This is a genomic window from Cohnella caldifontis, from assembly GCF_029360585.1.
Classification (GTDB): domain Bacteria; phylum Bacillota; class Bacilli; order Paenibacillales; family Paenibacillaceae; genus Cohnella; species Cohnella caldifontis.
This window is the reverse complement of sequence record NZ_JAQZSJ010000007.1, coordinates 114,605-229,172: the sequence shown is the minus strand read 5'-3', so window position 1 is coordinate 229,172 and position 114,568 is coordinate 114,605. Positions and strand designations below refer to the sequence as shown.

Annotated in this window: 111 protein-coding genes and 1 pseudogene (1 of these 112 only partly in view); 85 read left to right on the top strand and 27 right to left on the bottom strand. The window is 59.7% G+C overall.

Features of this window, described 5'->3' with window-relative positions:
• The 14 genes from PTZ19_RS12870 to PTZ19_RS12805 all read left to right on the top strand — a co-directional run.
• A protein-coding gene (locus tag PTZ19_RS12870; RefSeq protein ID WP_276354958.1) for an alpha-N-arabinofuranosidase crosses the window boundary here: on the top strand, positions 1–242 show its 3' portion. Its footprint begins 1,240 nt before the window's first position; only the last 242 of its 1,482 coding nucleotides appear in the window; its start codon lies beyond the left edge, outside the window; its stop codon occupies positions 240–242.
• Positions 243–277: 35 nt separating this feature from the next.
• The gene (locus PTZ19_RS12865) at positions 278–511 is read left to right on the top strand and encodes a DUF6171 family protein (protein WP_276354957.1); all 234 of its coding nucleotides are present in this window, start codon (positions 278–280) and stop codon (positions 509–511) included.
• A 193-nt stretch (positions 512–704) separates the two neighbouring features.
• Positions 705–1,763, top strand: a complete 1,059-nt coding sequence (locus PTZ19_RS12860; protein ID WP_276354984.1) for a family 8 glycosyl hydrolase — start codon at positions 705–707, stop codon at positions 1,761–1,763.
• A gap of 198 nt (positions 1,764–1,961) precedes the next feature.
• On the top strand, positions 1,962–2,837 hold the full coding sequence (locus PTZ19_RS12855; RefSeq protein WP_276354956.1) for an ROK family protein: 876 nt from the start codon (positions 1,962–1,964) through the stop codon (positions 2,835–2,837).
• A gap of 330 nt (positions 2,838–3,167) precedes the next feature.
• On the top strand, positions 3,168–4,001 hold the full coding sequence (gene kduI / locus PTZ19_RS12850; protein ID WP_276354955.1) for a 5-dehydro-4-deoxy-D-glucuronate isomerase: 834 nt from the start codon (positions 3,168–3,170) through the stop codon (positions 3,999–4,001).
• Between the two features lie 50 nt (positions 4,002–4,051).
• Positions 4,052–4,819 (top strand): DeoR/GlpR family DNA-binding transcription regulator, encoded by a 768-nt coding sequence (locus PTZ19_RS12845; RefSeq protein ID WP_276354954.1) that lies wholly within the window; start codon positions 4,052–4,054, stop codon positions 4,817–4,819.
• Positions 4,816–5,574, top strand: coding sequence for a 2-dehydro-3-deoxy-D-gluconate 5-dehydrogenase KduD (gene kduD / locus PTZ19_RS12840; protein ID WP_276354953.1), 759 nt, complete (start codon positions 4,816–4,818; stop codon positions 5,572–5,574). The genes PTZ19_RS12845 and kduD overlap by 4 nt, the downstream gene beginning before the upstream one ends.
• Positions 5,571–6,230 carry a bifunctional 4-hydroxy-2-oxoglutarate aldolase/2-dehydro-3-deoxy-phosphogluconate aldolase gene (locus tag PTZ19_RS12835; protein WP_276354952.1) on the top strand — a complete coding sequence of 220 codons (660 nt, stop codon included), beginning with the start codon at positions 5,571–5,573 and terminating at the stop codon, positions 6,228–6,230. The genes kduD and PTZ19_RS12835 overlap by 4 nt, the downstream gene beginning before the upstream one ends.
• Positions 6,227–7,216 (top strand): sugar kinase, encoded by a 990-nt coding sequence (locus tag PTZ19_RS12830; protein ID WP_276354951.1) that lies wholly within the window; start codon positions 6,227–6,229, stop codon positions 7,214–7,216. The genes PTZ19_RS12835 and PTZ19_RS12830 overlap by 4 nt, the downstream gene beginning before the upstream one ends.
• Positions 7,217–7,391: 175 nt before the next feature.
• The gene (locus PTZ19_RS12825) at positions 7,392–8,306 is read left to right on the top strand and encodes a carbohydrate ABC transporter permease (RefSeq protein ID WP_276354950.1); all 915 of its coding nucleotides are present in this window, start codon (positions 7,392–7,394) and stop codon (positions 8,304–8,306) included.
• A 67-nt stretch (positions 8,307–8,373) separates the two neighbouring features.
• Entirely contained in the window at positions 8,374–9,162 is a 789-nt protein-coding gene (locus PTZ19_RS12820; protein ID WP_276354982.1) for a carbohydrate ABC transporter permease, read from the top strand.
• Between the two features lie 107 nt (positions 9,163–9,269).
• Positions 9,270–10,643, top strand: coding sequence for an extracellular solute-binding protein (locus tag PTZ19_RS12815; RefSeq protein ID WP_276354949.1), 1,374 nt, complete (start codon positions 9,270–9,272; stop codon positions 10,641–10,643).
• Positions 10,644–10,780: 137 nt separating this feature from the next.
• Positions 10,781–12,553 (top strand): cache domain-containing sensor histidine kinase, encoded by a 1,773-nt coding sequence (locus tag PTZ19_RS12810; protein ID WP_276354948.1) that lies wholly within the window; start codon positions 10,781–10,783, stop codon positions 12,551–12,553.
• The gene (locus PTZ19_RS12805) at positions 12,528–14,114 is read left to right on the top strand and encodes a response regulator transcription factor (RefSeq protein WP_276354947.1); all 1,587 of its coding nucleotides are present in this window, start codon (positions 12,528–12,530) and stop codon (positions 14,112–14,114) included. Before PTZ19_RS12810 ends, PTZ19_RS12805 begins: the two co-directional genes overlap by 26 nt.
• Before the next feature lie 108 nt (positions 14,115–14,222).
• Here the strand turns inward: PTZ19_RS12805 and PTZ19_RS12800 are convergent, their stop codons facing one another.
• Complete coding sequence (locus PTZ19_RS12800; RefSeq protein ID WP_276354945.1) at positions 14,223–14,726, bottom strand: spore coat protein; 504 nt, start codon at positions 14,724–14,726, stop codon at positions 14,223–14,225.
• Between the two features lie 4 nt (positions 14,727–14,730).
• Positions 14,731–14,928, bottom strand: a complete 198-nt coding sequence (locus PTZ19_RS12795) for a hypothetical protein (protein WP_276354944.1) — start codon at positions 14,926–14,928, stop codon at positions 14,731–14,733.
• Between PTZ19_RS12795 and PTZ19_RS12790 the strand changes: the two genes are divergently transcribed.
• The 14 genes from PTZ19_RS12790 to PTZ19_RS12725 all read left to right on the top strand — a co-directional run bounded on the left by PTZ19_RS12790 (position 14,906) and on the right by PTZ19_RS12725 (position 31,093).
• On the top strand, positions 14,906–15,337 hold the full coding sequence (locus PTZ19_RS12790; RefSeq protein ID WP_276354942.1) for an NfeD family protein: 432 nt from the start codon (positions 14,906–14,908) through the stop codon (positions 15,335–15,337). The genes PTZ19_RS12795 and PTZ19_RS12790 overlap by 23 nt on opposite strands.
• Positions 15,334–16,275, top strand: a complete 942-nt coding sequence (locus PTZ19_RS12785) for an SPFH domain-containing protein (RefSeq protein WP_276354940.1) — start codon at positions 15,334–15,336, stop codon at positions 16,273–16,275. Before PTZ19_RS12790 ends, PTZ19_RS12785 begins: the two co-directional genes overlap by 4 nt.
• A 234-nt stretch (positions 16,276–16,509) precedes the next feature.
• Complete coding sequence (locus PTZ19_RS12780; RefSeq protein WP_276354937.1) at positions 16,510–19,053, top strand: beta-mannosidase; 2,544 nt, start codon at positions 16,510–16,512, stop codon at positions 19,051–19,053.
• A 159-nt stretch (positions 19,054–19,212) separates the two neighbouring features.
• Entirely contained in the window at positions 19,213–20,328 is a 1,116-nt protein-coding gene (locus PTZ19_RS12775; RefSeq protein WP_276354936.1) for a CpaE/TadZ family protein, read from the top strand.
• A complete protein-coding gene (locus PTZ19_RS12770) occupies positions 20,297–21,535 on the top strand; it encodes a TadA family conjugal transfer-associated ATPase (protein ID WP_276354935.1) in 1,239 nt (412 codons plus the stop codon). Before PTZ19_RS12775 ends, PTZ19_RS12770 begins: the two co-directional genes overlap by 32 nt.
• Positions 21,536–22,276 (top strand): type II secretion system F family protein, encoded by a 741-nt coding sequence (locus PTZ19_RS12765; RefSeq protein ID WP_276354934.1) that lies wholly within the window; start codon positions 21,536–21,538, stop codon positions 22,274–22,276. It abuts the gene before it with no gap.
• 5 nt (positions 22,277–22,281) lie between these two features.
• On the top strand, positions 22,282–23,136 hold the full coding sequence (locus tag PTZ19_RS12760; RefSeq protein ID WP_276354933.1) for a type II secretion system F family protein: 855 nt from the start codon (positions 22,282–22,284) through the stop codon (positions 23,134–23,136).
• A gap of 20 nt (positions 23,137–23,156) precedes the next feature.
• A complete protein-coding gene (locus PTZ19_RS12755) occupies positions 23,157–23,438 on the top strand; it encodes a Flp1 family type IVb pilin (protein WP_276354932.1) in 282 nt (93 codons plus the stop codon).
• A 21-nt stretch (positions 23,439–23,459) separates the two neighbouring features.
• A complete protein-coding gene (locus PTZ19_RS12750; RefSeq protein WP_276354931.1) occupies positions 23,460–24,191 on the top strand; it encodes a hypothetical protein in 732 nt (243 codons plus the stop codon).
• On the top strand, positions 24,188–26,464 hold the full coding sequence (locus tag PTZ19_RS12745) for a hypothetical protein (protein WP_276354929.1): 2,277 nt from the start codon (positions 24,188–24,190) through the stop codon (positions 26,462–26,464). The genes PTZ19_RS12750 and PTZ19_RS12745 overlap by 4 nt, the downstream gene beginning before the upstream one ends.
• Positions 26,465–26,534: 70 nt before the next feature.
• Positions 26,535–27,398 carry a hypothetical protein gene (locus PTZ19_RS12740; protein ID WP_276354927.1) on the top strand — a complete coding sequence of 288 codons (864 nt, stop codon included), beginning with the start codon at positions 26,535–26,537 and terminating at the stop codon, positions 27,396–27,398.
• 13 nt (positions 27,399–27,411) lie between these two features.
• Positions 27,412–27,909, top strand: a complete 498-nt coding sequence (locus PTZ19_RS12735; protein WP_276354925.1) for a prepilin peptidase — start codon at positions 27,412–27,414, stop codon at positions 27,907–27,909.
• 25 nt (positions 27,910–27,934) lie between these two features.
• Positions 27,935–29,551 (top strand): DUF6382 domain-containing protein, encoded by a 1,617-nt coding sequence (locus tag PTZ19_RS12730; RefSeq protein WP_276354924.1) that lies wholly within the window; start codon positions 27,935–27,937, stop codon positions 29,549–29,551.
• Positions 29,552–29,686: 135 nt separating this feature from the next.
• Entirely contained in the window at positions 29,687–31,093 is a 1,407-nt protein-coding gene (locus PTZ19_RS12725) for an NAD-dependent malic enzyme (RefSeq protein ID WP_276354923.1), read from the top strand.
• A 221-nt stretch (positions 31,094–31,314) separates the two neighbouring features.
• Here PTZ19_RS12725 and PTZ19_RS12720 read toward each other — a convergent pair whose 3' ends face one another.
• The 3 genes from PTZ19_RS12720 to PTZ19_RS12710 all read right to left on the bottom strand — a co-directional run bounded on the left by PTZ19_RS12720 (position 31,315) and on the right by PTZ19_RS12710 (position 34,229).
• Positions 31,315–32,319, bottom strand: coding sequence for a TIGR01777 family oxidoreductase (locus PTZ19_RS12720; protein WP_276354921.1), 1,005 nt, complete (start codon positions 32,317–32,319; stop codon positions 31,315–31,317).
• Between the two features lie 17 nt (positions 32,320–32,336).
• Positions 32,337–32,762, bottom strand: a complete 426-nt coding sequence (locus PTZ19_RS12715; protein WP_276354920.1) for a hypothetical protein — start codon at positions 32,760–32,762, stop codon at positions 32,337–32,339.
• A gap of 1,032 nt (positions 32,763–33,794) precedes the next feature.
• Positions 33,795–34,229 (bottom strand): DUF2621 domain-containing protein, encoded by a 435-nt coding sequence (locus PTZ19_RS12710; protein ID WP_276354918.1) that lies wholly within the window; start codon positions 34,227–34,229, stop codon positions 33,795–33,797.
• Positions 34,230–34,356: 127 nt separating this feature from the next.
• On the opposite strand from PTZ19_RS12710, the gene PTZ19_RS12705 reads away from it, so the two are divergent.
• The 4 genes from PTZ19_RS12705 to ppnP all read left to right on the top strand — a co-directional run bounded on the left by PTZ19_RS12705 (position 34,357) and on the right by ppnP (position 38,909).
• The gene (locus PTZ19_RS12705; protein ID WP_276354917.1) at positions 34,357–35,487 is read left to right on the top strand and encodes a deoxyribonuclease IV; all 1,131 of its coding nucleotides are present in this window, start codon (positions 34,357–34,359) and stop codon (positions 35,485–35,487) included.
• 40 nt (positions 35,488–35,527) lie between these two features.
• Positions 35,528–36,430 carry a formyltetrahydrofolate deformylase gene (gene purU / locus PTZ19_RS12700; protein WP_276354916.1) on the top strand — a complete coding sequence of 301 codons (903 nt, stop codon included), beginning with the start codon at positions 35,528–35,530 and terminating at the stop codon, positions 36,428–36,430.
• A 93-nt stretch (positions 36,431–36,523) separates the two neighbouring features.
• Positions 36,524–38,533, top strand: a complete 2,010-nt coding sequence (gene tkt, locus PTZ19_RS12695) for a transketolase (protein ID WP_276354915.1) — start codon at positions 36,524–36,526, stop codon at positions 38,531–38,533.
• A 58-nt stretch (positions 38,534–38,591) separates the two neighbouring features.
• Positions 38,592–38,909 carry a pyrimidine/purine nucleoside phosphorylase gene (gene ppnP, locus PTZ19_RS12690; RefSeq protein WP_276354914.1) on the top strand — a complete coding sequence of 106 codons (318 nt, stop codon included), beginning with the start codon at positions 38,592–38,594 and terminating at the stop codon, positions 38,907–38,909.
• Between the two features lie 75 nt (positions 38,910–38,984).
• On the opposite strand, the gene PTZ19_RS12685 is transcribed toward ppnP, so the two are convergent.
• Complete coding sequence (locus tag PTZ19_RS12685) at positions 38,985–39,239, bottom strand: hypothetical protein (protein WP_276354913.1); 255 nt, start codon at positions 39,237–39,239, stop codon at positions 38,985–38,987.
• Between the two features lie 155 nt (positions 39,240–39,394).
• On the opposite strand from PTZ19_RS12685, the gene PTZ19_RS12680 reads away from it, so the two are divergent.
• Complete coding sequence (locus PTZ19_RS12680) at positions 39,395–40,192, top strand: protein-glutamine gamma-glutamyltransferase (protein ID WP_276354912.1); 798 nt, start codon at positions 39,395–39,397, stop codon at positions 40,190–40,192.
• Between the two features lie 105 nt (positions 40,193–40,297).
• Here the strand turns inward: PTZ19_RS12680 and PTZ19_RS12670 are convergent, their stop codons facing one another.
• Both PTZ19_RS12670 and PTZ19_RS12665 read right to left on the bottom strand, forming a co-directional pair.
• A complete protein-coding gene (locus PTZ19_RS12670) occupies positions 40,298–41,569 on the bottom strand; it encodes an NAD(P)-binding domain-containing protein (protein ID WP_339329326.1) in 1,272 nt (423 codons plus the stop codon).
• A gap of 132 nt (positions 41,570–41,701) precedes the next feature.
• Positions 41,702–42,277 (bottom strand): CGNR zinc finger domain-containing protein, encoded by a 576-nt coding sequence (locus PTZ19_RS12665; RefSeq protein ID WP_276354911.1) that lies wholly within the window; start codon positions 42,275–42,277, stop codon positions 41,702–41,704.
• A 445-nt stretch (positions 42,278–42,722) separates the two neighbouring features.
• On the opposite strand from PTZ19_RS12665, the gene PTZ19_RS12660 reads away from it, so the two are divergent.
• The 3 genes from PTZ19_RS12660 (at position 42,723) to PTZ19_RS12650 (ending at position 46,145) form a co-directional block, all read left to right on the top strand.
• Complete coding sequence (locus PTZ19_RS12660; RefSeq protein WP_276354910.1) at positions 42,723–43,214, top strand: DinB family protein; 492 nt, start codon at positions 42,723–42,725, stop codon at positions 43,212–43,214.
• A gap of 879 nt (positions 43,215–44,093) precedes the next feature.
• Entirely contained in the window at positions 44,094–45,449 is a 1,356-nt protein-coding gene (locus tag PTZ19_RS12655; protein ID WP_276354909.1) for a glucose-6-phosphate isomerase, read from the top strand.
• A gap of 15 nt (positions 45,450–45,464) precedes the next feature.
• The gene (locus PTZ19_RS12650) at positions 45,465–46,145 is read left to right on the top strand and encodes a TerC family protein (RefSeq protein WP_276354908.1); all 681 of its coding nucleotides are present in this window, start codon (positions 45,465–45,467) and stop codon (positions 46,143–46,145) included.
• A 13-nt stretch (positions 46,146–46,158) separates the two neighbouring features.
• On the opposite strand, the gene PTZ19_RS12645 is transcribed toward PTZ19_RS12650, so the two are convergent.
• A complete protein-coding gene (locus PTZ19_RS12645; RefSeq protein WP_276354906.1) occupies positions 46,159–46,422 on the bottom strand; it encodes a YkgJ family cysteine cluster protein in 264 nt (87 codons plus the stop codon).
• Between the two features lie 65 nt (positions 46,423–46,487).
• Between PTZ19_RS12645 and PTZ19_RS12640 the strand changes: the two genes are divergently transcribed.
• Positions 46,488–47,120 carry a YigZ family protein gene (locus tag PTZ19_RS12640; RefSeq protein ID WP_276354905.1) on the top strand — a complete coding sequence of 211 codons (633 nt, stop codon included), beginning with the start codon at positions 46,488–46,490 and terminating at the stop codon, positions 47,118–47,120.
• A 41-nt stretch (positions 47,121–47,161) separates the two neighbouring features.
• On the opposite strand, the gene PTZ19_RS12635 is transcribed toward PTZ19_RS12640, so the two are convergent.
• Positions 47,162–47,563, bottom strand: a complete 402-nt coding sequence (locus tag PTZ19_RS12635; RefSeq protein WP_276354904.1) for a secondary thiamine-phosphate synthase enzyme YjbQ — start codon at positions 47,561–47,563, stop codon at positions 47,162–47,164.
• A gap of 258 nt (positions 47,564–47,821) precedes the next feature.
• Between PTZ19_RS12635 and cysT the strand changes: the two genes are divergently transcribed.
• From cysT to PTZ19_RS12600, 7 genes are all read left to right on the top strand, one after another.
• Entirely contained in the window at positions 47,822–48,637 is an 816-nt protein-coding gene (gene cysT, locus PTZ19_RS12630; RefSeq protein ID WP_276354903.1) for a sulfate ABC transporter permease subunit CysT, read from the top strand.
• The gene (locus PTZ19_RS12625; protein ID WP_276354902.1) at positions 48,634–49,431 is read left to right on the top strand and encodes a sulfate ABC transporter permease subunit; all 798 of its coding nucleotides are present in this window, start codon (positions 48,634–48,636) and stop codon (positions 49,429–49,431) included. The genes cysT and PTZ19_RS12625 overlap by 4 nt, the downstream gene beginning before the upstream one ends.
• 38 nt (positions 49,432–49,469) lie before the next feature.
• On the top strand, positions 49,470–50,534 hold the full coding sequence (locus tag PTZ19_RS12620; protein WP_276354900.1) for a sulfate/molybdate ABC transporter ATP-binding protein: 1,065 nt from the start codon (positions 49,470–49,472) through the stop codon (positions 50,532–50,534).
• Complete coding sequence (locus PTZ19_RS12615) at positions 50,521–51,582, top strand: sulfate ABC transporter substrate-binding protein (RefSeq protein ID WP_276354899.1); 1,062 nt, start codon at positions 50,521–50,523, stop codon at positions 51,580–51,582. The genes PTZ19_RS12620 and PTZ19_RS12615 overlap by 14 nt, the downstream gene beginning before the upstream one ends.
• Before the next feature lie 178 nt (positions 51,583–51,760).
• Positions 51,761–52,723: a GNAT family N-acetyltransferase gene (locus tag PTZ19_RS12610; protein ID WP_276354897.1), complete on the top strand. Its 963-nt coding sequence runs from the start codon at positions 51,761–51,763 to the stop codon at positions 52,721–52,723.
• A 15-nt stretch (positions 52,724–52,738) separates the two neighbouring features.
• A complete protein-coding gene (locus tag PTZ19_RS12605; RefSeq protein ID WP_276354896.1) occupies positions 52,739–53,257 on the top strand; it encodes a YcxB family protein in 519 nt (172 codons plus the stop codon).
• 124 nt (positions 53,258–53,381) lie between these two features.
• Positions 53,382–53,798, top strand: coding sequence for a hypothetical protein (locus PTZ19_RS12600; RefSeq protein ID WP_276354895.1), 417 nt, complete (start codon positions 53,382–53,384; stop codon positions 53,796–53,798).
• Positions 53,799–54,215: 417 nt separating this feature from the next.
• On the opposite strand, the gene PTZ19_RS12595 is transcribed toward PTZ19_RS12600, so the two are convergent.
• Entirely contained in the window at positions 54,216–55,019 is an 804-nt protein-coding gene (locus PTZ19_RS12595) for a Cof-type HAD-IIB family hydrolase (RefSeq protein ID WP_276354894.1), read from the bottom strand.
• A 122-nt stretch (positions 55,020–55,141) separates the two neighbouring features.
• On the opposite strand from PTZ19_RS12595, the gene PTZ19_RS12590 reads away from it, so the two are divergent.
• From PTZ19_RS12590 to PTZ19_RS12580, 3 genes are all read left to right on the top strand, one after another.
• Positions 55,142–56,140, top strand: a complete 999-nt coding sequence (locus tag PTZ19_RS12590) for a Gfo/Idh/MocA family protein (RefSeq protein ID WP_276354890.1) — start codon at positions 55,142–55,144, stop codon at positions 56,138–56,140.
• A gap of 501 nt (positions 56,141–56,641) precedes the next feature.
• Positions 56,642–57,349, top strand: coding sequence for a Crp/Fnr family transcriptional regulator (locus PTZ19_RS12585; RefSeq protein ID WP_276354888.1), 708 nt, complete (start codon positions 56,642–56,644; stop codon positions 57,347–57,349).
• Positions 57,350–57,374: 25 nt separating this feature from the next.
• Complete coding sequence (locus PTZ19_RS12580; protein WP_276354887.1) at positions 57,375–57,803, top strand: DMT family transporter; 429 nt, start codon at positions 57,375–57,377, stop codon at positions 57,801–57,803.
• Between the two features lie 107 nt (positions 57,804–57,910).
• Here PTZ19_RS12580 and PTZ19_RS12575 read toward each other — a convergent pair whose 3' ends face one another.
• Positions 57,911–58,891, bottom strand: a complete 981-nt coding sequence (locus PTZ19_RS12575; RefSeq protein WP_276354886.1) for a nucleoside hydrolase — start codon at positions 58,889–58,891, stop codon at positions 57,911–57,913.
• A 317-nt stretch (positions 58,892–59,208) separates the two neighbouring features.
• Here PTZ19_RS12575 and PTZ19_RS12570 point away from each other — a divergent pair, with 317 nt between their 5' ends.
• The 22 genes from PTZ19_RS12570 to PTZ19_RS12465 all read left to right on the top strand — a co-directional run bounded on the left by PTZ19_RS12570 (position 59,209) and on the right by PTZ19_RS12465 (position 85,242).
• Positions 59,209–60,216 (top strand): LacI family DNA-binding transcriptional regulator, encoded by a 1,008-nt coding sequence (locus tag PTZ19_RS12570; RefSeq protein WP_276354885.1) that lies wholly within the window; start codon positions 59,209–59,211, stop codon positions 60,214–60,216.
• Entirely contained in the window at positions 60,206–61,141 is a 936-nt protein-coding gene (gene rbsK / locus PTZ19_RS12565) for a ribokinase (RefSeq protein ID WP_276354882.1), read from the top strand. Before PTZ19_RS12570 ends, rbsK begins: the two co-directional genes overlap by 11 nt.
• A gap of 28 nt (positions 61,142–61,169) precedes the next feature.
• Positions 61,170–62,237, top strand: a complete 1,068-nt coding sequence (locus tag PTZ19_RS12560) for a BMP family lipoprotein (RefSeq protein WP_276354880.1) — start codon at positions 61,170–61,172, stop codon at positions 62,235–62,237.
• A gap of 73 nt (positions 62,238–62,310) precedes the next feature.
• Positions 62,311–63,858: an ABC transporter ATP-binding protein gene (locus PTZ19_RS12555; RefSeq protein WP_276354878.1), complete on the top strand. Its 1,548-nt coding sequence runs from the start codon at positions 62,311–62,313 to the stop codon at positions 63,856–63,858.
• A complete protein-coding gene (locus PTZ19_RS12550; protein ID WP_276354877.1) occupies positions 63,855–64,913 on the top strand; it encodes an ABC transporter permease in 1,059 nt (352 codons plus the stop codon). The genes PTZ19_RS12555 and PTZ19_RS12550 overlap by 4 nt, the downstream gene beginning before the upstream one ends.
• A gap of 1 nt (position 64,914) precedes the next feature.
• Positions 64,915–65,847, top strand: coding sequence for an ABC transporter permease (locus PTZ19_RS12545; RefSeq protein ID WP_276354876.1), 933 nt, complete (start codon positions 64,915–64,917; stop codon positions 65,845–65,847).
• A 54-nt stretch (positions 65,848–65,901) separates the two neighbouring features.
• Entirely contained in the window at positions 65,902–66,846 is a 945-nt protein-coding gene (locus tag PTZ19_RS12540) for a nucleoside hydrolase (protein WP_276354874.1), read from the top strand.
• 15 nt (positions 66,847–66,861) lie between these two features.
• Positions 66,862–67,767, top strand: coding sequence for an EamA family transporter (locus tag PTZ19_RS12535; RefSeq protein ID WP_276354873.1), 906 nt, complete (start codon positions 66,862–66,864; stop codon positions 67,765–67,767).
• Positions 67,768–67,771: 4 nt separating this feature from the next.
• Positions 67,772–68,701, top strand: coding sequence for a nucleoside hydrolase (locus tag PTZ19_RS12530; protein WP_276354872.1), 930 nt, complete (start codon positions 67,772–67,774; stop codon positions 68,699–68,701).
• A gap of 270 nt (positions 68,702–68,971) precedes the next feature.
• On the top strand, positions 68,972–70,318 hold the full coding sequence (locus PTZ19_RS12525) for a GH1 family beta-glucosidase (RefSeq protein ID WP_276354871.1): 1,347 nt from the start codon (positions 68,972–68,974) through the stop codon (positions 70,316–70,318).
• Between the two features lie 64 nt (positions 70,319–70,382).
• On the top strand, positions 70,383–71,411 hold the full coding sequence (locus PTZ19_RS12520; RefSeq protein WP_276354868.1) for a hypothetical protein: 1,029 nt from the start codon (positions 70,383–70,385) through the stop codon (positions 71,409–71,411).
• 102 nt (positions 71,412–71,513) lie between these two features.
• Complete coding sequence (locus PTZ19_RS12515) at positions 71,514–73,295, top strand: B12-binding domain-containing radical SAM protein (RefSeq protein WP_276354867.1); 1,782 nt, start codon at positions 71,514–71,516, stop codon at positions 73,293–73,295.
• A complete protein-coding gene (mgrA, locus tag PTZ19_RS12510; RefSeq protein WP_276354865.1) occupies positions 73,292–74,284 on the top strand; it encodes an L-glyceraldehyde 3-phosphate reductase in 993 nt (330 codons plus the stop codon). The genes PTZ19_RS12515 and mgrA overlap by 4 nt, the downstream gene beginning before the upstream one ends.
• Positions 74,285–74,331: 47 nt before the next feature.
• Positions 74,332–75,291, top strand: coding sequence for an acetylxylan esterase (locus PTZ19_RS12505; RefSeq protein ID WP_276354863.1), 960 nt, complete (start codon positions 74,332–74,334; stop codon positions 75,289–75,291).
• 273 nt (positions 75,292–75,564) lie between these two features.
• Entirely contained in the window at positions 75,565–77,001 is a 1,437-nt protein-coding gene (locus PTZ19_RS12500) for a sulfatase family protein (RefSeq protein WP_276354861.1), read from the top strand.
• Positions 76,994–78,949 carry an ABC transporter substrate-binding protein gene (locus PTZ19_RS12495; RefSeq protein WP_276354860.1) on the top strand — a complete coding sequence of 652 codons (1,956 nt, stop codon included), beginning with the start codon at positions 76,994–76,996 and terminating at the stop codon, positions 78,947–78,949. The genes PTZ19_RS12500 and PTZ19_RS12495 overlap by 8 nt, the downstream gene beginning before the upstream one ends.
• Positions 78,950–78,966: 17 nt before the next feature.
• Complete coding sequence (locus tag PTZ19_RS12490; protein WP_276354858.1) at positions 78,967–79,965, top strand: ABC transporter permease; 999 nt, start codon at positions 78,967–78,969, stop codon at positions 79,963–79,965.
• On the top strand, positions 79,962–81,050 hold the full coding sequence (locus PTZ19_RS12485) for an ABC transporter permease (RefSeq protein WP_276354855.1): 1,089 nt from the start codon (positions 79,962–79,964) through the stop codon (positions 81,048–81,050). The genes PTZ19_RS12490 and PTZ19_RS12485 overlap by 4 nt, the downstream gene beginning before the upstream one ends.
• 33 nt (positions 81,051–81,083) lie before the next feature.
• The gene (locus PTZ19_RS12480) at positions 81,084–82,115 is read left to right on the top strand and encodes an ABC transporter ATP-binding protein (RefSeq protein WP_276354854.1); all 1,032 of its coding nucleotides are present in this window, start codon (positions 81,084–81,086) and stop codon (positions 82,113–82,115) included.
• A complete protein-coding gene (locus PTZ19_RS12475) occupies positions 82,112–83,134 on the top strand; it encodes an ABC transporter ATP-binding protein (protein ID WP_276354853.1) in 1,023 nt (340 codons plus the stop codon). Before PTZ19_RS12480 ends, PTZ19_RS12475 begins: the two co-directional genes overlap by 4 nt.
• Positions 83,135–83,160: 26 nt before the next feature.
• Positions 83,161–84,513 (top strand): sulfatase family protein, encoded by a 1,353-nt coding sequence (locus PTZ19_RS12470; protein WP_276354850.1) that lies wholly within the window; start codon positions 83,161–83,163, stop codon positions 84,511–84,513.
• Positions 84,514–84,816: 303 nt separating this feature from the next.
• Positions 84,817–85,242: a VOC family protein gene (locus PTZ19_RS12465; RefSeq protein WP_339329325.1), complete on the top strand. Its 426-nt coding sequence runs from the start codon at positions 84,817–84,819 to the stop codon at positions 85,240–85,242.
• A 49-nt stretch (positions 85,243–85,291) separates the two neighbouring features.
• On the opposite strand, the gene PTZ19_RS12460 is transcribed toward PTZ19_RS12465, so the two are convergent.
• Positions 85,292–85,894 carry a TetR/AcrR family transcriptional regulator gene (locus PTZ19_RS12460; RefSeq protein ID WP_276354841.1) on the bottom strand — a complete coding sequence of 201 codons (603 nt, stop codon included), beginning with the start codon at positions 85,892–85,894 and terminating at the stop codon, positions 85,292–85,294.
• A 166-nt stretch (positions 85,895–86,060) separates the two neighbouring features.
• On the opposite strand from PTZ19_RS12460, the gene PTZ19_RS12455 reads away from it, so the two are divergent.
• Complete coding sequence (locus tag PTZ19_RS12455; RefSeq protein WP_276354839.1) at positions 86,061–86,429, top strand: DoxX family protein; 369 nt, start codon at positions 86,061–86,063, stop codon at positions 86,427–86,429.
• 61 nt (positions 86,430–86,490) lie between these two features.
• Here the strand turns inward: PTZ19_RS12455 and PTZ19_RS12450 are convergent, their stop codons facing one another.
• The 4 genes from PTZ19_RS12450 to PTZ19_RS12435 are packed head-to-tail and all read right to left on the bottom strand — an operon-like array spanning position 86,491 to position 90,455.
• Positions 86,491–87,294 carry an ABC transporter ATP-binding protein gene (locus tag PTZ19_RS12450; protein ID WP_276354838.1) on the bottom strand — a complete coding sequence of 268 codons (804 nt, stop codon included), beginning with the start codon at positions 87,292–87,294 and terminating at the stop codon, positions 86,491–86,493.
• A 2-nt stretch (positions 87,295–87,296) separates the two neighbouring features.
• Positions 87,297–88,325: a FecCD family ABC transporter permease gene (locus PTZ19_RS12445; protein WP_276354837.1), complete on the bottom strand. Its 1,029-nt coding sequence runs from the start codon at positions 88,323–88,325 to the stop codon at positions 87,297–87,299.
• A complete protein-coding gene (locus tag PTZ19_RS12440; RefSeq protein ID WP_276354836.1) occupies positions 88,322–89,362 on the bottom strand; it encodes a FecCD family ABC transporter permease in 1,041 nt (346 codons plus the stop codon). Before PTZ19_RS12440 ends, PTZ19_RS12445 begins: the two co-directional genes overlap by 4 nt.
• Positions 89,355–90,455: an iron-siderophore ABC transporter substrate-binding protein gene (locus PTZ19_RS12435; RefSeq protein ID WP_276354834.1), complete on the bottom strand. Its 1,101-nt coding sequence runs from the start codon at positions 90,453–90,455 to the stop codon at positions 89,355–89,357. The genes PTZ19_RS12440 and PTZ19_RS12435 overlap by 8 nt, the downstream gene beginning before the upstream one ends.
• 226 nt (positions 90,456–90,681) lie before the next feature.
• Here PTZ19_RS12435 and PTZ19_RS12430 point away from each other — a divergent pair, with 226 nt between their 5' ends.
• From PTZ19_RS12430 to PTZ19_RS12400, 7 genes and pseudogenes are all read left to right on the top strand, one after another.
• Positions 90,682–90,840, top strand: coding sequence for a response regulator transcription factor (locus tag PTZ19_RS12430; protein ID WP_276354833.1), 159 nt, complete (start codon positions 90,682–90,684; stop codon positions 90,838–90,840).
• A gap of 151 nt (positions 90,841–90,991) precedes the next feature.
• Positions 90,992–91,366 carry a MarR family winged helix-turn-helix transcriptional regulator gene (locus tag PTZ19_RS12425; RefSeq protein WP_276354832.1) on the top strand — a complete coding sequence of 125 codons (375 nt, stop codon included), beginning with the start codon at positions 90,992–90,994 and terminating at the stop codon, positions 91,364–91,366.
• A 53-nt stretch (positions 91,367–91,419) separates the two neighbouring features.
• Complete coding sequence (locus PTZ19_RS12420) at positions 91,420–92,253, top strand: alpha/beta fold hydrolase (protein WP_276354831.1); 834 nt, start codon at positions 91,420–91,422, stop codon at positions 92,251–92,253.
• A gap of 86 nt (positions 92,254–92,339) precedes the next feature.
• Entirely contained in the window at positions 92,340–92,591 is a 252-nt protein-coding gene (locus tag PTZ19_RS12415; protein WP_276354830.1) for a hypothetical protein, read from the top strand.
• Positions 92,592–92,735: 144 nt separating this feature from the next.
• Positions 92,736–93,029: pseudogene (locus PTZ19_RS12410) on the top strand (EVE domain-containing protein); the annotation flags it as partial.
• Between the two features lie 220 nt (positions 93,030–93,249).
• Positions 93,250–94,179 (top strand): ribonuclease Z, encoded by a 930-nt coding sequence (gene rnz, locus PTZ19_RS12405; RefSeq protein WP_276354827.1) that lies wholly within the window; start codon positions 93,250–93,252, stop codon positions 94,177–94,179.
• A gap of 100 nt (positions 94,180–94,279) precedes the next feature.
• Entirely contained in the window at positions 94,280–95,425 is a 1,146-nt protein-coding gene (locus PTZ19_RS12400) for an amidohydrolase family protein (protein ID WP_276354826.1), read from the top strand.
• Positions 95,426–95,433: 8 nt separating this feature from the next.
• Here the strand turns inward: PTZ19_RS12400 and PTZ19_RS12395 are convergent, their stop codons facing one another.
• Positions 95,434–96,678, bottom strand: coding sequence for an MFS transporter (locus PTZ19_RS12395; RefSeq protein WP_276354825.1), 1,245 nt, complete (start codon positions 96,676–96,678; stop codon positions 95,434–95,436).
• Between the two features lie 65 nt (positions 96,679–96,743).
• A complete protein-coding gene (locus PTZ19_RS12390; RefSeq protein ID WP_276354823.1) occupies positions 96,744–97,883 on the bottom strand; it encodes a winged helix-turn-helix domain-containing protein in 1,140 nt (379 codons plus the stop codon).
• Between the two features lie 231 nt (positions 97,884–98,114).
• On the opposite strand from PTZ19_RS12390, the gene PTZ19_RS12385 reads away from it, so the two are divergent.
• Positions 98,115–98,918 carry a phosphotransferase gene (locus PTZ19_RS12385; RefSeq protein ID WP_276354821.1) on the top strand — a complete coding sequence of 268 codons (804 nt, stop codon included), beginning with the start codon at positions 98,115–98,117 and terminating at the stop codon, positions 98,916–98,918.
• A 60-nt stretch (positions 98,919–98,978) separates the two neighbouring features.
• Here the strand turns inward: PTZ19_RS12385 and PTZ19_RS12380 are convergent, their stop codons facing one another.
• Genes PTZ19_RS12380 through mnmL form a run of 6 tightly spaced genes read right to left on the bottom strand, consistent with a single transcriptional unit; the run spans position 98,979 to position 102,944 of the window.
• Positions 98,979–99,509 carry a MogA/MoaB family molybdenum cofactor biosynthesis protein gene (locus PTZ19_RS12380; RefSeq protein ID WP_276354978.1) on the bottom strand — a complete coding sequence of 177 codons (531 nt, stop codon included), beginning with the start codon at positions 99,507–99,509 and terminating at the stop codon, positions 98,979–98,981.
• Positions 99,484–99,978, bottom strand: a complete 495-nt coding sequence (locus PTZ19_RS12375; protein ID WP_276354820.1) for a hypothetical protein — start codon at positions 99,976–99,978, stop codon at positions 99,484–99,486. Before PTZ19_RS12375 ends, PTZ19_RS12380 begins: the two co-directional genes overlap by 26 nt.
• Before the next feature lie 25 nt (positions 99,979–100,003).
• On the bottom strand, positions 100,004–100,975 hold the full coding sequence (locus tag PTZ19_RS12370) for a type I phosphomannose isomerase catalytic subunit (RefSeq protein WP_276354818.1): 972 nt from the start codon (positions 100,973–100,975) through the stop codon (positions 100,004–100,006).
• The gene (locus PTZ19_RS12365; RefSeq protein WP_276354816.1) at positions 100,972–101,379 is read right to left on the bottom strand and encodes a VOC family protein; all 408 of its coding nucleotides are present in this window, start codon (positions 101,377–101,379) and stop codon (positions 100,972–100,974) included. Before PTZ19_RS12365 ends, PTZ19_RS12370 begins: the two co-directional genes overlap by 4 nt.
• Positions 101,380–101,392: 13 nt before the next feature.
• Entirely contained in the window at positions 101,393–101,977 is a 585-nt protein-coding gene (mnmM, locus tag PTZ19_RS12360) for a tRNA 5-(aminomethyl)-2-thiouridylate-methyltransferase MnmM (protein ID WP_276354814.1), read from the bottom strand.
• Positions 101,978–101,981: 4 nt separating this feature from the next.
• Positions 101,982–102,944 carry a tRNA modification radical SAM protein MnmL/YtqA gene (mnmL, locus tag PTZ19_RS12355; RefSeq protein WP_276354813.1) on the bottom strand — a complete coding sequence of 321 codons (963 nt, stop codon included), beginning with the start codon at positions 102,942–102,944 and terminating at the stop codon, positions 101,982–101,984.
• Positions 102,945–103,199: 255 nt separating this feature from the next.
• Here mnmL and PTZ19_RS12350 point away from each other — a divergent pair, with 255 nt between their 5' ends.
• Positions 103,200–103,385, top strand: coding sequence for a hypothetical protein (locus PTZ19_RS12350; RefSeq protein ID WP_276354811.1), 186 nt, complete (start codon positions 103,200–103,202; stop codon positions 103,383–103,385).
• 431 nt (positions 103,386–103,816) lie between these two features.
• Here the strand turns inward: PTZ19_RS12350 and PTZ19_RS12345 are convergent, their stop codons facing one another.
• Positions 103,817–104,905 carry a helix-turn-helix transcriptional regulator gene (locus tag PTZ19_RS12345; RefSeq protein WP_276354809.1) on the bottom strand — a complete coding sequence of 363 codons (1,089 nt, stop codon included), beginning with the start codon at positions 104,903–104,905 and terminating at the stop codon, positions 103,817–103,819.
• A gap of 260 nt (positions 104,906–105,165) precedes the next feature.
• On the opposite strand from PTZ19_RS12345, the gene PTZ19_RS25410 reads away from it, so the two are divergent.
• From PTZ19_RS25410 to trmB, 5 genes are all read left to right on the top strand, one after another.
• Positions 105,166–105,354 (top strand): hypothetical protein, encoded by a 189-nt coding sequence (locus PTZ19_RS25410; protein WP_422614997.1) that lies wholly within the window; start codon positions 105,166–105,168, stop codon positions 105,352–105,354.
• Positions 105,355–105,933: 579 nt separating this feature from the next.
• Positions 105,934–109,830, top strand: a complete 3,897-nt coding sequence (locus PTZ19_RS12340; RefSeq protein WP_276354807.1) for an InlB B-repeat-containing protein — start codon at positions 105,934–105,936, stop codon at positions 109,828–109,830.
• 33 nt (positions 109,831–109,863) lie between these two features.
• Complete coding sequence (locus PTZ19_RS12335; protein WP_276354804.1) at positions 109,864–110,325, top strand: cupin domain-containing protein; 462 nt, start codon at positions 109,864–109,866, stop codon at positions 110,323–110,325.
• A 285-nt stretch (positions 110,326–110,610) separates the two neighbouring features.
• The gene (locus PTZ19_RS12330; protein WP_276354802.1) at positions 110,611–111,273 is read left to right on the top strand and encodes a phosphatase PAP2 family protein; all 663 of its coding nucleotides are present in this window, start codon (positions 110,611–110,613) and stop codon (positions 111,271–111,273) included.
• Positions 111,270–112,046 (top strand): tRNA (guanosine(46)-N7)-methyltransferase TrmB, encoded by a 777-nt coding sequence (trmB, locus tag PTZ19_RS12325; protein ID WP_276354800.1) that lies wholly within the window; start codon positions 111,270–111,272, stop codon positions 112,044–112,046. Before PTZ19_RS12330 ends, trmB begins: the two co-directional genes overlap by 4 nt.
• A gap of 79 nt (positions 112,047–112,125) precedes the next feature.
• Here the strand turns inward: trmB and PTZ19_RS12320 are convergent, their stop codons facing one another.
• Positions 112,126–112,650: a phosphatase PAP2 family protein gene (locus PTZ19_RS12320; protein ID WP_276354799.1), complete on the bottom strand. Its 525-nt coding sequence runs from the start codon at positions 112,648–112,650 to the stop codon at positions 112,126–112,128.
• Positions 112,651–113,168: 518 nt separating this feature from the next.
• Here PTZ19_RS12320 and PTZ19_RS12315 point away from each other — a divergent pair.
• Entirely contained in the window at positions 113,169–114,410 is a 1,242-nt protein-coding gene (locus PTZ19_RS12315) for a glycosyltransferase family 2 protein (RefSeq protein ID WP_276354797.1), read from the top strand.
• The last annotated feature ends 158 nt before the right edge of the window (positions 114,411–114,568 follow it).

The following is a 114,568-nucleotide window of genomic DNA, read 5'->3' as shown; positions in this document are numbered from 1 at the left end:
TCAGCCTCTGCAACGTCCATCCCGGCGAAGCCGCGCAGGTGTCGCTGCGCCTTCGGGGCTTGTCCGCCGCGCCGAAAGTCAGCGCACGCATCCTGACGAGCGGCGAAATGAATGCCCATAATACGTTCGAACGTCCGGACGCGCTGGCTCCCCAAGCCTTCGACGGTTTCGCGAACGTCAGCCAAGAAGGGTTGGCCGTTCAATTGCCGCCGATGTCCGTCGCGGTACTCGAACTTTCATGACGGGCGGCTGCAAAGGCTGTTCCGCAACCGTACATGTGACCCGCGAACAGGTCGACCGGCTGCTGGACGCCATGAACGGCAAAGGATTCGACTTCGTCCGCGACGCGTTATATGCCCGAAGACTGGCCGCATGCCGGTCTTGCGCTTCGCTGGAATACGAGACGACATGCATGCACTGCGGCTGCCTGGTCGAAGTCCGGGCCAAGCTTGACGGAAAGGACTGCCCGCACCCCGCGGGCTCCAGATGGAGCGGCGCGGGATCCGGCTGACTTCTGACGGCAATCCCATGATTCTCCCTCGTTCAAGGAGCCGCAACCCTCTTATGCCATGCGGCCTTCAGCCCCGCAGCCCATGTAGGGCTTCTTTTCCTCCCGCGGCCCAATCTGCCTAAGAGGTGATCTTGTGGAAAACAACGGAGCCTTCTATTCGGGACGATACCGGAACGTGCTGCAAGAATTCGGAATGCCGCAAGCGGAGATCGACGAACGGTTGGCGAGCGCATGGCGCCATCTGTTCGAGGACGAGGAAACCCGCATCTATTTTCCGGTCGGCGACTCCATGGGCTACATGCTGGACACGGGCAACTTGGATGTCCGCACCGAGGGCATGTCCTACGGCATGATGATGGCGGTGCAGATGGATCGCCGAGACGTCTTCGATCGGCTGTGGCAATGGACGATGACGAACATGTACATGACGACCGGCGAGAACGCGGGGTATTTCGCCTGGTCCTGCGCGCCGGACGGAACGAAAAACGCCTACGGGCCCGCGCCGGACGGGGAAGAGTTTTTCGCGATGGCCCTGTTCTTCGCCGCCCACCGGTGGAGCGAAAGCCGCTATGCCGTGCAAGCCCGGGAATTGCTGCGAACCTGCCTGCACAAGGGCGAGGACGGGGTGGGGCATCCGATGTGGAACCCGGAGAACAAGCTGATCAAATTCGTGCCGAATTGCGAATATTCGGACCCGTCGTACCACTTGCCCCATTTTTACGAGTTGTTCGCCTTATGGGCCGATCCGGAAGACCGTCCGTTCTGGAAAGAGGCCGCGGCGGCCAGCCGCGCTTATTTGCGCAAGGCATGCCACCCCGTCACGGGGCTCGCGCCGGAGTACGCCCATTACGACGGAACGCCGAACGACGAACGGGGCTTCGGGCATTTCTTCAGCGATTCCTATCGGGTCGCCGCCAACGTCGGCCTGGATTGGGCATGGTTCGCGGCGGACGAATGGCAGCGGGGGGAAGCGGACCGCATCCAGGCGTTTTTCGCGGACAAACGCCCCGAAGACTATCGCCGTTATACCGTGGCCGGAGAGCCGTTCGAGGAGAAGTCGCTGCATCCCGTGGGGCTGCTGGCGACGAACGCGATGGCTTCCTTGGCGGCCGAAGGCCCGCATGCCCGGGCGAGCGTCGAGTTGTTCTGGCATACGCCTCCGCGCATCGGCGACAGAAGGTATTACGACAATTGCTTGTACTTTTTCGCCTTGCTGGCGTTAAGCGGCAACTATCGGATCTGGAAGCCTTAATCCGACGCCACACCGCGCGCTGGGAGCTGCGCGCGGTGCGAAACCGGGAACGTATACGTACATCCGCGGACGATCGGAAACTCTGAAGAACCCTTGCGTGCGAAGGGTTCTTTTTGGTATTCTTGCCGCGTGCGGAATTTTTCGATGGGTTGAGAGAGTTTGACTCCGTCAAACTCCCGATTAGAGGAGGAAGTCTTGATGCGCATCGGCGCGATAGAAGCGGGCGGCACCAAATTCGTCTGCGGGATCGGCAACGAAAGCGGGGAAATCGAAGAACGGGTCAGCTTTCCGACCGAACGCCCGGAGACCACGATGGCGAACGTCATCTCCTTTTTCCGGGACAAGCGCGTCGAGGCGATCGGCGTCGGCACGTTCGGTCCGATCAACGCGGATTCTTCCAGTCCGGCATACGGCAGCATTACGACGACGCCGAAGCCGGGGTGGGCGGGGTACGCGTTCTTGGACACGCTGAAAAAGGAGTTCGACGTCCCTTACGGCTGGGATACGGACGTGAACGCGGCGGCGCTCGGGGAAGCGACTTGGGGCGCGGCGAAAGGGTTGGACAGCTGCGTGTACTACACGATCGGCACCGGAGTCGGCGCGGGCGTCTATGCCGAAGGCAAGCTCGTTCACGGATTGGTTCACCCCGAAGGCGGCCACGTGTGGGTTCGCCGGCATAGCCGGGACGCCTTTGAAGGGTTATGTCCTTACCATGGGGATTGCCTGGAAGGCATGGCGGCCGGTCCGGCGATCGAGAAGAGATGGGGCGTCAAGGGCAGCGAGCTTCCCGCGGACCATCCGGCTTGGGAAATCGAAGCGTACTATATCGCCCAGGCGATCGCGGGCGCGGTTCTCCTGCTGTCGCCGAAGAAAGTCATTCTCGGGGGCGGGGTCATGCACCAGCGGCAGCTGTTCCCCTTGGTCCGGGCGGAAGTGTTGAAAATTTTGAACGGCTACGTCCAATCGCCGGCGATTACGCAGGAGATCGACGCGTATATCGTGCCGCCGGGACTCGGCGACAACGCCGGCTTGCTCGGCTCCGTGGCGCTGGGGCTGCGGGCGCTCGGACGGTAAGCTCTTGACGCGAGCCCTCTCGATTTGACAATTTTTGGGCTGAACAGACTTCATAAACTTATCGTGACCGTACGGGGAGCACCTCGCCAAAGCCGAACACACAGACGTGTTGCTTTGTCGGGGTGCGGACCCGAATATCCGCAAGCTGATGCCAGCCGATTGACTCCTGAGCGCTGAAGCCTTCGCAGCCCCGTTCGCCGCGGTTGCCGAGGGCTTCTTTTTACTTAGGCGGACTTTTCACATTTCGCTTGAACGCGAACCCGAAAGGTCTTAAAATAAACCTATATAAACGCAAATAAACCACAATGAACAAGATGGAGGTTATCTACGATGGAAGTCCGCTACGCCTCGCATCCCCGGGAAGTCAAAACGTACGACACTTCGCGCCTGCGCGAAGAGTTTCTGCTGGAGCGGCTGTTCGTCGCCGACGAGCTGACGCTGTATTACACGCACGTCGACCGGTTCATCGTCGGGGGAGCCGTTCCGGTGAAGGGCCAAGTCAAGCTGGAAGCCGACCCGCATTCGATCGGCGCGGCTACGTTCCTGGAGCGTCGGGAGATCGGCATCATCAACGTCGGGGGAGCGGGGACGATCACGGTGGACGGCCAACCGTACGCGATGGAGACGAAGGACTGCCTCTACGTCGGCCGCGGCGCCAAAGACGTCGCGTTCGCCAGCGCGGATGCGTCGAACCCGGCGAAATTCTATTTCAATTCCACGCCCGCCCACCAGACGTACCCGACCGTGAAAGCCGCCATCAGCGAAGCTTCCCCGAACCATTTGGGCAGCCTGCAGAACTCGAACGAACGCACGATTTACCGTTACATCCACACCGGCGGGATCCAGAGCTGCCAGCTCGTCATGGGCATGACGCTGCTCAAGCCGGGCAGCATGTGGAACACGATGCCGTGCCACACCCATAACCGCCGCTCCGAAGTGTATTTCTACTTCGATATGCCGGAGGACGGGGCCGTATTCCATTTGATGGGCGAGCCGCAGGAAACGCGGCACCTCGTCGTCCGCAACGAGCAAGGCATCATCTCCCCGAGCTGGTCGATCCACAGCGGCGTCGGCACGAACAGCTATACGTTCATTTGGGGCATGGCCGGCGAAAATCAAATCTTCGAAGATATGGATGCCGTGGCCATGAAAGATTTAAAATAAAGAAGTTCTTACCGAGTAACGGGAAATCGGGAAACGAAACGGGGACTCCGATGAACTCCTTGCAACGATACGAGAAAATCATGGAGCTGCTGCTGGCCGAGAGCCAGGTGACGGTGGCGGAGCTCAGCGAGCGATTGGACGTAACCGGCAAGACGATCCGCGAGGATTTGGCGAAGCTGGAGGAGAAAGGCCTGCTTCGCCGCGTCCACGGGGGAGCCATGCTGGCGCAGGCGGACCAATTGGGCATCCTCTCGCTGCGGAATCCGGTGTCCCGGCACGCCGCCGAGAAAGCCGAGGTCGCGAAGCTGGCCGTCAGCCTGATCGAGCCGAACGACATCGTCGCGCTGGACGGCGGCACCACGACCCAGGAAATCGCCCGTCACCTCCCCAACCAGCCGATGACCGTGGTGACGAACGACGTGATCGTCATCAGCGAACTGGCCCGCAAAGACCTGATTCGGCTCGTCGTGCCGGGCGGATACCGGGTCCGCAACATGCTGACCGGTTCGGAGGCCGTTGCCTACATCCGCAAGCTGAACATCCATAAGGCGTTCCTCACCGCCACGGGGGTTCATCCGGATTCGGGCTTCACCATCTACACGGGGGAGTTCCACGAGATCAAACGGGCGTGGCTCGAGACGGCGCAAACCTCCTACGTCGTCGCGGACCATCACAAGTTCGGGCAGGGGGCGCTCTTCACCTTCGCCAAGCTGACGGAAGTGGAGGCCATCTTGACCGACTCGGGCATTACCGAGGACACGAAAGCGCAGTACCAGAACGCGGGAGTCAAACTCCTGATCAACGAAGAAAAGGAATGAGAGCCATCATGTTCAACTTATCCGGCAAAACGGCGCTGGTGACCGGCACTTCGGGCGGTCTCGGCCAGGCCATGGCGATCGCCCTCGCGGAGGCGGGCGCTTCCGTCGTGGCCGTATCGGCTTCCAACAGCGACGAAACCGTCGCCGCGATCCGCGGGTTTGGCGGCAGCGCGGAGCAGATTTCCGCCGACCTGAGCAAGGAAGATAACCTGGAGAAGCTGTTCGCGGAAGCGCTGGGCAAATTCGGCCGCATCGACATCCTCGTCAACAACGCGGGGACGATCCGCCGCGCGCCGGCGGCGCAGCATTCCAGCAAGGACTGGCACGACGTCGTCGACCTGAACCTGAATTCCGTCTTCTTCCTGAGCCAGCTGGCCGGCCGCCACATGATCGAGCGGGGAAGCGGCAAAATCGTCAACATCGCTTCGATGCTGTCGTTCCAAGGCGGCATCAACGTGCCCGGCTATACGGCGAGCAAGCATGCCGTCGCCGGCCTTACGAAAGCGCTGGCCAACGAATGGGCCGGCAAAGGCGTGCAGATCAATGCGATCGCGCCGGGTTATATCGAGACCCGCAATACGGCTCCGATCATCGCCGACGAGAAACGGTACCAGTCCATACTGGAACGCATTCCGGCCGGCCGGTGGGGAACGCCCGAGGATCTGAAGGGGCCCGTCGTGTTCCTGGCTTCGGCCGCTTCCGATTACATGAACGGACATGTCTTATGCGTAGATGGAGGTTGGATGGCAAGATGACGACGAACCGGAAACCGAGCGAACTGCTGCAGGCGCTGTCCCAAGAGAAAATCGTGGCGATCATCCGGGGAATCCCGGACGGCAAGGGCGACGCCACCGCCCAAGCGTTGTTCGAAGGGGGCGTCGTCTTCCTCGAAGTGACGCTGAACACGGACGGCGCGCTGGGCATGATTTCGCGCTTCCGCGAACGTTACGAAGGCCGCATGAGAATCGGCGCCGGCACGGTGCTCGATTTGGACCAGGCCAAAGAAGCGGCCGCCGCGGGCGCCGAATACATCATTTCGCCGAACCTGGACGAAGAGGTCGTCCGCTTCGGCGTGGAACGCGGCCTCGACGTCTGGCCGGGCACGATGACCCCGACGGAAATCGTCCGCGCCTATAAGGCCGGCGCCTCCGCGGTGAAGGTGTTCCCGATGGGCAGCCTCGGCGTGAATTACCTGAAGGAAATCCGCGCGCCGCTGAACCATATCCCGATGGTCGCCACCGGCGGCGTCAACCTGCAGAACATCCGCACCGTGCTGGACGCGGGCGCCGTCGCCGTCGGGCTGGGCGGCAACCTGGTCGACAAGAAGCTCGTCGCGGAAGGCAAGTTCGACGAGCTCCGCAAGCTGGCGCAAGCCTACTCCGACGAAGTCAAAGGAATCGGCCGGGCATGAGCGGCAACTACGCAGCGCAACGAAACGCCGACGTCGTGACGATCGGGGAGAGCATGGTCCTGCTCCAGCCGATGAGCGAAGGGCAGCTCGCCTACGCGCCGCTGTTCACCCGCTCGATCGCGGGCGCGGAGTCCAACGTGTCGATCGGCTTGTCCCGCCTCGGCCGCAAAGTCCGGTGGATCGGCCGGTTAGGCGTCGACCCGTTCGGCGACATGATCCTGCATACGCTGGCCGGCGAAGGCGTCGACGTGTCCTTGGCGGAGCGCGACCCGGCTTATCCGACCGCGATCTATTTCAAGGAGTTCAAGGGTTACGGCGACCCCAACGTCTACTACTACCGCAAAGGCTCCGCGGCCAGCCGGCTGTCCCCGGAGCACGTGAAGCCCGAATGGTTCGCGGGCGCCCGTCACCTGCACGTGACGGGCATTACGCCCGCGCTCGGGCCGCACACCGCGGACGCCGTCAAACACGCGATGAAGCAGGCGAAAAGCCAAGGTCTCACCGTGTCGTTCGACCCGAACCTGCGGCGCAAGCTGTGGTCCGAGGAAGAGGCGCGCCGCACGCTGCTGGAACTGATCCCGCTCTGCGACCTGTTCCTTCCCGGACTGGAGGAAGCGGAGTTCCTGCTCGGGGAGAAGACCGAGGAAGCCTACGGGCAAGCGTTCCTGGAAATGGGACCGGAGACGGTCGTGCTCAAGCTGGGCGATCGGGGCGCCGTCGGATTCTCCGTAGAGCGCTCGGTTCGGGTCGACCCGGTCCGGGTGCCGCGCATCGTGGACACGGTCGGCGCCGGCGACGCGTTCGCCGCGGGTATGCTGTCCGAATACCTGGACCGCGGCGAAGACGAGAATTGGCTGGAGCGGGCGCTTCGCACGGCCAACGCGATGGGCGCTTTGGCGGTCCAATACCGCGGGGACTGGGAAGGGCTGCCGAAGCAAAGCGAGCTGGACCGCCTGCTGGAAGGCGGCAAAGACGTCACCCGCTGAACGCGCGGGCGATTGCCGTATAGTGTTACTTAAGGGAGCTGTCTTCGGACAGCTCCTTTTCGTTTTGGGCGGAGGTAAAAATATTTTCGGAATCGGTCATTTTCCTTACCTTATCCGGCCGCGCGATATTCGTTACGATAAGGCTGTGAAATTTGCGCAGGCGGGGTGCATACGGATGGACAAGCGAACGGACAAGAAGGCGGGGAAACGGAGGAGAACGCGCAAAGAAAATTGGGCGGGATACGTATTCGTCGGTCCGATGCTGATCGGCTTGACGGTGCTGACGGTCATCCCGACGATCATCACGCTGATGCTCAGCTTTACCGATTGGAGCTTCATCGCGGGGATCGACCGCATCCGATTCGTCGGATTCGAAAACTATTCCAAGCTGTTCGGGGATCGCGTGTTCCGCATTTCCTTGCAGAACAACCTGGCCATGCTGCTGGTCGTTCCCGTCCAGATGGGGATCGCGTTGGTGCTGGCCGTGATCATCGACCGGGTCGTATACGGGAAGAGCCTGTTCAAGGTGCTTTTTTTCATGCCCTATATTTCCAGCATCGTGGCCGTCGCGATCGTTTTCCAGTTGCTGTTCCACCCGTCCTACGGGCCGGTCAACCGATTCCTGGCGGCGGTCGGCGTGAAGAAGCCGCCCCTGTGGCTCGCGGACGTTCACTACGCGCTTCCGTCCGTCATGATCATCATGGCGTGGATCGGAATCGGCTTTTGCCTGATCGTGTATTTGGCGGCGCTGCAGTCGATACCGGGCGATCTGTACGAGTCCGCGGAAATCGACGGGGCCCGGGCGTGGACCCGGTTCGCGCGCATCACGCTGCCGCTGGTCTCGCCGACGACGTTCTTCTTGCTCGTCACGGGGTTCATCAGCTCGTTCAAATCGTTCGACATCATCAAGGTGTTGACGGAAGGACGGCCGGCGTATGCGACGTCGGTGATCACGTATCAACTGTACACGACGGCGTTCGAGGATCTGAAAACCGGCTATGCCTCGTCCATCGCGTGGTTCCTGCTCGGATGCGTCCTGCTGATTACGCTCGTCCAGCTGTACGGGCAGCGAAAATGGGTGAACTATTAGATGCCGAGCGAGGTGAGATGAAGTGCGAAAAAACAATCCGGCGGTAAGAGTACTCGTTACCGCCCTGATGCTGCTTGGGGGAATCGCGTTCATCCTGCCCTTCCTCTGGATGGTTTCGGCTTCCTTCAAGCCGGAAATCGACGTGTTCCGCTATCCGATCGAATGGATACCGAAACATTGGAACGCCTACCGGAATTACCGCGACGTCTGGTTCGGCGATTATCCCTTCGCCTTGTACTACTGGAATACGATCAAGGTGACGGCGTGGACGACGCTCGTGTCGGCGGCCGTCTCCAGCATGGCGGCTTACGGCTTTTCCCACGTGGATTTCCGGGGCCGGAACGCGCTGTTCGTTCTGGTGCTGGCGACGTTCATGGTGCCGAGCGCGTCGATCCTCGTCCCGCAATTCCTGATTTTCCGTTGGCTGCATTTGTTCGACACCCATCTCGGGCTCGTCCTCGTCGGTTCCTTCAGCGCGCTCGGGACCTTCATGCTGCGGCAGTTTTTTCTCGGCCTCCATCCGGACTGCCTCGATGCCGCCCGAATGGACGGCGCGGGCCATGCCCGGATTTTCGCCCGGATCGCCGTTCCCTTGGTGCGGCCGGCCATCGCCACCTATGCGATTCTCCGATTCATCTGGACCTGGAACGATTACGCGAATCCGCTGATTTTCCTGCGCAGCGACCATCTGGCCACGATCCAGCTGGGCATACAGAAGTTCGCGTCCGAGAGCGGCGTGTTCTACTCGCTCATCATGGCGGGGACCGTGTCGGCGGTGCTGCCGCTGATCGCGATTTTCGTCGTCGGGCAGAAACAGGTGATCGAAGGGATCGCGCTCGGCGGCGTAAAGGGGTAAAAATTTTTCCGGAATCGGTAAAAATTGACGCTCCGACGCTTTCCGCGAATCGTGTTAAGGTAAATTCATGAAATAAAAGGGCTTACATAAACGGGGAGGATGCAAAGATGAACAAGAAATGGTTGTCCGTCACCGCGGCCGTTTTGCTCGCGGCGAGTCTGCTGGCCGGCTGCTCGAAGGGCGGCGGGGAACGGCAGGCCGGCGGAGGCGAATCGCCCGCGGGCAGCGCGCCGGCCGGCGGCGCGAGCCCGTCCGCCGGCGCCGAGCCGGTGACGGTCAAGTTCCTCGGCTGGGAGAAAGCGTCGGTCTACCAGCCCGCCATCGACGCCTTCATGCAGAAAAACCCGACGATCAAAGTCGAGTATACGCCGCTGGTGGAGAACGATTCGAACGAATCGATCAAGAAGATCGATCTCATGTACGCTTCCGGCGACGCGTTCGACGTATTCCCGCTCAACTCCGCGCGGGATTTCGCCCAACGGGCGGCAGCCGGCATGCTGGAGCCGCTGGACGATTACCTGGCCAAGGAAGGCGTGAGATACGAGGACGAGTACAAGGCGGAGCAGCAGCTGATCAACGGCAAACGCTATTCGCTGCCGGGGAAATTCGGGCCTTGGATGATCCTGCTCAACAAGGAGATGCTGGACGCGGCCCAGCTTCCCGTGCCGACCAGTTGGACGTGGGACGATTTCCGGGAGTATGCCAAAAAGCTGACGAAGGGCGACGGTCCGAACAAAACGTACGGCGCGCACTTCCACGAATGGAAGGATTATTTCCTGCTTCGGCTCTACAGCGCCCCGAAAGACCAAGGGATCATGAAGGACGACGGCTTGACGCTGAACGCCGACAACCCGCTCATGAAGCGGTCGCTCGAGCTCCGTTACGAAATGGAGAAGACGGACGGCTCCGCGACGCCTTACCAAGACGTGATCACGCAGAAGATTCCGTACCGCGACCAATACTTCCAGAAGAAAGCCGCCATGATGCCGACCGGTCCTTGGATGATCGCCGAAGCGGGCGGCACGGACAAAATCCCGGCTACCTTCGTCTCCGCATTCGCTCCGTGGCCGACGAACGGCCAAGGAGACGAGAATTACGCTTTCGGGGGCGCCGACCCGCTCGTCATTTCTTCCAAATCCAAGCATAAGGAAGAATCTTACCGGTTCCTGCGGTTCCTGTCCACGGAGGGCATGGTGCTGACCAACCAGCTGTCGGCTTGGAAGAAAGCGGACACCCAATCGGAAGTCGATACGATCGTGGCCTCGACGAAATCCCCGGATAAGATCGACAAAGCGTCGCTGATCAACACGCTGAACGTCACCAAGCTGCCGACGCCGCCCGTCACGCCTTCCTATGCGGCGGACCTGGAGAAAGCCTATATCGCGGAAGCGGAGAAGTACATGCTGGGCGTGGCCGATTTGGAAACGACGATGGCGAACATCCGGACCAATCTGCAAAAAATCATCGACGCTAACAAATAACCGTTCCCTTTCGCCCGATTCCAGTATAATGAGAAGGAGGATGCCGGCCAGGCATCCCCCTTTTCTTCGTTGCTCCGCGGCTTCTAAGGACTCCGACAGCCGCGCTAACCTACGCCTCCGAAGGGAGAAAGACGGTCATGCGGCAGCCCGTGTTCAGCTGGAGGCAAAGACTGATCCTTACATCCCTCTTGTGCCTCGTGCTTCCGTCCATTCTCGCATTGGCGCTGACGGGAATGTACACGAAAAACGAATTGCGCAACAAGGCCGTCGCCAAGGCGGAGCAGTCCCTGGAAGTGGCGGAGTTGTACGAGTCCAACCTCATGCGGGACATGATCAACGCCTTCAATTCCATCCAGTACGACAGCGAGATGATCACGGAGCTGCGCGTGGCCTGGAATAAGTTCCGAAGCGACAAGACCGGGGTCGTGGATTTCTTCTCCTTCCGGAAAATCTCCGAGAAGCTGGACCACCTCACGTTTTTCGGAGGCAAAACCTACGTGTCGATCCTGCTGCCGGACGGGCTGTATTTCACCAATTTCTCGACGTACAAGAACGATCTGTCGTTCATGTACAAGGAACCTTGGCTGGAGGCGCTCTCCCGGGAACCGGTGAATTCCACCGTTTGGCACGGAACGCAGCCGAATTACGTGAAAGCCGACGCGGACAAGGATCCCCATTTGATCACCATCGTCCGCACGTTCCAGTTGTACGCGAACAGTCCGAACGCTTATCTCATCCTCAGCAAGCCGGAGGAGCAATTCCGGCAAATTTTCTCCAAATACGCGGAGGACCAGACGATGATGCTGCTGGACGCGGACGGGAAGATCGTCTCCCACACCGATCCGGCGCGGATCGGGCAATTCGCCCCGGACCCGGCGCCGGATGCCGGACCTTACCGCATGATCCGCGAGGGCGGGCGGGGATACCTCTCGGTCAGCCATTCGCTGCCGTTCGCCGGCTGGAGCATGCGGAGCTTGACGCCGTATGAAAGCGCAACCAGCAATGTCGGCCCTTTGTTCAACTACGTGTCCGTCTTGCAGCTCGTTCTGTTCCTCGTATTCGCCGGCTTGCTCTATTATTTGCTCAATCAATGGACCTTGCCGATCAAAAAGCTGGCCCGGACGGCGTCCAAAGTGGAGAAGGGATTCCTGGAAGAACGTTCGCGGGTGCGGGGACGGGACGAAATCGGGCATTTGGGTCTGGCCTTCGACCAGATGCTGGACCGGGTCGAAGAGATGATCGCCCAGGTCGAACGGGAACAAACCCGGAAGCGCATGGCCGAGCTCGAGCTGCTGCAGGCGCAGATGAACCCGCATTTTCTGTTTAACACGCTGAATTCCATCCGCATGCGGGCCATTCTCAAAGGCGAGGCGGAAATCGGCGGCGTGCTCGGTTCCCTCTCTTCCTTGCTTCGCATGACGATCAACCGGAACAACGAGTTCGTCGCCTTGCACGAGGAGGTCGAAACCGTCCGCCGCTATCTGGACTTGGTCCAATTCCGGCACGGGGAGACCGTGAAGCTGAAAGTCCAGCTGGCTTCGGACGCGTGGCTGGAGCTCATTCCCCGGTTCACGCTGCAGCCGCTCGTCGAGAACGCCCATCTCCACGGTCTGCGGCAAGGGCCGGGAGAAATCGCCATCTCGGCTTGGAAACAGCCTCCCTATTTGATGATCCAAGTTCGGGACGACGGCGTCGGGATGCCGGAGGACAAGCTGGCGGAAATCCGAAGCGGCGCCCCGGCGACCGGCATCGGTCTCCGGAACGTGAAGGAACGGCTGCGGATCCTGTACGGCAGCCTGTTCGACATGGAGCTGAGCGGCGCGCCGGGTTCCGGCTTGTCGATCACCTTGAAAATCCCGATCGGGGCAAGAGAGGAGCAAAGCCATGTACCAAGTCATGCTGGTGGATGACGACTTGGCGGTGCTGGATTTTCTCCAGCGGCTGGTTCCTTGGCGCGAAATGGGCTTCGAACTGGCCGGCGCTTTCACCCGCGCGTCCGAAGCGGTCGAACGTTGCCGCCGCGGAATGCCGGATTTGATCATTACGGACATCGGCATGCCCGGGTTGGACGGGCTCGCCTTCATTCGGCTTCTCCAGGAGGAAGGGGCCAAGAGCCGCTTCGTGATTTTATCTTGCCACGACGAATTCCAATATGCCCAGCAGGCCGTCCAACTCGGCGTCCAGGACTATCTGTTGAAAGAAACGTTGGGCGCGGAAAGCATCGCGAACGTGGCGGAACGGATCAAATCGAAATTGGAGGAAGACCGGCGCCTTAAGCTCCAGGCGGATCGTCTGCATCGGCAGGCGTCGGAAAGCCAATCGGCCTTGAAGGAAAAATGGCTTCGCGGCCTGATGGCCGGACCCGTCATCGAGGAAGGAACGCTGCTCGGCCCGTTGCGGGACTTCGGGCTGAACGCGGACCTGGGCCGCATCATTCCCGTGCTATGCCGGGTGTACAGCTTTCATGACGCGATTTCCCGATACGGGAAGGAAGAGATCGTGAAATTCATCGTGGAAAACGCGGCGGAGGAACTGCTGGGCGGCGAGCCTGACGTCCTGTTCATCGGCAGCTCGGCGCGGGAGTGCTTCCTGCTCTTTGCCTGCCGCAACGAACTGGCGTTTAATCCATACGACAAGGCGGCCGGCCTTTGCCGCAAGCTGCAGCAGGCGTTCGCGAAGTATTTGAAGCTGGAGTTCAGCATGATCATCGGGGAAGCGGCAGCGAGCGGCGCGGAGCTGAAACGGCAGCTGCCGGAGCTGCTCGACGCGGCCGATCCCCTGTTCTATGCCGAAGGGCCTGCGCTCGTCAAGATCAAGGATTTGCCGCCGGCGGGCGCCGAAGAAGACCCGTTCGACCATTACGCGGAATACGCCGACCGCCTGAACCGGCTTCTGATCGAAGGAAACCCCAACGCGGAGCCCGTGGTCGATTCGTTCATCGCCTGGATCCGGGACCGGAAATGCCGTCCCTCCGACGTCAAGCAGATGGTGTGGAAGCTCGCGCTGGACCTCCAGCTGAAGCTCAAGTTCCGCCAAGCCTACGACAAAGAGAGGGCGCAGCAGGCCGTCGGGCAAATGATGAACGCCGGGGAAGTCCGGGAATGGCTGCTTCGGTTCATGAAGGAAGCCGTGAGCCAAGCGGAGCAAATATCCAAGGAAAGCAAGAAAGCCGAGATCGTCGACGCCCGGAAATACGTGCGGCTCCATCTGGACCGCAAAATCACGCTCGAGGAAGTCGCGGACCTGCTGCATCTGAACCCCAGCTATTTCAGCCGGTTGTTCAAGAAGGAAACCGGGGAGAATTTCATCGAGTTCGTCACGCGGCTGAAAATGGAAAAGGCCAAAGAGCTCCTGGGCGAGAACGGGAAAACCGTGGAGCAGACCGCCTCGCTGCTCGGGTACGACAACAAAAGCTACTTCGTAAAGCTGTTCAAACAGCATTACGGCGCCCCGCCGAGCCGTTTGATCTAGCCGGGAAGCCGATCCAAAACGAATCCCTTGCGCATGCGGCGCGCAAGGGATTTTTGCGGTTATGAAGCGCCGATTCGCGCCCGGATGGCCTGCATGCGCGGCTCACCCTCACATGCCGAGCGCCGCCTGGGCGTTCTTCAGGTCGCCCGCCAGCAGCTGATTCAGATCGTAAGCCGGGTAGAAGCCGCGCTCCAGCATGAAGCCGAACGCTTTGGCGTGCAGCCCGATCGCCCGTTGCAAATGCGCCTGGAACGTGTCGCGCAGCGCGGGCGTCGCCGTCTCCGTGATGGCGTTCGCGTAGTTCTTCACCGCGGTTTTGGCATAGCCCAGCAAATGCCCGGCATAGAAGCCCGTCAAATCCGCCGCCGGTTTCACCGCCGCGAATCTCATTTCCGGCCTGGGCGCCATCTGGTAGTAAGGCACCAGCTCCCGCAAATTCCGCTCCGTACCTTGGATCGCCTCGGAATACAACCCCCGCAGGGCCGGATCCTGCACGCTCGGCAGATGCATTTTCAACGCCATCAAAATATTCGATTGGTAAGCCGTCAACTCGTGCAACTCCAGCGTTTCATGCCAGGCCAGATGCTGCGCCGCTCTTGCGTAGTCGTACAATGGTTCATCCCTCCACGTTGGTATGGATTACCATATGGCCGAATGTCCCGATCGGCAACATGTCCGCCGAATTCCGCCGCTCCGAAGCCGCGATTCTCGTCATGCCGCGCGCGGACGGCTCGTATACATGGAGTAACGCGAAACGGCGGACGGTGGAATCGGCCGGCAGGAGGGCGATCATGAGCGCGGTATGGTTGATCATCGGGGCGGTGCTCATCGCGGCGGAAATGCTGACGCTGACCTTCTATTTGCTCTGGATCGGCATCGGCGCTTGGGCGGCGGCGGCCGTCAGCCTGTACGCGCCGGACAATCTGCCGGCCCAGCTGCTCACCGCGGCCGCGACGGCTTCGCTGCTGTTGCTGCTGACCCGCCCGATCGCCCGCAAGGTGCGCCGAAGCCGGGGATACCGCGACCCCATCGACGAGCTGGCCGGCCGGGAAGGCCGGGTGATCTCACCGATCGCGCCGGGCCAGCCGGGGATCGTCAAAGTCGATAGCGAGACTTGGAGCGCCGTTGCCGACGCGGCCATAGAGGCCGGGGAAACGGTCGAAATCGTGCGCCGGGGAACGGCCGTGTTGGAGGTAAGGAGAAAAGGAGGCGAAACCCCTTGACCGGTATCATTATCGCGATCGTCATTTTGCTGCTCGTCATCGTATTCCTCGCCTTGTCGCTCAAAATCGTGCCGCAGCAGCAGGTCGGCGTCGTGGAGCGGCTGGGCAAATTCAACCGCCTGCTCACGCCCGGCATGAACATTCTCGTCCCCGTCATCGACTACGTCCGGGTATACCACGATTTGCGGATCCAGCAAGCCAACGTCCCGCCGCAGACCGTCATCACGAAAGACAACGTGCAGGTGGAGATCGACACGATCATTTTTTACCAGGTCGTGGCCCCCGAGCAGGCTACGTATGGCATTTCCGACTACGTGAACGGGGTCCGGAACATTACGACGGCGACGCTGCGGCAAATCATCGGCAAAATGGAGCTCGACGAAACGTTGTCCGGACGGGAGAAAATTTCGGCGGAAATCCGGCTGGCCTTGGACGAGGCGACGGAAAAATGGGGCGTGCGGATCGAACGGGTCGAGGTGCTGGACATCAAACCGCCGTCCGACATCCAGGAAGCGATGGATAAGCAGATGAAGGCCGAGCGCAACAAACGGGCCATGGTGCTTGCGGCCGAGGCGGCCAAGCAGGACATGATCCTCCGCGCGGAAGGCGACAAGCAGAGCAAAATCCTGAAGGCGGAAGGAGACAAGGAAGCGCGAATCCGGGAAGCGGAAGGCCTCCGACAGGCGCAGGAGCTCGAAGCGCTTGGCCGGGCGAAGGCGATCCAGGCGGTGGCGGAAGCGGAGAAGACGCGCGTCGAGCTGCTGCGGGCGTCCGGGCTGGACGAGAACGTGCTGGCGTACCGGTCCTTCGAGGCGTTAGGGGAAATCGCCAAAGGTCCGGCCAACAAAGTGTTTCTGCCGGTCCGCGCGGTCGACGCCCTCGGTAGCGCGGGCGCGATCGGGGAGCTGTTCCGGGGCGGCGGGAATAAGGAAGTTTGACGGTAATTATGCGTAGGGTCAGACAAGAAAACGGGCATAAAATCGCGTCAAAGGATGGCTCCTGATGATTCGGGGGTCATTCTTTTTTGTCGATTTGCTTGAGTAAAACGCTTCAGCTTCACGGGTTCGCGAAGAGCTGCTCATGTATTTTGTTTGGTAATATTTAAATTTTGTTAGTATTATGATATAAATATTACATAACAAAATTAAGAGATGGATGGAGAAGAGATCACCATGAACGACCGGATACGGAAGCTTGGCGGCTGGCGATTCCGAGCGGCGGACGAAACCGGTTGGCGGGAGGCGCGGGTTCCCGGATGCGTGCACACGGATCTCCTGCGGTGCGGCGCGATCCCGGATCCTTTCGACGGGACGAACGAGCTCGATCTGCAGTGGATCGACAAGAAGGATTGGGTGTACGAAACGGAATTCGCGGTCCCGCCGGAGTTGATGGCCCAGTCCCGGGTGGAGCTCGTGTTCGAAGGGCTGGACACCTACGCGGACGTTGTCTTGAACGGAAAGCATCTGCTGTCCGCGGACAACATGTTCCGCACCTACCGGATCGAGGCGAAGCCGCACCTCATGCCTGCGGGCAACCGGCTGAGCGTCCGGTTCCGCTCCCCGATCCGGGAAGGCCTCGCCAAGCTGGAGGCGCTCGGTTACGGATTGCCGGCCTCGAACGACGATTCCGAAACGGGCGGGCTCGGCGACCGGAAGGTGAGCGTGTTTACCCGGAAAGCCCCCTACCATTTCGGCTGGGACTGGGGTCCGCGGTTCGTCACGAGCGGCATTTGGCGGGAGGTCTCCCTGCAAGGCTGGAGCGGCGTGAGAATCGCCGACCTGTTCATCCGGCAGAACGAGGTGACGGCTGCTTCGGCCAACATCACGGCCGTGGCGGAGATCGAAGCGGAGTCGGCCGGAACGGCCCTATTCAAGCTGACGGACGGAAAGACCGTTTTCGAGAAGGAGGTCCGGCTGGAGGCTGGCCGGCAGACGGCCTGGCTGTCCGCGGAAATTCCGAACCCCCGCCTCTGGTGGTGCCGGGGGCTGGGTGAGCCCGAGCTGTATACGTTCCGGGCGGTGCTCGAGCAGGACGGCGGAACGGCGGCGGAACGCGAGGTTCGCACCGGGCTGCGCTCCGTCCGCTTGGTCCGGAATCCCGATGCGCGCGGCTCCACCTTCCATTTCGAACTGAACGGCGTTCCCGTCTTCGCCAAAGGCGCGAACCATATCCCGAACGACAGCTTCGTCACGGAAGTGACGCGCGAACGTTACCGCCACGAGATCGCCAGCGCGGCCCGCTCCAACTTCAACATGCTGCGCGTGTGGGGCGGGGGCATTTACGAAGCGGAAGATTTCTACGAGCTTTGCGACGAATACGGCATCATGGTGTGGCAGGATTTCATGTTCGCGTGCAGCATGTACCCCGGCGACGAGGCGTTCCTGGACAACGTGCGCCAAGAGGCCGAGGACAACCTGCGGCGTCTTCGGAATCATCCTTCCATCGCGTTATGGTGCGGCAACAACGAAATCGACGCCGCATGGTCCCAGTACGACGAAGAGGGCGGCTGGGGCTGGAAGAAGCTGTACGCGGCCGAGCGGCGGAAGCGGATCTGGGCGGATTACGAAGCCGTGTTCCATCGGGTGTTGCCGCAGGCCGTAGAGCGGTTCGCCCCCGGAGCGGACTATTGGCCGTCTTCGCCCCTGCAGGCGCTGACCGGCGACGTCCGCCAGCACGCGACGAACGACTCCTCCCACGGCGACATCCATTTCTGGGCCGTGTGGCACGCGTCCGAACCTTTCGAGAAATATAACGGCAACATCGGCCGGTTCATGAGCGAATACGGCTTCCAATCGTTCCCCGAATACCGCACGGTCCGGACGTATGCCCGCGAAGATGAGATGGAGCTGGAATCCGAAGTCATGCTCCACCACCAGAAGCACAAAAGAGGCAACCAGCTCATCCGGGAATACTCGAAACTGTACTTGAAGGACCCGAAGGATTTCGTCTCTTTCCTGTACATGAGCCAAGTGCTGCAAGGGGAAGCGATGAAAACCGCGATCGAGGCGCACCGGCGCCGCAAAGGGTACTGCATGGGCACGCTGTACTGGCAAATGAACGACTGCTGGCCGGTCGCCTCCTGGTCGAGCATGGACTACCTGGGCCGGTGGAAGGCCGTTCAATATTACGCGAAAAAAAGCTGCCGGGACGTGCTGCTCTCGATTCGCGAGGAGAACGGAGAGCTCTCGTTCCACGTCGTCTCGGACGTTTTGCGCCCGATCAAGGGTACGCTTACGATCCGGCAGGCGGATTTCGACGGCAGCGTAAGGAAGGAGCTGGCGTTGCCGGTGACCGTCGCCGCGAACGAAGCCGCGAAGGTATACGCCGCCGCGGCATCGGAATGGAGGGGCGAATCGCGGCCGGAGTCGACCGTGCTGATCGGCGAGCTGCGGGAGGAGAACGGGGAGTTGCTGGATCGGACGGAATTCTACTTCGTCTCGTCCAAGGATTTGGCTTTGGAAGCGCCGGATTTGGTTTGCGAGGAAGTGCCGGGCAGCGGCGGGAGTTCGTTTACGCTGCGGGCTTCCCGCCTCGCCAAGCAAGTGTATCTGGAGGCGGAAGCCGAGGGCGTCTTCAGCGACAACTTCTTCGATTTGGTTCCGGGGATTCCGAAAACGGTGACGTTCTATGGTCGGGAGGATGGAGAAGTTCCGTTCGCGCAAAGGGCGCCGGGACGGTTGAGCGTCCGTTCGATGATCGACTTCGCGATCGGCTGACGCCATGCCGCGGTTGACGGAATTGGAAACGCGTGGTAAGATTTCGATACGCAAGTGGATAGCAAGCCGATAAGGAAAAAGCGGAAGCACCGCAAATTCCGGCCGATGCCGGGGTTTGCGGTTTTTTGTTTTTTCCGGAGTTGGGAGAGGAGGGAGAGCATGGCCCGGAAAATCGTGTTCGCGATTCCGAACCGGGACTACGCGGTGCGCTTGGCCGAATATTTGCGCGAGGTGGAGCCCGGGTGGGACCTGTCGGCGTTCACCCATGAACCGGCGCTGCGGCATCGACTGCAGCAGCCGGAAGGTGTAGATGCGCTGATCGCCCCTCCGGAGTGGGTGCGACGGGTCGGGGAACCGCTTAAAAGGGTCAGGCGGATCGGGGTTTGGGCGGAAGAGCGGGGAGTTGCGGGAGGAGAATGGCCCGAGGTGGCCGTATTCCAGCCGCTTCCCGGCGTGGCGGCGGCTTTGCGGGGCATGCTGGCGGGCGCCGCGGCCGCCGGCCGGGGGAACGGCCAGGTCGCGACCGTGTTTTCGGCCTCCGGCGGCGCGGGCAAAACCGTGACCGCGCTCAATCTGGTCCGGCTGGCCGGCGAGAGAGGGTTGCGGGCGCTGTATCTGAACCTGGAGCCGCTGAACGCGACCTTCCGCCTGACCGGCACGACGGAGCCGGACAGCCTGTCCCGGCTGCTGTACGCGCTGCAGGCGGAGCCGGAGCGGTTCGGGGAGCAGATGATGCGATCGATCCGGCACCATCCGTTCCTCCGGGCGGACATCGTGGACGCCCCCGAGCATCCCCGGGAGCGGGAGGCGATGTCGCCGGAGCTGCTCGAATCGCTCGTCGCGCGGCTGCGGGAGACGGGACGTTACGACTTGATCGTGGCGGATCCCGACAGCGGGACGAGCCCCTGGCACGCGCGGCTGATCGGGCTCAGCGACCGGACGGTCTGGCTGGTGCCGGACGATTGGCAATCCCAGGCCAAAACCGAGCGGCTGATCGGCTATTGGCAGGAGTGGTGGCAGGAGCGGGCCGCATGGGTCCAGTTTCTCCGCTGCCAGGGCCCGGGGCTGTCGGCGCTTCGCTGGCATTTGCCGGTGCCCCCGGCTGCCGTCTTGCCTTATATCCCCCAGTGGAAAGCGTCGGACGATCCCGTCCGGATGTTCGGCGCGGCTTCCTTCAGCGGCGCGCTGGAAGCGCTGCTGGACGAATGGGGCTGGGAAACGGGCGGGAAAGGAGCAAGCGCGGATGGGGAACGGCGGCGGATCCGAAACGGATGAGCTCCAGTCGCTGCGGGAGGATATCCGCTCGCGCCTCGCGTGGGCCGACGCCGTATCGGACGAGGAGCTCAGGCGGCTTATCGAAGCCGAGTTGTTCCGCCGGGAGTGGGCCAGGCGGCTGACGGCCTCCCAGCGCAAGTCCGCGGTCGAGCGGCTGTTCCATTCGTTCCGCGGTTTGGATGCGTTGCAGCCTTTGCTGGAAGACCCGGAAATCACGGAAATCATGATCAACCGCCATGACGAGATCTTCATCGAGAAGCACGGGGAGCTCCTGCCGTCGGGCATCCGGTTCGAATCCCAAGAACGGCTGGAAGATCTCATCCAGGCGATCGTCGGCCGCGTGAACCGGATCGTCAACGAATCCTCCCCGATCGTGGACGCCCGGCTGCCGGACGGTTCCCGCGTGCATGTCGTGCTGCCTCCCGTCGCCTTGAAGGGGCCGACCGTGACGATCCGGCGTTTTCCGAAGCATCCCCTCGGGATGAAAGAGCTGATTTTGCTAGGGGCTTTAACCGATGAGGCCGCAGAGCTGCTTCAGGTTCTCGTGGCCGCCAAATACAACCTGTTTATCAGCGGAGGGACCGGGTCGGGCAAGACGACGTTCCTGAACGCTTTGTCCGAGTGGATTCCGGCGGGCGAGCGCATCATCACGATCGAAGACGCGGCGGAGCTCCGGCTGCGGCGGGCGTCCAACCTGGTATCCATGGAGACCCGCAACGCCAACAGCGAAGGCAAAGGGCGGATCGCGATGGCCGAGCTGATCCGGGCTTCCCTGCGGATGCGGCCCAACCGGATCATCGTGGGGGAGGTCCGGGGGGCGGAAGCGCTCGACATGCTTCAGGCCATGAATACGGGGCACGAAGGTTCCTTGTCGACGGGACACGCCAATGGTCCGCGGGACATGCTGTCCCGCTTGGAATCGATGGTGCTGAGCGGCGTCGATTGGCCGGTTCAGGTCGTTCGGAAGCAGGTGGCGTCGGCCATCGACGTCATCGTCCATCTGAGCCGGTTCCGGGACGGCAGCCGCAGGGTGACGGAGATTTGCGAAGTGGCGGGACTAAAGGACGGAGAGATCGAGCTGAGGCCGCTCTACCGATTCGAAGAGACGGGAGAGGAAAAGGGCCGGGTCGTCGGCTCGTTGGTGAAGGTCGGCCGACTGTCCATTGCCGATAAACTCCGTTTCGCCGGGTTCCGGGAGGTGACTTGAATGACCGACTATACCCGCCTGGAGCTGAGCCGGGCGCAGCGCGTCCGCGCCATCGCGCTTGGCTGCGCCGTCAGCTTTGCCGCCGCATGGCTCGCGAGCCGCCATCCGGTCGTATCCGCCGCCGCGGCTCCCGCGGGATGGCTGTACCCGCGGCTGCTACGGGACCGGCTGCTTCGCAAGCGCCGTTCGAAGCTCAGGCTTCACTTCAACTCGATGCTGCAGGTGTTGTCCTCGCTGCTGTCCGCCGGCCGATCGGTAGAGAACGCCTTTCTGTCGCTGGAACGCGAGCTGACCCCGCTGATCGCCGATCCCGCTTCGGATCTGCTCCGGGAAGTGCGGACGATGGGGAATCGGATCCGCAACGGAGAGCCGCTGGAAGGTCTGCTTCGGGATTTCTCCCGAAGGGCCGCGCTCGAGGAGGTGACCGGCTTCGCGGAGGCGTTCGCGGTATGCAAAAGGGCCGGAGGGGATTTGGTGGACATCGTCCGCAGAACGGCCGGACTTATCGGGGAGCGGCTGGAGGTCGAGCTGGAAGTGGCCGTCATGATCGCCCAGAAACGTTTCGAAGCCCGGATCATGATGGGGATGCCGTTCGCCTTTATCGGGTTTCTCGGGTTTTTCGCCCCGGAGTACATGGCCCCGCTGCACCAAGGAGCCGGTTGGCTGCTGCTGGCCGTCTGTTTGGCGCTGCTCGGGCTCTGCTGTTGGTGGATGACCAAAATCATGCGCATCGAGGTGTAGGAATCATGGCGGGTTTGGGCATGGTTGCCGCCCTGCTCCTGGCATATGCCGTCACCTACCTCCATAGCCTTCGCGGTGCGGGAAAGCCTCAAGCGGGCGGCCGGATGGGATGGCCCGACAGGATGGCGCCTTTCCGGATCTGGGTGAAGCGGGCGAGGGGGTTCGATTTCGCGGACGGGATGCTTCGGAGAACCGGGATTTCGCTGGCTTTGCTGGAGGGAGGGAGCTGTCCGCCGGAACGGCTGGCGCGTTGGGCGGCGGAAGCGGCGGGGATGGCTTACGCCGCTCTGTTGGCGGCTTGGCTGCTGGGCGCGGTATCCGGCAGCTGGCTCGCCGGCGGGGTGGGTACGGCGGTCGCTTTCTGTCTTCCGGGGCTGCGGGCCCGGGATTTGAGCCGGAAGGTAGAGACGAGAAAGCGCCAGCTGCTGATGGAATTGCCGGTGATGCTCAGCAGGCTATTGGTACTGGTGAATGCCGGCGAGAACGTGCGGCGGGCTTTGGAACGCTGCGTGGAAGGCCGGCCGTTGCCGGATCCGCATCCGCTGTACGGAGAACTCCGCGCCGCTTTGTCCGCCATGGACCGGGGCGAAAGCATGGCCTTCGCCATGGAGGAATTCGGACGGCGCTGCGCGCTGCCCGAAGCGAATCTGTTTTCGGCGGTCCTGCTGATGAACGCGCGGCGGGGCGGCGAAGAACTCGTGCCGGCCCTGCGCGACCTGAACCGCCAAATGTGGGACAAGCGCAAAGCCGCGGCCAAGACGCTCGGGGAAATGGCGTCCTCGCGGCTCGCGTTTCCGCTCGTCGTCGTTTTCCTGTTGATCATCGTGTTGGTCGGAGCTCCCGCCATGATGACTTTATAAAACCGTTTGGAGGGATCGGTATGGTTTTTGGCAAAGCCGGAGTTGCGCTGCTGGATCGAATTGGTCATGGGGTTCGTTGGATAGGCCGCCGTCCGGGGGATTCGGATAACCGCGTTCGGAAAGGGAACCGCCTGGGATTCGCCCGTTTTTGGAGGGAGGAGGAGGGCATCGGCACGCTCGAAATCGTGCTGATCGCCGCCGTATTGATCCTGGTCGCGATCCTGTTCAAGGATTGGATCATGGAGTTCCTGAAGAACCTGATGGGCACCGCGGAAGACAAGGCGGAGACGATTTTCGATTAACGCCCCGAAGGAGGAAGCGGGATGGCCGCGTGCGTCCGCGAGGAAAAGCAGGAATCGGAAAAGAAGACGTCCGGTTTTCGCAGGGGACGGCAAGGGGGGAGAGGTGAAGACGGATCGATCGTCCTGGAGGCGTCCATGATTTTTCCGTGGGTGCTGCTCATCACGCTTATGCTGATTATCCTGTCGGTTTGGATCCTGGTCCGTTGCCTGGGGTACTTCTCCGCGGCCGAGGCGGCGGAGAAGGCGGCGTTCGCTTGGCCGCATTCGAGCGCGGAGCTCCGCGCCGGGGCGTATCCGGCTGGGGAATATGACGGTCTGTACTGGCGGCTGAAAGATGACGTTTTGCTCTCTGGCCTGTTCGGCCGGGCGGCCTCGGACAACGCGGCGCAAGTTCCGATCGGTGAGCAGGGTGAGGTGGACGACGGGGGGACGTCGCTGGCAAAGACGAAACTGCGCAAATCCGCCGCATCGCTCTCCGGCACCGGGGCATCGGGTACCGCAATGTATCGGAACCGGCTGTGGAAACGGGAAGTCACGGTGGAAACCGCCGATGCCGGTCTTCAGAACGTCCTCTCCGCATGGGGCTGGTCCGGGGACGGGAAGTCCGAAGCCGTATCCCTCGTGTCCGAACCTCCGGAAATGATCCGTTCGTTCGACTTGGTCCGATACTACCGGGCGAAAATGCGGGCGAAGGGCTCGGGAGCGGGTGCGTACCGGGAGCAGGCGGCCGGCGTGCTGGAGGGTCTGAAATGACCCGGCTCGGAAGGAAGGTCCGGCATTTCGGTACGTCCGCGCGCGGAAGCGTGTCCGTTTATTTCATTGCCGCCACGGCCGCGATCGTGCTGCTCGGCGCGCTGCTGATCGATTTCTCCCGCATCGCCGCGTTCCGCCATTCGGCCGCCCTGTCCATGCGTTCCGGCGTCCGTTCGGTTCTCGCCTCCTACGACCCCGTATTCTATGACAAATACGGGTTGTTCATCCGCGGCGGCGATGACGGAAACGGCTTGCTTCGGAAGACGTTGGAAGGATACGCGGGGAGCCGAACCGGGCAAGGCTTCCCCTACTTGGACGCGGAATGGAAGGATACCGGCGTCACCGAAAGCCGGCCGCTCGCGGACCATGAAGTGTTTCGGCGCCAAGTATTGGAGGAAATGAAAATCAAAGCGCCCGTCGATTTGGCGCTGGAGCTGGCCCGCCGTTTCCGCGGTCTCTCTCCGGCCGTGAAGGAAGCGGCGGAGACGGTGGACCGTCTGGAACGGCTGCGGAAGGCGTACGACCGCCGGGAAGCGGCGCTGGACCAGGCGCTGGCCGCTCAGCTCCAGGCGGGAGAGGCCGCGGTGAATCGATTGCGGGACCGCGTTCCGTATCCCCCGGTTTCCTTGTCGGGAAGGCGGTCGGCCGGGGAACCCGCGCATTTGGCGGATGCGGCCTTGCGGTACGCCGACTACGTGTCCGCGCGGCAAACGTTGCAACGCCTGCAAGAGCAGATGGCGCAAGCGGCGAGTTCGGGGGCCGGCGGCGCCGCTCCCCCGATCATCATCATACCGCCATCACTGTTGATGGCCGTCAGCGGTTATGAGTCCGGCGTCAGCCGGTTGGCCGGCTTATTGAGCTCGGCAAGCGCCCGCGTTCTGGCCGAGGTGCCGGAGAAAACCGCCTTCGCGATGAGTGCCTTGCAGCAAGCGCAGGATACGAACGAGGAGATGAAAGCGATCGTGGAAGAGGGCTCGTCAAGCGAATCCCCGGGTTCGAACGAAGGGGGACCGGGGGGAGGAGGTACTGACGGTGTTGCTGACGATACGGTGGATTCCGCCCAAGCGGGGGTGCTGAAGGAGATCCGACAGACGGCCGCGCAGCTCCTGCGGGACGACGGCTTCTTCGACGGGTACCGGACGGAATTGCAGGCCTTGTCATCCGCCGGCGGCGAACTGGGGCGCGACGCTGCCCAAGCGGCCGGGTTTCTCTCGAACGTGCCGGGCTCAACCGGTTTGGAGGGAGAACTGCTCGCGACGGCCGATCGATTGCAGAACCGGTTGGCGGATTTTGCGGCAGCCTACGCTTCGAACGGCACCGTCATCCGGGACCGCCGCTCGGTAATCGAAAAGATCCGGGCACGGGACGGCGAACGCAAAGCCTTGGAGCAAGAAGCGGACAAAGAGTGGGGAGTTTGGAACGGACTGTCCGGTAAGCTGGGAGGCCGTCAAGGGGACCCGGACGAAAAAGAGGCATTCGTTCAGGCCGACCGCTTGGCCCGGGAGAACTTGGCTTGGAACCGGCAGCAGGAGGAGGCTTCATCCGGACAACGCGCGGCTTCCGACCCGTTCGAGGGGAAAGACGCGGCCATGAAAAACACGAACGAATGGTTAAACGCGATGGCGGATGCCGCGGCCGGTCTACGGGACTCCCTGTATTTCTCGGAATACGCGTTATTGCGGTTGTCCCGTTCTTCACCGGCGGACGTCAAGCGGTTGTTGGAGGGAGAGAATTCTTCTTTGCCATTGGAGCGACAGGAAATGGAATACGTGCTGTACGGCTTCGCCAATCCCACGGGAAATATCGCCGCGGCGTACGCGGAGATTTTCGCTTTCCGCCTGGCGGTCCGGACGATGGAGGGGTTGATCGAGAGCCGCAGCCTGGGGCATCCTCTGCTGATTTTGGCCGCCGCGGTGGTTTACGGGATCCGCAACGCGATCCAGGACATCCATTCGCTGCTGGAGCGGGACTCGGTTCCGTTATCCAAATACATGAAAGCGCAGACGTCGTACTCGGATTACCTCCGATTGTTTTATTTGCTGCACGGGAACGCTCCGGCTCGCGTGTCGCGTTTGATCGCCGTCATGGAACAAGCGACCGGTCTGTCCCTGTCGGAGGCCTATACTTACGCTAGCGCGGAAGGTACGGCCTCCTTGCGGCTGTGGTTTTTTCCGGGACTGATGAAGGCGCTGGGACGTACCGGCAGGCTGGGGGGCACGGTGAAGGGGAATCGTTATGAGGCGGCTTTCGTGTCGGACAGTTCATATCAATAAGGGGTCGGCTTCCGCGAAGGGATCGGATTCGGCGGATCGGGGCGGCGTTACGCTGGAGACGGCCATGGTCATGCCCGTTTTTCTTCTATTGGCGTTTTTTCTCTTGTTTCTCGTTCAAACTTCCGTGATCATGATCGCTTTGCAAGGGGCTTTGTCGCAGACGGTCCGCACGGCCGCGTCGGCCTGGTACCCGATTTCCCTCATGCGGGATAACGGAGGAGCGCAGACGGCCGAAGACAGGGAGCCGGCGACAGCCGCAGCGGGCTTTTCGTTGGATGGCGCGAAGGAAATTTTGGACGAGTACGGCGAGTGGCTGCCCTCGCCATTGCGGGAATGGGCCGAACCTCTCGCGAACGGGAAATGGACGCCGGAAGGAGAAGCGGCAAAGCCGGTCTTCGCTGGTTTGACGATGGAATTGGCGGATTCCGAAGTGCTGAAGGCCGGCCGCTTCCGCATCGTGTCCGTCGAGCTGCCCCGGGAAGGAAATCCTTCGGAGTCGTTTCTTACGCTCGAGGCCGAGTACCGGCTGCCGTTTCGCGTGCCTTTCACCGGCCGGCCGCTTGCCGTCCGGGCGAGCGCCAGGGAACGGGTATGGACGGGGGGCACTCCTTCGCAGGCACGGCAAGCCGATGAGCAGGAACATCCGCTTTCGGTCGAATTCGTGTCTTTGGAGCCGAATCCGGTTCGGCCGGGGAGGAAGGCGACATTGGTGCTCCGCACCCGGCCCGGAGCGGTGCTCGATTTGTCGGTCTTGTACAAGAGCGGGCAGAGCCAGGCGAAGCATCTGGGCGCCGCGGCGGCGGATGAGTCGGGAATCGTTTCCTGGACATGGCACGTTTCCGGAAACACGACGTCGGGGGAGTGGAATTGGGAGGTCAAGGGAGAAGGAGGCCGATACGGCCAGAGCTTCCGGGTCGCCCGCGCGAACGAATGAAGGAGGCAGAGGCATGGAGCCATGGGTGGCGGCAGCCGTGTTCTGCCTGACGGCAGCGGGCTGTTGGACGGATCTGCGTTCGATGCGGATTCCGAACGTACTGACGGCGGGTTTCGCGGCGGCCGGCATCGTCTGTCATACGGCCGTCTCCGGCTGGCCGGGTCTGGAGGCGGCGCTGGCCGGAGGAGTCGCGGGCGCCCTGCCGCTCTGGCTCTTGTACCGCTTCGGGGGGCTTGGAGCGGGAGACGTCAAATGGTTCGGGGCTTTCGGGGTTTGGGCCGGGGTTTCGGCAACGCTCCAATTGACGGTTTATTCGATCCTGGCGGCCGGCGGAATCGGGGGGCTGCTGTTGTTGCTGCGATCCCCGGGGCTACGCCGCTTGGGGAGCCGCCTTCCGTGGCCATGGGGCCGCCATCCGGTCTTGGGCGGCAAGGGGGCCGCGTTTCCGTTCATGCTGGCGGTCGCGCCCGGTTTACTCTGGTTGTGGTGGGGGCCGGCGATCGGATTTTGATCGAGAATAGGGACGGGGGATGGGGATGGATAGGCTCAAAGTGCGTTTCGAGCAGAAAAGGGGTCACTGGCTGATCGTGGAAGGGGAACCGGACCTGTCCCGCGAGGATTGCGACCCGTTCCGGCTCCGCATGCTGCAATCCTGCGAGGTGCCGGGTCTGCTCAAGCCGGAAGCGGAGGAGATCGACGGCAAACTGACGCTGCGCTATTCGATTGCCGGCGCCCGGATGCTGTCTCAGGCGATGCGGGCGGAGAAGTGGTCGATCGAGGACTTGATGACGTCTTTATGCCGCCTGGCGGAGGTGATGGAGGATTGCCGCCTCTATGTATTGGAGGAAAGCCAAATCGTCCTGGATGACGACCGGATTTTCGTCGGCGATGGATGGAGCGACCTTCGCTTGTTGTATTTGCCTTTTCGGGACGGGCTGACTTTGCCCGTGTCAAGCATCCGCGATCTCATCGTCCGCTGGATCATGCACGTGTCGGAGCCCGACGGTCCTACGATCCAGCGGCTGCTGCGGCTCTCCGCATCGCCCGGCTTCAAGGCTGCCGACCTGCGGACGTTTGCGAGGCAGGCTTTGTCGGAAAAGATAGGAACAGGCGCGAAATCCCGTTTTGCGGCACCGGAAGGGTTGGGAGAGAATCGTCCGTTCCGTGACGACGCCGTTTCTTCCGCCGGTCCGATCGGCGCGAAGCCGGATGGATCCGCGAAGACGCCGATGTCCGCGAATCCGCAGCCGCCTTTGGCGAACAATGGTTGGCGATGGTTTCAGCCTCCGTCGTCCGAAGCGCAAGCGTTGTCCGGCCTGCTGGGCGAAGATCCGATGGATGACGTTTCCGAGGAAGTCGGGGAGAAAGAGATCCCGGAGCAGACCGACCGGACCCGGATCAAAATATGGCTGGTTTGCGGAGCCGTCGGCGCCGTCGCCCTATCATGGCGATGGGGATATGCCGCCATTCCCGGTCGCGGCGGGATATGGCTTTCCGCCGCGCTGGCGATAGTGATTGCCGCGGGTGCGCTTGCCATCTGGTTCGCGATTCATCGGAAACGCGGAGCAGGCGGCGCCGGCGGGGCGCGAGCGCGTTCTATGGAACCGCCGGGCCGGGACGATCGGCGTCGAACGGGAGAAGGCGGAAAGCCGGCGGACGTTGAGTCAGCGGGTTGGCAGGAGGCGAAAGCGAGATCGTGGAGGGAGCCTGCGTATCCGATTTCGATCAGCGAGGATGCAGCCAACCGTGAACCGGAGAACGGCAGCCGGATACAGGTCATTGCGGAAGACCGGACCCAACTGTTAGCGGGTGAGCATGGCACATCGGCTTCCGCCGTATATTGTCTTCAGTGGGAATCTCGCGCGGATCGCCCGGTTCTGCCGCTGAACGTACCTTCCTTCGTCATCGGGCGTTCAAGGGAAGCGTCGGCCCACGTGGACGAGACCGCCGGCGTATCGCGCGCGCACCTGGAGCTGCTCCGAAGCGGGGAAGGATGGACGGCCAAAGATCTCGGTTCCCGCAACGGCACCAAGCTGAACGGACAGCCGATGAACCCCTACGAGACGTATCCCTTGCAATCGGAAGACTGTTTGGAGCTTGCGGGCTCGCGTTACCGTTTCAAGCAATTATCCGGGTCTGATACAAGTTTTTAACCGCGGCGATAAAAATGTGCGTGCAGGAACCGAAGGGGGCTCGGCGAATTGAGGAGGATAGCGGGATAATAGAGAGCCCAGAGTGCGCAGAGGCATCCTTAAGCGCGGGCGACGAAGGAGGGCAAACGGGAACCTATGGCCTATAACAGCGTCATCATTCGCGTCGAGCTGAATCATGCCGAGACCCATTTCGGCGACGTGGCTTCCGCCATCGGCAAAGCCGGAGGCGACATTACGTCCATCGACGTCATCCGGCCCGGTCAGGATACCTCCGTGCGGGATTTGACCGTGCACGTGTCGGAGGAAACCGAGGCGACTTTGGTAGATCTGCTGAAGACGTTGCCGGGCGTAAAAGTCATCAACGTGTCCGATCGCACCTTCCTTGCCCATCTAGGTGGGAAAATCTCCGTTCAGCCCAGCATGCCGATCAAGAACCGCGACGATCTTTCGCGCGTCTATACGCCGGGCGTCGCGCGGGTCTGCATGGCGATCAAGGAAAGCCCGAACAAGGCGTATTCGCTGACCATCAAGCGAAACACGGTAGCGGTCGTCACGGACGGCACCGCGGTGCTCGGTCTCGGCGATATCGGACCATATGCCGCGGCGCCGGTCATGGAGGGCAAGGCGATGCTGTTCAAGCAGTTGGCCGGCGTGGACGCCTTTCCGATCTGCCTGGATACGAAAGACACCGAAGAAATCATCCGGACCGTCAAATCGATCGCGCCGATTTTCGGGGGGATCAATCTCGAAGACATCGGTTCGCCCCGCTGCTTCGAAATCGAAACCCGGCTTTCGGAGGAATTGGACATTCCCGTCTTCCACGACGATCAGCACGGGACCGCCATCGTGGTCATCGCCGGTCTGCTGAACGCGCTCAAAGTCGTCGGCAAGCGGATGGATAGAGTCCGCGTCGTGGTGAACGGCATCGGCGCCGCCGGCGTGTCGATCTGCAAAATGCTGCTGGCGGCGGGCGTCGGAACGTTGATTCCGGTCGACAAGGAGGGAACGATCGTCCAAGGCTCCCGTCACCCCAGCCACCCGATGTGGAATTGGCTGGCCGAACAGCCGGCCGTCACGACCGAACCCGGTTCGTTGAAGGAGGCCATCCGCGGAGCCGACGTGTTCATCGGGGTGTCTCGGGGCAATCTGCTGTCCGCGGAAGACGTCGAGAGCATGGCGCCGGACCGCATCGTGTTCGCGATGGCCAATCCGCAGCCGGAAATCGATCCGTCGCTGGCGCTCCCCCGGGTGCGCGTCTTCGCGACGGGACGCAGCGACTACCCGAATCAAATCAACAACGTGCTCGCTTTTCCGGGCTTGTTCCGGGGAGCGCTGGATTGCCGCGCCCGCCGGTTCAACGAGCCGATCAAACTGGCCGCGGCCCGCGCCATCGCGTCCGTCGTCTCGGAGAACGAGCTGAACGAGCAATATATCATTCCCAGCATCTTCAACGAGGAGGTCGTCGCCAAAGTCCGCCGCGCCGTCGTGGACACCGCGATCCTCACCGGCGTCGCCAGGCGCATCCCGCCGGACTTCCGGTGATCGGATCGTAAGCGTGATCCACTAAATCGGCGTCGGCGAAGCGATCCCGCGAGAATAGTGGATGTGATCCACTAAATTGGCGTCGGTGGAGTGATTTCGCATGAATAGCGGATGTGATCCACTAAATCGGCGCTGGCGAAGTGATTTTGCATGAATAGTGGATGTGTCCGCAGCGATTTTCCTGCCGCTGAGGCGGGAAAGGCAATCGAACCAAAGACGCCCTATCGGGAAATGTCCCGAAGGGCGTCTTCCAATTTCGGATATGCGAAGCGGTAGCCGTGCTCGAGCGCTTTGCGCGGCAGGGCGCGCTGGCCGGTGAGCACGAGCGTGCTCATCTCGCCCATGCCCACCCGCAGCAACGGTCCGGGCACCGGGAACCAGTGGGGCCGGCCCATGACGGCGGCGAGCCGGCGGCCAAACTCGTCCTGGGTGACCGGTTCCGGGGCCACCGCGTTCAAGGGGCCGCTCACATCCGGGTGATCGAGCGCCAGCCGGATCAAGCCGGTCATGTCCCGGAGGTGGATCCAAGGCATCCCTTGCCGGCCATGCCCCATTTTTCCGCCGACGAACAACTTGTAGGGCAGCCGGAGCAGAGGGAACGCGCCGCCCCGTCGGGCGAGCACGAGACCGATGCGCAGCTTGACGATCCGACGGGCCGGAATGCGGTCGGCCGCTTCTTCCCATTTCACGACGGTTTCGCCGAGAAAATCGGCCGGCTGCGCGGGGGAGCTTTCGTCGAACGGGGCTTCAGCCGTACCGATCGAATGGCCGTACAGCGAGATGCCCGAAGCGTTCACGACGACGGGCGGCGGATCCGCCATACGCCGGAAAATGCCCGCGATCCGCTCGGCCGCCTCAACCCTAGAGCCGAGGATACGTTGCTTGGCGGCCTCGGTCCATCGTTGGTTGATGGATTCCCCAACCAGATTCACCACGGCGTCGAAGCCGTTCCAGCGGGCCGGCTCCGCTTCCCATTCCGTCCAAGTGACGTAACGGGGTCCCTCGGTCCGTCCTCCCGCTGGAAATTCGCCCGCCATCCGTTCATCTGCAAGTAGACCGTCTGCCATTCGTTCATTTGCAAGCGGTCCGTCCACCATCCGATTTTCCGCAGTCATTCCCGCCGGCTTCTTCCGCGTGACGATCCACACTTCGTCGCCCCGCGCCAGCAGCTCCTCCGTCAAAGCCGATCCAATAAAGCCCGTCCCGCCGCACAGCAGCAGACGCATCGGTTACCACTCCCGTTTTACGCTTTATCGATGACCGTGATCGTGTATTGATCGACCTGTTGGCCGTCTACGTCCAGCGTTTGCTTCGTGTACTGGAACTTCACTTTCGTGCCTTCCTCCCACGGCGATACTTTCTCCGCCGTTTCGGGATCGATCTGATACGCCTGAGACTGCCCGTCCACTTTGATTTCGACGGAATGGTTGTCGATCAGGCCCACGAAGTCCCCGGTTGCGGTTTCCGTCTCCGTCTCGGGAGAAGCGGAAGGAGAAGCGCTCGAAGTCGGACTGGACGCCGCGTCCGTTGCCGGACTCGAAGCCGTGCCGCTCGGAGAAGCACCCGCCGCCTCGTCTTTCCCGCCGCCGCTGCACGCCGTGACCGCCAGCGCGAACGCGAGAATCGCGGTGCTCATGGCGGCTGTTTTCATCATCTGTTTTACATTCATGCCAGCACCTCCTATAAGGGTTAGACGAAGAGGACCGGCAAAGGTTTCGCTTAGAATTTTCTCAGGGAGCTTCACGTGCCCGTTATAATATCGAATCTGAAGGACGGATCGAACATTAAACTCACGAGACAGGCTTAAATGGAGTTCCGGCATGCGGATCGCGGGCATTAAGCTCATGAGACAGGCTTAACGAGAGTTCCCGCATACGGATCGCGGGCATTAAGCTCATGAGACAAGCTTAATGGGAGTTCCGGCATGCGGATCGCGGGCATTAAGCTCACGAGACAAGCTTAACGGGAGTTCCGGCATGCGGATCGCGGGCATTAAGCTCATGAGACAGGCTTAACGAGAGTTCCCGCATACGGATCGCGGGCATTAAGCTCATGAGACAAGCTTAATGGGAGTTCCGGCATGCGGATCGCGGGCATTAAGCTCACGAGACAAGCTTAACGGGAGTTCCGGCATGCGGATCGCGGGCATTAAGCTCATGAGACAGGCTTAACGGGAGTTCCCGCATGCGGATCGCGGGCATTAAGCTCACGAGACACGCTTAACGGGAGTTCCGGCATGCGGATCGCGGGCATTAAGCTCATGAGACAGGCTTAACGGGAGTTCCCGCATACGGATCGCGGGCATTAAGCTCACGAGACAGGCTTAACGAGAGTTCCCGCATACGGATCCCGGGCATTAAGCTCATGAGGTAGGCTTAACGGCAGGTTCAGCGTGCGGATCGCGGGCATTAAGCTCATGAGACAAGCTTAACGAGAGTTCCCGCAAACGGATCGCGGGCATTAAGTCCGCAAGACCGACGTAAACGCCAGGCCACCATGCAAATCCCGGGCATTAAGTCGGCAAGACCGACGTAAACGCCAGGCCACGATGCAAATCCCGGGCATTAAGTCGGTGAGACCGACGTAAACGCCAGGCCACCATGCAAATCCCTGGCATTAAGTCGGTGAGACCGACGTAAAATCCAAGCCGTCCCACGAACGCGGGCGATAAGCCGGTCCTTCAGCGTATAGCCGCAAAAGCCTACCCCAGCAAATGGCGGTAAGCCGAATAATCGATCTCGTTCTTCTCCAGGAAATCCCTCAGGCTGCGATGGTCCCGCTTGGGCGTCGCGAGAATGTATCCCTCAATGCAGTGGGCTTCCGTCACTTGCGAAGCTCCGCTCTCCACCGCCACCTGGCCGATTTTCGCCGCGATGCTGTGCCGCGCGATATCGCGGAACGCGGTAGGAACGGGCGATACGAGCTTCTCCAGAAACTCCTTGGACTCCTCCGTCCACAGCGGACGGCTGCGCTCCACCCAATAATTTTGCCAATCCAGCTTGGACTTGCCGTCCCGCTGCGGCAGCACCTTCAGGAATTTGCGGAACATGAAAAAGCCGCCGACCGTCATGAACAGCACCATGACCACCGTCCAGAACGCGATCGACCACATGAACCAATTCGGGGAATCTTTCATCGGGCTATCACCTCATTTTGAAATTATATCCGATTTCTAGATTTATTTCGATGTACGCGATACAATAAGGATTGATTGTTTGAAAACGTCCCGGGGCGCCCGGGCCAGGAGCGGAGGAGTTACGAGCATGCTGAAAATCGGTTCCCACGTGTCTTTCTCGGACAAAGGGCTGCTGAACGCGGCGGAAGAAGCGCTGTCATACGGCTCCAGCACGTTCATGATCTACACGGGTGCTCCGCAGAACACCCGCCGCAGATCGATCGACAAGCTGTACATCGAGGAAGGCCGCAAAGTGATGGCGGACGCCGGCATCGGCGAGATCGTCGTGCACGCGCCTTACATCATCAACTTGGGATCTTATAAGGAAGATACGTTCCGGCTCGCCGTGGACTTCCTGCAGGAAGAGATCCGCCGGACGCACGCCATCGGCGTGAAGAACATCGTCCTCCACCCGGGCGCCTACACCGAGAAAGATCCCGAATACGGCATCGCCCGCATCGCGGAAGGTTTGACCGAGGTGCTGGAAGGCACGAAGGAATGCGACGTGAACATCGCGCTCGAGACGATGGCCGGCAAAGGTTCGGAAATCGGCCGCACGTTCGAGGAACTGGCCCAGATCATGGAGAAAGTGCCGGCGAACGACCGCCTGACCGTCTGCATGGACACCTGCCACATCCACGACGCCGGCTACGACGTGATCGGGGATTTCGACGGGGTGCTGCGGAAGTTCGATGAAACGGTCGGCTTGGACAAGCTGGCCGTCATCCATATCAATGACAGCAAAAACCCGCAGGGAGCCGCCAAAGACCGCCACGCCCCGATCGGATCGGGCTGGATCGGCTTCGAAGCGATCGCCAACGTCGTGCATCACGAGGCGCTGAAGGACAAGCCTTTCGTGCTCGAGACCCCCTGGATCGGCAAAACGGAAGGCAAGGAGCGTCCGATGTACGAGGCGGAAATCGCGCTGTTGCGCGGCGACGCGGAGGAACGGTTCGGCGGCGAATTCCTGACGGACGTGGAGCGGCTGCACCACTTTTTCTCCAAAGAGGACATCACGCCGCGCGCTTACGTGCTGAGCACGTGGGATCTGTTGAAGTCGGACCCGAAAGCGAAGAAGGCGGATCCCCGGGAGCCGATGGAACGGCTGTACGACCTGGTGATCGAGAATCGCGTATTGTCCGGCGATTACAGCGAAGAAGCGGTGAACCAGCGGCTGACCGCTTGGTTTGCCGGAGAGAAGTGGCTGTCCAAGCTGTAAAACCGGCCGGCAACGTCAACGGGAGGATTCGAGTAGAGCGATGAAAGAGCAACCCTATCAACCCCAGTCGGCGGGACAGCGCGTGAGCAACGCGAACCGCGCCCGCATGCTGATTTCCTGCCCCGACCGGCCCGGCATCGTGGCCGCGGTGTCGCAGTTTCTGTACGAGCAAGGCGCGAACATCATCCAATCCGATCAGTATACGATGAACCCGGAAGGCGGCATGTTCTTCATCCGGTTCGAGTTCGACCTGGCGGACCTGGAGCAGCGGCTCCCGGCCCTTCAGGAGGATTTCGCGGGCATTTCCGACCGGTTCTCGATGCGTTGGAGCATTTTCCGCGCCAGCCGCCGCAAGCGGATCGCCGTGTTCGTTTCCAAGGAAGACCATTGCTTGCTCGAGCTGCTCTGGCAGTGGCAGGCGGGCGATCTCGACGCCGAGATCAGCATGGTCATCAGCAACCATAACGACATGCGGGGGCTCGTCGAGTCGTTCGGCATCCCTTATCACCACATCCCGGTCACGCCCGAGACGAAAGCGGAGGCGGAGCGCCAGCAGCTGGAACTGACCGCCGGGAAAGCCGATCTCGTCGTATTGGCCCGGTACATGCAGATCATTACGCCGAAGTTCATTGAGCGGTTCCCCAACCGGATCATCAACATCCACCATTCCTTCCTTCCGGCCTTCGTGGGAGGCAAACCGTATCAGCAAGCTTACGACCGCGGCGTGAAGCTGATCGGGGCGACGGCCCACTACGTTACGGAGGAGCTGGACGGCGGGCCGATCATCGAGCAGGACGTGCAGCGCGTCAGCCATCGGGAGGACGTTCACGAGCTGAAGCGCATCGGGCGCCACATCGAGCGGACCGTGCTGGCCCGCGCCATCAAATGGCACGTGGAAGACCGCTTGCTCGTGTATCAGAACAAAACGGTCGTTTTCGTCTAACGGCCGTTTTCGTCGTGCCTATCCCCCGGCAGGATAAAGGCGGGGGAACATGGTACAATAGCTGGATAGGAAAATGAGGAGGTTTCTGCCAAAATGTCTAATCCGAACATCGACCAGTTGTCCGTCACGACGATCCGGACGCTGACCATCGACGCGATCGAAAAAGCGAAGTCGGGCCATCCCGGCATGCCGATGGGCGCCGCCCCGATGGGCTATCAGCTTTTCGCGAAAACGATGAAGCACAATCCGTCCCAACCGCTGTGGATCGACCGGGACCGTTTCGTGCTGTCCGCCGGCCACGGATCCATGCTGCTCTATTCGCTGCTGCACCTGAGCGGATACGATCTTCCGCTGGAAGAGATCCAAAACTTCCGCCAGTGGGGCTCCAAAACGCCGGGTCATCCGGAGTTCGGACATACGGCGGGCGTCGACGCGACGACCGGTCCGCTCGGCCAAGGCATCGGCATGGCGGTCGGCATGGCCATGGCGGAAGCTCAACTGGCTTCTACCTATAACCGCGACGGCCACGAGCTGATTAACCACTATACATATGCCATCTGCGGCGACGGCGACCTGATGGAGGGCATCTCCTCCGAGTCGGCTTCGCTCGCGGGGCATTTGAAGCTCGGAAAATTGATCGTGCTGTACGATTCGAACGACATTTCGCTGGACGGCGAGCTGAACCTGTCCTTCTCCGAAAATGTCGCCAAGCGTTTCGAAGGCTATAACTGGCAAGTACTGCGCGTGGATGACGGCAACGACCTCGCCGCCATCGCTGCCGCGATCGCCCAGGCGCAAGCCGAGACGTCCAAACCGACGTTGATCGAAGTGAAAACGGTCATCGGCTACGGCTCTCCGAACAAAGGCGGCAAAGGCGGCCACGCCGGCCCGCACGGATCCCCGCTCGGCGCCGATGAAGCCAAGCTGACGAAGGAAGTCTACGGTTGGGAGTGGCCGGAGTTCCATGTGCCGGACGAAGTGCGCGCCCATTTCGCGGAAGTGAAGAAGCGCGGCGAGCAATCGTACGCGGCTTGGGAGAACAATTTCAACCGATATAAGTCCGCTTATCCGGATCTGGCCCGCCAGTTCGAGTTGGCGCTGGCCCGCGAGCTGCCGCAAGGCTGGGACGCGGACCTGCCGAAGTATTCGACCGAAGATAAACCAGTCTCCACGCGCGTCGCTTCCGGCAACGCGATCAATGGCTTGGCCAAAAACGTGCCCTACCTCGTAGGCGGCTCCGCCGACCTGGAGAGCTCCACGATGACGCACATGAAAGGCTTGCCGGTCTATAAGCCGGGCAGCTACGAAGGCCGCAACATTTACTTCGGCGTGCGCGAGTTCGGCATGGCCGCCGCGATGAACGGCATCTCGCTGCACGGCGGCCTGCGGGTTTACGGCGGCACCTTCTTCGTGTTCACGGATTACTTGCGCCCGGCAGTCCGCCTGGCTTCGATCATGCACCAGCCGGTCGTGTACGTGCTGACGCACGACTCCATCGCGGTCGGCGAAGACGGCCCGACGCACGAGCCGATCGAGCAGCTGGCTTCCATCCGCGCCATGCCGGGCCTGACGGTCATCCGTCCGGCCGACGGCAACGAGACGTCCGCGGCATGGGCGTATGCACTGCAAAACACGGCGAATCCGGTGGCGCTCGTGCTGACTCGCCAAAACCTGCCCATCCTGGCCGGGACGGCGGAGAAGGCGAAGGACGGTATCGCCCAAGGCGCTTATGTACTTTCCGAGGCGGCCAACGGCGCTCCCCAAGGTATCCTGATCGCCACCGGCTCCGAAGTGCAGCTCGCCGTCGCTTCGCAGAAAGCGCTGGCCGAGCAAGGCATCCACGTGCGCGTGGTCAGCATGCCGAGCTGGGATCTGTTCGACAAGCAGCCGCAAAGCTACAAGGACAGCGTCCTTCCGAAATCGGTCAAAGCCCGTCTCGCGATCGAGATGGCTTCTCCGTTCGGCTGGGAGCGTTACGTCGGCGACGGCGGCTCGATCCTCGGCATCTCCACGTTCGGGGCTTCCGCGCCCGGAGACCGCGTGATCAAGGAATACGGCTTTACGGTCGAGAACGTGGTCGAGCAATTCCGCAAGCTGATCTGACGAGACTCATACGCTTTAAGCTTACCCTAGATAGATCTACAAGGAGAGGAACCCGTCCATGTCCCAATTCGACAACGTGTCCGTCGTCAGAGAAGCCAACGTCTACTTCGACGGCAAAGTCACCAGCCGCACTGTGCTGTTCGCGGACGGCACGCGCAAGACGCTCGGCATCATGCTGCCGGGCGAATACGAGTTCGGCACCGGCAAGAAGGAAGTCATGGAAATCCTGGCGGGCGAGCTCAGCGTTCAGCTTCCCGGCAGCGACGAATGGCTCCGGATTTCCGGCACCGGGGAATTCACCGTGCCCGCGAACTCCAGCTTCAAGCTCAAGGTCACCCAAGTGGCCGATTACGTGTGCTCCTACCTGGACGCGTAAATCGGAGAAGCCGCGATAAGCCAAGCAGTCCGCTCCCGTCGGAGCGGACTGCTTTTGTTTTGGCCATGCTTGCCGTTAAAACCAGGGCCAATGGTGAAAGCCGCCGTACGGCGCCATCCCGTAAGCCCCAAGCGGCTGATGGCAGCAGGGACAGACGTGGACATGCTCATGATGGAACGGCATGTTGGCGGGCAAGTACGGCATCGTTTCGGGCATGATCGCGGCAGGCGAGACGGGCATCGGACCGATATTCGGCGCGACGTTCGGCGCCACGTTGACAGGCGCGACGTTCACGGGCGCAACATTGGGAGCCTTAAAAATGGGTTCCATGTTCGGGTTTTCCTCCTTGGTTTAGGTGGTATCAGCGTATGCCCATGCCGGGGACCATGACACTCGCCCTGCGAAAATGGGCGCAAATGGAGCGATCGGGCATGCCGCATGCACCCGCGGCATACGATGATCCATAAGGAAAGGAGGGGATGCCGGTGATCGAGATCTCCGGTACGCAGACGCCCGTCGACACGACGACATGGTCTCCTCTGGCGGCGGCGATTTACGCTCGGAAATGGAGCAGCCGGAAGGTGTACCGCTATTCCTCCGTTTCGCAGCTTCGATTCGAAATGGAGGCGAGGACGAGCATCGTGGCGGCGGCGGAGGAGATCAGCGGCAGCGGGATCCGTTTCGCCGACTTCAGGACCGCCCGGTGCAACGAGCGTTTCTGGACTCGAACGCCGCAAGGGGGGTTTCGAATCCGGGAGGACGTTCCTCCGTCGGCCGGGATCCGGGATATTTTCTCGAGCGGATGGAGCTACGCGACGGAATGCTCCACCGCGACCTCCATCGTGGTGTATAAAGGCGTGCTGGACGTGCTGGGCGATCCGGCGTTTAACCGTCTGTTCGCCGGACTGCTTCTTTATAACTGGCATGTAGACAGCGATTTGCGGCTGACCGCGCACCAAGGAAACGGGGAGTCGTATCCCGGAGACCTCATGTACGTCAACAATCCCGATTTCAATCCCGAAACGCCGCAATGGCGGGGAGAGAATCTAGTCAAAATCGGCGATGAATTCTATTACGGGCATCCCGTAGGCATCGTGCCGCTGCGAATGGTCATCGACGGGTTGAACGGCGTCCGCCGCCCGGGCAGCCTCGTTTCGGCTTATTTGACGGACGAGGTCGTCGAGCCCGATTACCGGTACCTGTCGCAATTCGCTCCCGGGATGCGGCGGAACGTAAGCGCCCACATCGGAGGACGACGTTACGGCGATCCGCCGCTTCTGTAACGACGCGGAAGTCACGCAAAAGGACCCTTGCCCGAATGAAGGGCAAGGGTCCTTTGCCTTGGCTGCCGGCAGGCTGCTGCCGACCGAATCCGGCAAGGGAATGCGTTAATTCCCGACTTGCCGGGCGATATATTCCTGCAGCTGGAGCTTCTGATAGAGGGGGAGCGCGGAAAGCAGGCAGCCGTAATGGAACAGGCCCTGCTTCTTTTCGATCCGAATGATGCGGCCCGTCATCGGCGGCAATCCCGCGTCGGGCGGCATATGGATGACGACGAACATGTCGTTCTCCAGCGGGAAGGACGAAGCGATTTGCAGGCCGTCCTCCGAAACGTCGTTCAGCACGCCCTCGACCGACTGGCCGGAGAACGAGCCTTCCTGCAGCCATTGGTACACCGAAACCATCACCGGGATGCCGAGCGGCACCCTTTCGCTTTTTCTGCGGTTGGAAAGGGCGGATGCCGATTCCGCTGCGGCGGCGACGGGGGGCGTGCGGTCGGAGATCGTCGTGCCGATCCATTCTTCGTAGATTCGGGCCAATGCGGACAAGTCGGATTCCCCGTGGCCCGCGGCCTGGCCGATTTGGAAAAGGCTTTTGGCCGATTCCAGCATCGGCGTGGATACGCCGAAACCGTCCGTCATCACGGATGAGAGCTTCAAGTCCTTCAGCATCAAAGCGAGGGAGAATTGCACGCTGAAATCATGGTCGATAATTTTGCGGCCTTTGAGGTCGGCCTGCTTGCTTGCGGCTCCGCCGGCCTGTACGATCCTTAAGAAGGCGGAAGCGTCGATCCCGCCTTTGGCGGCGATGGCCATGCCCTCGATGAGACCGGCCGCGTTAATGCCGACGATCGTGTTATGCGCCAACTTGGCCGTCGTGCCGCTGCCGTTCGGACCGGTGTGGATCACCTGCTTACCCATGGCCAGCAGGATGTCCCGGTTTTCCTCGAGGACTTGCGAATCCCCGCCGACCATGAACAGCAGGCTGCCTTCGATGGCGGCAGGCTTGCTTCCCGTGACGGGCGCATCCAGGAAATAAGAAAACTTGGCTTCGATATCCCGGGCCAGCTGCCGAGACAAAGCCGGGGAGACCGTGCTGCAGTCGATCACGGCCGTTCCCGGCTGCAAGCCGCCCAGAATGCCCGCTTCCCCGTAGTAAACCTCGCGAACCGCCTCGTCGTTGCTGACCATCGTCACGATCACTTCCGCGGACCGTGCCGTTTCCAGCGGAGAGGCGGCCGTTTCCGCTCCCAGTTGGACCAACTCGTCCGCCTTCCCCGCGGACCGGTTGTAAACGGTGACCGAATAGCCTTTGCGCAGCAGATTGGCCGCCATGGGCGCGCCCATTACGCCGAGTCCGATGAATCCTGCCGTTTTCATAGTGGATGGCTCCTTATCCGAGAATCGTGCTATCTTCTTTGTACCATAACCGGGGGTAAAACCGAAATAAGATGATGAGCTTCCGATCCGTCTGGCAATGGATTCTGATGGCGTACCATCGTCCAAAACGGATTAATTCGAAGGCGTTTCCGGACCTTGGACGTCTTGGGAAGCTTTGCGTTTCGCCCTAAACCGCCGGACTTTCATCAGATTACCGCACATTTTATCGTCGCAGTAACGTTTGGAGCGGTTTTTCGTCTCGTCGTAGTACACCCACAGGCAGTCCGGATTTCCGCAGATGCGCAGACGGGACGGCTCGCCTTGCTCCAGCATGCGCGCGAAGGAGGCGGCGATCTGGGCTCTTACGCCATTCCAATCGGCGCGGGAGGGGGACGTCTCCAGCCGGAAGCCCCCGTCCGCTTGAATCAACCGGTACCGGACCGATCCTTCCGACAGGATGGCGTTCAGGTTGTCCATGTCCGAAGGAGAGAGCGATTCCCCCGCGATCAGGCTTTGAACGATGCGCAGCATATCGGACCTCATTCGTTTGAGTTCACCCAATTCGTCGGGGGAAGGAATTCCCGGATTCGGAAGCCCGTATTCGTCCAGCCACCGCGCCAGCCATCCCGGCTTGTCCAGCCGATCCTCCGACCAACCCGTGCCGCGCCAATCGTGATAATCGCTGTTGAGAAAATCGTCCCATAACATGGCTGCGCGGCCTCCGTTCTCCGGTTTTCTCGTGAAGGGATCCAAGTGCCTGTCTGATGCTTCATCAGATCAAGTGCCAAAATGCGCCTGAAATCGAATGAAAATCGGTTCGCCGTTGAAAAAAGGGGACTTGAAGTGCATTTCAGCACTTAAACCGCTTCTGGGCCTTGATTTTGCGAGTTCAAGTGCATTTTAGCTCCCGATTCGCATTGGAGTCTCGATACAGGGGAAGTCAAACCGCTCTAGCATCCGAATCTTCGCAGTTCACTCGACTTAAAGCAAGCCGAATACCCGTTTCGTTCGGTCTGTCCCCTATTGTAACACCCTAAAATCTTTTTCACTAGTTACTTGCGGATGCGGACTGGTGCGTGTTATATTGAAGGCGCACCTTGTAACCAGCAATATGGATTTAATTCGTTACATACCCTAAGGAGGAATCTTCAGAATGAGCCGTATCGAACGCTTGCTGCAGGGATGGGATTACGCTTATGACAAAGAGGATTGGTACCCGCCTTTAGCGGACGCGCTCCGTGGGATTGACGCGGCAGAGGCTGCATGGAAACCCGAAAGCTCTTCCGTCAACTCGATTTGGCAAACGGTGAATCATATGATTTTTTACAAAGAGCGTCTGCTGAAACGGTTGACCGGCGAAGAGACCGAATATCCGAAGGGCGTTACCAACGACGATACGTTTTCGGTCGATGAAACCGGCGATCAGGCATGGAACGAGACGCTGGCGCGGTTGGACCGGGTTCACCGGGGAATCCGGGAAAAGCTCGCCGGGATGAACGACGCGGAGCTGGACGACGCGCTTCCGGGCGGCAAGCTGGAAGGCTGGGCCGACAGCCTGATCCGCCACGACGCCTACCATGCGGGGCAGATCATCCTGCTCCGCAAGCTCCGGGACACTTGGCCTGCAAACCGTTCATTTGAGTAACGCATACATGCCATAAGACAACGTGGGGCGGAAGATTAAGCCTGTGCGGCAGGCATAATGTCACCATCGAGCAGAGAGAGCGGAGGATTAAGCGTGCCCGGCAGGCTTAACGTCNACGTGGGGCGGAAGATTAAGCCTGTGCGGCAGGCATAATGTCACCATCGAGCAGAGAGAGCGGAGGATTAAGCGTGCCCGGCAGGCTTAACGTCACCATTGAGCAACGTGGGCGAAGGATTAAGCTTGTGCGGCAGGCTTAACGTTACCATTGAGCAACGTGGGCGAAGGATTAAGCTTGTGCGGCAGGCTTAACGTTACCATCGAGCAGCGAGAGCGGAGGATTAAGCGTGCCCGGCAGGCTTAATGTCACCATTGAGCAACGTGGGCGGAGGATTAAGCCTGTGCGGCAGGCAGGCTTAACGTCTGCACCGAGCAACGTGGCGAAGGATTAAGCCTGTGCGGCAGGCATAACGTCACCGGCAAAGATTGGAGTTTAAGCCGGTGAGACCGACTTAACGAGGCCAGCACGCAACGAAGGCGAAGGTTTAAGCCGGTGAGGCCGACTTAACGAGGCCAGCACGCAACGAAGGCGAGGGTTTAAGCCGGTGAGACCGACTTAACGAGGCCAGCACGCAACGAAAGCGAGTTAAGTCGGCGAGACCGACTTAACGTCGTCGACCCGCAACAAGTCTGCCTCCTGGGTCGGGGGGCCGCAAGTTGCACTGAGGAACGCGGAGGCTTCCGCCTGCCCGAACACGTTCAACCCCGTCCGCCATCACGGCGAACGGGGTTTTCGCATGCCGGAATGACTTGTGCCCGAAGGAAAATTTGAGTATGCTAAGAAGAAATTTGATCGTCCAGAATCGAAGGGGGACCTTGCAAGTGAGCAAAAGCGTACGTTTCGACTATTCCAAGGCTTTAACGTTCGTGGGGCAGCATGAGATCGACTATTTGGCGCCTGCGGTGAAGCTGGCGCACGAGCAATTACATAACGGTTCCGGCGCGGGATCGGATTACCTCGGATGGATCAACCTGCCGACCGATTACGACAAAGAAGAATTCTCCCGCATCCAGAAAGCCGCGGCCCAGATCCGCTCGGACTCCGACGCTCTCGTCGTCATCGGCATCGGCGGTTCTTACCTCGGCGCCCGCGCGGCCATCGAAATGCTGACGCATTCCTTCTATAACACGCTGTCCAAAGAACAGCGCAAGTCCCCGCAGATTTTCTTCGCGGGCAACAACATCAGCTCCACCTACGTCACGCATTTGCTGCAGGCGCTGGAAGGCAAAGACTGGTCGATCAACGTCATCTCCAAATCCGGCACGACCACGGAGCCGGCGATCGCCTTCCGGATTTTCCGCGAGGAACTGGAAAAGAAGTACGGCAAAGAAGCGGCGCGCAAACGGATTTACGCCACGACCGACAAAGCGCGCGGCGCGCTGAAGCAATTGGCGACGGCCGAAGGCTACGAGTCGTTCGTCATTCCGGACGACGTAGGCGGCCGTTACTCCGTGCTGACCGCCGTCGGCCTGCTCCCGATCGCGACGGCCGGCATCGACATCGAGGCGATGATGCAAGGCGCCCGCGACGCCCAGAACGAATATAACAACCCGGACCTCGGCACAAACCAGGCTTACCAATACGCCGCCGTGCGCAACGCGCTGTACCGCAAGGGCAAGTCGGTGGAAATCCTCGTCAATTACGAGCCCGGCCTCCATTTCGTATCGGAATGGTGGAAGCAGCTGTACGGCGAAAGCGAAGGCAAAGATTATAAAGGCATCTACCCGGCTTCGGTCGATTTCTCCACGGATCTTCACTCCATGGGGCAGTTCATCCAGGAAGGCAGCCGGATCCTGTTCGAGACCGTGCTTCAAGTCGGCGAGGTGCCGGAGCAGATCTCGATCCAGCGCGATCCGGACGATCTGGACGGCCTTAACTTCCTGGCCGGCCAAACGCTCGATTTCGTGAACAAGAAAGCGTTCGAAGGAACGCTGCTCGCCCATACGGACGGCAACGTGCCGAACCTGATCGTCAACCTGCCGGATATGACCCCGTACACGTTCGGCTACATGGTATACTTCTTCGAAATCGCCTGCGGCGTGAGCGGATACCTGCTCGGCGTGAACCCGTTCGACCAGCCGGGCGTGGAAGCCTATAAGAAAAACATGTTCGCGCTGCTCGGCAAGCCCGGCTTCGAAGAACAGAAAAAAGCGCTGGAAGCGCGGCTGCAGGGCTAAGGGCAGAAATTCGGAATGGATACAGAGTGGCTGCTCGGGCTGCTGCAGGTCATCCTGATCAACCTGGTGCTCAGCGGCGACAACGCGGTCGTGATCGCGATGGCCTGCCGCAGCTTGGAACCGGCCCAGCAGAAACGGGCGATCTTCTGGGGGACGTTCGGGGCGGTGTTCCTGCGGCTGGTCCTGACCTTCATCGCGGTATGGCTGCTGCGGATTCCGCTCGTCGAAGCGGCGGGCAGCTTGCTGCTGCTGTACATTGCTTTTAAGCTGCTCAAGGGAGAAGAAGAGGAGCACGCCGCTTCCGGACGCCTGACGATGGGACAAGCCATCCGCACGATCGTCGTCGCCGACCTGATCATGAGCCTCGACAACGTCATCGCCGTCGCCGGGGCCGCGCAAGGCAATTGGCTTTTGATCGTCATCGGGCTGGGCATCAGCATTCCGTTGATTATCTGGTGCAGCCGTCTGCTGACTTCGATCATGAACCGCTATCCCATCCTGGTCTGGCTAGGAGCGGGACTGCTCGGATTTACGGCGGGAGAAATGCTGGTGAAGGACGAATGGGTCCATGGATGGCTCGAGCCTTGGATTTCCGACCTGCCGTATTTGATCCCGGCGCTCATGTGCGTCTTGGTGATTCTGTTCGGGATCGCAACCTCGCGCAAGTCCGGCAAACGGATGCACGGGGAAGGGTAGTCCCCCGCCCCCGTTATTTCCGTCTCGGAGCCGTCAACCGCTCCCATTCGGCCAACCGGCGGAACGCCTCTTCATCGGCGTCCCCGCACATTTCTTTCGACGCCTGCAGGCTGACGCAGACGGCCGGCCTTTCCGGCCTGCCGAACAGCTTGCAGGCGTTGTTTTCCGTCAGCTGCACGCAGCGTACGCCCGCCGGCTTGCCCTTCGGCATGCCGGGAATCGGCGATGAGATCGACGCGGCGATGCAGCAGGCGGCGCATCCGACCCGGCATTCCATGCGGAGCCACCTCGCTTCGTTTTTTTCGTTCATCTTGAATTTTTCAGGGAAATGGGGAAAAGGCCATGCTGGAGCGTTACGCGACCGTAAGGGACTACGGCAGCGCGGAAATCGTCATCAAGAAGTCGCGTTTTATCGGGCATGCCCGGCCGGTCAGCTCCGAGGAAGAGGCGGTCCAATTCATCGAACAGCTGAAAAAGAAATACTGGGACGCGACGCACAACTGTTCGGCCTACGTGGTCGGCGAGCGCGACCAGTGCCAGAAAGCGCTGGACGACGGGGAACCGAGCGGCACGGCGGGCAAGCCGATACTGGAAGTCATCAAGAACCGCGGCCTCAAAAACGTCGCGGTCGTCGTCACCCGCTACTTCGGCGGCATCATGCTCGGAGCCGGAGGGTTGGTGCGAGCCTACACGGACGGCGCGGTCGTCGGCATCGACGCGGCGGATCCCATCGTGAAGGTGCTTCACCGCGAGATCGCCGTCGACATCGATTACACATGGTACGGCAAACTCGAAAACGCGCTGCGGGATCGGGGCATCCGTACGGGCGAAGTCAGCTTCACCGACCGCGTGCGCGTGCTTTGCCTGCCGGAGGCGGGCGAAGCCGAACGGTTCCGCGACTGGCTCGTCGATTTCACGCAGGGACAAGCCCTGATCGAAACCGGCGAAGAGCGCTACTTCGTCGATGGAGAGTAGGCCGATCGGAGAGACTTTGAGCCCCTTCAAAGATCCCGATGTTACCCCTTCACGATTTTCACGCAAAACTCCCGCTCCCGGGGGCCGTCGAACTCGCAGAAGTAAATGCCCTGCCATCGGCCGAGCAACAGGCGGCCTTCCGCTACGATTACCGTCTGGGACGTGCCGGTCGTGATCGCTTTCAGATGGGCGGCCGTGTTCCCTTCCGCATGGCGGTATTTCGGATGCTCCCACGGATACACCTCGTCCAGCCGCATCAGCACGTCGCGTTTCACGTCCGGATCGGCGTTCTCGTTGATCGCGATGCCCGCCGTCGTATGCGGACAATACACCAGGGCGATGCCATCGAACCGTCCCTCCCTCCACACCAACGCCTCCACTCTGCGCGTGATGTCGATCATTTCGTCCCTTTTTCCCGTTCGGATCGTTTCCCGGTACAGCATGCCGGATCTTCCTCCTCAACATTGCGTCATGGAATGCGGACGGGAGCCCCAAATCCCCGCTTGTCTGGAACCGCCCATAAACAAAATGAATACAGTACATAAGTTTCTTTAATAAAAATCGGTTAAAGCCTATTCGGAACGATTGACGGAACAAGCATGTATTTGATAAAGTATCAATACCGACTAAATTAATAGGAATTATGGTTATTTTGGTCAAACGACAGCGGATTTTTCGAATTGCGGGAGGTACGCGACAACGTGAGCTCCAAGTTTCAGAACCGCTGGTGGGGCTGGGGATTCCGCAGTGCCGTCATGCTGTATTTTATCATATTGATCGTGCTTCCGATTCTCGGCATTTACGGTCAATCGTTATCTGCCGGCTGGCAGGCGTTCGCGGATAACATCACCGAACCGCTCGCCTGGAAATCCGTGCAGCTCACCGTCATCATGGCCTTGATCGCCACCGTCATCAACATCGCGATCGGGACGATGGCCGGCTGGGTCTTGATCCGTTACCGGTTCCCGGGACGAAGCCTGCTGAACAGCATGGTCGATCTGCCGTTCGCGCTGCCGACGGCGGTAGCCGGCCTCATGATCCTCCTGTTGCTCGGACCGCAAAGTCCGGTCGGCCATTGGGCGGAGCAGCTCGGTTTCTCCATCCTGTTCCATCGTCCCGCGATCGTGATCGCCATGGTATTCGTCACGTTTCCCTTCGTCATCCGGGCGGTGCAGCCGCTGCTGGAAGAACTGGATCCGGCGGAAGAGGAAGCGGCCTATACGATGGGGGCGTCGAAGAGGAAAACCTTTTTCCGCGTCATTTTCCCGAACATGCTGCCCGGCATCGTAAGCGGCGCGATGCTGGCGTTCTCCAGGGCGCTCGCCGAGTTCGGGGCCGTCGTGCTCGTGGCCGGCAACATCCCGGGAAGAACGCTGATCGCATCGGTCTACATTTTCGGCGAGATCGAGAGCGACAACGCGGCCGGCGCGGCCGCCGTCAGCGTCATCCTGCTAACGTTGTCGTTCCTCATCCTCTGGCTCGTCAACCATTTGCAATCGCGGAGGAAAACGGCATGAGGCGGCTGTGGATCGGATTGACGTTTCTGGTATTCGCGCTGCTGCTGGGCGCCCCGGTCGTGCGGATCGCCATGGGGGCTTGGGATGAAGGATGGCGGGGCTTCGCGAACGGGCTGACCCGGCCGGAGGCGGTGCACGCCCTGGCCATGACCGGGCTCATCGTGGCCGCGGTGACCGTCATCAATACGTTTTTCGGCGTCATCTTTTCCATGTATCTGGTCAGGGCCGCATGGCTGGGGCCCCGTTTGAAAAAACTGCTGAACAGCATCGTGGATTTGCCGTTCGCGGTATCCCCCGTGATCGGTGGCCTGATGATCGTGCTGCTGCTGGGGCCGGATTCGGCGCTCGGCGGGCTGCTCGGAGCAGCCGGCATTAAAATCGTCTACGCGTTGCCGGGCATGATCCTGGCCACCTTGTTCGTGACGTTTCCGCTCGTGATCCGCGAGGTGATGCCGGTCCTGCAGGAGATCGGCACGCAGCAGGAAGAAGCGGCCTCCATGCTCGGGGCCTACGGGTGGACGACGTTCCGGAGGGTCACTTGGCCGCAGATCCGTTGGAGCGTCGTATACGGCGTCGTTCTGACCGTCGCCCGCTCCCTCGGGGAATTCGGAGCCGTGTTGGTCGTATCGGGCAACATTCTGTTCAAAACGCAAACCGCGACGACCTTGGTCTATCAAGACGTGGAAAACTTCAGCCTGACGTCGGCGAACGCGGTGGCGCTCGTATTGGCCGCGGGTTCGGTTGCCCTTCTGCTGCTCATGGAATGGGCGAAATCCAGGCAGAAGCATGTATAAATTCGCTTGACTCGTTCAAGGAAAGAGGAGTGGTCGGCATGCACGTGGAAGTCCGGGGGCTCAACAAAAAATTCGGCGAATTCCATGCGGTGAAGAACGTCGATTTCTCGATCGCCAAAGGCCAGCTGATCGGCCTGCTCGGTCCCAGCGGAGGCGGGAAAACATCGATTCTCCGCATGCTGGCCGGCTTGGAAACGCCCGACAGCGGGGACATCCTGTTCCACGGCAAGCGGGTCAACGATCTGCCCCCGCAGGAGCGGGGAATCGGGTTCGTATTCCAGAACTACGCCCTGTTCAAGCACATGACGGTGGAAGGCAACATCGCGTTCGGGCTGGAGGTCAAGAAATGGCCGAAATCCCGCATCAAGGAGCGGGTAGCCGAGCTGGTCGAACTGACCGGACTCTCCGGTTTCGAGAAGCGCTACCCCCACCAGCTGTCGGGCGGGCAGCGCCAGCGCGTCGCGTTCGCCCGCGCATTGGCACCGGAGCCGCAGCTGCTGCTGCTGGACGAACCGTTCGCGGCGATCGACGCCAAAATCCGCCAGGAGCTTCGCTCTTGGCTGCGGGAAATGATCGACCGGCTCGGCATCACCTCGATCTTCGTCACGCACGACCAGGATGAGGCGATCGAAGTGGCCGACGAGATCATGATCATCAGCAAAGGGAACCTGGAGCAGAAAGGCACGCCTTGGGAGATCTACAAAAATCCGCAGACGCCGTTCGTGGCCAGCTTTATCGGGGAATCCACGATCGTCGAGGACGTCTCCTCGCTCCGCGGCTTCGAGGATGCCCGGGCTTGGCCCGGCACCAAGGGACTGATCCGGCCCGAATACGTCGAGATCGGCAAGCCCGAGGAATTCCAGATCCTGTCCGCGACCGAGACCGGCAGGGTCAAACATCTGCAATTCCGCGGCAGCGAGTGGCTGGTGGAACTGGAGGTCGGTTCGACCCGGCTCGTGACGTACCGTTCGCTCGAGAAGGAAGTGCTCCATCCGGGGGACGAAATCCAGGTGCTCGTGCACCGGGCGTATCTGTTCAACGACAACGACAGCTGGATCATGGAAAACAAGCTGAAGGAAGATCGGATGTATGTCGAAATTTAAAGGGGTTGCCCTTCTTCTGGCTCTCGTCCTGCTGCTGGCCGGCTGCGGAGGGACCCGAACGGGGGACGAGGGGGACGGAAGCGGCAGCGTTGCCGGCTCCTCCGCCAAAGGCGGGGTTACGCTCGTGATCGGCGCCTATTCGGTCGCCAAGGACGCGCTTGCCGACATTTTGCCGGCGTTTCAGAAGGAGTGGTTGGCCAAGACCGGCCAAAAGATCTCTTTCCAGGAATCGTATGAAGCGTCCGGCACCCAGGCAAGGGCGATCGTCGGCGGGTTCGAGGCGGACGTCACGCTGCTGGCGATGGAAGGCGACATGGACAAGATCGTCCAGGCGGGGCTGATGAACGGGGACTGGAAATCGGGGCCGGACGGCGGCATGGTGACGAGGTCCATCGTCGTGCTCGGCACCCGTCCCGGCAATCCGCTCGGGATCCGGGACTTCGAGGATTTGACCCGCCCCGGCGTGAAGGTGCTGTATCCGAACCCGAAAACGTCGGGCGGCGCCCAATGGGACATCAACGCCATCTACGGCGCCGGCTTGAAACGTTCGGAGCAGGAGACCGGCGCCAAAGACGAGGCGGCGGCCAAGCGGTTCCTGGAGGACGTCCACCGGAACGTCGAGTCCATGGACAAGAGCGGGCGCGCGTCCATGGCGGCGTTCGAGTACGGGGTCGGCGACGTCATCGTGACGTACGAGAACGAGCTGCTGGCGCGGATCGCCCAGGGGGTCCGCTACGACATCGTCGTGCCGGACAACACGATTCTCATCGAGAACCCCGCCGCGGTCGTGGACCGCAACGCGGATCGGCACGGCGTCCGGGAGGCGGCAGATGCTTTCGTCGAATTCCTGCATGGAAAGCAGGCGCAGGAGCTGTTCGCCAAACACGGGTTCCGTCCGGCGAACGCCGAGACGGCGGCCGAATGGAAGGATCGGGTTACGCAGCCCGCCGGCTTGTTCGACATCGGCTACCTCGGAGGATGGGACCGGGTCCGGCAAACGTTGTATTCCCCTCGGGGCGTATGGTATCAGGTATTGTCGGGAACGTGAAGCGCGGCCGCGGCCGCGCTTTTGCTTTTCGGAAGCTCCGCCCCCGCATTTTCGATAAACCCGCGTGTTTGCCGATGGATTTGTTCTTTCCCGCGAAAATCCCTAAAATAGAGGAAATGCGTCTTCATGGCGAGAAAATTTGAGGGAGAACGCAAACGCACATAAGGGGGATTTCCTTTTGCCCAGACCGACCAGTATCCGCATCGCAACCTTGATCTTGTACCTCCAATTGGCGCTGTCCGTGGCGATCCTGGCGCTGAACGTTCGATTGTTGATTTCCCCGCCGGCCGATCAGGCGGATAAAATCGCCCAACTGTCGGGCTCCCAGGTTGCCATCAACCTCATTCTCCTGATGATTCCGGCAGCGGCTGCCGTCGTCACGTTATGGGCGGTTCGGCGCAAAAAGCGGATGTCCGCCATCGTGGGGTCTTTCCTGTTGCTTCTCTCCGGCAGCATGATTTCGCAACCGATGATGTTCATGGGTGTCCTGTCGGCCTTCCTTTTGATCAGCCGTTCCGCGAGATTATATTTTACGGACATGCTTCCGTCTTCGGGTCCCATCGACGTGACTCCGTCGGCCGTGGAGGACGCGGAAACTTCGGACGACGGCGCGAAAGAAGTCGATCCTCAGCCCGCGCCCGTATCCCGCCTCTCGGTGGCGGAACCCGTCCTCGAAATCCGGGAAGCGGGTCCGGATGATGCGGAAACCGTGCACGCGCTGATGATGGAGGCATTCGAGGAATACCGCGCGGCGGTTCCGCCCTCGAGCGCGCTGGACGAAACGGCGGATTCGGTCCGCGAGAACTTGGCGAACGGGCAAGGAGCGGCCATTTTGTACGAGGACGACAAACCCGCGGCGATGGTACGCTATTCGGTGGAAGGCGATACGATTCAGTTTTTCCGGTTGTCGGTTCCGCCCGCCCGCAGACGAAGAGGATACGCCAAACGGCTGGTTCGCTGGATCGAGCAGCTGGGCGTAAGCAAAGGGCTGGACAAGTGCCGCTGCAAAGTGCGGCAGACGGTCCAGAACAACGTCGCGATGTACCAGGACATGGGGTACGAAATCGTGGACCAGGAGCTGGTCGTTCGCCCCCAAGGCTCCGTGAAGGCGCTGACGATGGAGAAAAAGCTGGGCGTATAAGGAGGAGCGATGCCGATGTCCGAAACGCAGCCGGGTCCCATCCGAATCCGCCTGAAAGCGGAAGACTATGCGGGTTTCCAGCTTTATCAAGGCCGCTGGCAGCTGGTCGGGATGTTTGTCTTCTACGCGTGCTTGTTCGTCCTGCTGGCCAAGTGGAGCGGATTGCTTCAAGCAGCGAGCGGACTCGCCGTCGTTATCCCGGCGGCTCTGATCGTCAGCGGGCTCATGGTCTGGTATCAAATCTACCGGATGCGGGTACGCTCGGGGAAGCGGTTCGAGGGCGAAGGCCTGTCCGGGCTGGAGCAGCAAATCGAGCTGGCGGAGACGGAAGTCCGCCATACCGCCGGCGGGCAAACGACAGGCTTGCCGTGGGACGAGATCCGCAAAGCCGCGGAGTCCTCCCGGGCCATCCTGATTTATTTCGCGAGCAATAAAGTGATTCTGCTGCCGAAACGGGATATCGCGGATCTAGCGGACGTCAAAGCGGCGCTGCGCCGCCATCTTCCGGCGTCGAAGCTCAGGCTGAAAGGTTAGGCAAGTCCCGGCTCCTGCGCGTGTCGCTTCCAGGCGTACGACAGCTTTTCCCGCTGCGGCGAGATCGGGATCCCGTTCGATCGGCAATTGCAGGTATCGCGTTGAAGGAAAGGCGGTGCGGGACATGCGGAGTGCGGCGGCGAATTTATTGTTCCGGCTGGGCATCGCGGTGTTCGCGTTTTTCCTGGCCGTGCTTGCGGTGCTCGTGATCGACGTTCGCGAGGGCGCCATGGTGATCGCCTGGCCTTATTTTGCCGTGGTCGGTTTATGGCTGTATGGCTGGTACGGGGTGCTCGGCTTGACGCTGGGGTCGTGGGTGCTGAACGCGCTGATCGGGCGGCTGCCGGACTTTCCCGGGCGGGCGGCCGCGAAAGCGGGTGCCGACCTCGTCGCCGGCGCCGCGGTGAGCTGGATTTTCTACGCCGGGAATTCCGTGTTCCTGTATTCCGGATTCGGCATCGCCGTGATCTATGCTTTGCTGGTGCGGCTGGGGGGCTGGTTCCGGAACGCATCTCGGCGAATCCCGGACGATGCGGATTAGTCAGGGGACGCAACGCGGAATATAATCGAAACGAGGCCGTTGGCGGCAATGCCAACGGCCTCGTTCGTACCCGCCTAACTCTTGCGCCAGCACGGTTTTCGGTCGAGTTAAGAAACTTTCTTTCTCAACGCTCGCAGTAAGCACGGTTTTCGACCGAGTTAAGAAACTTTCTTTCTCAACGCTCGCAGTAAGCACATGTTTTCGACCGAGTTAAGAAACTTTCTTCCTCAACGCTCGCAGTAAGCACATGTTTTCGACCGAGTTACGAAACTTTCTTCCTCAACGCTCGCAGTAAGCACATGTTTTCGACCGAGTTACGAAACTTTCTTCCTCAACGCTCGCAGTAAGCACATGTTTTCGACCGAGTTAAGAAACTTTCTTCCTCAACATGAGCGGGCACGTCGCCTCAATCACCGGTTAACCCAGCACGAACTTCTCCAGCACGTGCCGCACGCCGTCATCGTTGTTGCTTACGGGCGTGACGTAGTCCGCCAGCTCCTTCAGCCCGGGCACCGCGTTGGCCATGGCCACGCCGAGGCCGGCCGCCTCGATCATCTCGCGGTCGTTCCAGGCATCCCCGACGGCGATCGTTTCCTCCATCGGAATGCCGTAATGGGCGGCCAGAAAGCGCAAGGCATGTCCTTTCGTTCCTTCCCGGTGCAGCGCCTCCAAATAGTTGCTTTTGGATTTGGTCAGGTGAACGTCCGGACCCATGAGGTCCCGCAATTCGGGCATGATGCCGTCCAAATAAGCCGGCTCGTCGATGATCACCAGCTTCGTGTTCTTAGAGGCGGCGACCAACGAAGCGAAGTCCGGCACGATCGTATAAGGGATGTTGGATTGCTTGGCGTACGTTCTCAGCTTGTCGTTCTCTTCCGGAGCGTACAGCTTGTCGTCAATGTAGGTCTGCAAGTGCAACCCGCGTTCCCGGCAATATTCGCAGAGCCGGACGGCGGCGTCCGCCGGCACCGAGCGCTCGTACAGGACCGATTCGTCCAGCAAATTTTTGATCAAGGATCCTTGGTAGGTAATGATCGGAACGTTGAGTCCGACCTGCCCCGCGATCTGCCGCGCCGAATCGAACATCCGGCCCGTCGCGATCGTCAAATGGATGCCTTGGGCGATCGCCTTTCTCATGGCTTCCTTCGTGGTCTCGGTCACGGTCAGGTCGTCGGTCAGCAGCGTGTCGTCCAAATCCATGGCCATCAAGCGGTAAGGCATTCGTTTCATCCTTTCTGTCAGCAGCGCATATGCGTACCATTGTAGCGCAAAAGCTCCGGACGAGAAAGACCGCACCCTATGCTATAATGGGACAAAATGGGTAACGAAGGGATGAAACGCTGATGAAAAAATTGCGTTGGGGCATGCTGGGCGCGGCGAATATCGGGGACCGGGACGTTATTCCGGCGCTGCTCGCGTCGGAAACGGCGGAGCTGCTCGGCATCGCCAGCCGGGACCTGGGGAAGGCCCGCGCCAAGGCGGACCGGTATGGCGTGCCGAGAGCCTATGGCAGCTACGAGGAGCTGCTGGCGGATCCCGATATCGAGGCGGTTTACATCCCGCTGCCGAACCATCTCCACAAGCCGTGGACGATCGCCGCGGCTCAGGCCGGCAAGCACGTGCTCTGCGAGAAACCGCTGGCGCTGACGGCCGAGGAAGCGCGGGAAATGGCCGACGCGTGCCGGGCTGCCGGCGTGCATCTGGCGGAAGCGTTCATGTACCGCCATCATCCGCGGATCGCCCGGGTCAAGGAGATCCTGGCGAGCGGGGAAATCGGCCCCGTACGCGCCATCCAAGCGGCGTTCTCATACAACGGCGCGGGCAGCAAAGGCGACATCCGCCACGTGGCGGAATGGGGAGGCGGCGGCTTGTACGACGTCGGATGTTATCCCCTGAGCGCGGCCCGCTGGATCATGGGAACCGAACCGGAAGCCGTCACGGTACGGGCCTTGTTCTCGCCGGAGCACGGAGGCGTGGACATGATGGCTTCCGGCTTGGTGGAGTTTCCGGACGGCGTCGCCATGTCGTTCGATTGCGGCATGTGGGCCGCGGACCGCAACCGGCTGGAGATCGTCGGCTCGGAAGGACGGATCGTGCTGGAGCCCGCCTTCCTGCCGGGCCTGGAAAACGACGGCCTGACCGTGGAGGTCCGGGGCAGCGTCCGGAAGGAAGGACCGTACGGCGTCAACGCGTACGTGGTCCAAGCCGACCGATTCGCGCGCGTCGTCCGGGGACTCGAGCCGCCTGCCTATCCGGCCGAAGACGCGGTGGCCGGGATGCGCCTGCTCGAAGCCTGCCTTGCTTCCGCCAAGCGGGGCGAACGGATTCGGTTGGGGACGTAAGATTCGTTTGCTATGCCTGGCTACCGTGCCGGGCTTTTTTTTCTACGACTGACCCATTCGCATACCAGGTCGAAAAACATGGACACCATCAGGCTAAGGGACACAGAGGACGTTATCGGGGGCATTCCTCAACTTATCGTATTCTAACGGACACGATTGCACTTATTCAGCAAAAATACCGCTGATTAGCCGCGAAGTGGGGCGCTTAAGGTCCGTGTTGTCCGTTACGATTTGAAAAACGTTGACATTGCTCCAATAGCGGCTGTGGTGTCCGTAACGATCGGCATAAGGCAAATCTTCTGTATGTCAATTAGTCAACCGTAGTTTTTTTGCCCTCGGATCGATTCCGGCGTACATGGGCAGCGTCCGGAAACATCCCCGGCGATCGACTTGCTAGAAAAGGACATATGTCCTATTATGGCGAAACCATCATCCACTACACTTGGTTTTGCGGGAACTCCGGATCCTGCAGGACCGGGCTTGCGAAGAAGGTGCGCGGCATTGGAAAAGACCAAAGACGCGGCTGCGGTTGGGGCGATCCTGAAACGCTTAGGGCTGGACGGGGTATTCACCGAGGCCGGGGCGAGCCGAATGGAACTCCATACGTACGCGGATAAGGAGAAGGTTTGTACCTTCGGAGAACATCTGGACGGTCTCTATGTCGTCGCGGAGGGCCGGCTGAAAGTGTATCACTTGCTGCCGAGCGGAAAAACGATGCTTCTGCGTTTCTCCAAACCGCCGATGCTGATCGGGGACGCGGAATGGATGGGCAACGAACCCGCCGGCAACACGGTGGAAGCCGCGGGTAAGGCCACGCTGCTGTTTCTGTGCCGGAAAGACGCGATGAAGACGGAAATGGGCAATCCCGCGTTCCTGCAGTTCATGATCCGGAACCTCAGCCGGAAGCTTAACACGCTGGGCAACGCGTCTTCCTATAATCTGCTGTATCCCGCCGAAAACCGGGTGGCCAGCTATTTGCTGTCGCTGCTCCCGGAAGCCCGTCCGCACGGCGGGGAGAAGACGGAGGAAGAAATCCGCGTTTCCAATCTGATCGAAATGGCGGAAATGCTCGGGACCAGCTACCGCCACTTGAACCGGGTGCTTCGGCAATTGGAGGGGATCGGCGTCTTGGAGCGCCGCAGAGGAGTCATCAAAGTACTGGACGAAAGGCGTTTGCGGACGTTGGCGGACGACCGGCTGTACAAGTGAAGAACGAGCGGGGAGAGGGAATCGGATGGCAGGCGTTTTGCTATCGATTGTCGGCGGGATCGTGATCGCCATTCAAGGGGTCATGAACGCCAGAGTGAACGAGAAGGTCGGAATTTGGCTGACCACCACCTATGTGCATGCCACGGGATTCGTCCTTTCATTGTTGTTATACCTGTTGCTGAAAGGCGGCAGTCCCGGTCAGCTCGCGAACATCCAAAAAGGCTACATGATGGGCGGACTGCTGGGTGTCGCCATCATTTTCACCGTCACCCAGAGCATCGCCAAGCTCGGCCCGTCGTATTCGGTGGCGATCGTGCTCGTATCGCAGCTGCTGTTCGCTTTCCTGATCGACAGCCTCGGGCTGCTCGGCACGCCGAAAATCCCGTTGGAATGGAACCGGATCGCGGGTTTGGCCATCATGATCGCGGGCATTATCGTGTTCAAGTTCAAATAACGACAGGGCTTAAAAAACCTGGCCATCGCGGGCGATGGCCAGGTTTTTTGCGTGTGATTCGGAATGCATAAGTTACGCATTATCCGTGTCGTATTGCTTGGTTCGCGTCAAGATTTGGACAGATAGTGTTTCAGCATCCGCACGAATTTCTCGCGGTCGGCATCGAGCGCGATATAGGCGTTTTTCGGATAGTCCGGCAGCGCCCGGTTGTCCACGATCGTCATGCCGTCGGCAAAACCGCCGCTGATGTCCACGTCGATCCTGGCGAACCGGACTTCCTGGAGAACGGTCGGATCGATGACCGCCAGCACGGCGAGGGCGTCGTGAACGGGCGCGGAATCTTGCACCTTCATGGGCTGCGCGACGTTATACGCTTTGATCCGCTGATCGATCAAATCCGCCGTCGCGATCGCGGCGGGCGTGCCGATGCTCCGGATTTCCTTGCTCTCCTGGGCCGTAACGTACGCGGCGTGCGTGGCGTCCAGCGGAACGAGCGTAACCTTGCAGCCGCTCGTCAGCACGATCTGGGCTGCCTCCGGATCTTCCCAAATATTGAATTCGGCGGCCGATGTCGTATTGGTAATCCGATGGCCGCCGCCCATCAAGATGACTTCTTTGATCTTGGAAACGATGGCGGGCTCGATGCGGATCGCCATCGCCAGGTTCGTCAATGGACCGACCGGAACGATCGTGATGTCCCCATCGGAGGCCATCAGCGTGTCGATCAGCCAGGAGACCGCGTTCTGCGGCTGGGGCTTGATGGAGGCGGGGGGCAGCATGTCCAGGAAATCGGTATGGTATTCGACCTTTTTGCCGTCGACTTCGCCGACCTTCTGCGCTCTCGTCCATCCGTAACGGCCCGGGAACAGCCGTTTGACCATCGGAGCGGGGCACCCTTTGTACACCGGGACGTCGGAGCCCAGCAGCTGCACCGTGCGGAGAGTATTTTCCGTGGTGTTTTCGATGCCCTTGTTACCGTTTACAGAACAGATGCCGACGAGGTCGATTTCCGGAGCCAGGATGGCCATCATGATGGCGACGGCGTCGTCCGAGCCGGTATCCACATCCAGGATCACTTTTTGAGGCACGTTCATTCGCTCCTTTTCGATGGGGGCAGTGCGCCCGGAAATTTTGAGAAACCGGTTTCACGATAGATCAAAAAAAGAAATCGGCTTCGAATCAAAATCTATCACGTGAAATCAGATATTTCAAGTCGATTATTTTGAGAATCGAAGTCCGAGATCTGGGGGTGATGCTGAATAGCCTTGATTTAAAAGGACATTTCCGACTTTCTATCGATGCGGAACAAATCTCTTGCCTTTGTCGAATCGATGTGCTACATTCTCCATGGGAACGCTTTCTTATTCCACCTTCATTCAGAAACCGGTTTCTGGAGGTACTTTTAGTGAAAATTACCATCAATGACGTTGCGGCCCGCGCCCAAGTATCGAAGGCCACGGTATCCCGGGTGTTGAACCAAAACCCGCAAGTCAAGGAGGAGATCCGGCAGCGCGTACAGCAGGCGATCGAGGAACTGGGCTTCCGACCGAACGCCGTTGCCCGCAATCTGGCCAACAACACTTCCAACATGATCGGCCTCATCGTCCCGGACATGACCAACCCGTACTTTCCCGTGCTCGCGCGGGGAATCGAGGACGCCGCCCACATGTACGGCTATTCGCTCTTCATCAGCAACTCCGACAACGAACCCAAGATCGAGAGGGAATACATTCAAAGAATGGTCGAGCAGCAAGCCGCCGGCATCGTGCTGATCTCCTCGATCTTGAAAGAAGAACAGGTAACGGGTCTTTCGAGCTTGCGGACGCCGATCGTGCTTTGCGACCGTCTCGTTTCGGGCGCTCCTTTCGACGCGGTATCCATCGATAACCGCCAGGCGGCGTTTGACGCGGTCCGGTATTTGATCGGACTCGGACACCGGCGGATTTGCCACTTGGCCGGACCGAATTTCGTCCAGTCTTCCGAAATGCGCAAGCTGGGCTATTTGGCCGCCATGGAGGAAGCGGGCCTCGAACCTTTCTACAGCAACGGGGCCTTCCACTACGAATCCGGGGTCCAGCAGATGGAGGCGATTTTGAAAGAGTACCGCCCCACCGCGGTATTCGCCTCCAACGATTTGGTCGCCTACGGCGCCATTAACGTCATCGAGGACCGCGGGCTTAAAGTCCCGGACGACATTTCCGTCATCGGATGCGACGACATCCTGTTTTCCCGGATGAGCCGGCCGAAGCTGAGCACCATTTCGATTCCCGCGTACCAGATCGGCGTCACCGCGGTGAAGCTGCTGGACGAACGGGTTAAGGGGGTGAGGTCCGAAACGAAAAACGTGATTTTGAAACACGAGCTTGTACACAGAGAAACATGCAGTGGGGAGGACCGCACCTATGGGTTCTGAGATCGTGGTAGTGGGCAGCTTGAATATGGACATGGTGGTCAGCGTAGATCGAAAACCCGCGAAGGGCGAAACCTTGCTGGGTAAAAACTTCTTCATGAGCGCCGGAGGCAAAGGAGCCAATCAGGCGTACGCGGCCCGAAAGCAAGGCGCCGAGGTGTCGATGATCGGCAAAGTGGGACAAGACGTTTTCGGCGACCAACTTCTCCGCAACCTGGAGGAGATCGGAGTCGACGTCGGTCCCATCGGGCGAATCTCGGAAGAGGCAACAGGAATCGCCTTTATCACGCTCGACTCGTCAGGTGACAACAATATCATCGTTTCGCCCGGCGCCAATCAGCGTTTGACGCCGGAAGATATCCGGCGGCATGAACGGTTGATCGGCGAGGCGAAGCTGCTCATGGTGCAATTGGAAATTCCGCTCGAGACGGTTATGGAAGCGGTGTCGATCGCCAGCCGCCATGGGGTGAAGGTGTTGCTCGACCCGGCTCCGGCGCAGCCGATTCCGGACGATCTGCTTCAGAAAGTGGACTACATCGTCCCGAACGAAAGCGAAATTTCGCAATTGACCGGCATCGAAGTGCGCGACCGCGTATCGGCGAAGCTGGCGGCCGTGGAATTGCAGAGACGGGGGGTCAAAACCGTCTTCGCGAAACTGGGGGCAAGAGGCGTCGTCGTCGCCGAAGCGACCGGCAACCGTTACGTGGAAGCTTTCGCCGTGAAAGCCGTCGATACGACGGCGGCGGGGGATGCTTTCGCGGGGGCGATCGGAGCTTCGCTTATCGGCGGCAAGGACGTGTGGACCGCCGCCAAATTCGCGTCCGCCGTCGGGGCGATCACGGTTACGGGCAAAGGGGCGCAAGCCTCGATCCCGGATCTCGCGCAGACCGAATCCTTCATTCTTGAGGCTTTGCTGAAACAAAAATAATAAAAGGCACAGTCAAGGAGGACTACCTATGAAACGCATCGGTTGGCTGAAATTCACGGCATTGGCATTGGCATTCCTGATGGTGTTGGCAGGCTGCGGTAAAGGCGGCTCCGGTTCTTCGGCATCGGGGAACGACGGAGGAAACGCGGACGGCGGCAAAAAACTGAGCGCCGCTTTCTACGTGAACGGCACGCTGGGGGACAAAGGCTTCTTCGATTCCGCTCAAGTAGGCATGGAGAAAGCGCAGAAGGAACTGGGCTACGACATTAAAACCGTCGAGGGCGGCACGAACCAAGCCGACTGGGCGGCAGGCTTCGAGTCTCTCGTATCGAGCGGCAAATACGACGTCATCCTGACCGGCACCAGCCAGATGACGGAGATCGTCAAGGACGTCGCGGCGCGTTATCCGAAGCAGAAAATCGTATTCTTCGACGATAAGATCACGGACATCCCGAACGTTTACTCGATGCTGTTCTCGCAGAGCGAAGGTTCCTTCCTGGCGGGCGCGTTCGCGGCACTCGTAACGGAAAGCAAGGATCTGCCGAACGCCAACCCGGATAAGGTCATCGGCTTCGTCGGCGGCATGGACATCCCGATCATCAACGACTTCAAAGCGGGCTACGAGCAAGGCGCCCAATATGTCGATCCGGACGTGAAAATCGTCGCTTCCTTCATCGGCGACTTCGCGAACGCGCCGAAAGGCAAGGAATTGGCGCTGGCCCAATACAACACGCAAAAAGCGGACATCGTCTTCCAGGTGGCCGGCGGCGCAGGTCTCGGCGTGCTCGAGGCAAGCAAATCGGCAGGGAAATATTCGATCGGCGTGGACGGCAACCAGAACCCGCTGTACCCGGGCAACGTGCTGACTTCCATGATGAAGAACAACGACGCGGCGGTATATCGCGCGTTCGATCTGTTCAAACAAGGAACGCTGCCGTTCGGCAAAAACGAAGTCCTGGGCCTTAAAGAAGGCGGCGTAGGTCTCGCGAAAGACGATCTGTACGACAAGAACGTACCGCAAGCCATCAAGGACAAGATGAAAGAAATCGAAGACAAATTGTCCAGCGGCGAAATCCAAGTGAAGTCGATTCTGTAAGCGAATCGCGGCAGGTTGGGGGGCGACGCCCAGGCGCGCCCCTCCAATTTCACGAATCGGGGTGTGGATGACCATGACAATCCTGCTGGAAATGAAAGAGATCCACAAAGTGTATCCCAATGGGACAGCCGCAAACCGAGGCATCGACCTGACGGTGCGTGAAGGCGAAATCCATGCGCTTGTCGGGGAGAACGGAGCCGGAAAATCGACGCTCATGAAAATATTGTTCGGATTGGAAGCGCCTACAAGCGGGACGATCGCCTACCGGGGAAGCCCGCTCAAGCTGCAGGGACCGCGCGACGCGATCCGGCAGGGCATGGGCATGGTCCATCAGCATTTCATGCTCGCGCCTTCGCTGACCGTGGCGGAGAACATCGTGCTGGGCGACGAGCTTCGCCGGGGGCCGCTCTCCATGTTCCGCGATCAGCTGAAGGAACAGGACGAAATCCGCAAGCTGATCGAGACGTACGGGCTGAAAGTCGATCCGCTGGAGAAGGTCGAGCACATTCCGGTCGGGCAGAAGCAGCGGGTCGAAATTTTGAAAGTGCTGTACCGCGGCGCCAAGCTGATCATTCTCGACGAACCGACCGCCGTTCTGACGCCGCAGGAAACCGACGAATTGTTCCATTCGATCAAAGCGTTGATCGGCCAAGGGCATACGATCATTTTCATCACCCACAAGCTTCGAGAAGTGATGGAAATTTCCGATCGCGTGACGGTTCTGAGAGCCGGCAAAACGATCGCCACGCTGGAGACGAAAAACACGAACCAAGAGGAAATATCCCGCCTGATGGTTGGCAGAGACGTGCTGTTCAGCGTCGAGAAGCGGCCGGCCGAACCGAAAGATACGGTCTTGTCCGTTAGGCGTCTGAACGCGGTGAACGAGAAAGGCGCTCCGGTGCTGCGCGACGTGTCGCTCGAGATTCGCCAAGGAGAGATTTTGGGAATCGCGGGCGTGGAAGGCAACGGGCAGACGGAGCTCGTGGAAGTGCTGACCGGTCTCCATCCGGCCAGCTCCGGCGAAGCGCTCTATTTCGGGGAGAACCTGATCGGCAAAAGCGTCGCGGAAATCCGCGCGATGAAGGTCGGCCATGTGCCCGAGGACCGGCAGACGTCGGGGGCGTGCCTCACGTCCTCCATCGCGGAAAACCTGATTCTCGACCACTATCGGAATCCCGAATTCACCTGGGGTCCTTTCATCCATAAAAAGAAGATGAAAGAATTCGCGAAAGTCATGATGCAGTTGTTCGACGTTCGCGCCGCCAGCGAAGAAGCGATGGCGGGCTCCTTGTCCGGCGGCAACCTTCAGAAGGTCGTCATTGCCCGGGAATTGTCCAAAAACCCGAAGCTGTTGATCGCATCCCAGCCGACGCGGGGCGTCGATATCGGGGCGATCGAATTCATCCACCGCGAAATCGTGAAACGGCGGGACGGCGGAGCGGCCGTGCTGCTCGTATCCGCGGAGCTGTCCGAAGTCATGAGCCTGAGCGACCGGATTGCCGTGATTTATAACGGCGAGATCGTGGCGGTGCTGGACAATGACGAAAGCTTGACGGAACAGGAAATCGGCTACTACATGCTGGGCGTCAAGAAGCAGCAGAAGGAGGTGGCGGCGCCATGAAGACTTCGAAAACCTTATACTTGGATATCACCGGCATCGTGCTCGCGGCTTTGATCGCTTTGGTCTGCGGATTCGCCGTCATCCTGGTCACCAGCAGCGATCCGCTGGCGGCGATCAAGTCCTTGCTGGTGGACCCGCTCTCCAACTGGTTCAACGTCGGGACGATCCTGAACAAGGCCGTTCCGCTCATCTTCACGGGATTGGCGCTGTCCGTCGCGTTCCAATCGGGCGTATTCAGCATGGGGGCCGAAGGCCAGCTCTATGTCGGCGGTTTCCTCGGCTCCCTGATCGCCATCTCGCTGCCGGGACTGTCCCCCTGGATCCATTTGCCGCTCATTTTCGTTTGCGCGATGATCGGCGGCGCCTTGTTCGGCGCGATTCCCGGCTATTTGAAGGCGTACCTGAACGCCAACGAGATCGTGACGACGCTCATGCTCAACTTCGTCGCCACGCTGGGCACTTCCTATTTCGTCAACAACGTCTTTAAAGACCCGTCCAGCGGAGGCTACGCGCGCATGGAGTTCTTCGAGAAGGACTTGCTGCTCGGCAAAATCATCCCGGGCTTCTCCGCCCATGCCGGCATCCTGATCGCGATTCTCGCCGTCGTCGTCGTGCATCTGCTGATGTACAAGACGAAGCTCGGCTACGAACTCCGGCTGGTCGGCAAGAACAGCCAGTTCGCCGCCTACGGCGGAATCAAGACGAAACGCGTGATCATTTACAGCATCATGATCGGCGGCGCGCTGGCCGGATTGGCCGGCATCGTCGAAATTCTCGGCGTGCACGGCACGTACAAGGACAATTTCTCGAACGGACTCGGGTTCGACGGCATCATCATCGCGCTCTTGGCCCGCAACAATCCGATCGGCGTATTGGTGGCGGCTCTTTTCTACGCCTATATTCAAGTCGGGGCGCAGACGATGCAGATGGGCAGCGACATGCCGCGGGAGCTTGCGGTCATTATCCAGGTCATGCTCGTGCTGCTGGTGTCGGCCCAGGCGATCTTCACCTATTTGAAACAGCGCTACGCGAAAGATCAGAAGGCGGTGAAGTAGAATGTTGAACGCCATTTGGAATCAAATCGTGGATCTGACGATCGTCGTCGTTCTGTTCCGGTTCATGACGCCCATCCTGCTCGCGGCGCTGGGCGGCTTGATCTCGGATATCGCAGGCGTCATTAACATCAGCTTGGAAGGGCTCATGCTGCTGTCCGCCTTCACGTCCATCGCCGTATGTTCGGGAACGGGAAGCTGGGCGCTCGGCATCGCGGCAGGCGCGGCCGTGGCGGTGGCGGTCAGCTACGCCATCGGATTCTTCTCCATCCGCCTGAAGGTCGATATCATCATCGCGGGATTCGCCGTCAACATTTTCGGATCCGGCTTCACGATTTTCATGATGAATAAAATGTACGGGCAGGCAGGCAACTACAGCCCTCCGGACCTGCACAACATCCCGAACGTCAACATTCCGTTCCTGGAGCACGTTCCCGTGATCGGCAAGCTGCTCAGCGGGCACAGCTTGATGGTATGGGCCGCCTTCATTCTCGTCGCGTTCTGCGTCGCGCTCATTTACAAGACGCCGTACGGCGTCCATCTGCGGGCGGTCGGAGAGGCGCCGGACGCGGCCAAATCGGTCGGCATCCCGGTCCGGCGCGTCCAGTATTCCGCATTGGCTTGGAGCGGACTGTTCGCCGGGCTGGCCGGCGCTTATTTGTCGACGGGCATGACCAGCATGTTCGTCAAGGACATGACGGCGGGAACCGGATTTTTGGCGCTGGCGGTCGTGCTGCTGGGCAACCGCAATCCGATCGGGATTTTGATCGGTTCGTTCATCTTCGGCTTGGCCAGCGCGGTCACGACGATCGTGCAGACGATTCCGGGCAGCCAATACCCGACCCAGTTCATTCAGATGATTCCTTATGTCGTGACCATCCTGGCGCTCGTATTTTTCGCGCTTCGCAAGAAACGCAGGCATGCGCTGGCGGTTTAGCGCCGGCGTTATAGCGGAAACGATTCGAAACAACAAGACGGGAAGGTGACCTGCGTGTCGCAAGTCAACATGATTTTGGACGTGGATACCGGCATCGACGATTCGATTGCCTTGCTGCTGGCTTTGAAATCGGAAGACGTCCGGCTCCTGGGGATTACGACGGTATTCGGCAACGTCAGCGTAGAGCAAGCGACGGAGAACACCTTGCAGGTGGCGAACCTGGCGGGGCGCAGCGACGTCCCGGTCCTGATGGGCGCGGATCGGCCGCTGCTCGGGGAATGGGACGGACCGGTCGTCCATATCCACGGCCCTAACGGGGTCGGCGGCTATTCTTTTCCGGCGACGGATCGGAAACCCGGCAAGGAGAGGGCCGCCGATTTCATCGTGCGGACGGTGAACGAACATCCGCATGAACTGACGCTCGTTTTCGTCGGCAGGCTGACCAACCTGGCCCACGCGCTCGCGAAGGATCCCGGCATCGCAAGCCGGGTGAAACGGCTGGTGCTGATGGGGGGAGCGCTCCGCGCGCCCGGGAACGTCACCCCGGTATCGGAGGCGAACATCTGGGGGGACCCGGAAGCGGCCCGCCGCGTATTCGAGTCCGGCATGCCGATTACGATGGTCGGCCTGGACGTGACGATGGCCGTCAAGCTGAACGAAAGCCATATCGAGCGCGTCGTTCGGGAGATGGCTCCCGGAGGCGAGCGGCAAGCGGCATTCATCGAGCATATCTTGCGCTTCTATTTCTCGGCCTATGAGCGGGAAAACGGGATTTACGGCTCGCCCGCCCACGATCCGCTAGCGGTGGCGGTGGCGATCGATCCGTCGTTCGTCGAGACGGAAGAACACGACATCCGGATCGAAACCAAGGGGACGGTGTCTTACGGCGCGACGCTGTCCGACATGCGGGGGACTCCGAAGCGGACGAACGCTTCCGTCTGCGTCGCCGTAGACACGGAGCGGTTCACCGAATATCTCCTTCGGGTTTTGTGCCGGTAACGCAGGGAGAAAAGAATGCCATCGATTATCGTCGTTTTGCTTGGCGCGGCCAGTTACGGCTTGCTGTCGACCTTCGTCAAGCTGGCCTACCAGGCGGGTTTCACGCCGGGCGAGGTGATCGGAAGCCAGGCGACGCTGGGCTTCGCGCTAATGCTGGCCGTATGGGCGGCCTTCCGTTTGCGGAAAGGCAAACAAGCGTCTTCCCGGGCCGGCTTGCGGGTTTGGCTGTCGCTGATCCCCGTCGGCGCGGCCAATGCGCTGACCAGCGTCTTCTACTACATGGCGCTGCAGGAGATTCCCGCCTCGCTGGCCGTCGTTCTCCTGTTCCAATTCACTTGGATCGGCGTGTTGATCGAATCCGCGATCACCCGGAGAAAACCCGGCTACGAGAAAGTGCTCGCGCTTATCGTCGTCGGCGCGGGCACGATCCTAGCCGGAGGGCTCGCGGACGGAGGCTGGAATCGGTTCACCTGGGCGGGCCTTGCGTTCGGTCTGCTGTCGGCCGTGACGTATTCCCTGGTGATCGTGTTAAGCGGGAAAATGGCGGTCGAGGTTCATCCGATTCCCCGCAGCGCCGTCATGCTCTTCTTCTCGATGGCGGTCACCTTAACGGTATTTCCGCCGACGTATTTGACCGGAGGCGCGCTGTCCCATGGCTTGTTGGGATGGGGACTGCTGCTCGCCCTGTTCGGTTACGTCATTCCGCCGCTGCTGTTTGCCATCGGCGTGCCCAAAACCGGCGGCACGCTCGCATCCATCCTCAGCTCGGCGGAATTGCCGGTCGCGGTGCTCATGTCGCGCCTGGCGCTCGGCGAGACCGTGACGCTTGCCCAGTGGGCAGGCGTACTGACGATCCTGGCCGGCATCGCGCTGCCGGAATGGCTGCATCGCAAATTCGCGAAACAATTGGGGAGGTCCTAAACACATGAAACCCGTCATCCTGGACGTCGATACCGGCATCGACGATACCCTGGCCATCGCTTACGCCGCCCATTCCCCCGAACTGGAACTGATCGGGCTCACGACGTGTTTCGGCAATATTTCGCTGGAAGACGCGACCCGCAACTCCTTGCTCGTGCTGGAGAGTTTGGGAATAGACGTGCCGGTTTACCCGGGCGCGTCAAAGCCGCTGTTCCGGGACTTTTTGAAGAAGTTCGCCACCGAGGTTCACGGCGACGACGGGTTGGGAAACACGGTGCAACGGGCGCCGGCAGGGAAGGCGCAGTCTACTCCGGCGGCCCGCTTTCTGGTGGACGCGGTTCGAAGCCGTCCGAAGCAAGTGACGATTATCGCCGTGGGACCGCTGACCAACCTGGCGCTGGCCCTGATGAGCGATCCGGAATTCGCCGATTCGGTCGGCCAGGTGGTCATCATGGGCGGCGCCGTGACCGTTCCCGGCAACGTGACCCCGCACGCGGAAGCCAACATTTACGCCGATCCCGAGGCGGCCGAGTACGTGTTCCGTTCGGGTCTTCCGATCGTGCTGGTCGGACTCGACGTTACGATGCAGACGCTGCTGTCGCGGGACTGCGTGAACGAATGGAAACGGGCGGAAACGCCGCTGTCCGGTTTTTTGGCGGATGCCACGTCGTTCTACATCGACGCTTACGAGAGATTCCGTCCCGGAATCGGCGGCTGCGCGCTTCACGATCCGCTTGCGGTGGGCGTCGCGATCGATCCGACTTTCGTCCGCGCCGTTCCGATGCATGTCCAAGTCGATCTGGAAGGCATGTACTCGCTCGGCCGCACGATCGGCGACCGCAGAGCTTCCCCGCGCCTCGAGCCGAACATGCAGGTATGCCTCGAGGTGGACGCCGAGCGCTTCCTGAAGCATTTCCTGGAGCGAATCCTCTAAGACGGAATAAAGGTTGAATTTTCCGCCGCGATTTTCGCGGCGGTTTCGTTTGTGATTCAGAATTTATAAGTATCACGCATACTCATTTCTGAATCACCTCCGATAAAACGACATTCTCAGTGTCAATGAAGACGACGAAGTCATTTTTACTTGTCCGGCAGGAATAAAACGTTTTCCATCGAATAGGGTAAAGGTTGGGGGGCCGGGCGGCACGGGCACGTTCGCGCGGAGCCCGGCACCATTTTTCCGATCCGAATGGAGGAGTTCGACTTGGCTAGATTGGATTTTCCGAAAGATTTCGTATGGGGCACCGCGACGGCCTCTTATCAGATTGAAGGGGCGGCGAACGAAGGTGGGCGCGGTCCGTCGATATGGGACACGTTCTCGCGCACGCCCGGCAAAGTCGTGAACGGCGACACCGGCGACGTGGCCTGCGACAGCTACCACCGCTACGAGGAAGACATCGCGCTGCTCAAGAAGCTCGGCGTGAAGGCTTACCGCTTCTCGATCGCCTGGCCGCGGATTTTGCCTCAAGGGACCGGCGAAGTCAACCAAGAAGGTCTGGATTATTACGGCCGCGTCATCGACAAGCTGATAGAAGCCGGCATCGAGCCGTGCGTGACCCTGTATCATTGGGACTTGCCGCAGGCGTTGCAGGATCAAGGCGGCTGGGGCGTGCGTTCCACGATCGACGCTTTCGTGCGGTACGCGGAAATCGTTTTCCAAGCGTTCGGCGGCAAAGTGAAGCAATGGATCACGTTCAACGAAACGTGGTGCATCTCGTTCCTGTCCAACTACCTGGGCATTCACGCGCCCGGCCACCGGGATCTGCAGCTGGCGATGACGGTCGCCCATCATTGTTTGGTGGCGCACGGAAGAACCGTCCGGAAATTCCGGGAGATGGGCGTCAAAGGGGAAATCGGCACGACCCACAACCTGGCCTGGTGCGAACCGTACACGGATTCGCCGGAAGACGTCGCCGCCGCGCAACGGACCCGGGGCTGGAACAACGAATGGTTCATGGACCCGACGCTCAAAGGTACGTATCCGCAGTTCCTGGTCGATTGGTTCAAGTCCAAAGGCGCGGAAGCGCCGATCCAGCCGGGCGACATGGAGACGATCGCCCAGAAGATCGACTTCATCGGCATCAACTTCTACACCGGCAATTACGGCCGTTACCGGAAAGACTTCGGGGATTTCGATTACGAAGAAGTGCAGGTCGGCTTCGACCGCACGGACATCGGTTGGAACGTGTACCCGGAATCGCTGTTCAAGGCGTTGAAATGGGTTCACGACACGTACGGGGAGATCCCGATTTACATTACGGAGAACGGAGCTTGCTACAACGACGGGCCGTCTCCGGACGGCAAAATCCACGACGAGAAGCGGATCGATTACTACCGCATGCACTTTACCCAGTGCCACCGGGCGATCGCGTCCGGCGTGCCGCTCAAAGGCTATTTCGCTTGGTCGCTGCTCGACAACTTCGAATGGGCGGAAGGATATGCCATGCGTTTCGGCATCGTGTACACCAATTACGAGACGCTTACGCGTACGCCGAAGGACAGCTATTATTTCATCCAGAAAGTGATCGCCGAAAGCGGACTCGACGTCTAAATCCCGCAACCTGAAGCCGCATTGAATCGTCTAGTGAGCAAGGCAGATTCAAGGAGGCTTGCAAATGTCAGGATTCACGAGGGGACGCGGGGCTTTGCTAACCGCGCTTACGGCCGTCATCCTGCTGGCCGGCTGCGGCCAGAGATCCGAGCCCGCGGATCCCCAGGCGCCTACCGCTTCCGCCGTCCCGACCGAATCGAGCGCGCCTTCGGCAACCGAAAGCGGAAACCCTTCCCCTTCGCCCTCGCCGGACCAACCGACGATCGCGGATCAGTTCGTGGCGCGGGCATCCGGAGACGTCCGCGCGGACGATTTGCTGCAGGCGCTCGCGGATTCGCTGAAACGGACGGACAGCCCGGAGCAGGCCGACGCCATGCTTCGGGCCATGGAAAGCTACGCGGTCCGCAAGCTGCCCGACGCGGAAAACCGGCTGCAGGCCGATCAGGTCCAGCAGCAGTTGTCCGAACTGACTTTTCCGGTAACGAAGGAACAGATCGAAGACTTGAAGGACGACAGCTTGCGGGAGGATCTGCTGGAAATCGTGTCCGGCGGCTTCAAGCTGGATACGACCGAAGGCTACGTTTATCCCGTCGTCGATTACGCCGCGTTGTCCGCGCTGGCGTCCGGAGCGTCGGCCGGAATGAAGGACTATTTATCCCTCATGGCCGCGGAAACCGAACGGAAGACGGCCAGCGACGGCGGACTCGTCATTCCGCGGGAGGAGTTGCTCGCCCGCGCGCTGAACGCGGAAAACTTCGTCAAGCAATATCCGGACGCGCCGGAGCGCGATGCCGTAGCCCAGAAATTCACCAACTACTTGTTTATCTACTTGGTCGGGCTGAACAACACCCCGGTATTCGACTACGAGACCTACCATGTGCTGCCGGAAGTCCGGACGGAATGGGAGAAGACCGTGGCGGACCATCCGGGCACGGTGACCGCGAAGATGACGCAGCGGCTGCTCGAAATATTGGACAAAACGAAAGGCGCTTTGTTCGAGAAAGGCAAGGACGGCATGCAGGCGGACATCGCCGAAGTGAAGGCATTCCGGGACGGCTTGCAGATCGCGGCGAAGGCCGCATTGTCGGAATAAGCATGGCCGCAGCGCGGGAAGGGGGCAGGCTTCTGTCCTCTTCCCGCTTTTTCCGTTACAATGGGGAGTGTACGGAATTCGATAACGGAAGGACTTCATGCCATGAACGTCGTCGTCGCGGCGCTGAACGCGAAATACATTCACACGTCGCTGGCTCTGCGCTGCCTGAAGGCTTACTGCGCGGACGAATTCGACGTGCAGATGGCCGAATATACGATCAAGGACCCGGCGATGAGCATCGCGGCCGACTTGTTTGCCCGCAAGCCGGACGTCGTCGGGTTCTCCTGTTATATCTGGAACATCGAAGAAACGATCGCCGTCGCGGACATCCTGCGCAAAGTGCTCCCGAACGCGAAAATCGTGCTCGGGGGACCGGAGGTTTCCTACGATACCGCCGAGTGGATGGAGCGGCTGCCGGCCGTGGATTTCATCGTCATGGGCGAAGGGGAAGAGACGTTCCGGGATCTCCTCCGCCAAATCTCGGGAGAGCGGAAATACCATTTCGTGTTCGGGCTCGCTTACCGCAAAGGAGAAGAAACGGTGATCACGCCGGGAAGGCCGAAGCTGGATTTGGCCGCGCTCCCTTCGCCGCACCGTTTTCCGGAAGACGTCCCGTCGCTCCGCAACCGCGTCGTCTATTTCGAGACGAGCCGGGGCTGCCCGTTCAGCTGCCAGTTTTGCTTGTCCAGCATCGAGGTCGGCGTCCGCTACTTCGACATCGACCGGGTCAAGTCGGATTTGCTCTATCTCATCGACAACGGGGCGAAGCTGATCAAATTCGTGGACCGGACGTTCAACATCAAGCGCGAGTACGCGCTCGAAATGTTCCGGTTCCTGATCGAAAACCACAGGGGCTGCGTGTTCCAGTTCGAAATCACCGCGGACATCATGCGCCCGGAAGTGCTCGATTACCTGGCCGAGCATGCGCCGCCGGGCATTTTCCGGTTCGAGATCGGCGTGCAATCGACGAACGATCCGACGAATCTGGCCGTGCAGCGCAGGCAGAACTTCGCGAAGCTGACGCGGACGGTTACGAAAGTCAAGGAAAGCGGCAAGATCGACCAGCATCTCGACCTGATCGCCGGCCTGCCGCACGAGGATTACGATACGTTCCGCAAAACGTTCAACGACGTGTTCGCGCTTCGGCCGGAGGAACTGCAGCTGGGCTTCCTGAAAATGCTGCGGGGAACGGGGCTGCGGCTGGATGCGGAAAAATACGGCTACGTGTACATGGACCGCGCGCCCTATGAGATTTTGGGCAACGACCTGCTGCCGTTCTCGGACATCGTCCGGATCAAACGGGTGGAGGACGTGCTGGAGAAGTACTGGAACGCCCATCGCATGGACCGGACGATGGAATATCTGGTCTCCCGCGTCTACCCTTCGCCTTTCGATTTCTTCCAGCGTTTCGGCGATTATTGGGAGGAGCGGGGCTGGAGCCGGATCGGACATCAGCTGGAGGATTTGTTCGTCCGGCTATGGTCGTTTCTCCAGACGGACCGGCCGGATGGCTTGGACGAAGACGTGGCGCTGGCGCTGCTCAAAATCGACTATTTCCTGCAGCACAAGTACAAACCCCGCAAGACGTGGTGGGAGGATCGGTTGGGCAAGAAGGAATGGACGAGCGGCCTGAAATGGGCGGCGGAACGCCTCGGCACGGACGAGCGGGAGCTGCAGAAACGGGCAGCGCTCGACCGGCTGCCGTTCGATTACGGCGTCTGGCTGCAGGAAGGCAAGGTCGACCGGTCCGCCGGGACGGCGCTCGCCGTTCTGTACTCGGGCGAAGAAGCGCCGCCGAGGCTGGCCGCGCTGCCGCTCCCGGACGGGTGGGCGGCGGCGGAAGGCGATCATTCTAACGCAAATCGGGAAGGAGCTGGATCATGACTTATTTAGCGAGCGGAGAGCGTTACGCGGGGATGAAGTACAACCGCTGCGGGCGTTCCGGACTCAAGCTGCCGGTCGTTTCGTTGGGCCTGTGGCACAACTTCGGAGGGATCGACGCGTTCGAGAACGGGCGGGCTTTGGTGCGCCGGGCGTTCGATCTCGGCATCACCCATTTCGACCTCGCCAACAACTACGGGCCGCCTCCGGGATCGGCGGAGGAGATGTTCGGCCGCCTGCTGGCGACGGACATGAAGCCGTACCGCGACGAGATGGTCATTTCCACGAAGGCGGGCTACTACATGTGGCCGGGGCCGTACGGGGATTGGGGCTCGCGCAAATATTTGATTTCGAGCCTGGACCGGAGCCTGAAGCGGATGGGCCTGGATTACGTGGACATTTTCTACCACCATCGCCCCGATCCGGAGACGCCGCTGGAGGAAACGATGGGCGCGCTCGACCAGATCGTGCGCTCGGGCAAGGCGCTGTACGTCGGCATCTCCAACTACCGCGCGCCGGAAGCCCGCCGGGCGATCGAGATCCTGAAAAGCCTCGGAACGCCGCTGCTGATCCATCAGCCTCGTTACAGCATGTTCGACCGTTGGATCGAGGGCGAGCTGCTGGACGTGCTCGAGGAGAACGGCGTCGGTTCGATCGCTTTCTCGCCGCTGGAACAAGGGCTGCTGACGAACAAGTATTTGAACGGGATTCCGGCGGGCTCCCGCGCGGCGGGGGCTTCCGTGTTCCTGAACGAAAGCCATATCACGCCGGAGCGGGTCGAGAAAGTCCGCAAGCTGAACGAAATCGCGCAGGCGCGCGGGCAAACGCTGGCCCAGATGGCGCTCTCCTGGGTGCTGCGCGGCGAACGGGTCACCAGCGTGCTGATCGGCGCGAGCAAGGTAAGCCAGCTCGACGACAACGCCGCGATCGTGAACAACCTCGCGTTCGGCGAAGACGAGTTGGCGCGGATCGAGGAGATTTTGAAGGCATAACGGGCGGAATCGCGGATACCGCCATCCATATGCGGGGAGGTGCCGGCATGAGCCATTTCGTATCCCGCCGGATCGCGGAACTCGTGCAATACGTGCCTCCGCTGACGGCGCGGCCGGATTTGGAGCGCTACTGGCAAGAGACGCTGAAGGCATGCGCAGGCAAACCGTTGAACGCTTCCGCGGTTCGGGAAGAGACTCCGCTGGCGTATGCGGACGTCTATCGGGTCGAGTACGAAGGCTTCGACGACACCCGGATCCACGGATGGTACCTGCGCCCCCGGTTCGTGCCGGAAGGAAGGCGCTTGCCCTGCGCCGTCTGTTTTCACGGGTACGCCGGCAGCAAAGGCCAACCCGAGGATTACGCGGCATACCTGCTCATGGGGCTGGCGGTGTTCGCCGTGGACGTGCGCGGCCAGGGCGGGGAGACAGGCAACCGGCTGCCGCAGGATTACGGCATGACCAAAGGTTGGATCACGCAGGGGATTTTGGATCGCGATACTTGTTACTACAAGGCGATCACGCTGGATGCGCTGAAAGCCGTGCAATGGGCGGCGGAGCGGGATGACGTGGACGCTTCGCGGATTTGCGTGCTCGGCGGGAGCCAGGGCGGCGGCTTGACGCTCATGGCCGCGGCTTTGTCGGACATCCCGGCGCTCGCCGTGGCCCATATCCCGAACATGTGCCACATGGATTACGGCATCCTGAACTCCGCCGGCTCGCTGACCGAAGCCGCGGATTACGTCGCGCGATTCCCGGACCAACTGGAGACGGTGCTGGGGACGCTGAGTTACTTCGACGCGCTGAACCTGGCGCACCGGATCCGCGTCCCGACCCTATTGTCCTGCGGGCTCAAAGATCCGATCACGATGCCGGAAACGATTTACGCGGCCTACAACCGGATCGCATCGCCGAAGGAAATGCTCGTTTATCCGTTCTCCGGGCATCACGTCGGCGGCGATCAGAACCGGAAGGCGATGGCGTTCATCGCTTCGCGGTTCGGGTTGTAAAAAACTACCCATACTTATGACATGCGAAAGCCTTCCGTCTTCATCCGCAGATCTTCTGCTATCGGGGACGGAAGGCTTTTTTCGCATGCTTTCCATGGTTTCATTGACGCCTAATTTTAGGATTGACACGGTCATATTGGGATGTTACTCTAAATAAAATTAATCATATCGATATACTCAGAATTAAAGTCAACCAGACCACTGGAGACCGCTCGCCTTACCGCGAATGGTCTCTTTTTTTGTCTGAAAAACGAGCGAGGAGGATTCTGCAGCATGAGCAAGCCCAACATTTTATTGATTTTAACCGACCAGCATCGTTACGACAGCATCGGCTACAGCCGAGATTACCCCGTCCTGACGCCGAATCTGGACCGCCTGTCCGCCGAAGGGGCCAGCTTCACCAACGCCTACACGCCGATTCCGCTATGTTGCCCGGCCAGGCAGAGCCTGCTTGCAGGCAGACGGCCGGAAAGCTTTAACGCCTTCTGGAATGCGGACCTCGTGCCGAACCATGAACTGCCTCCTACGGAGTATACATGGACAAAGGACTTGCAGGACCACGGGTACAAAAACGGCTATGTCGGCAAGTGGCACGTGAACCAGCAGCATTCCCCGCTGCAGTACGGATTCGAGGATTACGTCAGCGAAGCGGATTACCGGAACTTTCGCGCGGCGGAGCATCCGGAAGCGAAATTCACGCAAGGCTGGCTGGGCGAGACCGATTCCGTTCCGCTGGAGCATACGAGAACGCATTGGTTAGCCGATCAGGCGATCTCGCTCATTCGGCGATATGCCGCTTCCGATCAGCCTTGGCATATCCGGCTGGACCTGCCGGAACCCCATCTTCCCTGCCAGCCGCATCCGCGGTTCCTGGAGCTCTATGAATCGCGGGAAATTCCCGAGTGGCGCAGCTTCCGCGATACGTTCCTCAACAAGCCGTACATCCAAAAGCAAATGCTCCTCAATTGGGGGATGGAGAACTACACGTGGCAGGATTGGGAACCGATCGTACGCAGATATTACGCGATCATCAGCCAGCTGGACAACGCGATCGGCAAAGTGCTGGATGCGCTGACTGCACTCGGCCTGGACGAGAACACGATCGTCGTCTATTCGGCGGATCACGGAGATATGTGCGGCGGTCACCGCATGATGGATAAGCATTACATCCTGTACGACGACGTTGTCCGCGTGCCGCTTATCCTTCGATATCCGGGCAAAATCCCGGCAGGATCGCGCATCGATTCCTTCGTCTATAACCTGCTCGATCTGCCGCCGACTTTGCTCGAATGGGCGAATGTACCGGCGCCGCCGGGTTTTCACGGCAAGTCGCTGACGCCGATCTTGGACGGCTCGCCGGCTCCCGGGTGGCGAACGGAAGTCGTGTCCACGTATAACGGACAGCAGTTCGGCTTGTATAACCAACGGATGATTCGCAGCGCCGAATTCAAATATATCTGGAACTTAACGGATATCGACGAATTGTACGATCTGCGGCAAGACCCCGAGGAGCTGCATAACGTCGTAGACGATCCGGCGAATGCGGACCTCCTGTCCGAGCTGAGATTGAAGCTTTACCAAGAACTGAAGCAACACGGCGATCCGCTGCTGCGGCTGGATTGGCTGAAGAGACAGCTGACGGAAGGACGCAAGCATTACGCGCCATCCCCATCATTCGGATTATTTTCGGAGGGATTCCAACATGTTTAACAAAAAATCGGCAGTCGTTTTCCTTGTTTTAACGCTTATCGTTGCCCTACTGGCCGGATGCTACGGCAACTCGGCCAACGTCACGTCCGGCAATGAACCTTCGTCTTCCCCTGCCGCCGGCGGCTCATCCGCGGGAGCATCCCCGTCCGCATCCGCGAGCGCGGTTGCCGCACCCGGCAGCTTCAAGCAATCCCCGTTCTTCGACGGCAAGAGCCTCCCCCCCGTCGCCGATCGGTTACCGAAAGCGCCGAAGTTGACCAACGAGGTTCCGGACAGCTTTTACAAGTACGAAATCGGTACATACGGCGGCACGCTGCGTACCGTACGGCTGGATCCGGTCAATGACGCCGATTTGTTCATTATCCAGAACGAACCGCTCGTCAACACGCCCGGCATGTTAGGGGAAGAAGTCACGCCCAATATCGTTCAGTCCTATGAGGTGAGCGACGATCAGAAACAATTCACGTTCACCCTGCGCGACGGGCTGAAATGGTCCGACGGCGTTCCGGTTACGACGGAGGACGTTCGCTTCGCCGTAGAAGACGTCATCTTCAACCCCGAGCTTACGCCGATTTTCCCGTTATGGCTCAAATCCGCCGCCGACGAGACCGGCACGCCGTTCAAGTTCGAAGTCGTCGACAACTTGACGTTCAAGATCTCGTTCGACAAGCCCTACGGCGGCTTCTTGCTGCAGCTTGCATGGCAAGGTTGGAGAGGGTATAACGATCTGCTCAAGCCGAAGCATTACCTGGAGAAATTCCATAAGAAATACGCCGACCCGGCGGAGCTCGAGAAGTCGATCAAGGAAGCGGGGTTCGCGCAAGGGGATTGGGTGCAGCTCTTCACCTCGAAAGACTTGCTGAATACCGAGGCCACTTATCCGAAGGCGCTCGGCTTCCCGGTTCTCTCCCCGTACGTGCTGACGAAAACCGGCGACGTGATCGAATTCGAGCGGAATCCTTATTACTTCAAGATCGATGCGGCGGGCAACCAGCTCCCTTACATCGATAAGCTGCAAAGCACGCTCGTGCAAAATACGGAAATGGTCAACCTGAAAATTCTCGCCGGCGAAGTCGACCATTCGTATGAATTTTTATCGATTCCGAACGTCCCGCTGATCAAGGAGAAGGAAAGCGAAGGCGGCTTTAAAGTCTACTTGAACACGCTGCATCGGACGGCGAACGATATTCATCTGAATCTGACATATAACGACGAAGCTTGGCGCAAAACGGTTCGGGACGTCAGGTTCCGCAAAGCGCTCGATCTGGCGCTCGATAAGGACGAAATCGCGGATACGGTGTTCTATGGCTTCGCGAAGCCGTCTTCGATCGAGAATACGAAGCGCAACCTCGACGAGGCCAACAAGCTGCTGGACGAGGTCGGCTTGAAGAAGGACGCCAGCGGCTATCGGATCGGCCTGGACGGCAAACGGTTCACCATTCCTTTCGAGGTCTCGTCGCAGTTCGCGGACTTCGCGACCCTCGGCGAGCTGGTCATCGAGCAATGGAAACCGCTTGGCATCGAAGTGACGTTGAAGCAAATCGACGCGAAGCTGTACGACACGCGCAATAAGGCGAACGAACTGAAAGCGACCATCATGTTCACGCCGGGACCGGTGCAGTGGGTTCGCGAACAATGGGGCCAGAACATTTGGGCTCCGCTGTGGGATCAATGGTGGAATTCCGGAGGGAAGAAAGGCGAAGAACCGCCGAAGGAAGCGTTGGAGTTGTTCAAACTGATCGCCAGCCTTCGCGAGCTTCCTCAAGCGGAGGCGCTCAAGAAGCGCGAGGAAATCCGCAAAAACATCGGCGACAACTACTGGTACTTCATCCACAGCGAGGATATTGCCGCGCCGGTCGCGGTCAACGCCAGGATCGGCAATATTTCCGACACGGGCTGGGGGATCGCGCATAACTTCGCCGGCGAACAGTGGTTCTTCAAATCTTGAGATTGGGATGATATCGAGTGCTTTCATACATCGGATTCAGAGTCCTTCAGGTCATCCCGCTTCTATTCGCCATCAGCGTGATCGTGTTCATCATCATCCAACTGCCTCCGGGAGACTTCTTAACGAGCTATGTCGACCAGTTGAAGCTGTCCGGCAACGATGTCGACGAGAGCATGATCATGAACCTGACATCGCAATACGCCTTGGATAAACCGCTCTACATGCAATATTTCATCTGGATGAAGAACATTCTCCTGCATGCCGATTTCGGAACGTCCTTTCAATATAAAATGCCGGTGTCCGCCGTGATCGGAGAACGGCTGCTGCTGACGATGGCGATCTCGTTCATATCCATGGTCGTCATTTGGCTGATCGCGATTCCGATTGGCATCTATTCCTCGACGCATCCGTATTCGCCGATGGATTACGCGTTCTCGCTGATCGGGTTTATCGGACTTGCGATCCCGGGTTTCCTGATCGCCCTGATCCTGATCTATACCGTATATTCGCAGACGGGAGTGGCCATCACCGGCCTCTCCTCTCCTGCGTATGCGGAGGCGCCCTGGAGCATGGCGAAGGTATGGGACATGGTTCCGCGCATGATCATTCCGGTCGTCATTATCGGATTGTCCGGTACGGCAGGATTGATCCGCGTCACGCGGGGCATGATGCTCGACGAGCTATCTAAGCAGTACGTCACGACCGCCAGAGCCAAAGGCCTTAGCGAGAGGAAGCTGCTCTGGAAATACCCGGTCCGGACCGCGGTCAATCCGTTGATCAGCACGGTGGGCTGGACGCTGCCGACGCTCATTTCCGGCGAAGCGATCGTGTCGATCGTGCTCAACCTTCCGACGACCGGACCGATTCTCTTGAATGCGTTGATGGTGCAGGATATGTATCTCGCGGGCAGCTTTATTTTGATCTTGAGCGTCCTTACCGTTCTCGGCACGCTGCTCTCCGATATTTTGCTTGCCGTGCTCGATCCCCGCATTCGCTACGGGGGGGCAAGCGCATGAGCCGATCGTACGAGACTTCGTCGCAGTGGAGACTGATGTGGCGCAAATTCAAGAAGCACAGGCTGGCTTTGATTGCGCTTCCTTTGCTGCTGCTGCTCTATTTGACCGCCGTATTTTGCGGCTTTCTGGCTCCGAACTTGCCCGAGACCCGATTCGTGGATTACAAGAACTCGCCGCCCCAGAAGCTGCGCTTCGTGGACGAAGAAGGCAAGTTCCATCTCCGGCCGTTCGTCTACGGGTACAAAATGGAAATCGACAAGGAATCGTTCCGAAGGACGTTCACCGCCGATACGGCACGGAAATATCCGGTCCATCTGTTCGTGAAGGGCGATTCCTATAAGCTGCTGGGATTCATCAAGAGCGACGTTCATCTGTTCGGCGTGAAAGACGGCAATCCGCTGTTTCTGATGGGAACGGACAAATTGGGGCGCGACTTGTTCTCCCGGATTTTGTACGGCTCGAGAATCTCGCTCTCGTTCGGGATGGCCGGCGTCGCGTTAACGCTGGTGTTCGGCGTGATCATTGGCGGCATATCCGGGTACTTCGGGGGCTGGGTCGATACGGTCATCCAACGCTTAATCGATCTGCTGATCAGCATCCCGACCATCCCGTTGTGGATGGCGTTAGCCGCCGCGCTTCCCAGAACCTGGTCGACCGCGCAACTCTATTTAGGGATGATCGTCATATTCTCGCTCATCGATTGGACCGGACTCGCCAGGGTGGTCAGAGGGAAGCTGCTGTCGCTTCGCGAGGAGGATTTCACGATGGCCGCCAGACTGTCCGGCGCCAGCCATGCGAGGATTATTTTCAGGCATTTGCTTCCTTCCTTCTACAGCTACCTGATCGTAACGACGACGATGGCGATTCCGACGACGATTTTGGGAGAAACCGCGTTAAGCTTTCTCGGGCTAGGCATCCAAGCGCCGGCCGTAAGCTGGGGCGTCTTGCTCAAGGACGCGCAGACGCTGCAGACGTTGGCTCACCAGCCGTGGCTGCTGTGGCCTGCCGCCTTCATCGTGCTTACCGTTCTGTTGTTCAATTTCCTGGGCGACGGCCTTCGGGATGCCGCGGATCCTTACAAATAGCGCAAAAACAATCGAGAAAAGGAGGTCGGCGCGATGGCTACGGATGAGTCCGTTTTACTGGAAGTCCGCGATCTGCGGACTTATTTCCACCTCGATGAGGGGATCATGAAGGCGGTCGACGGCGTCAGCTTCGAATTGAAGCGGGGACGGACGCTGGGAATCGTAGGGGAGAGCGGCTGCGGCAAGAGCGTCACGACGTTGTCCATCCTCCATCTCCTTCCGGCTTTCGCCAAGCTGGAAGGAGACATCCTTCTCCGCCTGAACAAAGGCGAGCGGAAAGGCAGCGTCGTCAACCTCGCCAAGCTGAATCCCCGCGGAAAGGAGTATCAGCGGATTCGCGGAGGGGAGATCGCCATGATCTTCCAAGAGCCGATGAAAGCTTTCTCCCCCGTTCATACGATCGGCAATCAGATCACCGAATCGATCCGGCTTCATCGGACCCGGGACAAGAAGCAAGCGCGGGAAATCGCCACCGAGCTGCTCGGAAGCGTCGGAATCTCCAATCCGGCCCAGCGCTTGAACGAATACCCCCATCAGCTCTCCGGCGGCATGCGCCAACGCGCGATGATCGCGATGGCCATATCCGGACTGCCATCCGTCTTGATCGCCGACGAGCCGACGACGGCGTTGGACGTGACCATTCAAGCGCAGGTGCTGCGGCTGATGAACGACTTGAAGGCCGGCCATGACATGTCCGTCATTTTTATCACGCATGATTTGGGGGTCATCGCCGAAATGGCGGACGATGTCGCGGTGATGTACGCGGGCAAGATCGTGGAATACGCCACGGTAGAGAAGCTGTTCCAAGCGCCCGCTCATCCGTATACGATCGCGCTTATGAACGCGATGCCGTCCATGAACGGCAGAGGCGAGCGACTGGCGTCGATCGAAGGAAGCGTGCCGATCCTGATGAACCTGAAGCCGGGATGTCCGTTCTTCTCCCGTTGCGGTCATGCGGTAAAGGGATTGTGCGATCGGTCCGAAGTCGGCCTGACGCAAGTTTCGCCGAATCACTGGGTGCGTTGCGCGCTCGCAAATCAGACCGGGCAGGGGGCCGCGATATGAGCCGATCCCATCCAGCCATCCTGGAGATCGATCATCTGAAGAAATACTATCCGATCCAGAAAGGCTTTCTTAGACGTACGGTTGGCCACGTCAAGGCGGTCGACGATATCCGGCTCACGATCCATGAAGGGGAAACGTTCGGCCTTGTCGGCGAATCGGGATGCGGCAAATCCACGTTGGGACGATGCTTGATCCGTGCCGTCGAGCCGTCTTCCGGCCAAGTCGCTTTCACGGACCGGTCCGGCGAAAGACTGAACGTCCTGTCGCTTGACAATAAGAAGCTCAAGAAGCTTCGCCAAGAGATGCAGATGGTGTTCCAAGACCCGTTCTCTTCCTTGAACCCGCGGATGACCGTGTTCAACATCGTCGCGGAGCCGCTCGTCTGCAACGGGATCGCAAGAGGCGCCGAGCTCGTCCGGCGGGTAACGGATTTAGTCGAGAGAGTCGGCTTGGAGCGAAGCCATCTGAATCGCTATCCGCATGCGTTCAGCGGAGGTCAACGCCAGCGGATCGGGATCGCGCGCGCGCTGGCGACGAATCCCCGGTTCATCGTCTGCGATGAAGCGGTATCGGCGCTCGACGTCTCCGTTCAAGCCCAAATCATCAATCTGCTGCAGGACTTACAGCGCAGCTTGGGATTAAGCTATCTCTTCATTTCGCACGATCTCAGCGTCATCGAGCATATTTCCCATCGCGTCGGCGTGATGTATGTCGGCAAAATGGCGGAGATCGGGGAAACCGAGGCGCTATTCGCCAAACCGCTTCATCCGTACACGGAAGCTCTGCTGTTGTCCAAGCCGGCGGCGGATCCCGCGAAGAGGAAGGAACGTTACGTGCTTTCGGGCGAGGTCGCCAATCCGGCAAGTCCTCCGTCCGGCTGCGCCTTTCATCCCAGATGCCCATATGCGACGGAACGATGCAAGACGGATACGCCTGCGCTTGTCGAGGTCGAGCCCGACCGATACTCGGCTTGCCACTATGCAGGCGAGCTGCAGCTGCAAGGGAAGCGGCAAAGCTGACGATCCAGGCAAAGGAGAGATTCGCCATGTCCAAGAAACCGAATTTGATTTTATTCGGAATAGACAGCTTGAGAAGAGATCATATGAGCCTGTACGGCTACCATCGTCTCACGACGCCGCACATCGACCGCTTTGCCCAATATGGCGCCGTATTCGAGAATCACTTCAGCCCGCATATTCCGACGACGCCGGGGTACGCGTCGATGCTGACGGGCCTCGACAGCTTCGGAACCGACGTGGTGGCGTTGCGGCATCAAGGCGGGCTCGGCGGGAACGCCGTCACGCTGGCGGAAATCCTAAAGAGCGAAGGCTATGTCACGGCATGCGTCGGCTTTACCGGGAACGTAGCCGCACGCGGCTTCGACCATTATCTCGACTATGAAGGATGGCGCAAGGACGATACCGGCCGATGCCCGAAAGCCGACAATTTAAACCAGGTCGCGCTGCCTCTGCTCGAGCGGCTTGCCGCGGGCGACCAGCCTTTCTTCTTGTTCCTTCGGCACATGGACCCGCATACGCCGTATTTGCCGCCCGCTCCGTTCGACCGGCTGTTCTACGGCGGCAACGAGAAGGATCCGGATCATCGTTCGCTGGACGAAGTCTTCCGCTTTAAACCTTTTGCGGAATTCTTCAAAGGCTGGTTTCCGGAGGGCGTGACGGACAGCGCTTATATCGACGCGCAATACGATGGCGCCGTCGCCTACTTGGACGCTTCCGTCCAAGCGCTCTTCAACAGGTCCGACGACCTCGGAATCAGCGGCAACACCTTGTTCGTCATTACCTCCGATCACGGAGAAACCTTGAACGAGCACGAATGCTACTACGACCATCACGGCTTGTACGACAGCAATCTGACGACTCCGTTGATTTTCCGGTTTCAAGGCCGCGTTCCGGAAGGCCAACGCTATTCTGCCTACTCTTACACGAAAGACATTACGCCGACGATACTCGACCTGCTGAACGTGCATACGGACATCGCATTCGACGGACGGAGCTTGGCGCCGCTCTTTGCAGGCGGGCAGGTGACTTCGGATGATGAGTTCTATATCACCGAGTGCACCTGGATGCGCAAGCATGGCTGGCGTACCCCGGAATGGAAGCTGATCGTGGCGCTTGAACCGGATTTCCATGGCAAGCCGCGCGTAGAGCTGTACGATCTTGTGCGGGATCCCGAAGAGCTCGTGAACGTAGCGGACGCTCGGGCGGATATCGTAACCGAGCTTGAGCGGCGTCTGAACGAATTTGTCCGATTGAGAGAGGCCGCAGTCGGAAGAACGAATCCGATCTACACGAATACCGATTGGCACGGGCTGGGCACCGGTCCGTTTACATCTTCCGAAGCCGCGTATGAAGCGCTGGGAATTCGTTACAAAAGATAATGTCTAAAGAAATTGTGGCATAGGCACGAACGAAGGGCCATCCCGCCGAAGGATGGCCCTGTTTTACGTCATCGTCCGCGCGGGGCCAGTCATACGGATGGTCCATGCGCCATATTCCCTCTTCCGTTTCCTTGATAACTGATATGTCGTACGACACGCAACAAACGTGACGGAGAAACATGAAAAAATTTTTTCGCCGAATCGGTCACGATTCCACTCGCACTTCCGACATAGTGGGTGTAAAGGGCAAACCGGTCCTTGGCGGAAGAACCGGATTGCCCTCACCCAAAATTCGAGGAGATGATGGTTGTGAGCACGAGTTTGATCCCTTTTCTTGAAATGAACGGAAACGCGAATGAGGCAATCGATTTGTACGTAAAAGCGCTGGACGCCAAGGTTGTTTACATGCTGCGGTTCGGAGATTTGCCGGCAAACCCGGAATCCCCGTTGCCGGAGGAGAAGAAAAACATGGTGCAGTACGCGGTCTTGAAAATCGGCGACTCCGAGCTTCAAATCAGCGACCATGTGACCGGCAGCAGTTACCAGAAGGGGACGCAAATCACCATCGTCGTTCAAACCCCCGACGAAGACCAGGCGGCCCGATACTTCGAAGCGCTGAAACAGGGCGGTCAAGTCAACGAGCCGCTGCAAAAAAGTTTCTTCAGCCCCGCTTACGGAAACGTAACGGATCCATTCGGCGTCACGTTCCGGATCCTCGCCAAAGGTTAACCGACGAAAGCGGCTCTGATCGCATTCTGCGACAGGGCCGCTTTTCTGTTTATTCGTTCTTTTTCGTTAATATCGATTCGCTTAGTCGGGTAAGAAACGTCGACCATCTGGATTGAAACTCGGGATCGGTCGATTCGCATCCGGTAATGATTTGGGTGATATTGCCGAAAATGATCGGATACGTCGTCAGGGCGGTTAACGCGAGTGCCCAAAGTTCGGGCTCGACATCCGGCGGGACAACCCCTTTTTCCTTTTGGGCCTTCCAGAATGCCGCGTAAGATTGGAGGGCGGCCTCTCCGCCTTTATTCCAGGAAGCCGGATTTTCCCGAGATTCAAGCGCTTCCCAGGCGGAGAATTTGATAAAATCCGCCCTGACCTGGCTATTGACCTTGAACCGATGCTCGGCAATATGCAACGGATGATCGGGAATCCGAGAGACCCATTCCGGTTCGCTGGTCGTGGAATCCGCCAAAACCGCTTCCAGCAGTTCCGCTTTTCCTTTGAAGTAATGGTAGATCAGCTGCTTCTTTACCCCGGCGTTTTCCGCGATCGACTCGATCCGCGCTCCCTTGAACCCCTTATCGAAAAACTCCTTTCTCGCCGCTTCGAGAATGTTTTTCTGCGTGCGTTCCGCATTCCGTATTTCCCCCAATTGGCTTACCTCCCTACGGCGATTTCTAGCTCCATCGTAAACACTTACTGAATGAATGTCAAATTTAATTTTATATATGTTAAATTGTACTTGACGTATGTAAAATTGTATTTTACCATTTGTTCAGTAGCAAAATTCACCAACCCGCGAAAGGGAGGAAGTTCTCATGACCGTATTTTCGATCGTTCTTCAAAGCTTGCTGATTGCGTACTATGTTTTTTCCGGCTGCGCAAAGGTCGCCGGGGCCAAATACTGGGTGGGGATTTTCGACAATCTGAAGATCCCGCAATGGTTCCGCGTCGTCACGGGATTCGTCCAGTTAATCGGAGCCGCGGTACTGATCCTGGGCTATTGGAAAGAGGATGCGATCGCTTGGGGCGGCATTTGGCTTGGAATCACCATGCTCGCGGCGTTCTTCGCTCATGTAAGGGTGAAAGATTCGATCGGCAAATCGGCACCTCCGGTCGTGTTTCTTGTAGTCATCATCATTCTGACCATCCTGAATACCGAAGGCCTGACGCACGCGTTTTCGTAAAGCGAGGATTTCAGGCGATAAATAATAAAGGAGGCCATCCCGCAAGGATGGCCTAAACGCTTCATGTGCCTCTATGATATCGTCCGATGGGTACCACCATGGGAGAGCCCGAAACCGGGTCCTCGATCACCGTGCAATCCAGCCCGAAGATCTCTTTGACCAACGCGCTTGTAATCACCTTCGACGGCTCGCCTTCCGCCACAAGCTTTCCTTTAAGAAGGGCGAAAATATGGTCGGCGTAACGCGCGGACAAGTTGATGTCGTGAAGAACCATAACGATCGTCGTTCCGTGTTTACGGTTAAGGTCCGTCAGCAAGTCGAGGATTTCGATTTGATAGGTGATGTCCAGGAAGGTCGTCGGTTCGTCGAGCAGCAGAATATCGGTTTGCTGCGCCAGAGCCATGGCGATCCAGACGCGCTGCCGTTGACCGCCCGAGAGTTCGTCGATCGAATGATTGGCAAGCTCCGTAATATCCATGATTCTCATCGCTTCGGCAACGGCCTCTTCGTCTTTCTTCGTCCAACCGCTGAACAACGATTGGTGCGGATACCTTCCTCGTCCTACCAAATCCGCGACGGAAATGCCTTCCGGAACGATGGGAGATTGCGGCAGCAGCCCGATCACGCGAGCCAGAGGCTTAGGCGGGATTTGGCGTATCGGCTTCCCGTCCAGCGTGATTTGGCCGGAGGTCGGCTGAATCAGCCGGGCCAGCGTTTTCAGAAGCGTAGACTTTCCGCAGCCGTTCGCCCCGATGATGACGCTGATCCGTTGACTCGGGATCGCAAGGCCGACCTTTTGGATCACCGTTCGATGATCGTAACCGGCCGTGATCCGTTCGGCTTGGAAAAGATGCGTCGGTGTCATGATCATTCTCCCCTGCGATTCATTCGGATGAGCAAGTAGATCAAATACGGCGCTCCGAGCAATCCGGTAATGACGCCTACGGGAAAGCGGACCTCGAAAGCGAATTGTCCGACGAGGTCTGCCGCCAAAACCAGATTCACTCCGACGAGGCCCGCCGGTATCGCGTTCGGGAAGCCGGCTCCGACCAGTCTTTTCGCGATCGGTCCCGACAGGAAGGAGACGAAGGCGATCGGACCCGTCGTCGCGGTCGCGAGGGCAATCATGCAGACGGAGCTCAAGATCAGCGCCATTCGAGTCTTGTCCGTGTTCACTCCGAGCGTAGCGGCCGAATGTTCTCCGAGCTCCAACAGACTTAACGGTTTCCCCAGCAGGATCACGGTCGGCGCGAAGATCAAAACCGTGACGACCAGCGGCGGCAGCTCGTGCATTTGGGAGCCGTTCAGGCTGCCGCTGAGCCACCTGAGCGCCGCGGGAATATCCTGCTGCGCGCCGATTAACAGCAGATAGGAAATCACGGCGTCCAGCATGGCCTGCATGCCGATTCCGATCAGGATCAATCGTCCGACCGAAAACGACTTCCCCCTGGATAAGAAGTAAATGAACGCAACCGCAGCAAAACCGGCAATCACCGAAGCGACGGAAATGACGGCGCCGCTGGCATGCAGAATGGTGATGCAAAAAACGGCCGCCGCGCTCGAACCGGTGGTGATGCCGATGACGTTCGGGTTCGCGAGGGGGTTGCGCAGCATGGTCTGGAAGGTGTTCCCGGCCACGCCGAACGCGAACCCGGCGAAAAAACCGGCCAGCATCCTCGGCAGGCGGATCGTATTGACCGCGAAAGAAACGCCCGGAAGAGGCTCTCCCGAAAGCGCCCGGATCACTTCTCGAACCGGATAGACGGTATTCCCCAGCAATAGCATGGCGCAGCAAAGCACGCATGAAAGCGCCGCAAGCAAGCCGGTCACGAGCATCCATCGGCGGCGCCTTTGACGTCTGCCCGCCGTAATCCACTCTATCGTATCTTTTTTCATAATGAACGCACTTTCGATCTCTTCGCGAGGATGATGAGCAACGGAGCGCCGATAAACGCCGTAACGACGCCGACTTCAAACTCTCCCGGGCTGCCGATGAGCCTGCCGGTCACGTCCGACACCGTCAAAATGACCGCTCCCGCAATCGCCGACATCGGGATAACGAAACGCAAATCGGGGCCGAGAACCAGGCGCATGACGTGGGTGGACAAAAGACCGACAAAACCGATCGGGCCCGCCAGCGCAGTCGTCGCGCCGCACAATAGAACCCCTGCAAGCGCCGCAACGAGTCTCAATACGCCGGTTCGGACGCCAAGCCCGGTCGCCGCCTCGTCTCCGAGCGCCAGCGCATTCAGCGCCGGGGCCGTTACGCCGGCGATCAGGATCCCGACGATCAGAAACGGAGAGAACGCGGCAATCGCGTTCCAGGTCGCCGAACCGACGCTGCCCACTTGCCAAAACCGGAATTGATCCATGACATACGATCGCGGAATCATGATGGCGGTGACCAAGGAAGAAAGGGCGGCGCTGGTGGCGGCTCCCGCCAACACCAGCTTGATGGGCGTGGCGCCGCCGCTCCCCATCGAACCGATACCGAAGACGAAAACCGCGGTGATCGCGGCCCCGGCTAAAGCCAGCCCAATATATTCGTTGGCCGTGCTGATATTCAGGAACGCGATTCCGCAAACCACGAACAGGGATGCGCCCGAGTTCACGCCCAGGATGCTCGGGTCCGCGATCGGGTTGCGGGTGACCGCTTGCATCAGCGCTCCGGAAACCCCGAGCGCCGCGCCGCAGAACAAACCGAATACGGTTCGGGAAATCCTTTTGTGAACCACGCCGGCTCCGTAGCTGTCCATATCCGGGTGAAATAAGCCGTCGATCAGTTCTTTCACGCTCACCAGCCGAGAGCCTAAGACCAGAGAGGCAACCACGCAGATCCCGAGCAATACCAAACCGGCCAATAGAACCGCGGTGAAGTTCCTCGGAATATGTAAGTTCGGCTTGTCGTTTTTCGAAACCGAAGAACTATCCATTTAACTTGTTGACGGCTCCTTGTATGAGTTCCAGGTATTCATCGATGGTATAAGCGATTGAGAGGGGATTCGGGTTGCCGGAAGCCGCCAAAGGCGTACCGTTGCCGATAAACACGACGGAGCCTCTCTGGATCGCCGGGATTTTGCCCAGCAAGGAATCGGCTTTCACCGCTTGATACAGGTCTTCGCCGCCATATCCGATGATGAGATCCGCATCGTTCAGGATGTCGGCATTCTCGGCGCTTACGTTCAAGGAGTAGCCGGTAGGATCCTTGATTTGTTTCGTCACGCTTTCCGGGTAATTCATCCCCAGCTCGGTCAGAAACGCCCCGCGAGGGTCAGCGGGCGTATAAATATGAAATTTCGACAGGTCCTTCGCCGAGAAGTTGGCCCAGACCACCTTCTTGCCTTGCATCTCAGGGAATTTGCCGGCTTTCTCCTTGATGAGGTTTTCGGTGTCCCGGATCAGCTTTTCTCCCTCGGCTTTCATGCCCATCCCCGTCGCGTTCAACAACACTTGCTCACGCCAGGTGGTGGTCCAAGGACTGGTCGGATAGGCCACGACCGGTGCGATTTTGGTGAGAATGTCGTAGTCCTCCTGCGTAATCCCGGAATACGCCGCGAGAATGACGTCCGGATCGGCGTCGGAAATCGCCTCGAAATCAAGGCCGTCCGTATCCTGGAACACGTTGGGGCGTTCAACGCCGAGTTCCTTGAGCTTTTTCGCCGTCCAAGGCAAAAGTCCGCTGTCATCCTGCACGCCGTAATTAGCCGCCGAGAAGCCTGCGGGCACGACTCCGAGAGCGAGAGCGACGTCATGATTCGCCCATTGAATCGTAACCACCCGTTCGGGCTTGCTCGGAATGACCGTTTCGCCGAAAGCATGCTGGATCGTGATCGGATATTCGGACGCCGCCTCTTGCGAAGCGGGGGTTTCAGATGGCGTTTCCGTATTCGCCGATGCGCTTGAAGCCGAAGATGGGGCAGACGGAGAACCGGATTGCGGTTGCTGACCCGCGCAACCCGCAAGCGGGATCAGGAGCACCGCCGATAGGATGAAAGTTTTGAGCGATAGTTTTCGTTTTGCGAACATGTGGCATACCCTTCCTTAAGTAAGAATAATTTGGAATTACAATTGATAATGATTATCAATATCAAAAATATATCTTCTTACTAAGAGGTTGTCAATGAAGGCTTTGTGCAAATCTTTCCTATGGCGTTATAATGATCCTTAATCTCATGAGCTGGACATCGAACATCGAAAATTAACCCTCATTTAACCGAACATGAGCGATCATGATCTTATCGGGATTCCAGGGGTGACGAAGCTGAGAGTACTGGTCGTCGAGGACGAGTTGTCGATGCAGAAGGCGCTCTGCGCCGGGTTGAGGAGATACGGCTATGCGGTCGATGCCGCTTCGGATGGAGAGGAAGCCTTGAGGAACGCGCAGATCCATGAATACGACGCGATCAAATAGTCGATGATCGAGAGTGGAGGATCTTCTTGCCGTTACGAACTTTTCGTTGAAGTAATGGCAACCCTCGCTTGACATTGGTTTGATATCAAACTATAGTAAATCCATGGAAACCAGGGACGTCATATCGTTAATCTCCAAGATCAGGACGAAAGTGAACCGGTTCATCGCGGATGAAATGGAGAAGCATGGCATCGAAGGCTTAAGCGCGTCGCACGGCGATATTCTCTATTTGCTGTTCCGGAAGACCAGGCTGACGATGGCGGAAATCTCGAAAGGAATCCATAAGGATAAATCGACCGTCACGGCGCTGGTCGACAAGTTGGTCCGGCTCGGATACGTGACGAAGGAGCGGGACAATGGGGACACGAGGGTGGTTTACGCGGCGCTGACCCGGAAGGGGAGCGAGCTCGAGCCGATCTTCGAATCGATATCCCGAGACATGCTGGACGCGTTCTACGCCAACGTTTCCGAGCAAGAGAAAGAGGATCTGCTTCGCGTCTTAATCAAAATCTATCACAACTTCTGAGTTTTTCATCCCCAATAGTTTGATATCAAACTAAAATCAAGGAGGAACTAAACATGATCGATTATACGAAGCTGCTGCCGGATCACGTGGAGAAGTACGTCGGGGAGAACGATTTGTATTTGGAGATCTTCGAAGGGGAGCGGCGTCCGGACGACTTCCCGATCCGGCCGCCGTTGCTTTTCGTGCACGGCGCGTTCACCGGGAGCTGGATGTGGAGCAAGTACGTCCCGCACTTCATCCGCGATGGCTGGACGTGTTATGCCATGAACATGAGAAGCCACTACAGAAGCAGGCTGCTGGATATGACCCGGATCACGTTCGAGGATTATCTTGAGGACATCCGGGAAGCGATCGCGGAATGCGGGGTTCCTCCGGTGCTGATCGGTTTCAGCATGGGAGGGATTCTGAGCCAGAAGCTGGCGGAGACCGTCGAGATCGCCGGACTGGCGTTGATCGACTCCGTGATCAGCAAAGAGGTTTACGAAGCCGTGCCGTTCAAGCAATTGGACCGGTTTCCGCCGGGACCGATCTTGCCCGCCCCGACACGCGAAGAGCTGGCCAGCATGGACGAATCGGCGGACGACATCGAATTCCAAAGGAAGTATTTGACGATGGAGTCGATGAAGGCGTTCCGCGCTTTCGCTTTTACCGAAGAATCGAAAGGCGTTTCCATCGACGGCCGCTCCATTTCTTGCCCGTGTTTGGTCATCAAGGCGGTTAACGGCGAGGAGGACGACCGGCGGGGGCGGGTGCAGGCGGAGCAAATCCGCGCCGAATACAAAGGGTTATGGAACACGACGCATACCGGCGTGCTCGTCGGCCAGCGATATGGGGAGTCCGTCGAGACGATTCTGGAATGGTTGCGCCGCCATTATGGCACGCGTTGACCATGGAGGTTGTTTAACGCCGGCGCCACCTTGAAGGTGGATGGCGGAATCACGCTTGCCGCCGTTCGTTTTTGGGCGCATAACGAATGCGGGAATACGAGTGCACGATGACGGCACCGGCGAAAGCGGAAACGATCTGGGGGTTATACCGCGAGGTTACGAAGTGGACGGAATGGGATAAAGGCATCGTCTTTGCCGCGCTGCCATTCCGGCTGACGGACGTGGAACCGCGGCGCGGCTTCTCGGACGTGACGGAAATCCCCGGCGCAGGCGTCGAAATCCGTTTCGCCCACCGCTTGGAACCGGTGAGGGAGGAACGTCGATCACGCACCGGGTGACGATCGCGGGGCCGAACGCGAAGGAGCTCGGGCCGCAGATCGGCGAGGGCATGAAGGAGGGAATCCCGCACTCCGTTGCCGCACTCGCCGCGCTGGCCGAAGAGCGGGAACGCGCTTTGAACCGGCAAGCGTCGGAGCATGGCCATGAAAGCGGAACGCGCGGGTTGCCGGTATTGGATCGGCGTCGTCTCCGCTTCCCACGTGAGCAGGGGAGTGGAGGGCGGCTTCGCCCAGTTGTGCCACGGCAAAGCGGCTCCTCTACGGCGCATGAACACGGGCGATTGGCTCGTCTATTATTCCCCGCGTACGGATATGAAGCAGGGAGAGCCGCTGCAAGCTTTTACGGCGATCGGTCAAGTGGCGGACGACCGGGTCTATCCGTTTCCGATGTCGGAAGCGTTTGTTCCTTTCCGCCGGGATATCCGATATATTCGATGTCTCTCGGCGCTGGGCGAAGACGCCCGGCAATGGATCGGGCATCTCCAGCGGCTGGCGGGAACCCGCAAACCTATGGATTGAAGCGCGCGCAGGCTAAGCCGTCCCCGACGGCTTAGCCTGTTCCGCTGCCGGTCCTCGTCCTTGCGCGCGAATAACGGCCGGCAGATTCTGGAAACGATACGGAAATAAGCGCGATGCGAGCAGGAGGAGGCGGCGAGGGATGGAACTCTGGTTTCTCGGCACGGGCGCGGGGAGGCCGACCCCCGATCGGAACGTGACGTCCGTAGCCTTGCGACTCTCGCAAGGGGGGGACGCATTCTGGCTGTTCGATTGCGGAGAAGGCACCCAGCACAGACTGCTCCGAACGCCGCTCAAGCTGACCCGGCTGAAAAAGCTGTTCGTTACCCATTTGCACGGCGATCATGTCTTCGGCCTGCCGGGCTTGCTCAGCAGCCGCTCTTCGCTCGGCGGAACGGAGCCGCTGGAGCTATACGGTCCTCCGGGATTGCGCGAACTGCTCGAAACCTCGCTGCGCGTGACCGGGGCGCATCTGGATTACCCGCTCGCGATCGAGGAAATCGGGGAAGGCTTCGTTTGCGAAGACGAGGGTTTCACGGTAGAGGCGGCCAAGCTGGATCACCGGATCGATTGCTTCGGTTATCGGGTGGCGGAGCGGCCGAGAGCGGGCGTCTTGCGCGCGGCTTGGCTGAAGGAGCAAGGCGTGCCTCCGGGTCCGCTGTACGGCCGGTTGAAGGCCGGCGAGGACGTGGAACTGCCGGACGGCCGGGTCATTCGCTCCGCGGTCGCGGTCGGCCCCCCGCTCGCCGGCCGCGTCGTCGCCGTGCTGGGCGACACGAGGCCGACGGGCGGCGCCTTCCGGCTGGCCCGGGGGGCGGACGTGCTCGTCCACGAGGCCACGTTCGCTCACGGATTGGCCGAGAAAGCCTGGGCTTACGGACATTCCACGGCGCTTCAAGCGGCGGAAGTCGCTCGCGAAGCAGGTGCTCGACGGCTGCTGATCACGCATTTCAGCGCCCGGTACAAACCGGAGGATTTAGCGGAATTGGAGCGGGAAGCCAGAACGGTCTTCGGCGGCACGGAAGCCGCCGTTGAACTGCGGCCGTATGCCGTTGCGCGCTCTGTCGAGTAAAACCTGGTAAATCCTGCCGTTTTGCCGTAAGCTTGCAGTATTCGATAGAGTAGCCGAGGTTCCATACCCGGTTCGGCACGTAGAGGAGGCCGCGAAGGTTTTGAAGAAGGCTCGTTACGGGTACGTCAAGCTTGCAGCGGTGAGTATGGCGGTGCTGGCAAGCAGCGCTTTCGCGGCAGGATGCCTGCAGAATTCCCCCCGGGAACCCCGGCCGGCGGTTGAGCCCGCCGTCGCGCCGATCGCGGAACAGGCGCCCGTCCCGGCGGAGTCGACTCCACCGCCGGAGAAAACGATTCAGGACTGGGTCAAGACGTACGGCGAGCTTCCGTTGGCCGATGCCCACAATCACGGTTCCGTTCTGGGCATAACGCACAATCTGGCGCTCTGGAAAACGGCCGGCGCGGATCGGGTGGTTTTATTCGGCGAGGTATCCAAGCCGATCTCGGTCGTGCATGACGAGTACACGTGGACGTCCTATCTGGACCACCCCGATCTCATCGTTCCGTTTTTCTCCGGAATCAACCTGAAGGATCCCCATGACCTTCAGACGGCCCGGGAGCGGTTGGAAAAAGGCTATTTCGGCATCGGGGAAATCGCCGCGGCTTCGAGTTATTCGCCCGCCGTCTCCGACGCGGAATGGAAAGCCGATCATCCGATGGACGGAATTTTGCCTGAGCTCTATGCATTATGCGCCGAATACGAAGCCCCGCTGCTGCTCCATATCGATCCCCCGATGGGTTTCCCCATCGATGAGTTGGAACGCGCGTTGGAGACTTACCCGGATACCCGGTTTATTTTCGCGCACGCCAATGCCTATAACTCGCCCGAGAACGTCGAACGCCTGTTGGAAGCGCATCCCAATCTGTATGCCGATCTATTCGCGGGATTTACCGCCTTCAATCCGGACAGCGCGAACAAGCTGGAAGACTTCGCGGACGTGATCCGCCGGTTTCCCGATCGGTTCATGGTGAGCACGGACTCCGGTTATGATCTGGCGGAAGGCGAAGAACAAGCGATCGAAGCGATGTACAAGCTGCTGGATTTGCTCAAGGACGATCCGGAACTGGTCCGCAAGGCAGCCTACGACAACTTGGACGCGTTGATCCGGGATCAGCCGGCGACCCGAACCCAGAAGAAACGAATCTCGGAATGGGATCGGAAAACCGGCAATAGGCACGACACGGCTTCGATGACGAAGCTGGAAGCGGGCCGGATTCTGGCGGAGGCGGACGATTCGATCGAATGAGCGGCCGGTCACTCCGCAGCCAAAGAAGGCGAAGAACCGATTGGCTTAGCCGTTCCCCACAACGCGCGCCTTAACGCCATTCCGGCCAAACCGACGCATCCGACGAATAGCCCTACGGACAAGAACGTGACGGAAGCCCCCCACCAACCGATCAGCGCCCCGCCGGTGAGCGGAGCGGCCACGAACACGACGCTGCTCAGGGAATCGTAAATTCCGCTGATCCGCCCGATCGCTTCAGGGGGCGTTTCCTTCTGCAGAATGTAGTTCATGCCCGTCGAAGTGAAGCCGGTGCCGATTCCGCCGGCGAAGGAGACGGCCAGCATGAACCAGAGCGGGGTCTCCGGACGGAACATCCCCGCGGCGGCGAACATTCCTCCGATCAGCGCCAGCCCCCCGCCCAGCAGCCAGCCGTATGCCGAAAGCTGCCGGAATCGGCGCAGCCATGCGACGCCCGCGAGTCCGCCCGCTCCGATCGCGGTCACCAGCCAGCCGATCAACGCAGGCCGATTCGGGGCGATCTCGCGCAGCAGAACCGTGATTTGGGCATCGACCAGTTGAATGCCGGCGAGACCGAGCAAGCTGAATGCGATGCTGACCCATAAGATGCGGTTCCGCAGGAGGATCCGCCAGCTGTCCCGCCAGGCCGGGCGCGCGCCTGCCCGTTCGGAAGACTTCGCTTCCGCCGGGGCGGCTTTCCCTTGTTCGGCGGGAATGCGGATCAGCAGGGCCGCGGAGAGAAGGTAACAAACGGCATTGACCGCCAGGCAGCCGGAAGGTGAGAAGGCCGCGGTTACGGATGCGCCTAGGAGCGGACCTAGTATTTTCGAAAGTTGAAAGACGGCGCCATTCAGGGATGTCGCCTGAAGAAGCTGATCGGGGGAGACAACGGCCCGCGTCATCGCCTGCTGGGCGGGATAATGGAAGACGCGGGCGGCGGAACGCGCGGCGATCAGCGCGAGCAGCATGCCCGCGTTCGGGGCGAAGAGGAGCGCGGCGGTGAGGAGCGCGCGGATCAGATCGGCGGCGATCATGAGATCGCGACGGTTCCGCCTGTCCGCGAGCGTCCCTGCCCATTGGCCGAGTACGATGCTTGGCAAGGCGTAGGTGAGCGGCAAAAGCGCGATCGTCATGGCGTCGGCCTTCCAAATAAAGCCGAGCAGAATGGAAACCGCCATGAAGTCCAAGTAATCGCCGAACGCCGATAAACCGTAGGCGGCGAACATTTTCGCGAACGAGCGGTTATTCTTTAACATTCCATTCACGACCCCCTGCATCGTTCCGTTTACGACGATCGTAGCAGGGGATTGTCAGAGGAAGATCAGAGGTTTTGGTCGAGCAGCCGTTCCGTATGGGCCCGCAGCGAATCGAATCGGTACGTGGCCGCCAGCTGATCCCATTGCCGTCGATAATTCAGCCGATAGGTCTCGTCGATCGGGTGCGTGCCGAGAAACTGAAGGATCGTTTTCAGGCTGGCGAGCAGATGGGGGACGAACAACGTCTGCCGCGTCGTTTCCATGCCGTCGTCCAGAGCCCGCCTCGCCGGGGGGATCTGGCCTTGCCGGTAGAGGAAAATGGCCTTCGACACGAGAAGCGCCCCCCGTTCCCGCATCATTGGATGGCGCTCCAGCAGCCCCTCGTTTTCCCGCAGAAGGATCGCCGCCGTCTCCGTTTGACCTATCTGTAGACGGAAAAGCATTTCTTTGATCCGGAAAATCGCCGTGAAACTGGGGGAATCCAGCTCCGCGATGTCCGGGCGGACGGCCTCCAGCGCCTCCTGCGCCCTATCGGGCCATCCCGCTTCCAGGCACAAAGAGATCATGCTAAGCTGCAGGTCGTTCCGCCATTCTCGGGTCAACGATTTCCCCTTGGCCAACAAGCTTTCGAAGTAACGCAGCGAGGCTTTCGCGTCCATCTGGATCGAGGCATGGATGAATGCGGCGTAAGCCAGCTTCTGTTCATGGCTGATGCCGCCCGCCCGCAGCAGTCCTTCGAAATCGCCGCGGATAAACCGCAGATAGGCCTCGTAATCCGGATCCTTCGGAAGACTGAGGGTGTCCCTGTGTTTGAGGAGCAGCTCCATCGCGGCGCCCATCCCGAGTCCATGATACCTGGCGAGCATCCGCCTCATGTCGGCCGCGAATTGCTCGTCTTTCAAAAGCGGGCTTTCCGGCTGAGCCGGAGCCTGGCGGATGAGTTTGTATCCTTGCCCGCGAATGGTCTCGATTTGAACGAAATGCCGCCACGGGGCCAATTTTTTGCGCAAACGGTAAATATGGTCGTCGACGGTCCGATCGACGGGCGCCTCATCCGGCCATACGGCATCCAGCAGTTGTTCCCGCGAGAAAGAACGCCCTGCGTGCTCATAGAGATAGCGGAGCAAAACGAACTCCTTGGGCAACAGTTGAACGGCAGCTCCCGCGAACGAGGCCTGATAAGTATCCGAATCGAAATGAAGCAAAGTGATCCTCCCTGCCCTGTGCGTTCGTCCCTTTAGCCGGTGTTCGATAAAGTGATGATGGCACGGGTTTTAGGAGAAAGCAAGTCCGAATGAAAGTTCGCTCGGCGGCGACCCGCGTGGTGGGGGAAAAAGGAGAATCACGCGGTCTGTCGAAAAAATTCAGTGAGGTTTTCTCGGGGAGGAAGCAGGTTGATGGAAACAGTTTCCCGTACCCGATAAGGAGGAGCGGCGGTGGGAAAAGGCGCGTTAATCGGGAGAGGAATGACCGCGGAAGTCTACGAATCGGGAGACCGGCAGGTACTGAAACTGTATTACGAATGGTATAAACCCGAATGGATCCGCGAGGAAGCCGAAATCGCCGCGGCCGTTCAAGAGGCCGGGGTGCCTGCGCCGAAAATATACGGAATGAAGCAGGAGGATGGGAGGAACGGGCTGCTCTGCGAGAAAGTCGAAGGGCCTTCCATGCTTGCCGAGATCCAATCGACCCCCTTCCGCATGCGACAATTCGCGAAGGAAATGGCCCGGCTCCATCTCCGCATCCACCGGTGCGGCGCGGACAAGCTTCCCCGACAAAAAGACCGGTTGGAACACGCGATCCAGGCATCAGCGGATATTTTGGGAGAGAGAACCGAAGGCATTCTCCGATTCCTTCGTTCGCTGCCTCAAGGCACGCGGATTTGCCACGGCGATTTCCATCCGGATAATATCTTGGTGGCGGATGGCGGCTCGATCGCCATCGACTGGACCAACGCGAGCCTAGGGGATCCGATGGGCGACGTGGCGCGAACTTCGTTGATGTTTCTTTCTCCGTTCAACCCGCCAGGAACGCCTAAAGCAATGTCGCCCGTCAACCGGCTGGCAAAGAAATTATTGAATCGGGCTTATCTGAACGAGTATCGGAAACTTGGAAAGTTGGATATGGAGGCGCTTGGCCGATGGATGCTGCCCGTCGCGGCCGCCCGGCTGACAGAGAACGTCCCGGGCGAGCGGGAGTGGCTGATGGAACGGATCGATTCTCGGCTGAGGCGATTGTAGGGAGATTCGGCCCCGCTGTTATGAACGTTCGCCGCCGCGCTCATTCGACTCTATTCTAGATCACATCGACTTCGGCGCATCCTTGTAAATCTCGCGCATGACGTGGCCGAGCTCGGGGAGGATGAGCCGCGTCATGGCCAGCTTGACGGCGCCGGTGGAACCCGGCATCGCGAACACGGCCGTCCGGCCGACCGTGCCGGCTACGGCGCGGGACAGCATGGCGGCGGGTCCGATGTCCTCGGCGAAGCTTAAATAGCGGAACAGTTCGCCGAATCCGGGCATTTCCTTGTCCAGCAGGCCGCGCACCGCCTCGATGGTGACGTCCCGCGCCGCGATGCCCGTGCCTCCGTTGATCAGCACGGCCTCTACCGCCGGATCGTCCGCCGCTTCCCGCACCGACGCGGCGATCGTTGCCCGGTCGTCCGGCACGATGCGGTACCCGGCGACGGCATGTCCATGTTCCTCCAGCAGCTGCCGGATCAGGCCCCCGCTGCGGTCCGTTTCCTCGGTCCGGGTGTCGGAAACGGTGATGACGAAGCAGGAAATGCGCCTCGGCGCTTCCCGCTTATGTTGTTCGGTCGAAGTCGACATCGGCATCCGGTCGTTCTCCCTTCATCGCCTCGGTTTCCGGCAGGTCCTCGATTTCCGTCGTTTGATCCGGCCGCACCCGGACCAGACGGTCCACGATCGCCGGCACGAGCAGCATCAGCGCATAACCGGAAGTCATCCAGATCGCGAACGCTTGATGCTGGCCTTCGCTGAAGTCCGGGAACACGGCATCCCGCCGCCAGATCGACACGGCGTCCAGCAGCAGGCCGACCGCCGCCCCCGCGTACCCGAACTTCACGGCCGAGCCGCGCTGCGGAAACCATTTGAGCCTCACCGCCAGCGCAAGGCCGATCAGAACCAGCAGGGTCAACAGCTCCAGCAGAAACAAAGAGGAGCCGAAATGCGCATCCCCCGGCGCCGACAGCACCCAATGCCCGAACAAACGGAAAAACAAGGTGGCGACCGCCCAGACGGCGATTCCAAGGCCGGTCAGAATCAAACCTTGCCGCATGACTACCCCTCCCAAGAATCGTCGTTTACGGCACCCGGCTGCGCAGCACCGTCATCCGTCCGTCCAGCGTGTATTCGCCCAGCGGCGCCGGAAGCAAAAAGCAATCTCCGGCTTTCGCATGCACCGTGCCGTCCGCCCAGCCAATCGATCCTTCGCCTTCGCACACGATGACGATGACGAAGCTTTCGGGGGAGGTGCTCAGCTTCCAAACGCCCTCCACGATCCCCTTTTCCGTCACGAAATACGGGGAGGAGGCAAGCGTCAGCCATTCGCCGGGCTTTGCGACGTCCGTCTTCATGCGGGTCGCATCCGAGCCTTCGAAGGCGGTCACGTTCAGGGAGTCCTCGACGTGCAGCTCGCGCGGTTTGCCGTCCAGCCCGGGGCGGTTGTAGTCGTAGAGCCGGTAAGTCGTGTCCGAGTTTTGCTGGATTTCCGCGACCACGACGCCCGCGCATAGCGCATGGACCGTTCCGGCCGGGATGTAGAACGCATCTCCGGCTTCGACCGAAACTTCCCGCAGCGTGTCCATGATCCGGCCTTCCTCGATCGCACGGGCCATCGATTCCCGCGTGACGCCGGGCTGCAGGCCGTAAATGATTTTGGCGCCCGGGTTGGCGCTCAGGACGTACCACATTTCCGTTTTGCCCAGCTCGCCCTTCGGCAGGCCCGCGTAATGGTCGTTCGGGTGGACTTGGACCGACAAGTCGTCGTTGCAGTCCAGCAGCTTGATCAGCAGCGGGAACCGTCCATTGCCGGAGCGGCCGCCCCGCGTGCCGAACCAGTCCGCGCCGAACCGCTCCCGGATCGCGTCCAGCCCTTGCCCGGCCAGCTCGCCGTTCGTGACGCGAGACACCCCGTTCGGGTGGTCGGCGATCATCCAACCTTCCCCGATGGCGCCGGCGGGGACGTCGAAGCCGAACCGCTCGAGCGCCCGTCCTCCCCATACCCGTTCCTTGAATTCGGGTTTGAAATGAAGCGGATAAGGTTTCACGCTCATCCTTCCGATTTCCCTCCTCTAGTCGATTGGAAAAGTTCCACGGATTCGCCGTCCGGTCCCTGAAAGAAGAAGTAGCGGCTTCCGTTCGGCAGCGTCGTGATGCTGTCGTCCAGTCCGGCAACCCCCAGGGACCGAATGCGGCCGAACTCGGCCTCGATGTCGTCCACCGCGAATGCGACGTGATGCACGCGTCCCTCCCGGGTCAACGGGCCATCGTACCCTTCGATCAGCTCGACTTCGGTTTCCGGAAACTCCGGAAACGCGAGGAACGCGAGCCGGATGACGCCGTTCGTGTGCGTCATCGTCTCCAGGTGCCTTAATCCCAACACTTTCTCGTAAAACGGGATGGAAGCTTCCAGCTTATTGACCATAATGCCGACATGCTCGATTTTGCGTACGGACATCCCACTACGCCTCCTATCTTTTCTCCAGCGCGACCAAATAGGGCGCGGCCGGTTTTTGCGGAAATCGGTACGTTACCGCTTGGGCTCGGGAGCCGGGAACCTCGGAGGCCCAGCGCTCCACGGCCGCGGCCTCGGTCTCCCCGCCCGGGTGGCCGGGATACAGCACGGCGGTCAGCGCCCCGCCGGGCGCCAACAGCTCGAGCGCCGCTTCCAGGGCGGCCAGCGTCGAATCCGGCCGGGTGATGACGTTCTCGTCGCCGCCCGGCAAGTAGCCGAGGTTGAACATGATGGCCCGGACCCGGCCGTGCGAAGCAGCCGGTACGAATTCGGCCATCCGCTCGTGGCCCGCGTGCACCAGCTCGACCGGCGCGAGCGCCTCGTCGCCGGCGGCCGCTTCCGCCAGGCGGTCCCGGGTGCGGCGAAGCGCCGCCTCCTGGATGTCGAAGGCGAACACCCGGCCCTTCGGCCCGACCGTCCTGGCGAGGAACAGCGTGTCCACGCCGGTTCCCGCCGTGGCGTCGATCGCCAGGCTTCCCGGCGCAGACGCCCGTTCCGCCGCCCATCGCTGGGCCATCGTCAAGACGGAGAGGAAGCCCATGGTCTCATCTTCCTCCCCAGCGCTTGCCTTGCCAACTGCCGCGGCGGACCAACTCGGCGTCGATCGCGTTCAGCACTTCCCATTTGCGCAGGCTCCACATCGGTCCGATCAGCAAGTCGCGCGGCGCGTCTCCGGTGAGCCGGTGAACGACCATCCCGGGCGGCAGCATTTCCAGCGTATCGGCGACCAGCCCGATATATTCGTCCTGATCCAGGAAGCGCAGCAGGCCTTCCCGCCACTGGCGGACCATGGGCGTCTTGCGCATGAGGTGGAGCAGGTGGATCTTGATCCCCTGCACGTCCATCGCCGCCGTCTGCCTGCCGGTCTCCAGCATCATCTCGCGGGTTTCCCCCGGCAGGCCGTAAATGATGTGGGCGCATACCCGGATGCCCCGCGCCCGCAGCCGGGCGACCGCGTCCCGGAAGCATTCGGTGTCGTGGGCCCGGTTGATCAGCTGCGAGGTCGATTCGTGAACCGTCTGCAGCCCCATTTCCAGCCAAAGATACGTCCGTTCGTTCAGCTCGGCCAAATAGTCGACGACGTCATCCGGCAGGCAATCCGGCCGCGTAGCGATCGAGAGGCCGACGACGCCGGGCTGCCGCAAAATCACTTCATAATACTCCCGCAGCGTCTCGAGCGGCGCATACGTATTCGTGTAGGCTTGGAAATAACCGATGTATTTGCCGTCGGGCCATTTGAGGTGCTGCCGGTCCCGCACGGCGTTGAACTGGGTCACCAGGTCGTCCCGCCGGCTGCCGGCGAAATCGCCGGAGCCTCTGGCGCTGCAGAAGGTGCAGCCCCCCGCCGCGATCGAGCCGTCCCGGTTCGGACAGGTGAAACCGGCGTCCAACATGACCTTGAAGACCTTCGTCCCGAACGTTTCCCGCATTTCGTAATTCCAGGTGTGGAACCGCTTGTCCCCCCAGAGAAGCGGGCGCGAAGCTTCCGTTTCCGTGCTGGCGTTCATGATCGCATCCGTCCTTTACTGCTTTTCATTGTATCGGAATCGACCGGGAATTGCGAGAAAAGGGCATCCTAAATTTTAAGCGATTCAGGCCGCCGCCCGCTTGCTTAACCTTACATGATGTGTTATATTAAAAGTGCGTCAAATCAACAAAAAAACCTGACATAACCGTTTTTTCATGTTATGATCCAACCCGTTGGTTGATGCGGGAACCCGGGCCATTGATGCCCGCCTAATTTCAAGGATGAGGTGATTCGCATGAACGCTGGCGTACGCATTCCCCAAGGGGACGAAACGGTCAAAGTCGAGCTGACGGTCAAGGAAATCATGGCGCTGACGGGAGTCAAATTCCACGATAACCATAAAATCGAAGTTTCCGCGAAGAAGAAGCTGCACCAAATGCTGGAGGATCAGTACGTAGAAGACCGCCAGCCGGTCAATTGATTTTGTCCTCGCGCTGCCGAGCCCTATGAGGGGCTCGGTTTTTTCGATGCCGGAATTGATAACTCCTTAGATGGAGAATCGTAGATGAAGCACGATGTAACTCCGAATTGAGGGCTAAGGGCTAAAATGCAGTTATTTTTTCTATATTCCCACGAAAAGTGATGACGAAAGGCCAAAACGCAACTAGCAGAGCTCGTCTCGGCGGAAAAATGAAGGATTAGCTTAGAATAAATGTATTTCGGCTGTTAGCACTTTATAAAGGGGCAGAATGAGACGACTAGATGTATTTAGGCGCTTAACAGGCACCTTTACTTCGTAAAGACGACGAATTCGCTTTTGCTTGTAGACGCACATATCAGGACAAAGCCAAGCGCCCGCCGCATGGGGATTCCGATTCCCCGCGGCGGGCGCTTGGCTTTGCCATCCTGCATCTAGTCGCAGTCCAGCATCAATTTGGCCATCAGGTCGCGCCGGCTGCGAACACCCGTTTTGTCGAAAATGCTTTTGAAATAATCCTGCACCGTATATTCGCTGATCCGGAGCTCCCGGGCGATCGCCTTCGTGCTGCTGCCGCGCAAGGCGCAGTGCAGCAGCTCGCGCTCCCGGTCGGTGAATCCGTAGGCTTCGAACAGCAGCGAATGCAGCTGCGGCGGACGCATACCCTCGACGACGAGTGACAATTTCCTTGCTCCGCCATTCGCGTGCAATCGGGAGCCGGTGACGGAAAGCCATCGGCCGTTGCCGGCATACCATCGGGCGTGCGGGGTAAAGGGGAGCTTGTTCTTCCCGCCGGCATGGCCGTTGATCTCGACGAGCGATGCCATGCTTCTCGCGAAAGGAACGAAACGGTCGCCCATTTCGAACATCCATTGCTCTCCGATGGCATTGACGGCGTTCACGCTGATGTCCTCGTTGAGAATGACGAGTCCCATGCCGGACGGATCCGCGAATCCCTCTTCGAACTGCGCGACGAGCGCGCCCCGCAAGCCGTTCTCGAGCTCCGCGCAGAAGGCGGCAAGAAACCGTTGTTCCGAGGCGGAAAAATCGGGTAAGAATGCGGGACGAAGCAAGGAAACGACGCAGGCCGGTTTTTTGCCCAACCGCAATACGGCTCTCAATTCATGTTCCATGCCGAGATGCTTGCGGTACACCTCGCGATACCGGATACTACGGCTTTTGTCGCCTCCGGTAACATGGGTAAGCGTGTTTACGGGCGAACGCTGCTGCAAGAGTTGGGTAAACTTGTTCCAATCGTCATCCACGTATTCGTTCTGCAATATGCGGGACATGAACTTCTGAGGGTGCGACCGGCCATATAAGCGGGTGATGGCGAACGAATCGGGATCCAAAGAGGCGAAAATCAAGAATTCCGCCGGAAAAGTCTTTTCCAGCAGTTTGGCCGCGCGTTCCAGCAGCGCCTCTTCGCCGTATCCCGATCTCGACAGCGCGGAAATGCTGTCCAGCGCGAGCGCGAAACGATGTTTCTGCAAGGCGGCGAGTTCCTTGAGCGCGTTAGGCATGCCGGCCGATTCCCCTCCTCAAGTCCGTGCGGATTTGCAAAGATTGTCATAATTTGGCTGGATTCATCATACCACAGACCTCGATATCGCGCAGTACCCCCCAGATTTCTGGGATGGCGCCTGACGACAGGCATTCCTAAAATAAACAGCGTGGGCACGGGTATCCGCGTCGTTTAACGCGGGTTCGAAGGAGGAAATGCTTGTGCGTTTTCGGTTATCCGTCTTGATCCTGGTTGTGATCAGTCTGTTCGCTGGCGCGGATGTTTTCGCCGCTGGGAATTTCACCGCTTTTGCACCCAAGAAAATTTGGAGTTTCAATGAACCGGTCGGCCGTCGCGACGGATGGCAACGGAAACATTTTCGTCGCCGATCGGTATAACAACCGCATCCAGCAACCCACTGGGCGTTCGGAGCGATCCAGGAAGCTTCAATCGATCCATGACCAGTGACATCAAAAACCGTATTCGTAGATAAGGAGGTTTCCAATGAGGGGAGTCATCGATCTTTCGCCCCGCAGGCGCGCGTTCAACGGTCATTCATACGGTCGTGTATGCGAGAGGAACGGGATGCGAGGAATTTTCTGGCGGGTACCCATATACTTCTTGGTATTAATGGTGTTTTTGTCAGGCTTGACGGCGATGCCGTTACATGGACACGCAGCGACTAAGTCGTGGCAGTTCGTGGGCGATCAGGCATTCTCGGAAGGTGAGACCAGCCATCCGTCGATGTTCGTAACGGGCGACACTCCCTATTTGGCTTATTATGATGCTCCGGGCATTAGGGTTGTGCGCTTTAACGGCAGCGAATGGGAGCAGATCGGACCCGTGTACTCTTCATCTTCTGACGTCAATTATCTATCGTTATATGTAGCGGGTGAAACTCCTTATGTCGCATTTCAGGACCCCTATTCACGTGGAGCATCGATTATCAAACTCGAAGGGAACGATTGGGCGGCGGTCGGTGATCCCTACATTTCGAATAGCGTCGCGACAGACATATCGTTGTATATGGACGGGGATGTTCCTTATGTGGCGTTTAAAGATGCACCCTATGTGTATGATGTAAACGTCACCAACAAATTGTCGGTTATGAAGTACACCGGGACATGGGAGTATGTGGGGCAACAGGGCCTTACCCCGGGCTTCGTCCACGACAGTTCCCTGATCATATCTGACGGTATTCCCTACGTGATTTACTCCGACGAGGCAAATGAGAACAAAGCCACGGTCATGAAATTCAACGGGACGGATTGGGTACCGGTGGGTAGTCCCGGTTTTTCCTCGGGTCTCGCGTTGAACCCCAGCTTGTTCGTGGAGGCGGGCACGTTCTATGCGGCTTATCAGGACGGAAGCGCCAGCTCCAAATCGACGGTCATGAAATTCGACGGGACGGATTGGGTGACTCTGGGCGGCGGCACATCGGTAGGCGCTTGGATGCCATCGTTGTACGTGGAGGATGGTACGCCTTATTTGGCTTATATCAACATCAACTCTTTCAAAGTAACCGTTGATAAGTACGACGGCAGCGAATGGGTATCGGTGGGCGATCCCGAATTTTCACCCAGTACCAGCCGGGAGCCCTTGTTATATGTGAAGAACGGCGTTCCGCTGGTCGCGTTTTTGGATTACGAAGATCTGGATTATCAAATGTCCGTGATGAAATATGACTTTCCGCCACCCGTAGCACCCGTACCGCCGACGATTGTTTTGAACCTCGACCCTGCAGGGCCGACGAAGGACAACGTGACGATCGGCGTAACGGCAACGGCGGATGGAGAAGACAACTCTATCGCCGTCCTTAGATGGGCTGACGGGGATCAAAGTATCGACTATTTTCAAAACGGCGGCGGCGAGGACATCGACGGAAACGGATTTACCGTCGACAGCAACGGGACTTACACCGTCTATGCCAAGGATACGGAATGGGGCTATGAGCAGGTACAGACTATAACGGTGGGCAATATTTATAGGAGTACGCCGCTGTTGATCGTGGAATACACGCCGCAAGGCTATGTGCTTCTAGACCAAGGATTCGTATTCTTTGATGTATTCACAGGCATCGGCTCAACGAGCGTGAACAAGGTAGAGACTGTCCTATGGGACATGGGAGAGTTGACCGCAGAGGACTTTAGATCGGGCGTCTACGGGAATCCTCTGGACGATGCGGACAGCCTTACGGTTGACAGGAACGGGACCTATACGTTTTACGTCAGGGATACGGCGGGCAATGAGAACGTCAAATCGGTGGTCATCGATAAATTCGTGCCTGCCATCTACACCGTCTCTTTTAACGGCAACGGAGGTTCGAATACGGGCAACCAAAAAGTCGGACAGGGATTCACCGTTATACAGCCGTATTCACCGACCAAGAGCGGATTCACATTCGGTGGCTGGTATAGCGATGAAGAGCTGACGATGCCGTACGACTTCAGTACGCCCGTTTCCAACGACCTGATACTTTATGCGAAATGGAACGCACCATCGGAGGTCACGCACACGGTGACGTTCGAGAGTAACGGCGGAACAGCGGTGGACACTCGGACGGTAGTTGACGGCGTTACGGTGACGGAGCCTGATGCCCCGACGAAGAGCGGATACACGTTCGGGGGCTGGTATAGCGATGAAGCGCTGACGGTACCGTACGACTTCAGTACTCCGGTGACCGGCGACCTTGAGCTGTACGCGAAATGGGACGAGATTCCCGCAGTTACGCATACGGTGACGTTCGACAGCAACGGCGGTACGACGGTGAGCAGTAAAACGGTGGTTGACAGCAATACAGTGACGCAGCCTGACGCCCCGACGAAAAGCGGATTCACGTTCGCGGGCTGGTACGCTGACGAGGCATTGACGGTATCGTACGACTTCAGCACGCCAGTGACCGGTAATCTGACGCTTTATGCGAAGTGGGACGAGGTACCGGTCGTTACCCATACGGTGACGTTCGACAGCAACGGTGGTACGACGGTGAACAGTAAAACGGTGGTTGACGGCAATACAGTGACGCAGCCTGACGCCCCGACGAAAAGCGGATTCACATTCGCAGGCTGGTATAGCGATGAAGCGCTGACGGTGCCGTACGACTTCAGTACTCCGGTTACCGGCGACCTGACGCTGTACGCGAAATGGGACGAGATTCCCGCAGTTACCCATACGGTTACGTTCGCCGTATACGGCGGCTCGGCGGTTGAGAGCCAATTGGTGATTGATGGCGGCATGGTGATCGAACCTGCCCATCCGACCAAGAACGGATTCACGTTCGCGGGCTGGTACGCTGACGAGGCATTGACGGTATCGTACGACTTCAGCACACCGGTGACCGGCGACCTGGCGCTATACGCAAAATGGAATCCGATAACGGTGGTCAATCACACGGTAGCGTTCAACAGCAACGGCGGTTCTGCGGTGGACCGCCAAACGGTTGCCGACGGCAGCAAGGCGGCACCGCCCGCTAATCCGACGAGGGACGGCTACGCGTTCGCGGGATGGTATTCCGACAGCGCTTTGAAGTCGGCATTCGACTTCCAAACCCCCATCAACCGAAACGTCACGCTATACGCCAAGTGGACAGCCATCACGTCCGGAAGCGGCGACGGAGGGGGTGCCGGCGGCGGAAGCGGAAGCGTTGGCGGCGGCAATTCGCAGCCGGACAGAGAAACGGTGACGGCCGACGTGCAATCGGGCGGAACCGTCTCGACTCTCGAGATCACGCGCGCGGACGACGGCAAAGGCGGCAAAAAGGACGAGGTCGTTTTCAGCCCTGACGCGGTGGCCAAAGCGATCCGACAGGCCTCAGGCGTGATGAAAGTCACGGTACCGGACGCCAAGGACGAGGTGTCCGAAACCTACGTGAGCATTCCCAAGGCCTCCGCGACTCTCTTATCGGAACGGAAAGCGAGCCTGGAGATCGCGACGAACAACGTGCGGATCCAGGTTCCAAGCGAATCTCTCCTGGGGTCGACGGACGATCTCTATTTCCGGGTCGTGCCGGCGAAATCCGAAAACGAGCAAACGGCGGTCGAACGGCGGATCGGCGAGGAGCCTGCGTTTGTCGCGGTCACCGCGGGCAGCGCGGCGACGGTCATCGGACGGCCCATGACGATCGAATCCAATCTGCATAACGGTACGGCGACGCTCGTCATGCCAATAGAAGATGAAACGCTGACCGACGAACAGCTTCAAGACCTAGGCGTATTCATCGAACACAGCGACGGGGAGAAGGAGTGGGTGAAAGGAGAAATCGTCCCGTACGACGACTCCGGCAATCTGGCCATCCGGTTTACCGTCTCGAAGTTCAGCACGTTCACGATCGTTCACGCGGACGGTCTTGGGCAAAAGCTGGCGGTAAACGACGCCTCCGGAGACCCGCAACATAAAGCCTATATTTCGGGTAATCCGGGCGGCGTCTTCGAGCCGTCCCGGAACATGACCCGCGCGGAGCTGGCGGCGATATTGGCGCATGTGGCGGACAGGCCCGCGAAGGCGGTCGAAACGGCGTACAAGGACGTGCCACCCGCCTACTGGGCGAAAGACGCGATCGACAGCGTGACGAAAATGGGCCTCATGTCGGGATATCCGGACGGCAGCTTCAAGCCGAATGCGCCGGTCACGAGAGCTGAAATGGCGAATATCGTCGCACGTCTGCTCGGGGTCCGGACCGCAAGCAGCACCGACGCGTCTTTCCCGGACGTGACCGGCAACTGGGCTCAAAAGGCAATCGCGCAAGTCCATGCGGCGGGTCTCGTCTCCGGTTACGAGGACGGAACGTTCCGCCCCGAGCGGACGTTAACCCGCGCCGAAGCCGTAACGCTGATCAACAAATGGTTGGGCAGAGAACCACGGACGGACGAGGCGCCGATGTGGACGGACGTTCCGGCAACCCACTGGGCGTTCGGAGCGATTCAAGAGGCTTCGCTCGATCGATAACGAGCGGATATCGACGATAAGGGAGGTTGTTTTTTGAAAACGAACATGGTGGTTAACGGCGAAGGAAGAAAGTTGGATTTTGGTACCTTTCGATGTTGGGTGAAGGATGACGGAACGCTGACGGAAAGAAAGTCTGCCGTGCTGGAGTTTGAGGTGAATCCTCATTCCGTCGCTCCGCCGATGCACATTCATCGTACGTTTGCCGAAGCGTTCTACATGTTGGACGGGGAAATCGAGTTCATTGCGGACGGTGACGCCGTTGTTGCGCAAGTTGGCGATTTCGTTCACGTGCCGATCGGCGTCGCGCATACCTACCGCAATCCGGCGGTCAAGCCCGCCCGGTTTCTTGCCATGATGACTTCATCCGATTTCATCGGCTTTTTCGAAGAGTTCGAGCAACTGGTCCGCACGGGGGCCGTAACCCCGCAGGCGAACATCGCGCTGCTGAAAAAATACGATACCGATGTTGTCGTGCCGCAATCACGAGGCTGCTGACCCGCGAGGAAACGGTGAGTCGTGGCCCTCCTTACACGCAAGCGGATAAGATCAGAGTTTCGATATGCAGACTTAAGGCCATGTTGATGGACTTTAAGTCTGCTTTTTTTATGAATCCGCGGGTTCAACCTCTTGAACGGGACGAGATGTACGCCGACGCGGTGAAAGGCCCATGCGTCGCACATGGGCCTCATTCATTCGCTCCCCCGTGCTTTCCGGGCTCCGTTCATGGTAAACTTCCAAATGGTTGCGTAAACGCGAAAGTCGGAAAGGAGAACGGGAGTCATGAAATGGGCGGGTCGTCTGCTGAGCGCCTACGGATTCGCTTTGCTTGCGGCAGTTTGCTTCGGAGTCGTCGTCCTGTTGATCGGGGAACGCCGCATCGGCGGCTTCGATTCGGCCGTCATTTCGGCCGTGCAAGGTTGGGAGTCCCCCGGCTTGACCAAGCTGATGGAGGGACTCACTTGGTTCGGGAGGACGGGCCCGATCTCGGCGTTTTCGGTGGTCGTGATGGTGCTCCTGTACTTCGCGCTGGGCCATCGGCGGGAACTGATCCTTTTTCTGGCCGTCATGCTGGGCACCTCGTTGCTCAACAAAGTGCTGAAGGGGTTTTTCCATCGGGAGCGACCAAGTTTGCACCGGCTGGCGGAAGAGACGGGTTATTCGTTTCCGAGCGGCCACGCGATGGCCTCGTTCGCCTTGTTCGGAGTGATCGCCTACTTACTGTGGCGCCACGTCCGAAGCGGCGGCGGCCGTTTGGCGCTTGCGGCGGTATGCGCCCTGTTGACGCTGGCCATCGGCATCAGCCGGATATACCTCGGCGTCCATTACCCGAGCGACGTCATCGGCGGTTACTTGGTCAGCGGCATTTGGCTCGGCTTGGCCATCGGATTTTATGAACGTCGGAGCGGCAATCATAAGCATCGGCAAGGAGAGAAGCGTTCGTGAGGTTAAGGGGCAGAAAAAACATTCGGGAAAGCTTGGAGCGGCAACCGGACCTTGTCCTGTTGGAGCCGCAGAAATGGAGAGGCCGGTGGAAGGAGTTTTTCGGCAACGATCGGCCCATCCACATCGAGCTCGGCATGGGCAAAGGCCAGTTCATCAGCCGGATGAGCGTGAAACATCCGGACATCAATTTCATCGGAATGGACGTCTACGACGAGCTGCTGCGCCGGGGGAGCGAGAAAGCCCGCGCGGCGTGGCGGGAAGCGGGGCAAGAGCGGGTGCCGAACCTGGCGCTCGTCCGGGGCAACGCGGAATATTTGGAGCTGATGTTCGAACCCGGCGAGTTGTCGCGGATCTATTTGAACTTCAGCGATCCGTGGCCGAAGAGCAAACACGCCAGACGGCGCCTTACGCACCCCCGGTTTCTGGAGAAATATCGAGAGGCGCTGAGCGCGGACGGGGAAATCCACTTCAAGACGGATTCGAAGTCGCTGTTCGAGTTTTCGCTGAACTGCTTCTCGGATACGGGGCTGCAAATGCGGAACATTTCCCTCGACCTGCACCGGGACGGTCCCCGCGAGGATTTGGTCATGACGGAATACGAAAGCAAATTCCACGGGCAAGGAATGCCGATTTACCGACTGGAGGCCGTCGTCGGCGCGAGCGCGATCGAACGGAACCGGCAGCGCATCGAACGGGAACGCCTCGAGTCGTCCCGGCGCGGCGGCGCGAAGGAGCCGGCTCCGGCCACGGACGGGGAATCCTCCGCGAGGTAACTTTTCCATTCCATGCTTCGTCCTATAGATGGGAGCCCCGAATTTCGGGAAGAAGGGAGGGGACGAAGGAGGAGCGCCGTCAAACCCAGACGGATACGAGCAGCGCCGTCGAGCTTCCCAAGAGCGCGCCGGCGAGCGTATCGCTCGGGTAATGAAGGCCGAAATACACCCTGGACAGAGCGACGCCGCACCCGACGGGCAACAGGAACGGAATCAGGGAAGGCTGGGCGATCATCCAAGGGGTCAGCATGGCGAACGCCGCGGTGGTATGTCCCGACGGAAAAGAGGGGTCCTTCAGCGGTTTTCGGCCCGTATGGACTTGGGGGAACACTTGGTACGGACGCAGGCGGGGCGCGCTGCGTTTGGCGATCGCTACGGGCAGATGGCTGAGGGCTACGGCGGCAAGGGCCTGCCAGCCCGCGGTGCTCCAAGGCTCGGGGGCTAGAATTCCGACGGCCAAGGAGAAGAGGAGGGTAAACGTTGCTCCTCCCAGCAGCGTAAGCGCGTAGAATAGGCCGCTAAGCAGTTTATGGTTCCATCGAATGTTGACGTGGAGGAACAGCGGACGCTCGAAATCCGTCAGCAGGCGGTAAATCCGGCTCATGCTCGGCATCCTTCCTTTCGGGCTGATCTCGCCGGTCGATCGGACCGCGGCGCCGGAACCTATGCTTCCAATGTACCTTCGAAATGTCACCCCTGCGTTAACGCGGCGTTATGCATCCGTCAATTCGACGGAAGAAGACCGGGAATTGATGTTTTACAACTTCGCGCCGCTGGATAAACTTTTATGAGGGAATTTTCATCGCGCCGTTAGATAAAGATGATGGCGCAATTTGGCGAAACGGCAAGGAAAACGCTTTAAATCGGCTGAATCGGGAGGAAAACGGGTTGGCCCCGCGTTTCGTTCCTTCAAAGTCCGGTTATTAAGGGTTCAGGACCGCTTAAAGGGTACCCGGCCGTTTTGACAAACGGCAGGAAAACAAAGAAAATCAAGGATGTGCTGAGGCCGGCACGGCGCCACATAGAGAAAACGCCGAACCGATCCGAACACGCAAGACAGAGAAACAGAGAGAAAACAAAGAGACAAGCGGAAAATAGGGGTCTTAGGGGGCAAAACCAAATATGTTGAACCAAGTGTTTTTCGTCGTGCAGATTTTGGTCGGAGCCATCGGCGTGTATCAGTTCGTGCTGTCCATTTGGGGATGGGCCGGCAAGAAGAAAACCGCGAATCACGATCCGCGCAAATCTTTCGCCGTCCTGATCGCCGCCCACAACGAGGAGAAAGTCGTCGGCGCGCTGATCGACAACCTGCTCAAGCTGAACTACCCGCGGGAATTGTTCGACGTGTTCGTCATTTGCGACAACTGTACCGACGGAACGGCGCGTATCGCCCGGCAGTATCCCGGCGTTTACGCCTGCGAAAGATTCAACAAGCACCAGCGCGGCAAGGGCTTTGCCATCGAATGGATGCTTAAGGAACTGTGGAGCCGGAGCCGGCAATACGACGCCGTGGTCATGCTGGACGCCGACAACCTGGTCGATCCGGATTTCCTGCTGCACATGAACAACAGCCTGTGCGAAGGCCATCGGGTCGTGCAAGGCTACCTGGACACGAAAAATCCGGAGGATTCCTGGATCACCGCCGCTTACGGCATTACGTACTGGTTCTGCAACCGTCTCTGGCAGCTTCCCCGCACCCGGCTGAAAATGGCCAACTTCCTCGGCGGCACGGGCATGTGCTTCGAATCCGCCCTGCTGAAGGAGATGGGCTGGGGCGCCACGAGCCTGGTCGAGGACCTGGAATTCACGGTGCGCTGCGTGCAGCGCGGCATTTACCCGACGATGAACTACGACGCCAAAGTGTACGACGAGAAGCCGCTCACGTTCCGGGCTTCCGCGCGCCAACGCCTGAGATGGATGCAGGGCCACTTCACCGTCGCCCGCCGTTATTTCTTCCCGCTGCTCTGGGCGAGCATCAAGGAACGCAGTCTCACCAAGTTCGATACGGCCCTGTACACCGTAACGGTCTACAACGTGCTGATCGGCTCTCTTCTGACGCTGGTGCTCTGGTTCGACCAGGCCCGTCCCGGCGTGCCGGCTTTTACGTCCATCTATTATTATTTGCCCGGATGGGTGACGGTCGTCTCGCTGTTCGTCAGCTGCGCCCAGTTCCCGTTCGCCATGATGCTGGAAAAAGTGAAGTCGTGGAAATCGTACGCCCATTTGCTGACCTTCCCGATCTTCCTGCTTTCCTGGTGGCCGATCACGTTATACGCCTTTTTCACGCAGAACAACAAAACCTGGAGCCATACGCAGCATACCCGCGTGCTTCGCCTCGAAGAAGTGCAGGGCAAGCAGATGTAATTCCGGTTTGACAACGCTGCCCAGGCGTGATATAGTACTCGAGTGACTGATTTCGGAACGATATTCAGCACGCATAAGCAGAAGCGCCCGCTTCTCACCTGTTCGGCTCGCGCTGACGGGTTCGCGTAGCAACGGATTACGGCGAGTGCCGGAGGAAT

Coding starts and splice junctions, on each gene's coding strand:
- PTZ19_RS12420 (WP_276354831.1), top strand. CDS start 91,420: ATGATCGATTATACGAAGCTGCTGCCGGATCACGTGGAGAAGTACGTC.
- PTZ19_RS12580 (WP_276354887.1), top strand. CDS start 57,375: ATGGCAGGCGTTTTGCTATCGATTGTCGGCGGGATCGTGATCGCCATT.
- PTZ19_RS12520 (WP_276354868.1), top strand. CDS start 70,383: ATGTCAGGATTCACGAGGGGACGCGGGGCTTTGCTAACCGCGCTTACG.
- PTZ19_RS12760 (WP_276354933.1), top strand. CDS start 22,282: ATGGCGGGTTTGGGCATGGTTGCCGCCCTGCTCCTGGCATATGCCGTC.
- PTZ19_RS12815 (WP_276354949.1), top strand. CDS start 9,270: ATGAACAAGAAATGGTTGTCCGTCACCGCGGCCGTTTTGCTCGCGGCG.
- PTZ19_RS12725 (WP_276354923.1), top strand. CDS start 29,687: ATGGCCTATAACAGCGTCATCATTCGCGTCGAGCTGAATCATGCCGAG.
- PTZ19_RS12320 (WP_276354799.1), bottom strand. CDS start 112,650: ATGAGCCGGATTTACCGCCTGCTGACGGATTTCGAGCGTCCGCTGTTC.
- PTZ19_RS12555 (WP_276354878.1), top strand. CDS start 62,311: ATGACAATCCTGCTGGAAATGAAAGAGATCCACAAAGTGTATCCCAAT.
- PTZ19_RS12740 (WP_276354927.1), top strand. CDS start 26,535: ATGCCCGTTTTTCTTCTATTGGCGTTTTTTCTCTTGTTTCTCGTTCAA.
- tkt (WP_276354915.1), top strand. CDS start 36,524: ATGTCTAATCCGAACATCGACCAGTTGTCCGTCACGACGATCCGGACG.
- PTZ19_RS12670 (WP_339329326.1), bottom strand. CDS start 41,569: ATGAAAACGGCAGGATTCATCGGACTCGGCGTAATGGGCGCGCCCATG.
- PTZ19_RS12710 (WP_276354918.1), bottom strand. CDS start 34,229: ATGAAAGATTCCCCGAATTGGTTCATGTGGTCGATCGCGTTCTGGACG.
- PTZ19_RS12660 (WP_276354910.1), top strand. CDS start 42,723: ATGAGCCGTATCGAACGCTTGCTGCAGGGATGGGATTACGCTTATGAC.
- PTZ19_RS12730 (WP_276354924.1), top strand. CDS start 27,935: ATGGATAGGCTCAAAGTGCGTTTCGAGCAGAAAAGGGGTCACTGGCTG.
- rbsK (WP_276354882.1), top strand. CDS start 60,206: ATGGGTTCTGAGATCGTGGTAGTGGGCAGCTTGAATATGGACATGGTG.
- PTZ19_RS12545 (WP_276354876.1), top strand. CDS start 64,915: ATGTTGAACGCCATTTGGAATCAAATCGTGGATCTGACGATCGTCGTC.
- PTZ19_RS12640 (WP_276354905.1), top strand. CDS start 46,488: ATGCTGGAGCGTTACGCGACCGTAAGGGACTACGGCAGCGCGGAAATC.
- PTZ19_RS12745 (WP_276354929.1), top strand. CDS start 24,188: ATGACCCGGCTCGGAAGGAAGGTCCGGCATTTCGGTACGTCCGCGCGC.
- PTZ19_RS12720 (WP_276354921.1), bottom strand. CDS start 32,319: ATGCGTCTGCTGCTGTGCGGCGGGACGGGCTTTATTGGATCGGCTTTG.
- PTZ19_RS12795 (WP_276354944.1), bottom strand. CDS start 14,928: ATGATCAACCATACCGCGCTCATGATCGCCCTCCTGCCGGCCGATTCC.
- PTZ19_RS12515 (WP_276354867.1), top strand. CDS start 71,514: ATGAACGTCGTCGTCGCGGCGCTGAACGCGAAATACATTCACACGTCG.
- PTZ19_RS12635 (WP_276354904.1), bottom strand. CDS start 47,563: ATGCTGTACCGGGAAACGATCCGAACGGGAAAAAGGGACGAAATGATC.
- PTZ19_RS25410 (WP_422614997.1), top strand. CDS start 105,166: ATGTTTTCGCCGCTGGGAATTTCACCGCTTTTGCACCCAAGAAAATTT.
- PTZ19_RS12365 (WP_276354816.1), bottom strand. CDS start 101,379: ATGTCCGTACGCAAAATCGAGCATGTCGGCATTATGGTCAATAAGCTG.
- kduD (WP_276354953.1), top strand. CDS start 4,816: ATGAGAGCCATCATGTTCAACTTATCCGGCAAAACGGCGCTGGTGACC.
- PTZ19_RS12650 (WP_276354908.1), top strand. CDS start 45,465: ATGGATACAGAGTGGCTGCTCGGGCTGCTGCAGGTCATCCTGATCAAC.
- PTZ19_RS12645 (WP_276354906.1), bottom strand. CDS start 46,422: ATGGAATGCCGGGTCGGATGCGCCGCCTGCTGCATCGCCGCGTCGATC.
- PTZ19_RS12550 (WP_276354877.1), top strand. CDS start 63,855: ATGAAGACTTCGAAAACCTTATACTTGGATATCACCGGCATCGTGCTC.
- PTZ19_RS12780 (WP_276354937.1), top strand. CDS start 16,510: ATGAACGACCGGATACGGAAGCTTGGCGGCTGGCGATTCCGAGCGGCG.
- PTZ19_RS12855 (WP_276354956.1), top strand. CDS start 1,962: ATGCGCATCGGCGCGATAGAAGCGGGCGGCACCAAATTCGTCTGCGGG.
- PTZ19_RS12470 (WP_276354850.1), top strand. CDS start 83,161: ATGTCCAAGAAACCGAATTTGATTTTATTCGGAATAGACAGCTTGAGA.
- PTZ19_RS12500 (WP_276354861.1), top strand. CDS start 75,565: ATGAGCAAGCCCAACATTTTATTGATTTTAACCGACCAGCATCGTTAC.
- ppnP (WP_276354914.1), top strand. CDS start 38,592: ATGTCCCAATTCGACAACGTGTCCGTCGTCAGAGAAGCCAACGTCTAC.
- mnmM (WP_276354814.1), bottom strand. CDS start 101,977: ATGGGCTTCCTCTCCGTCTTGACGATGGCCCAGCGATGGGCGGCGGAA.
- mgrA (WP_276354865.1), top strand. CDS start 73,292: ATGACTTATTTAGCGAGCGGAGAGCGTTACGCGGGGATGAAGTACAAC.
- PTZ19_RS12615 (WP_276354899.1), top strand. CDS start 50,521: ATGTCGAAATTTAAAGGGGTTGCCCTTCTTCTGGCTCTCGTCCTGCTG.
- PTZ19_RS12560 (WP_276354880.1), top strand. CDS start 61,170: ATGAAACGCATCGGTTGGCTGAAATTCACGGCATTGGCATTGGCATTC.
- PTZ19_RS12495 (WP_276354860.1), top strand. CDS start 76,994: ATGTTTAACAAAAAATCGGCAGTCGTTTTCCTTGTTTTAACGCTTATC.
- PTZ19_RS12455 (WP_276354839.1), top strand. CDS start 86,061: ATGACCGTATTTTCGATCGTTCTTCAAAGCTTGCTGATTGCGTACTAT.
- mnmL (WP_276354813.1), bottom strand. CDS start 102,944: ATGAACGCCAGCACGGAAACGGAAGCTTCGCGCCCGCTTCTCTGGGGG.
- PTZ19_RS12375 (WP_276354820.1), bottom strand. CDS start 99,978: ATGCGGCAAGGTTTGATTCTGACCGGCCTTGGAATCGCCGTCTGGGCG.
- PTZ19_RS12715 (WP_276354920.1), bottom strand. CDS start 32,762: ATGAATGTAAAACAGATGATGAAAACAGCCGCCATGAGCACCGCGATT.
- PTZ19_RS12810 (WP_276354948.1), top strand. CDS start 10,781: ATGCGGCAGCCCGTGTTCAGCTGGAGGCAAAGACTGATCCTTACATCC.
- PTZ19_RS12595 (WP_276354894.1), bottom strand. CDS start 55,019: ATGCCTTACCGCTTGATGGCCATGGATTTGGACGACACGCTGCTGACC.
- PTZ19_RS12620 (WP_276354900.1), top strand. CDS start 49,470: ATGCACGTGGAAGTCCGGGGGCTCAACAAAAAATTCGGCGAATTCCAT.
- PTZ19_RS12790 (WP_276354942.1), top strand. CDS start 14,906: ATGAGCGCGGTATGGTTGATCATCGGGGCGGTGCTCATCGCGGCGGAA.
- PTZ19_RS12625 (WP_276354902.1), top strand. CDS start 48,634: ATGAGGCGGCTGTGGATCGGATTGACGTTTCTGGTATTCGCGCTGCTG.
- kduI (WP_276354955.1), top strand. CDS start 3,168: ATGGAAGTCCGCTACGCCTCGCATCCCCGGGAAGTCAAAACGTACGAC.
- PTZ19_RS12530 (WP_276354872.1), top strand. CDS start 67,772: ATGAAACCCGTCATCCTGGACGTCGATACCGGCATCGACGATACCCTG.
- PTZ19_RS12765 (WP_276354934.1), top strand. CDS start 21,536: ATGACCGACTATACCCGCCTGGAGCTGAGCCGGGCGCAGCGCGTCCGC.
- PTZ19_RS12860 (WP_276354984.1), top strand. CDS start 705: ATGCCGCAAGCGGAGATCGACGAACGGTTGGCGAGCGCATGGCGCCAT.
- PTZ19_RS12480 (WP_276354854.1), top strand. CDS start 81,084: ATGGCTACGGATGAGTCCGTTTTACTGGAAGTCCGCGATCTGCGGACT.
- PTZ19_RS12465 (WP_339329325.1), top strand. CDS start 84,817: ATGGTTGTGAGCACGAGTTTGATCCCTTTTCTTGAAATGAACGGAAAC.
- PTZ19_RS12835 (WP_276354952.1), top strand. CDS start 5,571: ATGACGACGAACCGGAAACCGAGCGAACTGCTGCAGGCGCTGTCCCAA.
- PTZ19_RS12450 (WP_276354838.1), bottom strand. CDS start 87,294: ATGACACCGACGCATCTTTTCCAAGCCGAACGGATCACGGCCGGTTAC.
- PTZ19_RS12705 (WP_276354917.1), top strand. CDS start 34,357: ATGCTGAAAATCGGTTCCCACGTGTCTTTCTCGGACAAAGGGCTGCTG.
- PTZ19_RS12600 (WP_276354895.1), top strand. CDS start 53,382: ATGCGGAGTGCGGCGGCGAATTTATTGTTCCGGCTGGGCATCGCGGTG.
- PTZ19_RS12750 (WP_276354931.1), top strand. CDS start 23,460: ATGGCCGCGTGCGTCCGCGAGGAAAAGCAGGAATCGGAAAAGAAGACG.
- PTZ19_RS12330 (WP_276354802.1), top strand. CDS start 110,611: ATGAAATGGGCGGGTCGTCTGCTGAGCGCCTACGGATTCGCTTTGCTT.
- PTZ19_RS12475 (WP_276354853.1), top strand. CDS start 82,112: ATGAGCCGATCCCATCCAGCCATCCTGGAGATCGATCATCTGAAGAAA.
- PTZ19_RS12350 (WP_276354811.1), top strand. CDS start 103,200: ATGAACGCTGGCGTACGCATTCCCCAAGGGGACGAAACGGTCAAAGTC.
- PTZ19_RS12775 (WP_276354936.1), top strand. CDS start 19,213: ATGGCCCGGAAAATCGTGTTCGCGATTCCGAACCGGGACTACGCGGTG.
- PTZ19_RS12445 (WP_276354837.1), bottom strand. CDS start 88,325: ATGAAAAAAGATACGATAGAGTGGATTACGGCGGGCAGACGTCAAAGG.
- PTZ19_RS12755 (WP_276354932.1), top strand. CDS start 23,157: ATGGTTTTTGGCAAAGCCGGAGTTGCGCTGCTGGATCGAATTGGTCAT.
- PTZ19_RS12315 (WP_276354797.1), top strand. CDS start 113,169: ATGTTGAACCAAGTGTTTTTCGTCGTGCAGATTTTGGTCGGAGCCATC.
- PTZ19_RS12395 (WP_276354825.1), bottom strand. CDS start 96,678: ATGTTAAAGAATAACCGCTCGTTCGCGAAAATGTTCGCCGCCTACGGT.
- PTZ19_RS12805 (WP_276354947.1), top strand. CDS start 12,528: ATGTACCAAGTCATGCTGGTGGATGACGACTTGGCGGTGCTGGATTTT.
- PTZ19_RS12505 (WP_276354863.1), top strand. CDS start 74,332: ATGAGCCATTTCGTATCCCGCCGGATCGCGGAACTCGTGCAATACGTG.
- PTZ19_RS12415 (WP_276354830.1), top strand. CDS start 92,340: ATGCGGGAATACGAGTGCACGATGACGGCACCGGCGAAAGCGGAAACG.
- PTZ19_RS12770 (WP_276354935.1), top strand. CDS start 20,297: ATGGGGAACGGCGGCGGATCCGAAACGGATGAGCTCCAGTCGCTGCGG.
- PTZ19_RS12820 (WP_276354982.1), top strand. CDS start 8,374: ATGCTGCTTGGGGGAATCGCGTTCATCCTGCCCTTCCTCTGGATGGTT.
- purU (WP_276354916.1), top strand. CDS start 35,528: ATGAAAGAGCAACCCTATCAACCCCAGTCGGCGGGACAGCGCGTGAGC.
- PTZ19_RS12605 (WP_276354896.1), top strand. CDS start 52,739: ATGTCCGAAACGCAGCCGGGTCCCATCCGAATCCGCCTGAAAGCGGAA.
- PTZ19_RS12535 (WP_276354873.1), top strand. CDS start 66,862: ATGCCATCGATTATCGTCGTTTTGCTTGGCGCGGCCAGTTACGGCTTG.
- PTZ19_RS12440 (WP_276354836.1), bottom strand. CDS start 89,362: ATGGATAGTTCTTCGGTTTCGAAAAACGACAAGCCGAACTTACATATT.
- PTZ19_RS12380 (WP_276354978.1), bottom strand. CDS start 99,509: ATGTCGACTTCGACCGAACAACATAAGCGGGAAGCGCCGAGGCGCATT.
- PTZ19_RS12370 (WP_276354818.1), bottom strand. CDS start 100,975: ATGAGCGTGAAACCTTATCCGCTTCATTTCAAACCCGAATTCAAGGAA.
- PTZ19_RS12665 (WP_276354911.1), bottom strand. CDS start 42,277: ATGTTATGGGACGATTTTCTCAACAGCGATTATCACGATTGGCGCGGC.
- PTZ19_RS12735 (WP_276354925.1), top strand. CDS start 27,412: ATGGAGCCATGGGTGGCGGCAGCCGTGTTCTGCCTGACGGCAGCGGGC.
- rnz (WP_276354827.1), top strand. CDS start 93,250: ATGGAACTCTGGTTTCTCGGCACGGGCGCGGGGAGGCCGACCCCCGAT.
- PTZ19_RS12485 (WP_276354855.1), top strand. CDS start 79,962: ATGAGCCGATCGTACGAGACTTCGTCGCAGTGGAGACTGATGTGGCGC.
- PTZ19_RS12435 (WP_276354834.1), bottom strand. CDS start 90,455: ATGTTCGCAAAACGAAAACTATCGCTCAAAACTTTCATCCTATCGGCG.
- PTZ19_RS12825 (WP_276354950.1), top strand. CDS start 7,392: ATGGACAAGCGAACGGACAAGAAGGCGGGGAAACGGAGGAGAACGCGC.
- PTZ19_RS12685 (WP_276354913.1), bottom strand. CDS start 39,239: ATGGAACCCATTTTTAAGGCTCCCAATGTTGCGCCCGTGAACGTCGCG.
- PTZ19_RS12590 (WP_276354890.1), top strand. CDS start 55,142: ATGAAAAAATTGCGTTGGGGCATGCTGGGCGCGGCGAATATCGGGGAC.
- PTZ19_RS12345 (WP_276354809.1), bottom strand. CDS start 104,905: ATGCCTAACGCGCTCAAGGAACTCGCCGCCTTGCAGAAACATCGTTTC.
- PTZ19_RS12830 (WP_276354951.1), top strand. CDS start 6,227: ATGAGCGGCAACTACGCAGCGCAACGAAACGCCGACGTCGTGACGATC.
- PTZ19_RS12845 (WP_276354954.1), top strand. CDS start 4,052: ATGAACTCCTTGCAACGATACGAGAAAATCATGGAGCTGCTGCTGGCC.